The sequence below is a fragment of the Limnohabitans sp. TS-CS-82 genome (genome assembly GCF_002943475.1).
Window position 1 is genome coordinate 1 of the sequence record NZ_PTQX01000009.1, and the last position, 114,961, is coordinate 114,961.

Sequence of the window (114,961 nt, forward strand, 5' to 3'; positions counted from 1 at the left end):
TATTTGGCGCTGAACAACATCGCCAAGAAGTGGACGATGCCGGTGCAAAACTGGAAGCCTGTGCTGAACCGATTTACGATCCAGTTTGAGGGAAGGATGCCGACGAATTAACACTCGCTCCGTTTACACAAAATTCGGGACACCCTCGGTGAACATGGAATTCATTTTTTAAACGACGAATCTTAGTTATTTCTATATTCCATAACTTCATTCCTTATATTCATTGAGAAGCTACATATCACTATTTCTATGGGACGGATATTTAAAAGGGCTCCGTAGAGCCCTTTCCAGATTTCGCAGCCTTGAAGCATCTGAAGCCGCCGCTGCGGCATAGCGCCTTGATAAATATGCCGGCATCAGCTTGCTTGAGGAAAGCGATGATTTGCTCATCGGTAAATCGTGTGGTCTCGATATCCGCAATTCTCCAAAATTTACGGACTTACTGCCATTACTTTGGTAATGGCTGGCAGAGGGCAAGTCAACCCTACTCAACAGTCACGCTCTTAGCTAAATTTCGAGGTTTATCAACATCCGTCCCCCGCGCACACGCCGTGTGATAGCTGAGCAACTGCAACGGCACGACGTGCAAGATGGGCGAAAGCACGCCGTAGTGCTCAGGCATGCGAATGACGTTCACGCCTTCGCTGCTTTCAATCTTCGTGTCGCCATCGGCCAACACATACAGCACGCCACCACGGGCGCGCACTTCTTGCATGTTGCTTTTGAGTTTTTCCAGCAATGCATCGTTAGGCGCCACTGTCACCACAGGCATGGCGCTGGTGACCAAGGCCAAGGGGCCGTGCTTTAGCTCGCCAGCCGCATAGGCCTCGGCGTGGATGTAGGTGATTTCTTTGAGCTTCAACGCACCTTCGAGCGCGATGGGGTAATGCGTGCCACGACCCAAGAACAAAGCGTTTTCTTTGCTGGCAAAGTCTTGCGACCAAGCGATAAGCTGCGGTTCTAGCGCCAGCACGGCTTGCAAAGCGGCTGGCAAGTGGCGCATGTCTTTGATGTGCTTGGCTTCTTCTTCGTCGCTCAAACGGCCTTTGGTTTGCGCCAAGGCCAAGGTGAGCAAGAACAAACCGGCCAACTGTGTGGTGAAGGCTTTGGTCGATGCCACGCCAATCTCAGCGCCTGCACGGGTCACGTAGGCCAGCTTGCACTCGCGCACCATGGCGCTGGTGGACACGTTGCAAATGGTGAGCGTTTTGTCCATGCCCAAGCCTTGCGCGTGACGCAGTGCGGCCAAGGTGTCGGCCGTCTCGCCCGACTGGCTGATGGTGACCACCAAGCTGTTGGGGTTGGGCACCGATTCGCGGTAGCGGTACTCGCTGGCAATTTCCACTTGGCAAGGGATTTTGGCAATCGCTTCAATCCAATACTTGGCCACGCAGCCGCTGTAGTAGCTGGTGCCACAAGCGAGGATGAGCACGTTGTCCACGGCTTTGAACACCGAGTACGCGCCGTCGCCAAACAACTCGGGCGTGATGCCCTCAATACCTTCGAGCGTGTCGGCAATGGCGCGCGGCTGCTCGAAGATTTCTTTTTGCATGTAATGGCGGTAAGGGCCCAACTCGGCTGCGCCGCTGTGCGCTTGCACAGTTTTAACTTCGCGTGTCACAGCTTTGTGGTTGCGGTCTTGCACCCAGTATTTGCCGATTTGAATGTCCACCACATCGCCTTCTTCGAGGTACACGATTTGGTCAGTCACACCGGCCAAGGCCATGGCGTCGCTGGCGAGGAAGGTTTCGCTGTGCTCTTTGCCCACGCCCAAGATGAGCGGCGAGCCTGCGCGTGCGCCAATGACGCGGTGCGGTTCGTCTTTGTGAAACACGGCAATCGCGTACGCGCCGTGCAGCTGCACGATGGCGGCTTTGACCGCTTCAAACAGATCGCCGTTGTAGAGGCTGTCCACCAAGTGGGCAATGACTTCGGTGTCGGTTTGGCTCAAGAACTCGTAGCCCTTGGCTTGCAGTGCAGCGCGCAGCTCATCGTGGTTTTCGATGATGCCGTTGTGGACCAGCGCCACCCGGCCCGGCTTGTTCGGGGTGGCTTTCTCGTTCTGGCCTGCTTTGTTCGGCACATCGCCTGTGTAAACACCCGCGCCAGCGCCCGTGCCATGGCTGAAGTGCGGATGCGCGTTGTGCACAGCAGGCGCACCGTGCGTGGCCCAGCGTGTGTGGGCAATGCCAATGCCGCCTTCGATGCGGTCAGCCTTGACTTGGTCCATCAGCTCAGACACGCGTGCTGTGCTGCGCGCACGTTGCAAGCCGCCCTGCTTCGCACCCAAACTGGCCGAGTGCACAGCCACGCCACACGAGTCGTAGCCACGGTATTCGAGCCGCTGCAAACCTTGCACGAGGATGGGAACGATGTTGCGGGTAGAAACTGCGCCGACGATGCCACACATAAGAAGCTCTCCAAATTGAGGAATGGCAGAATCGTAGGCCGATCATCGTGAAATTTCTTATGTATTTTTTATGATTTCTGAACGAAAATTCAACAACGTCAAAATATTGGAATTTAATTTCAATTACTTATACTTTATGAAACAAGAATTTCTAGACAGTACCGACCTGAAACTACTCGACGCCTTGCAACACGACGCCACGCTCAGCAACGTGGCCTTGGCCGAACGCTTCAAAATCTCGCCGCCCACCTGCCTGCGCCGCGTCAAGCGCCTGACAGACGAGGGTTGGATTGAGCGACAAATCGCCGTGCTCAACGCCGACAAATTGGGCGCGGCCTTGGGCCACGGTTTGACCTCTTTGGTGGAAGTCACGCTTGACACACAAGGTGCCGAACACCTAGACGCCTTCGAGCAACGCGCCATCGCCGACGAGTCTGTGCAGCAATGTTGGCGCGTGTCGCCGGGGCCAGACTTTGTGCTGGTGGTGCAAGCTGCGGACATGCCCGACTACCTGGCCATCACGCAACGCCTGCTGACGCAAGATGCGAATGTGCGAAATGTGAAAGCGTTTTTTGCAACCAAGCGGGCGAAGTTCACCAGCACTTGGCCGGTGTTGCGAAAGACAACTTAGATAATGAAAAAACAACCAAGTTGTTGTTTTATAAAGATAATTTTCAACCGAAGATTTCATTATCTAGCGCTACAGATAATGAAATCGCTGACATCAACCTCGATTACAAGTCTTCATTGGATGGTAATCTTGGCAGTAAATCAGTATCCATCTGACTAGGCTTGCGATAAACCGTGTTGCGTTTGCCACGAGTGTCATCGTTGATCAAAAGTCCTTGCAACACCCATCGCTGCAAAAGCTTCGAAGCTTTCAACGTGTCCAGGCTAGAAATCTGACAAAGCGCACTGTTATTGATTGGGCCATTGCGGTCTATCCAATCGCTCACTTGCTCCCAGACCGGTGGACGCTCTTCATTGAGCAACGTCACAACAATAGCTTCCTGCGCCTGATCGCGCCATTCTCGATACTGAGGAGGATACAAATTGCCAGCACGCATCAGGCTGAACATCATCCGAACGCCCTCACCAGCATCCACATTGGGTGGAACTGGAAATTCGCGCAAATTGCTAGCAATCAGTGGATTTCGTGCAAACGACCCCATTTTTTGCACAGTTGCCGCAGTGATACGACCAGGAAATAGTCCAGGACTGATGACCTCAAGACGATTGTCAAAAATTCGCACTAACACGTCACGATTTAAGTGGTAATCGCGATGAATCAGTGCATTCGTAATCGCCTCAGTGATCACACGAACCGGATAGCGGTGCACCGTCTGAAAACCAGAAGCCGCCAAAGTCAATCCCTGTGCGAGTTCGTTCTGCACGTAGGCATTGACTTGGGTAATTAATTGATAGATCGGTCCAGAAAACGTCTTGGGAGGTTTCTTCAAATTAGGCACATCACCGGCTTGTTCGACTGTTCCCTTGTAGTGAAACACGCGCACATCAGCTCGCATACCTGATGCAGCAAGCAAAGCCCCTGGATGATCTGCAAAAAGCAAGACAGCAGCGCGCAAGGGTTTAAGTGCGCCATCAACTTTTCGAGCCAAGCCAATACGATAAAGCTGATCAGCCACCCCTGTAGACGCCAAACCTCGCCCCTCCATAAACTGACGCCAAACAACGGTATCCAACAAATCAAAATCAACGTTGACTGGTTCACTTTCAGCACTGTGCACGCCACGTCGATAGGACAGCTCGGTAATCTCACTGGCATTCATTTCTCGATTGCTAGCAGGCAATCTCATCCAAGTTCCACCATCTACGATCGAGTGCACCTTATCACTCGGAGCGACTTGGATAACGATTAATTGATCCAACTTTCCATCGCGCAATTCAGTCATCAAAAACCACGGCGTGATTCCAGCAATTGGAGGCGCAAACTGGGTACGCATTTTGCGCAGTAGCTCATCAATTGCTTCTGGGTTCTCTTTAATCCCGAACAGACGATCGCGTCCAACAGCCTTATCGAAATCTTCAACCCCGAGCATTAACCAACCACCGTGCGTATTTGCGAACGAACAAATGGTCTGCAGCGCCTTACCCACCATTTTTCCCGAAACCCGCTTAGTTTCCAGTTGCAAGGTTTCACGACCGTGCAGCACTGCATCGAGCAAAGAATTTGCATTGATATCAGACAACACGGGCATTCCCCAACCGTTGGCAAGAAGTTCAACAGAGTCTGTCATAAATGATGTTTACTTCTTTTTCTGAGGCCGCTTGTAGTTAGCAATGCTGATTTGCTTGCCTCGCGCCACGCTCAAAGCGCCAGCCTCAGTGCTCTTGGTGATGGTCGAGCCACCGCCCACCGTGCCGCCTGCGCCAATAGTGACGGGGGCCACCAACACGCAGTTGCTGCCCACATGCACATCGGCTTCGATGACGGTGCGGTGTTTGTTGGCCCCATCGTAGTTGGCGGTGATGCTGCCTGCGCCGTAGTTGACGCGTTCACCCACGGTGGCGTCGCCCAAGTAGGCCAAGTGGTTGGCTTTTGCGCCTTTGGCTAGGGTGGAGTTTTTGACTTCCACAAAGTTGCCAATGTGCACATCGGCGGCCAACTGCGCGCCTGGGCGCAAACGGGCGAAGGGGCCAATGAGTGAGCCCTCGCCCACGGTCACGCCCAGCTTTTCGCCGTCGATGTGGGTGAAGGGGTGAATCACTGCGCCGGCTTCGATGGTGCAGTTGGCAATGACGCAGTTCGCGCCAATCTTCACGCCGTGACCGAGCGACACATTACCTTGAAAGATGCAGTTCACATCAATCTCAACGTCTTGACCGCAAGTCAACGTGCCGCGCACATCAAAGCGTGCGGGGTCGATGATGCGCACGCCGTCGGCCATGAACGCTTGCGCCTGGCGCAGCTGAAACGTGCGCTCCAACTCGGCCAATTGCGTGGGGCTGTTGACGCCCGCCACTTGCGCCATGTCTTTGATTTTGTGAGCCACCACGGGCACGCCATCGGCCTCGGCGAACTTGACGACATCGGTCAAATAAAACTCTTGCTGCGCGTTGTGGTTGTCCAAGCGGGCCAGCCATGGTTTGAGCAATTTGGCGGGCACGGCCATGATGCCGCTGTACACCTCATTGATCGCGCGCTGTTCATCGTTGGCATCTTTGTGCTCGACGATGGCGTGCACTTGGCCCGCAGGGTTACGCACGATGCGGCCGTAGCCGGTGGGGTCGTCAAACGCAATCGTCAACAGAGCGAGCTGCTTGCCGTCGCACAGGTCAATCAGCGCCTGCAAGGTGTCGGCTTGCGTCAAGGGCACATCGCCCGAGAGCACCACCACCACGGCGTCATCGGCCAACAAGGGCACGGTTTGCTGCACCGCGTGGCCCGTGCCGAGCTGGGGCATTTGGCGGGCAAACTGCAATTGGTCGTTGGGATTGGCCGACAGCAAAGCGGGCTCGACTTGCTCCGCCCCGTGACCGGTGATGACGATGGTGTGGCGCGCCTTCAAGCTGCGCGCGGTGTCGATCACATGCTGCACCAAAGCCTTGCCCGCCAAGCGGTGCAAAACCTTAGGCATACTGCTCTTCATACGGGTGCCTTTACCGGCCGCCATGATCACCACATCTAACGCTGTCATGCTATTCATCCTTTTATTGCGAAGAATTATCCGCCAAGCCTCGTTGTGGCTGACCTTGCTTGCGCTGGTGGCTTTGACGGGCTGCAGCACGATCAAACTGGTTTACAACCAAAGCGACGATTTGCTGTACTGGTGGGTCGACAGTTACGCCGATTTGCAAGACGGCCAAAAGCAACTCACCCGCGACACACTGACCGAGCTGCAACGCTGGCACCGCCAACAACAGCTGCCCGAATACATCGCCCTGCTGCAAAAAATGCGTGCCATGGCGCCCAACGACATCACGCCCGCGCAAGTGTGCGCAATCACCGAAGACATGAAAACCAGCTTCACCACGGTGCTGCGTTTTGTGGAACCCGCCAGCACGCGTTTGGCTGTACAACTCAAGCCCGAACAACTGCGCAGCGTGCGCAAGCGCTTTGACAAAACCAACAAAGATTGGCGCAAAGATTGGCTAGACCCCGATGCCGAAGACCGCCTGCATTACCGCAACAAACAAGCGCTCAACCGCCTGGAAGATTTTTATGGGCGCCTCGACACCCCGCAACGCGAGGTGCTGCGCCGCTGGTTGAGCGAGTCAGTGTTTGACCCCGTGCTGAGCTACGCCGAACGCGAACGCCGCCAAGCCGACACCATGCAAACCCTGCAACGCATGGCGCAAGAAGGCAGCGCCCCCGCGCAGGCGCAAGCGATGTGGCATGGGCTGATGGAGCGTGCGCTGAATTCGCCCAACGAGCGCTACCGCGCCTACAACCGTGTGCTGTGGCAAGAGAACTGCGAAGGCTTTGCCAAGCTGCACAACAGCACCACGCCCGCGCAACGCAAGCGCATGGTGGAAAGTCTGCAGGGCTATGAAAACGACTTTCGAATTTTGACGAGCCAAAAGTAAAACGTGCTGGACATGCCAGCACGCGAAAGGTTGAGCTCTGAGGCTTGGACCTAGGCTTTACGCCTGCAAAGCCGCCCACATTTCTTTGTCGCGCTGAGCGGTCCAAATGCGTGGGTTCTTGATGCCTTGCGCTTCGTCGTAGGCACGGCTCACGTCAAAAGGCAGGCAGTGTTCGTAGATGAACACATGGCCAAAGATAGGGTCCATGCTTTTGCGCGTGTGTTCCATGGAGGCTTTCAAATCCATGCCTTGTGCGGCAGCTTCTTTGCCACAGCGGAACAAGGTTTCCACCCAGCGCTGGGTGTACCCCAACGCCTTGTTCACATCGGCATTGCCCTTCATGGCTTCGCCGCGTCCGGGCACGATGGCCTCGGCGTTGAGCGCTTTCAAGGCTTCCAAGGTCGCGGGCCACTCTTCGAGTTGGGCGTCACCGGTGTACACACCGGCTTCGTACTCCACCAAGTCGCCGCTGAACAGCACTTTTTCTTCGTCCACCCAAGCGATGGTGTCGCCACGGGTGTGGCCTGAGCCGGGGTGCCAAATCTCGACCTTCACGCCCCCCAAGTCGATGGTCAACGAACCTTGGCGACCAGGCTTGCCGTCACCGATGACCATGGTGGGCCACGTCAAACCGGGGATGCTCTCGACCCCTTGGAACAAGCGGGGGAAGCGCTCGATCTCGCTTTGCATGTCTTGCGCACCGCGCTCGACGATGAGCTCGTACGTGCCACGGCTGGCAATGATTTCGGTCGCACCTTCGGCAGCATAAGCGCTGGCACCCAACACGCGCACCGCGTGGTAGTGGGTGAGCAAGACGTATTTGATGGGCTTGTCGCTGACAGTGCGAATTTTGGCGATCAAGTCGCGGGCCAATGCGGGCGTGGCCGTTGCGTCGCTGACCATGATGAATTTGTCACCAATGATGACGCCAGAGTTGGGGTCACCCTCGGCGGTGTAGGCCCAGCAGTGGGCGCTGAGTTGCTCAAACTTAATTTTTTTCTCGGTCAAGTCGGCTTGACTGGCAAAGGCTTTGGTGGGGGCGGTGGACATGTTTTGTATCTCCAAGTTGGGTTTTGTTTCTTGCTGAGAGTTTAACTAAACGAAATTGGTTATGGATTGGTGAATTATTTTTGTCTTGGTTTTTAAGACACTTTTGCTTGGCAAGAGCTGAGGCACAGGCCCCACGACTCCTTCGCTGCGCTCTTAACGTCGCCGTGGGGCCTGTGCCTCAGCCCTTGCAGTGCGGGCGTTGAATCTGGGTTCGGAGGCCTTCTGGTGGACAAACTTTGGTCAAAGCAGGCGCTGAATGTATGCACCAGCCTCCAACCATCCGTAGACAGGGTGAGTGGGCGGGGCGCTTGGCGGTGACGTTAAGAGCGAAGCGAAGGAACCGCCAAGCGCCCCGCCCGCTCACCCTGTCGAAGCGAAAGAGACCCCCCGCATACCAACAGCTCCCTCAAACCAACCCCCGCTCCAACATGGCAATCACCTCATCCGCAAACTCGGTGTAACTCATCGGCCCGTCGGGTCGCAGCCAAGTGAAGGTCCAGTTGATCATGCCAAACAGCATCATGGTCACCGCGGTTTGGTTGGTCGCGGTCAGGCGCTCGGGATAGGCACGTTTCAAGAAAAGGGTGAAGGCGGCCACCACGTCGCGCTGACGGCCCACGATCAAAGCGCGTTGCTCGGGGCCTAAAAACTGGGTGTCGCTCACCAGCGCCACATGGCGGGTCGCGGAGCTTTCGTACTCTTGCAAAAAGCGGCGAATCAACTCGTGCAGCGAGGCGCGGTCGTCCAAATTGCCGCGCTGGGCCACGGCTTGCGACTCGCCGATCAACGCCAACAAGCGTTGGGTGTAGCGGTCGAGCAAGTCAAACAGGATGGCCTCTTTGCTGTCGTAATAGTGATACAGCCGCGCTTTGGAGGTGCCGCCCGCCGCGGCGATGGTGTTCATGCTGGTGGCAGGGTAGCTGCCGTCGGCAAAGCACTGCGCGGCGATGTCTAAGATTTCGTCGCGCTTGAGGTCGTGGGTGGCAGATTTGGGGCGAGCCATGTCGGTGACTGTTGAGCGTAGCCAGCGCCTCAGCGCATGGGCCAAACCACGCCGTTGTCGTTCAACAGCGCGTCCAGTGGCATGTCGTGCGGCTCAGGCATCAGGTCGGGCAAGAACCCATGGGTGAAGCCCAAGCCTGCCGTGAAAGGCTTGGGTTGCAAGGTGGCCAAGGTGCGGTCATAAAAACCACCGCCGTAGCCCAAGCGGAATCCACCTGCGCCATAACCCACGCAAGGCACAAACAGCAAGGTGGGCACGATCACTTCGGTGTCTTTGGGTTTGGGGATGCCGTAGGCGTCTTCTTCCATCGGACAACCGGGGTACCAAGCGTGAAACGTGAGCGTTTTGTGCGCTTTGTCGACCACGGGCAAGCCAATGCGTCGGCGCTGGGGTTGGTCAGACAGCTCGCCGTCTTCTTTCCAGCGGTGCAAGGCGGGCAGCGGGTCAAACTCGCCTTTGATGGGCCAATAGGCGCCGATCACCGTGTCGGGGCGGTCGAACAGCCAAATGCGCATCACGCGCTGCAAGCTATCGGCCCGTGCCAGACGATCGGGCATGTTCAAACGCTCTTCTATGAGCTGCTGGCGCAAAGTTTTTTTGTCCACAGATAATCAGTGCATGAAGTTCTCTGTCATTGTGTCACTGTTTGCAAGCGCCTTTGTGGCTTGCAGCCCCTTGCTCCCCTCGGTCACCACGGCGCAGGCCGCCACGGTCATCACCAACCCACAAATGGACGGCGTCATCACCGAGATGGCGCAAGCTTTCAAACGTGGCGACAAAAAGCGTTTGACCGCGTTGCTGCCGCAAGCCAAAGGCCACCCCCTCGAAGTGTGGGCGGCCTATTGGGAACTCAAAGCCCGTTTGGACGAAGCCAGCACGGCCGAAGTGCGCAGCTTTTTCGCCACCTACCCCAGCTCTTACCAAGAAGACCGACTGCGCAACGACTGGCTGCTGCTGCTGGGCAACCGCCGCGACTGGAGCACGCTGGCCAACGAACACCCCCACTACCGCATGCGCGACGACCGCGAGCTGCGTTGCTACATCTTGGCCGTCGAACTCATGCAAAAAGGCCCGCAAGCCAACCCAGGCATGGCCGACGAAGTGCGCCGCAGCTGGATGAGCATGCGCGAAGCCGATGACGGCTGCACCTTCGCCGCCGACCGCTTGTACGACGCCAAACAATTCAATGCGCTGGACATCTGGCGCAAAGCCCGCTTGATGATGGAGCAAAGCCGCCCCCGCTCTGCACGCAATGCCGTGCAAATCGTGGCCCCCGATGCTGTCAACGCCGTGGCCGACATTCACAACAACGCGGCCCAGTTTTTAAAACGCCACATTGCCGCCCCCCCAAAAGTGCGGCAAGAGCTGGTGGTGATGGCCTTGGTCAAAGTCGCCGCCACCGACCCCGATGACGCCGACAAACTGCTGCGCACCAAGTGGCAGCCCTACCTCACCGCCGAAGAGCGTCACTGGGTGTGGGGGGTGATTGGCCGTCAATCGGCCATGAAACTCGAAGACGATGCCCTGCGCCACTTTGCCCGGGTCGCACGCGACAAAGACCTCAGCGACGACATGCTGGCCTGGAAAGCCCGCGCCGCCTTGCGTGCGGGCAACACACCCAATTGGGCCGCCGTCGAGTCAGCCATCCAAGGCATGAGCGCCGAAGTCAGGCGCGACCCGACGTGGGTTTATTGGGAAGCTCGCGCCCTGCTCGCGCGTAAAAAAGTCACCCCGCAAATTCAGCAAGAAGCCACCACCATGCTGGAGAGCATCGCGGGCGTTCGTGGTTTTTACGAGCAACTTGCACTTGAAGAGCTGGGTCGCAAAGTGACCGTGCCTGCACGTCCACTGCCCCCCACGCCCGAGGAATACGAAACCGCCCGCCGCAACCCCTCGTTGCAACGCGCGCTGTACGCCATCGCCATGGGCTTGCGTCCTGAAGGCGTGCGCGAGTGGAACTACGCCACCAACCTCGTCAACGCCCAAGGCCAAGCCGGACCCATGAGCGACCGCGACTTGCTGGCCGCCGCCCAACTCGCTTGCGACCACCAAGTGTGGGACCGCTGCATCAACACCAGCGAGCGCACCCGTCAGGTGATGGACTTTGAGCAACGCTTTCCGATGCCGCACAAAGACGCCGTCATTGCGCGTGCCCGCCAAATCAACCTCGATCCCGCGTATGTGTACGGCCTGATTCGCCAAGAAAGCCGCTTTGTGACCGATGCCCGTTCAGGCGTGGGCGCTTCGGGTCTGATGCAAGTCATGCCCGCCACCGCCAAATGGACCGCCAAGAAAATTGGCTTGACCAGCTTCACGCCCGACCAAATCACCGACCGTGACACCAACATCGCCATCGGCACCGGTTATTTGAAGTTGGTGCTCGACAGCTTTGAAGGCTCCATGCCACTGGCCGCCGCCGCCTACAACGCCGGCCCCAGCCGCTCACGCCGCTGGCGCGCGCCCAACGACGGCTCGGGTCCCATGCTCGAAGCCGCCATCTGGGCCGAGAACGTGCCCTTCAACGAAACCCGCGATTACGTGAAAAAGGTGCTCTCCAACACCACCAACTACGCCGCGCTCATCACTGGGGAGCCCCAATCGCTCAAAGCCAAGCTCGGGCGCGTGGGTCCGCGTGATGTGAACGCCATTTTGGAAAACTTAGAGCTGCCGTGAAGCGGCTAGGGTCGAAAAATTAACCTTAGGTCTTGCCATGTATAGGTATAAACCCTATACTCTCCTTACTTCAGTCTGACACTGCAATTAAAGGATTCCACATGACCTCATTCGTCAACGTCACTTACAACACCACACACCCTGGCGTGGCCCGCGCAGAACGCGCTTTTGCAACCGGCCAATCGCTGGTGCAACGCTTGCAACAAGAAAGCACCTACGCCGTGGTGTTGGTCTTGTTTGGCGCGCTGAGCCTGATCGCCTCGATTTACGACATCGTCGAAAACGCCGAACAAGGCCAAGAACTGGGCGCTTGGGTGGTTTTGTGGACCGCGTTGCTGATGTCCGTGTGGGGCGTTGCCAAATACGCCGCTCAAGGCGTGCGCGCTTGGATCCAAGCCGACCGTGAAGATCGCATGTGGGCCAAAGCCATGGGCGACCACCGCGTGGCAGCCGATTTGCAATGGGCCATCGGTCGCAACGACTGAGCGAAAACACAGGCTGCTAAACCAGCCTTATTGAAAGCACCGCCATGGCGGTGCTTTTTTTTGCCTAAGAATCCTGCCAACCCCGCACTTGAAATCCCCCGACTTGCCCTAAAATTAGCACTCAATGGCATGGAGTGCTAACACTCAGCCAGTGGTTAATCGGCGTCCACACCCTGTGGGCGCTTTGCTTTCAAACCCTTAGTTCCTATTTGGAGATGCAATGAAACTTCGTCCTCTCGGCGACCGCGTGATCGTTAAACGTATCGAAAGCGAAACAAAAACCGCCTCTGGCATCGTGATTCCTGATTCAGCTGCTGAAAAGCCTGATCAAGGTGAAGTTTTGGCCGTTGGCCCAGGCAAAACCAACGACAAAGGCGAGACCAAAGCTTTGACCGTGAAAGTCGGCGACCGCGTGTTGTTCGGCAAATACAGCGGCCAAACCGTCAAAGTCGCTGGCGACGAACTGTTGGTCATGAAAGAAGAAGACCTGTTCGCGGTAGTCGAATAACTTGCGGGACAGACCGACTGACGCGCGAAGCGCCCAGTCGCTCTGTCCTCAACTGATTAAATAAATTTTGGAGTTAGAAAAATGGCAGCAAAAGACGTAATTTTCGGCGGCGAAGCCCGCGCACGCATGGTTGAAGGCGTGAACATTTTGGCCAACGCGGTCAAAGTGACTTTGGGCCCCAAGGGTCGTAACGTGGTGTTGGAGCGCTCTTTCGGCGCCCCTACCGTGACCAAAGACGGCGTGTCCGTGGCCAAGGAAATCGAACTCAAAGACAAGTTGCAAAACATGGGCGCTCAGATGGTCAAGGAAGTTGCTTCCAAGACGTCTGACAACGCTGGTGACGGCACCACCACCGCGACCGTGTTGGCTCAAGCCATCGTGCGCGAAGGCATGAAGTACGTGGCCGCTGGCATGAACCCCATGGACTTGAAGCGCGGCATCGACAAGGCTGTTGCAGCTTTGATCGAAGAGTTGAAGAAAGCCACCAAGGCCACCACAACGACCAAAGAAATCGCCCAAGTCGGCTCGATCTCTGCCAACAGCGACCACAGCATCGGCGACATCATCGCTAAAGCCATGGACAAAGTGGGCAAAGAAGGCGTGATCACTGTCGAAGACGGCAAGTCTTTGGACAACGAACTCGACATCGTTGAAGGCATGCAATTCGACCGCGGCTACCTGTCGCCTTACTTCATCAACAACCCCGAAAAGCAAGCCGCCTTGCTGGACAACCCCTTCGTGTTGTTGTTCGACAAAAAGATCAGCAACATCCGCGATCTGCTGCCTACCTTGGAAGCCGTTGCAAAAGCTGGCCGTCCTTTGTTGATCATTGCCGAAGAAGTCGAAGGCGAAGCCTTGGCAACTTTGGTGGTGAACACCATCCGTGGCATCTTGAAGGTTGTGGCTGTCAAGGCCCCTGGCTTTGGTGACCGTCGCAAGGCCATGTTGGAAGACATCGCCATCTTGACCGGCGGCAAAGTGATCGCTGAAGAAGTCGGCCTGACCCTCGAAAAAGTGACTTTGGCCGATCTGGGCCAAGCCAAGCGCATCGAAGTGGGCAAAGAAAACACCATCATCATCGACGGCGCTGGTGCAGCTGCTGACATCGAAGCCCGCGTCAAACAAGTGCGCGTGCAAATCGAAGAAGCCACGTCTGACTACGACCGCGAGAAGCTGCAAGAGCGCGTGGCCAAGTTGGCTGGCGGTGTGGCCGTGATCAAGGTGGGCGCTGCCACCGAAGTCGAAATGAAAGAGAAGAAAGCCCGCGTTGAAGACGCCCTGCACGCCACCCGCGCTGCTGTGGAAGAAGGCATCGTGGCTGGTGGCGGCGTGGCATTGCTGCGTGCACGTCAAACCGCTGGCACCATCAAAGGTGACAACGCTGACCAAGACGCCGGTATCAAACTGGTGTTGAAAGCCATCGAAGCCCCTCTGCGCGAAATCGTTTACAACGCAGGTGGCGAGCCTTCCGTTGTGGTGAACGCTGTGTTGGCTGGCAAAGGCAACTACGGCTTCAACGCAGCCAACGACACCTACGGCGACATGATCGAAATGGGCATCTTGGACCCAACCAAAGTGACACGCACTGCCTTGCAAAACGCAGCGTCTGTGGCCTCTTTGATGTTGACCACCGAGTGCATGATTTCGGAAGCACCGAAAGAAGAGTCCGGCGCTGGCGGCATGCCTGACATGGGCGGCATGGGTGGTATGGGCGGCATGGGCATGTAATTGCACTACCGTCTTGCCTGAGCACTTCGGTGCTCTTGCCAAACAAAAAAATCCCCGCAGGGCTCACGCCTTGCGGGGATTTTTTTCGTCTGCGCTTTGTTGGCGTGCGCGTGACAACGCTTAGTGCATCAATGCTTCCAGTTTCACCGCATCCACACAGAACGCGCGAATGCCTTCGGCCAACTTCTCGGTGGCCATGGCATCCTCGTTCATGGCGAAGCGGAAAGACGCCTCAGTGTGGTGCACCTCAGGCAAGTCCAGTTGCAGGGCGGCAGACGCGCTCAGGGCTTGTGTCAACGGCTCGGTCGATGCGCCTAACTGCGCCAGCAACTCAGGCGCAATGGTCAACAAATCGCAACCCGCCAACGCGGTGATTTGGCCCACGTTGCGAAAGCTTGCGCCCATCACCTCGGTGGCGATGCCGTGGCGTTTGTAGTGGTTGTAAATGGCACGCACCGACTTCACGCCAGGGTCGTTGGCGTTTGCGTTGTCGGCCTCTACCCAAGCCGCGCCTGCCGACTTTTTGTACCAGTCGTAAATGCGGCCCACAAACGGAGAAATGAGTTGCACCTTGGCATCGCCGCAGGCCACCGCTTGGGCGAAGGAGAACAGCAAAGTGAGGTTGGTGCGAATGCCTTCGCGCTCCAGCTCGGCCGCGGCTTGAATACCTTCCCAAGTAGAAGCAATTTTGATGAGCACGCGCTCGCGCTTCACACCCTGCGCTTCATACAGCGCCATGATGCGCTTGGCACGCGCCACGGTGGCTGCGGTGTCAAAGCTCAAACGTGCATCCACTTCGGTAGACACACGACCTGGGATGGTGGCCAAAATTTCGCAACCAAAGCGCACCAACAAGCGGTCAATCTGCGCGTCCATGTGCTCGTTGCTGTGGGCGGCCACGGTGTCTTTGAGCAAAGGCAGGTATTCGGGCTTTTGCACCGCTTTCAAAATCAGCGAGGGGTTGGTGGTGGCGTCTTGCGGCTGGAACTGAGCGAGTTGCTTGAAGTCGCCAGTGTCGGCCACGACGGTGGTGAATTGTTTGAGGGCGTCGAGTTGGTTCATGGCGCAATTATCTAGCGCGAAGAGGCCCTTGGCTGGGCACAACACGCGAACTCAATTTACATTGTGGGGATGAACACCGCTGCACCTCAAAAAATCCTCGTCCTCGGTGGCTCCGGCTTCGTGGGCAGCCATGTCTGCGAAGCGCTGTGTCGCCTGCACCACCGCGTCACCGTACCCACCCGCCGCCTGCCTGCACGCAGCGTGCAAATGCTGCCGGGTGTGGAGGTCATCCAAGCCGATGTGCACGACGCCAAACAGCTGCAAGCCTTGGTGCGTGGCCATGATGCGGTGGTCAATTTGGTAGCCATCCTGCACGGCGACGCTGCTGCGTTTGACCGCGTGCATGTGCAACTGCCGCGCACCTTGGCCAAGGTCTGCAAAGCCGAAGGCGTGACCCGCTTGGTACACATCAGCGCTTTGGGGGCAGATCCACAAGGCCCATCGTTGTACCAACGCAGCAAAGCCCACGGCGAGCAAGTGTTGCAACAAGCCGTGCAAACCTCGGACCTCGCCCTGACGCTGCTGCGCCCCAGTGTGATTTTTGGTGCCGACGACGCCTTCATCAACCTGTTTGCCAAGCTACAAACGGTGTTTCCGGTCATGCCTCTGGCGGGCGCTGGCACACGTTTTCAACCCGTGTGGGTGCAAGACGTGGCACAGGCCATCGTCACCTGCTTGCAAAACCCCACCACCGCTGGGCAGACCTACGAAGCCTGCGGTCCCGACGCGTTCACCTTGGCTGAACTGGTGCACATCGCTGGCAGACACATCGGCCATGAACGCCCCGTGCTGCCCTTGCCCTACGCCATCGGCTGGCTGCAAGCCGTGCTGATGGAGCTCGCCCCCGGCCCCACGCTGATGAGCCGCGACAACTTGGCCTCCATGAAGGTCGACAACGTGGCCAGTGGGCATGCGGCCGGATTGGCCGCCTTGGGGCTGCGCCAACCAAGCCCGTTGCTGAGTATCTTTCCCGCAGCGGTGGTGAGTGACTGACAGAAACTTGCAACCAAATTAACTATTTATACTTCACACCGAAAGTCTCAGCCCAACCAATCGGAAACCCCTCATGTCACTCACGCTGGTCATTGGCAACAAGAACTACTCCTCGTGGTCCATGCGGGCGTGGTTGGTGCTCAAACAAGCCAACTTGGCCTTCACCGAACAGCGGGTGCGGTTTGACAGTTTCGATGCGCAGTCGCAGTTCAAACAGTCACTTTTAGCCATCAACCCCATCGGCAAAGTGCCTGTGCTGCTCGACAGCAGCTTGGGCCCCGACACCGCCATTTGGGACACTTTGGCGATTTGCGAATACCTCGCCGAGCGTTACCCCGACAGCCAACTTTGGCCCGCCGACACCGCCGACCGCGCCCGTGCACGCAGCCTGTGCGCCGAAATGCACGCGGGCTTTGGCGCGCTGCGCTCACTCTGCCCGATGAACATTGAAGCCGTGTTGCCCGACGTCGGTGCGCGCTTGTGGCGCGACAACGCCCATTTGCGCGACGACGTGCAGCGCTTGATCAGCCTGTGGCGACACCAATTTCTTCGCAGTGGCGGGCCCCTGCTGTTTGGCAACTTCACCATCGCCGACGCCTATTTCGCCCCCGTTTGCCTGCGACTGAGCACCTATGCATTGCCTCTGCCCGATGATGTGCAAGCCTATGTGACGCACGTTTTAGCCTTGCCTAGCGTGGTGGCGTGGGTGTCGGCAGCCTTGGCAGAGCACGACTTTTTGCCGTTTGAGGAGCCTTACCGAACCCGCGCAAGCCCGGCCCCAAGCGTCGCCTAAAAACAACAAAAACCACAGAATTACAAGAATTAACAATGAATAAATTGAAGTAAATCTTAAGTATTCATTAAGTCAATATAATCCAAAGTATTCATTTAATGAGGCGCTCATGTCTTACACACTATTCATTGGCAACAAAAACACCGACGCTTGGTCTATGGGTCCTTGGGTGCTCATGAAGCAAGCAGGCATTGCGTTCAACGAACAACCCGTGCGCAGTGACGCCACAGAAAGCCTCGAACTCAAAAAAGCGCTGCGTGCCGTCACCCCTTTGGGCAAATTGCCCGTCTTGGTCGACCCCTCGCTGGGCAGCAACCCCTCCATTTGGGACTCCTTGGCCATGTGCGAGTACTTGGCGGAAGTTCACCCCGAGTTGAATTTATGGCCCACCGACCGCACCGCCCGCGCCCGTGCACGCAGCCTCTGTGCAGAAATGCACGCCGGTTTTCAAGAAATGCGCGCCATGTGCCCCATGAACATCGATGCACGGCTGCCCAGTATTGGCGAGCGTTTGATTCACAAAAATAACGCCTTTTGTGAAGACCTGAACCGCTTGGTCAACATGTGGCAAACCCAGCTCAAACTCAGCGGTGGCCCCATGCTGTTTGGTCAGTTCAGCATCGCTGACGCTTACTTTGTGTCGATGTGCATGCGCATCCGCACTTACGCCTTGCCCGTTTCGCCGCCTGTTCAGGCCTACATCAGCCGCATTCTTGCGCTGCCGAGCGTGGCGGAGTGGATCGCCAAAGCCGAGCAAGACGCCGACTTCTTCATCCACGAAACACCCAGTTTGCAAGCCTGACACGACGGCAAACGCCACGTTTTACACTCGTGGCATGAACACATATTTGGTCGGCGGCGCCGTACGCGATGCCCTGTTGGGCTACCCTGGGGCAGACCGCGATTGGGTGGTGGTGGGCAGCACCCCTGAGGCCTTGGTCGCGCAAGGTTTTGTGCCTGTGGGCCGCGACTTTCCGGTGTTTTTGCACCCCGACACTCGCGAAGAATATGCCCTCGCCCGCACCGAACGTAAAACCGCACGCGGCTACCACGGCTTTGCCGTCCACGCCTCGCCCGACGTCACGCTAGAGCAAGACTTGGCGCGCCGCGATCTGACCATCAACGCCATCGCCCAAGACGCCCACGGCCAGCGCATCGACCCTTACGGCGGCGAGCGCGACATCCAAGCCAAAGTGCTGCGCCACGTCACCGACGCCTTCCGCGAAGACCCCGTGCGCATCTTGCGACTCGCCCGCTTTGCCGCCCGCTTTCCCGACTTCACCGTGGCCCCCGAAACCGTGACGCTCATGCGCGAGATGGTGGAGAACGGCGAAGTCGACGCCTTGGTGAGCGAGCGCGTTTGGCAAGAACTCTCGCGCGGCCTCATGGCCAGCCGCCCCTCGCGCATGCTGCAAGTGCTGCGCGACTGCGGGGCGCTGCAACGCCTGCTGCCCGAAGTCGACAAACTCTACGGCGTGCCGCAACGCGCCGAGTACCACCCCGAAATCGACACCGGCATTCACCTTGAAATGGTGCTCGATGCCTCGGCGCGCATGAACGCGCCACTCGAAGTGCGCTTTGCCTGCCTGTGCCACGACCTCGGCAAAGGCACCACACCGGCCGACGTGCTGCCGCGCCACATTGGCCACGAACAGCGCAGCGAGAAACTCACCCGCGCCGTGTGCACACGTTGGCGCGTGCCCGTTGAATGCAAAGAATTGGCCGAACTGGTGGCGCGTGAACACGGCAACATCCACCAAAGCGGCGGCTTTGGCGCCGAAGCCGTGCTGCGCCTGCTGGTGCGCTGCGACGCACTGCGCCGCCCTGAACGTTTTTTATTGGCACTGCAAGCGTGCGAATGCGATGCGCGTGGGCGCTTGGGCAAAGAAGACGAGGCGTATACGCAAGGACCGAGGTTGGCTTTATTGCTGAAGGCGGCTCAGTCCGTCGACAGCGCTGCCGTGAGTACCCAAGCCTTGCAAGAAGGACTCAAGGGCCCCGCCATCGGCAAGCGCCTAGACAGCGCCAGAGAAGCCGCAATAGCCGCCGCATTGAGTTAGCCCTATCGCGTCAATCGGAGAGGGAGGTGCCTGCTCTGCTCCTCCGCCGCTTCGCAGCTCGATGTCGCTGCCGCAGGCACCCCCCTCTCCGATTGGCATCCACGCGCCAGCCGAATTTCACAAGATCTTGGAAATCCCCGCGCACACGAGGCTGAGGAGGATGGTCGAAGTGAGCGGAATGAAAATTTCGCGTCCAAAAATCTTGAACCGAATGTCGCCAGGCAGCCGCCCAAAGCCCAGTTTTTGCAACCACGGCGTGATGCTGTTGATCAACAACAACGCCAAAAACACCACGATCAACCAGCGAAACATGCAGCGCTCCTTGGCGTCACAGCGTGTGGCTGCGGTCGCCCTGCGCGAAGCCCATGGGCTCCCACTCGGACGTGCCCAAGGCCACCACCTTGAACAACTCGCCCATTTCGTGCTCGGTGATCAACTTTTGGGCCATCGCCTTTTCGGCCACGGAGGCATCGACCAAAGGCGGCAGCAAACCGCAGTTGATCAAGAAGTGCGCTTGGGTGGTGTAGCCCAGCACATGAAGCCCCGCATCTTGCGCGGCCAATGCCACGCCGGTGAAGTTGACGTGCGCGGTGATATCTTTGGCGCCCACGTCCTGCAGCGGATTGGTGTCCGACTTGTGCAACTGGTGGCACATGAGCGTGCCCATGTGGCGCTGGGGGTGAAAGTATTCGCCTTCAGGAAAACCGTAGTCGATCAAAAACGCCGCGCCGCCTTGGCCCGTGGCAGCTTCACCCGCTTTGAATCGGTCAGCCAAGGTGGCCACAAACGCCTCTGCTTGGCTGTGAATCTCGGTGAGGTAATCGTGGACGCCGGGCACGTCAACCGGCGGACGCAAGTCGGTCACGCGGTCTTCCCATTGCAGGGGCGCAGCGTCTGCACGCCACACCACGCCACGCTCGTACCAAACGCCGCTTTTGCGCACCAACAGTTGCACAGGCATGGCGTCGAGCACTTCATTGCCCACCACCACACCGCTCAGTTGCTCGGGCAAGGCATCGACCCAGCGCACTTTGTGGGCATGGACTTTCAGCGTCTCTTGCTGGCGGGCCCGCAAGCTGCCCGACAAATCGACGATGGTGTAGCGCTGCACGGCGTCACCCAAGGCGTCGAGCAACTGCAGGGCCAAGGCGCCCGAACCGGCGCCAAACTCCCACACTTCGTCGGTGCCGGTCACCTGCAAGGCTTCGCGCACTTGATGCGCCAACGTGCGGCCAAAGTGCGGCGACATTTCGGGTGCGGTGGCAAAGTCGCTGCCGCTTTCAGGGGTCAAACCAAACTTGCGCAAGCTGTTGGCGTAGTAGCCCATGCCGGGTGCGTACAACACCAAAGCCATGAAACGGTCAAACCCCAACCAGCCGCCCGCATTGGCAATGCTGCGTTGAATCAGGGTATACAAGGCCTGCTGGCCCGGGTCGTTGGATAATTGGTGAGAATTCATGCGGTGCAGATCGTAACGCGAACCTCACGGCGGCAGGGCTGCCGACGGTGGGATCTAAGGCTGCGGGCTGTCAGACGGTTCGCCGCGCTCACCTCACCGAACATCACTTCATTCACATTAGGGGCACCCCATCACCATGCGCTCTTGGGCACTCATCACCGGCGGCAGCGTTCGCTTAGGCCGCGAAATCGGTCTGGCCTTCGCACGCGCGGGCTGGAATGTGGCCTGCCACTACAACCGCTCCGACGCACAAGCGCACGCCTTGTGCGCCGAGCTGCGCGCCTTGGGCGTGGACGCGTTGGCAGTGCAAGGTGAACTGGAAGACGAGGCCAGCTGCCAACGCATTTTTGACACGACCGTGGCCACAACCGGCCAAGCCTTGCGCTGCGTGGTCAACAACGCCTCGTTGTTTGTGCCCGACGAGGGCGACAGCTTTGACGAAGCCCAAGCCTTGGCACAGCTCAAGGTCAACCTGATGGCGCCCATGCGCTTTGGCAAATGGCTAGCGAAGCTGCATGCGAGTTCGCAGCAAGCGCCAGAGCAAATCGCACCCGCACCCGCACCCGCAACCTTAGCTGCTTCTGCTTCTGCTTCTGCTTCTGCTTCTGCTTCTGCTTCTGCTTCTGCTTCTGCTTCTGCTTCTGCTTCTGCTTCGCACCAGCCCAAACCCTGCGTGATCCATGTGCTGGACCAAAAGGTCTACAACCTCAACCCCGATTACTTCTCGTACACGCTGTCCAAGCTCGCGCTGGAGCGCGCGGTCAGCCTGCAAGCCCAATCGCTCGCGCCCACTTTGCGCGTGAACGCCGTGGCCCCGGGCCTGATGTACCTGAGCGGCCCACAAACCCAAGACAACTTCAACCGCGCCGCACAAGCCAACTTGCTGCGCCAGCCCATCAACCCCGCTGACGTGGCCAGCAGCGTGCTGTTTTTGGCCCAAAACGCCAGCATCACCGGCACCACCCTTCGCGTTGACAACGGCCAGCACTTGGTCCCGCTGGCCCGTGACGTGATGTTTGTCGTCGAGGAGCTTTTCAAATCATGAACCACACCCTTCTTCTCAACTGCCGCCGTCTCTTTTTGACCGGCCTCACCGTGCAAGCCAGCATTGGCGTGCATGATTTTGAGCAGCAAGCCCCGCAGCGCCTCATCATCGATGTGGACTTGTATGTCTCGTTCGAAGGCACACGCCCCAAAGACGACCGCATCGACGAAGTGGTCGACTACGACTTTGTGCGCGCCGTCGTGCACGAACGCATTGCACGCGGCCACATCGGCCTGCAAGAAACGCTGTGCGACGACATCTTGACCCGCTTGCTCGACCACACCGGCGTGATGGCCGCACGCGTGTCCACCCGCAAACCCGACGTGTACCCCGACTGCGAAGCCGTGGGCGTCGAGGCCTTCCGCGCCAAACCCGGAGTGCTCTGACATGGCCAGCAAAGGCACCCAAATTTTGAACCTCACCGGCCTGCGCTTTGATGCCAACCTCGGCATCTTGGAGCACGAAAAAACCGACCCGCAACCCATTCAAGTCGATGCCGAATTGAACTTGGGCACCCAACCCCTGCTGCCGCACGACGATGACATTTGCCATGTGTTGGACTACCGCAAGGTGCGCCAAATCATCATCACCGAATGCACGGCTGAGCACGTCAACCTGCTCGAAACGCTGATCGGCAAACTCGCCCACCGCCTCATGCAACTGCCGGGCGTGCTGGGCGTGCGCGTGAAAATCGCCAAGCTAGAAATTTTTGAAGACTGCGAAGTGGCCATTCGCATGGAAACAGGACAATGGTGACTATGACGACCGCTGAAAAAGACCTCAACAAAGACCCGAAACAAATCAAGATCGAGCACGAAAACCACAAGCTCGAAAAACGCCTGTGCCGCCAAGTCGGCCAAGCCATCGTGGACTACAACATGATCGAAGAAGGCGACAAGATCATGGTCTGCATGTCCGGCGGCAAAGACAGCTACGCCATGCTCGACATCTTGCTGATGATGCAGAAGCGCGCGCCCATCAGCTTTGAATTGATTGCGGTCAACCTCGACCAAAAGCAACCCGGCTTTCCTGCCGATGTGTTGCCCAAATACTTGGCGCAAGTGGGCGTGAAGTTCCGCATCGAAACGCAAGACACGTACTCCATCGTCAAAGAAAAAATTGCCGAAGGCAAAACCATGTGCAGCCTGTGCTCGCGCTTGCGTCGCGGCATTTTGTACCGTGTGGCGGGCGAGCTGGGCTGCAACAAAATCGCGCTGGGCCACCACCGCGATGACATCTTGCAAACCTTCTTCTTGAACATGTTCTTCGGCGGCAAGCTCAAAGCCATGCCCCCCAAACTGGTGAGCGACGGCGGCGACCACATGGTGATTCGCCCCTTGGCCTACGTGGCCGAGAAAGACTTAGAGCGCTGGTCCAAAGTGCGCCAGTTCCCCATCATTCCTTGCACGCTGTGTGGCAGCCAAGACGGCTTGCAACGCCAAGTGGTGGGCGAGATGTTGCGTGAGTGGGAAAAGAAGTTTCCGGGACGCATTGAGAACATGTTTGCAGCGATGCAAAACGTGGTGCCTTCGCATTTGATGGATCACACGAAGTTTGATTTCAAGAACTTGGTGACCACCGGGGTTGCGTCGGAAGATGGGGACAAAGGGTTTGATCGTGAAGAGTTTCCGATGCCTAGCTTGCTGGGGTTGCAGGTGGTGACGCTTTGATCTTTTTGCTGGGCTCTGCTTTTTGCTGAGCTCGCTTCGGGGAGGGGCTTAGGGCGGGTTCCTCATGATGGGTACATAAAATCGTCACCCGCCCTAAGCCCCTCCCCGAAGTCTGCGAAGTACGTTGCTTCGCTCGTACGCTTCACGCATAGATCACTTCGAACAACCCAAAGCATGACGCGCATGGGGTGCGGCGGCTGACGATTTTATGTACCCATCATGAGGAAGCCGCCGCACCCCATGTGCGTCATGCGCCCTCACCGGAGCGCAAACAAAAAACCACTCCGAAGAGTGGTTTTCAGTAGGCGCAAAAAGAAATTAGGCTTTGAAAGCCACAACCTTCTGATGTTGCTCGCCCAAACCATCAATCCCCAAAGTCATGGTGTCACCACGCTTCAAGTACACAGGTGCTGACTTGCCGTCTTTCTTAATGCCCATGCCCACGCCAGGAGGCGTGCCCGTGCAAATCACGTCGCCGGGCATCAAGGTGATGAACTGGCTCACGTAGCTCACGATTTTGGCCACGCCAAAAATCATGGTCTTGGTGTTGCCGTTTTGCATGCGCACGCCATTGTGGTCCAACCACATGCCCAGCTTTTGTGGGTTCGGCACTTCGTCACGCGTCACCAACCAAGGGCCGATGGGGCCGAAGGTGTCGCAACCCTTGCCCTTGTCCCATGAACCACCGCGCTCCAACTGGTACTCGCGCTCGCTCACGTCGTTGATCAAGCAGTAGCCGGCCACGAAGTTGAACGCGTCTTTTTGCGACACATAGCGTGCTTGTGTGCCGATGACGATGCCCAGTTCCACTTCCCAGTCCGACTTGACCGAGCCCTTGGGCAACATCACGTCGTCGTTGGGGCCTTGGATACAGCTGATCGCTTTGGTGAACACGATGGGTTCTTTGGGAATCGGCATGCCCGACTCTGCGGCGTGGTCGGCGTAGTTCAGGCCGATGGCCAAGAACTTGCCGATGTTGGCAACGGGGCAACCCATGCGTGGCTTGCCTTTGACCAAGGGCAACTTCTCGGTGTTGAGCTTGGCGATTTTGGCCAACGCTTTGTCGCTGAGTTGATCGGGGGTCACGTCTTTGATGACCTTGCTCAGGTCGCGCAACTTGCCTGCTGCATCAATCAGTCCGGGCTTTTCTTTGCCGGGGTTGCCATATCGAACCAGTTTCATGAATTGCCTTTCGGGTTAAAAAATGTCTCAAGAATTATGACGCGCACAAAACGGTCAAACCGCACCCACGTGACAGCACCCAAGGTGTTTACTGGTTTCCCCGAGTCGCCATGCGCGGCACACAAGAATATTATGGTATGACGATTAAGCCACTTCTCAACCTAGTTAAAACCCATGCCCATCACCCTCCAAGCCCAAGACCTTGAACAACAGATCAGCCGCATTTTTGTGGCCGCCGGCAGCAGCGCCAGCGAAGCCCAAGAAGTGGCCGCCAACTTGGTGATGGCCAACCTCAGCGGCCACGACTCACACGGCGTGGGCATGGCGCCCCGCTACATCGATGCCATTTTGGAAGGCGGCTTGACGCCCAACAGCGACGTCGCAGTGCGGGTGGACAGCGGCATGCTGCTGGGCCTCGACGGCCAGCAAGGCTTTGGGCAAACCGTGGGCGTGCAAGCGATGAACCTCGCGTTTGAGCGCGTCGCGCAGCACGGCGCGTGCATCATGTCGCTCGCGCATGCGCACCACTTGGGTCGCATTGGTCACTTCGCCGAGATGGCGGTGGCGCGCGGTTGGGTGTCGCTGCATTTTGTGAATGTGCTCTCTCGCCCCGTGGTGGCCCCGTGGCACGGTGGCGATGGCCGCTTTGGCACCAACCCGTGTTGCATTGGCATTCCGGTGGGCCTAGACGACACCACCCGCGAGCCCTTTGTGCTCGACTTCGCCACCAGCCGCGTGGCCCAAGGCAAGATGCGCGTGGCCCACAACGAAGGCAAAGAAGTCGCCCCCGGCACCTTGATCGACGAACACGGCCAACCCACCAACCGCCCCGGCGTGGTGGTGGTGCCGCAAAGCAATGGCGGCTATGGCGCCCTCATGCCGTTTGGCGAGCACAAAGGTTTTGGCTTGGCGGTGGCCTGCGAGTTACTGGGCGGCGCTTTGAGTGGCGGCGGCACCTGGCACCGGGCGGCGGACGCCAAGCGCTCGGTCTACAACGGCATGCTCAGCATCATCATCGACCCCAAAGCCTTGGGCACACAACTGAGCTTTGCGCAAGAAACCTTGGCCTTCATCGACTGGCTGCGCCAAAGCCCCGCCAGCCCGCACAGCGACGGCGTGTTGGTGGCCGGTGAGCCCGAACGTGCGGCACGCGCGGCACGCAAAAAAAATGGCATCGTCGTCGACGATGCCACTTGGCAAGAAATTCAAGACGCCGCACGCAAAGTGGGCGTCACGCTCTGAGCTCAGTGCGAGCGAATCATGGTGCCAAACGCCTGCTCGGTCAGCACTTCCAGCAGCATGGCGTGCGGCACGCGACCGTCGATGATGTGCACCGCGTTGACGCCGCTCTTGGCGGCATCTAAAGCACCCGCAATCTTCGGAATCATGCCGCCGCTGATGGTGCCGTCGGCACACAACTCGTCAATGCGACGTGGCGTGAGTTCGGTCAGCAACTCGCCCGCTTTGTCGAGCACGCCGCGGATGTTGGTGAGCATCAACAATTTTTCTGCGCTGAGCACGGTGGCCAATTTGGCCGCCACCACATCGGCGTTGATGTTGTAACTCTCGTTGTTTTCACCAAAGCCAATGGGGCTGATCACGGGGATGAAGGCGTCGTCTTGCAGCGCCTTCACCACGCTGGGGTCGATGCTGACGATGTCGCCCACTTGGCCCACGTCGTACTCTTTGCTCGGGTCTTGCGTGTCGTGCAGCTTGAGTTTTTTGGCGCGGATCATGGCACCGTCGCGCCCCGTCAAACCCACGGCCTTGCCGCCGGCTTGGTTGATCAAGCCCACAATGTCTTGCTGCACTTCGCCGCCCAACACCCACTCCACCACTTCCATGGTTTCGGCATCGGTCACGCGCATGCCTTGAATGAACTCGCCGGTTTTACCCAAGCGCTTCAAGGCCGTTTCAATTTGCGGGCCGCCGCCGTGGACCACGACAGGGTTCATACCCACCAGCTTGAGCAACACCACGTCTTCGGCAAACGCTTTTTGCAGCGCGGGGTCGGTCATGGCGTTGCCGCCGTATTTGATGACCAAGGTTTTGCCGTGGAATTTGCGGATGTAAGGCAAGGCCTGGGCCAGGATGTCAGCGGGAGACAAATTACTCATGCGGTGTAACTCCGTCAGGGTGAGTTTTTGGGATGGTAAAGAGGTGTTCAGTCTGCGTGGTCAACCGAAGGTGACGATGCCAAACTTTGTGCGGCTTGTGGGCCCAACACGAGGTCGCGCACCATTTCGCGCAACAGCTTTTTCTCTTGGAAGCTCAACGCACGCTCCAACACACGACGCACACCCAACAGCAACTGGCGGTCCACCTCTTGCGGAATGCCGCGTGTGTTTTGCAACTCTTCGCGCAGTTCTTCGCGCAAATCTTCAGGCTCATCGGCCCACCAGGTGTTGATCACGGTGCCCAGTTGCGTACGCAATTGCTCGGGATCAATCGGAGCCACGGCGTGCATGGAGCTGGCGTGGCGCGGCGTAGCACCATCACGCAAGGCTTGCGCACCCAACACCACACGGTGGTCGGCTTGCGACAGCAAACGCGCCCAACCTGGGTCGTCGCGGTTGAGCTGGCTCATGTTGCGCGAGGCTTCATCGGCCAACAAATGCACGGCCACGCCATGCAACTGCGCTTCGTCAATCAGCGCCAGCAAACGCTCGTCGTCGCTGCCCACCAAGATGTGGTCGCACGCACCGCGCTCGGCCAAACGCTTCAAATCCGCGCCCAAAGTGCGCAACATCGACAAACCGCCGTCTTGGCTGTGAGGCATCACGGCGCGGCTGATTTGCGCGTCATACGCTTGGTCATCGGGGGTGTCGCTGTACCAATAAATGCGGCGCAGGTTCAAGTCCAAGCCGTTGTGGGCCAAGGCGTTGCCCAACAAACCGTGCAATTGCTGACGGACATGCTCTTGCCCGCCGTCTGTTTGACCTTGCAACCACGCCAAAAATCGGGCGTCAATGAGGGCGATGCAAGACTCAGCGCTGCCATGCGCCGTGGAATGTGTGGGGTGTTGACGTTTCATGAAAGTACTAAAAAGGTAAAAGATAGAAAACCGCCAGAGGCCGCGCTAACCGTGCACTGGGCCTCGTGCTGACATTTATTTTAGGGCGGCAGATACACAGCGGCGGTAGATAATTGTGTAACTCACGTAAATTCCACCATGACACCACCTATTTTGATCACCGGCGGCACCGGATTTATTGGCTCACACACGGTTGTCACGCTGGCTCAAGCCGGTCAACCCGTGGTGATTTTGGACAATTTGTGCAATTCCAGCCCCAAAGTGCTGGACCGCTTGGCCCGCCTCAACGCCAGCCCCATCGAGTTTGTGCAGGCCGACATCCGCGACTCAGCCGCCTTAGACGCGCTGTTTGCGCGTTACAACTTTGGAGGCGTCATCCATTTTGCGGGCCTCAAAGCGGTGGGCGAGTCGGTGGCCCAACCCCTGCGCTATCTTGAGAACAACGTCAGCGGCACCATCAACCTGCTGCAAGCCATGGACCGCGCCAACGTGCGCCGCATCGTGTTCAGCTCGTCGGCCACCGTGTACGGCGACCCCGTCAGCGTGCCCATTCCCGAAACCGCTGCGCTGACCGCGACCAACCCTTATGGCCGCAGCAAGCTCATGTGCGAAGACGCGCTGCGCGAGTTGCACGCTGCCGACCCACGCTGGAGCATCGCCATCCTGCGCTACTTCAACCCCGTGGGCGCGCACGAAAGCGGCTTGCTGGGCGAAGCGCCCAACGGCATCCCCAACAACCTCATGCCCTACATCACGCAAGTGGCCTTGGGCCAGCGCGAAGCCTTGCAGATTTTTGGCAACGACTACCCCACGCCCGACGGCACTGGCGTACGTGACTACCTGCATGTGGTCGACTTGGCCGCCGGTCACTTGGCCGCCCTGCGCGCCTTGGACACACCCAAACTTTTGACCGTCAACCTCGGCACCGGCCAAGGCGTGAGCGTGCAAGACATGGTGGACACCTTTGCCCGCGTCAACGGCGTGCCCATCCCGCACAACGTGGTGCCCCGCCGCCCCGGCGACGTGGCGCAATGCTTGGCCGATGCGCGCCAAGCCAAAGCCTTGCTGAACTGGCAAACCGAACTCGGCCTCGACCGCATGTGCGCCGATGCTTGGCGCTGGCAATCGATGAACCCACAAGGCTTCGACACCCCCCTATGAAAAACCCCGACGACGGCACGCTGTCCCTGTTTGACGACTTTCCGGCCCAAGACGCCCCGCCTGTAGCGGCCGTCAAAAAGCCACGCGCCAAACGCAAAACGTCAGCGAAAGTTGAAGCGCCTGAGGCCGCTTTGGCAGATGTGCCCGTCGAAACGCCCAGCGCGGCAGCAGAAGCATTGCTGCCGGAGGCGGCCCCCGCGCCAGCCCCCATGCCCAGCGTCGACGTCGAAGCCACCTTGCAATTGGCCAACTTGGTGCCCACCCCGCCCACACGTCAAAACCCGTGGGCCAAGCCAGCGGCGGACGCTGAGGCCCAAAACAACACCGCCAAACCCCATGTGATGCTGGTCATCACCAAGGGCGAAGCGGGCGGCGCACAGTCGCATGTGCTGGCGTTGTGCGAAGCGCTGCAATCGCGCATTCACTTCACTGTGGTGATTGGTGGCCCCGAAGAAGCTTCCGTGTTGGGCCAACAACTGCGCGCCTTGGGCGTCACCGTGTGTCCCATGCCCGAGATGGTGGAGTCGCTCAACCCGTGGCGCTTGTGGCCTGCAGTCCAAAAGCTCACCCAACTGATCGCGGCCACGCCGCCCGATTTGATTCAAGCGCACAGCGCCATCGCGGGCTTGGCCGCACGCTTGGCCTGCCAACGCACGGCACGCCCTGTGGTCTACACCGTGCACGGATTTGGCTTCAAACCCGAAATTCCGTGGCTGCGTCGCCAAATGGCGTCGCTGGCTGAGCGGGCCTTGTCGGGCTCGACCACGCACATGATTTGCGTCTCCAAACACGAGCGCGAGCTGGCCTATCAACTGCCCATCGCGCAAGAGCGGGTGCACATCATTCCCAACGGCATTGCCAAATTAGCAACGCCACTGCCCATGACGTCTGCCGACGAGGCCGCCACAGTCGATGCGACAGAGAGCACCAGCTTAGGTTCATCATTCGACGAAAGTTCGAACTCCCACACCCCAGCCGCCCCCGTCAGCGTGCACACCACCAAGCCACGCTTGATCATGGTGGCGCGCATGAAAGCGCCCAAACGCCACGACGTGCTGCTGCGCGCTTTGGCGCAAGTGCGCAACACGCTGGGCTACGAATTGGCCGTCAGCTTGGCGGGTGACGGGCCGCTGCGCGCCGCGCACGAGGCGTTGGCACAAGAACTCAATTTGCAAGAAGTCACGTGGCTGGGCGACGTGAACAACGTGAGCGAGCTGCTTGCCGCACACGATGTGTTTGTGCTGCTCTCCGACCACGAAGGCATGCCCATCACCGTGCTCGAAGCCATGCGCGCGGGCCTGGGCATTTTGGCCAGCGATTTGCCCGGCATTCGCGAGCAACTCATCCCCGGCCAAGAAGGCCTGCTGGTCGCCAACACCCCCGAGGCCGTGGCCGAGCAACTCATGCGCTTGGTGCGCGAGCCCTATTTGCGCAAACGCTTGGGCCGCGCCGCTCAGCAGTGTTTCGAGGGCAACTTCGCCGTCGAGCAGATGGCCGAGCGCGTGATGACCGTCTACCAACAATGCCTGCGCGACGACGCTGCCACCTCGCGCCCCCAAGCCGACGAACACACCGTGGGCTCGGCCCTGGTGTCTGCCTCGGTGCGCCGCCGCGATGCCTTGCAAAGCTGGGCCCTGTGGGGCGCTTGGATGCTGCCACCCAGCTTGGTCGCCGCCCAGTTGCTGCAAGACGCTGGGGTCATGACCTACCAATTTGGCGACACCCTGTGGTGGTGCGTGTTGCCCTACATCGTGGCCAGCCACTTGCTCATGCGCGCCTCGCACCTGCCCGTGGCCGAGCGCAGCGGCGTGCTGTGGGTGTCCACCGTAGCGCCGTTTGTGCTGACGCCGTTGGGCTTTGCCTTGCTGCAACAGCCTTACTCACGCGCGGCGGTGTTGTGGGCCTATGTGGTCACCAGCCTGTGGCTGTGGTGGGGCCATCAGCGCTTGGTCAAACACCGCGCCCTGCGCTTGGTGCATTTGGATGCCAGCGTGCCCGCCCAACTCGCTGCCTGCTTGCACCCGCAAGCGCTGGACCCGCGCGCGGTCGATTTGCAACACTGGAACCCACGCGCCAACACCGCCCTGCCCGCTTGCGACGGCTTGGTGCTCGACCGCCATGTGCCCACCACGCCCGAGCGCACGCAGCTGCTGGGCCAATTGAAGATGCAGCACCTGCGCCTATACAGCGTCGAAGCCGTGGCCGAACTCATGAGTGGCCGCAAGATGCTGCCCACCGCCGCCGACAGCCTGTGGGAGATCGACAACGACCCCGGCTACGACCGCATCAAACGCCTGCTCGACTTGGTGGCCTTGGTCGCCATGACGCCGCTTTGGTTGCCCCTGTCTTTGGCGGTGGCGGCAGCGGTTCGCTTGGACTCGAAAGGGCCTGCGCTGTTTTCTCAACAGCGCGTGGGCCGCGATGGCCAGCTGTTCAGGCTGTGGAAATTCCGCAGCATGGTGCACGGCCTGCAAGCACCGGGCGTGCACTTTGCGCAAGCCGACGACCCGCGTATCACCCGAGTGGGCCACTTTTTGCGACGCAGCCGCTTGGACGAATTGCCCCAACTCTGGAACGTGCTGCGCGGCCACATGAGCCTGATTGGCCCACGTCCTGAACAAGCGCCGTTTGTGCGCGAATTCGCCACCACCATCCCCAGCTACCCTTACCGCCACCTCGTGCGCCCGGGCCTCACCGGCTGGGCCCAAGTGCAGCAAGGCTATGCCGACAGCACAGACAGCACTCGCCTCAAACTCAGCTACGACCTGTACTACGTGGCGCACTACTCGTTGGCCTTGGACCTGCTGATTGCGGCCAAAACCGTCAAAACCATTTGCACAGGGTTTGGCGCTCGGTGAGGCTTGCCTTGCCGTCTTCGATACACCCATGAGTTCACGCCGCGTTTTATTGCTAGAAGAATCGTCTTGGGGCGGCGTGCAAACCATGTCGCGTACCTTGGCCGATGGCTTGATCGCGCAAGGCTGGCAAGTCACCGCCCTGCCGTGGCGACAAACCGCTTGGGGCACCTTGGTGCAAGCCGCCAAACAGCACGACGTCATCGTGGGCACGCACAACTTTGGCCCCACCTACGCGGGCGCGGCACTCAAAGCCATCACCGGCAAACCGTTGGTCAGCTGGGTGCATGGCCCGCTGCAAGACGTGCTGCACACCGCACGCGCCTCGACGCTCAAAAAACTCTGGCTCAAGCTGCTTTACAAACAGGTCAGCCACTTTGTGTGCGTCTCGCGCACCACCCAAGATTCGCTGATGGGCTTTGTCAAACAAACAGCGCCCCGACAAAGCTGCACCGTGGTGCCCAACGGTTTGGGCGACTTGCCCCCCGGCCAGCCGCTGCATGTGCACGCGGGTCACGGCGGTGAAGGCTTGGCGCCCTTGCTGCTGGGCTATGTGGGCCGTTTGTCGGAAGAAAAGCAGCCCGGCTTTTTGCTAGAAACCTTGCGCTTTTTGCCCCATCACGCCCAACTCGGTGTGGTGGGCGAAGGCCCCTTGCACCGCAAACTCGTGCACGACGGCATGGACTTGCTTTACCAAGGCCGCGTGCACTTCTTGGGCAAACACCCCAGCGGCGCCAGCCTGTACCAACCTTGGCACATGACGCTGCTGACCTCGCGCTACGAGGGCTGCCCCATGACCGCCTTGGAATCGCTCGCGTGCGGCGTGCCCTGCGTGGCCTTGCCCATCCCCGCCATGCGCGAGTTGTTCGACCGCGACGCCCCCTACCTCTTGGCCCGTGGCGACACCCCCGTCGCGCTGGCCGAAGCGGTGATGACCGTGCTCAGCCTGCCCCCCGAGCAAGTGCAAGCCGACATGGCCCGCATCGTGGCGCGTCACTCCCTCGACGGCTTTGTTGGACAATGGCAAAAGGTGCTGCGCACATGCTGAGCGATCTGGAAGCCTTGAAGACCGCCGACAAAAAGCCCTTGGTGCGTGTGCACTTCGTGCGCAATGGCCCCTCGTATTTGCCCGAGCTAGACGCCTACGCACAGTTCATCACCGCCCACGGCCATGAAGCCCACATCCACGACACCAGCACCACCGTGCCCGACAACGCCCAAGTGGTGTGGTGGATCTGCGGACGCGTGCCTCACGCGGAAGCACGTCGCTTGCGCGATGCCTTTCAAATTCACGAATACGCCTCGGCCTCGGTGCCTCCTTATGCGTGGCTGAAAGACCAAGTCAAACACTGGACCCAACCCCGCCCCGACTTTCGGCTGTTTCAAAACGCCTGGGTGCGTCAGCGCCTAGGCTTTGCCGACGGCGTGCCCAGCAATTTGCGCGACATGGGCGTGGCGCTGCACTTTTTAGACGCGCGAGAAACGCAGCCTCAAACAGAAGCGCCATCGCTTACTGGCAACGCTTCCCACGCTCAGGGCGATGTGCTCGCGAACAATGAGACCGGTCTTAACGCTGAGTTTGACTTGGTCTACCTCGGCGAAATGAGCCGCCTAACGCCCTTCTTGCCCCTGCTGCAAAGCATTCACGACGCCAACCGCACGCTACTGCTGGTGGGTGACGTGCCTGACGACCTGCGCTTGGCCCTGCAGCCCTCGGTCAGCTGCACAGGCCGTGTGCCGCATGCGCAAGTGCCGCACCATTTGCTACGTGCTCGCTTCGGCCTGAACTTGGTCAGCAACGTCGCGCCGTACCACCAACAAACCTCGACCAAGCTCTTGGAATACTGCGCCGTGGGCCTGCCCGTGGTCAGCAACGACTACGCGTGGGTGCGCTACTTTGCCACGCACTTTGAGGGCAACTTTCACCTGCTCAACGACGATCCTGAGACGTGGGTCTTCAGCTTTGGCGAAGCTTTAGACGCTTATCCGTACCGTGTGCCTGATGTGCAGACACTGGCTTGGCCCACCTTGCTGCGCCACTTGCCGCTTTGGAAAAAGCTGCATATTAACGCCTCGCACGTCAGTGCCACGCCCTCGCACAACTCACCTCAGCCGCCCATGCCTTTAGCCAGAGAGCGCACTGAATGAGTTGGCTCAAACTCCTCCGCGCCAGCCACACCGTGGCGCTGTCCAGCTTGGTGGCCTTTGGCACCCAAATCGCGTTTGCCTTGCTCATGCTGCGTCTGTTCACGCCGCAAGAAGTGGGCGAGTTTTCGGTGCTCAGCCAAGTCGGTTTTTTCTGGATGACTTTGGCTTTGGCACAAGCGCCGTTGGGTTTGCTGGCCAACGTCCACACACCTGCTGACCAAGCGCTGCGACTCGCGTGGCGAAGCAGTGTGCGGCGTGGTCTGCTGCTGCTACCCTTTGCCGCCCTCGCCTTATGGCTGAGCCACCTCAGCCTGTGGCCCGCTTTGCTGTGGGTGCTGCTGCTCGCGTTTTTTCAGATGGGCAATTTGCTCTCGCAAAGCTACAGCTTGCGCGCAGGCAGCGCGTGGCAGCAAGCCGCGGTGCGTGTGTTGCCTCCGTTGACGGCTGCGTTGTTTGCGCTGACAACGGCGTGGCTCACGCATATGGGCACCTCGCAAGACATGCCCCCCGCATCAGCGAACCTGCAAGATTTACCCGTCTTGGTCATCGCTGCCATTTTGGGTTACGCCGTGGGCGCAGCTTGGTTGGTGCCTGCGATTTGCCAAACGTCGGCACAGCCAAGAAATGGGGCCGAGAAGTCTGTAGCGAAGGCGCAAGTTCATTTGGCAGCAGCTTCATCGCAGGCGTCTGATGCGCCCTCACCTCAACAATCCGACAACCGCAGCGCAACATTGCGCATGGCCCACACCTTGGCCGACGCCCTGCTGGCCACAGCCTTGGTTGTCGTGTGGCAACGCCTCTACGGCGCACAAGAAACGGGTTGGATGACGGCCTTACTGCGCGTGCTGGGCTTTGTGCCCGCCGTGGTACACATGGCTTGGGCGCAGGTGGTTTTGGCGCAAGGGCCACATGAAAAGCAAGACATAGAGGCCCATGCAAGCGCCCCATCTAAAAACTTTCTGTCGACAACGAGGCAACGCCATCACAAAGCCGCCGTTTGGCTAGGACTCTCTGCCTTCAGTGCCGTTGTTGTACTGGGTGGCGTGTGCGCGCTGGCGTTGAACTGGCAATGGCTAGACACACGCTGGGACGGCGTGTGGGCCTACATCGTGCCGCTGGTGCTGTGGCAAGGCTGTGCTTGCATCTCTGCCGCCTTCAGCCACCGGCCTTTTCAAACCCATGCAGCGGCGCGTTACTCATGGACTTGTATGGGGTTGGCGCTGCTGCAAGCGGTGGTGTTGCTGGCACCGCTTGGTTTCGCCCAACCCATGGATGCCGCACAACACATGCTGACCTTTGCGCTGGTCAGCAGCTTGGGGCTATTTGGGCTGACAACTTGGATGGCGCGGTTGCGTTAAGTGCGCCACTCTTCGACCGCCAAGCCTGGCACGCGATGAAACTCTCTGGCATTCAATCGCGGGATTCAGGCTGCACGTCTTCGCGTTGAGCTAAGAACTCGCTTGGAAGTGGCGAGGTTTGGGTATAAAAATCTGCCAACCACTTAGACATATCTTTCAACGTCGAAGCCGCAACATCCTTAGCCGCTAGCAAAGGCGCGGCATCCAACAAATGCAAAGGCCAATCAATGCCCACATCTGCGTCGTTCCACAACAAGCTGCGCTCAAAGGCGGGGTTGTAGTAATCGGTGGTTTTGTACAAAAACTCGGCGCTGTCGCTGGTCACCAAAAAGCCGTGGGCCAAACCCTCGGGAATCCACAACTGCTTGTTGTTCTCGGCTGACAGCTCTAAGCCGTGCCACTGGCCATAGGTTTTAGAACCAGTGCGAATGTCGACCACTGCATCAAACACCGCGCCTTGCGTGACGCGCACCAACTTGCCCTGCGGGTTTTGCGCTTGGTAGTGCATGCCGCGCAACACGCCCTTGGCCGATTTGCTGTGGTTGTCTTGCACGAAGGTGCGCTGAATGCCTGTGGCTTTCTCAAAGTCACGGGCGTTGAAGCTTTCAAAAAAGAAGCCCCGCGCATCGCCAAACACCTTGGGCTCCAAAATCAACACGCCCTCAATGGGCGTGGGGGTCACTTGGTAAGGCATGGTTTATTTCAGCAAGTTCAACAGGTATTGGCCGTAACCGTTTTTAGACAACGGCGCAGCCAACTTCTGCAGCGCCGCAGCGTCAATCCATTTTTGGTGAAACGCAATTTCTTCAGGGCACGCCACCATCAAGCCTTGACGCTTTTGCAAGGTGGCAATGAAGCTGGCGGCTTCCATCAGGCTCTCGTGCGTGCCTGTGTCCAACCACGCGTAACCACGGCCCATGATCTCGACGCTCAATTGGTTCAACTCCAAATAGCGCTTGTTGACATCGGTAATTTCTAGCTCACCACGGTGCGAGGGCTTCACATCAGCGGCAATGTCGCACACCTGCTCGTCGTAAAAATACAGGCCCGTCACGGCGTAGTTGCTCTTGGGGGCTTTGGGCTTTTCTTCGATGCTCAAGGCACGGAACTCGCCATCAAACTCCACCACGCCATAACGCTCGGGGTCGTGCACATGGTAGGCAAACACGCTGGCGCCGCTGGTACGTTGGTTGGCGTTGTCGAGTTGCTTCACCAAGTCGTGGCCATAAAAAATGTTGTCGCCCAACACCAAGGCGCTGGGGTGGTCGGCCACAAAGTTTTTACCGATGATGAAAGCTTGCGCCAAGCCATCGGGGCTAGGCTGCACCGCGTATTCGATGTGCATGCCCCACTGGCTGCCGTCGCCCAACAGCTCGGTAAATCGCGGCGTGTCTTGCGGGGTGGAAATGATCAACACCTCGCGAATGCCACTGAGCATGAGCGTGGTGAGTGGGTAATAAATCATGGGCTTGTCGTACACGGGCATGAGCTGTTTGCTCACCGCCTGCGTGACTGGATAAAGCCGTGTGCCCGAGCCACCGGCCAAGATGATGCCTTTGCGTTGTTTGGTCATGATGATTTTCCAGAAATGATGTGATCGAGGATGGCGTCCACCCCCACTTGCCAAGCAGGCAGGGTGAGCGCAAATGTGGTTTGCAATTTGTGCGTGTTCAAACGAGAGTTCAGCGGACGCGGTGCAGGCACCGGATATTCCGCCGTGGTGATGGGGCTGATCGCCTCGGGCTTGGCTTTGAGGTTGGCACCGCGTTGCAAAGCGCCCGCAATGACGTGCTGCGCATAGCCATGCCACGACACCTCACCGGCTGCCGCCAAGTGGTAAACGCCCCAACGCGCATCGTTGTCGGCGGCGGTGCTCATGGCCTGCAACAGCTTGACCGTCACCTCTGCCAGCAACTCGGTGCTGGTGGGGGCGCCAATTTGATCGGCCACCACGCGCAAAGCATCGCGCTCGGCCGCCAGACGTAGCATGGTTTTTAAGAAGTTGCCGCCGTAGGCACCCACCACCCAACTGGTGCGCAAAATCAAATGCTTGGGGCAAAGGGCGGCAATAGCCAACTCGCCATCGCGCTTGCTTTGGCCGTACACCGACAACGGGTGCGTGGTGTCGCTCTCTTGCCAAGGCTTGGTGCCAGCGCCGTCAAACACGTAGTCGGTGGAGTAATGCACCAGCGTGGCGTTGTGCGCCTTGGCCAACTCCGCCAACACAACAGGCGACGAAGCATTCACCGCATGCGCCAACTCGGTTTCGGTTTGCGCTTTGTCCACGGCCGTATAGGCCGCGGCATTGACGATCACCGTGGGGTGAAAGGTTTTGGCAATGTTGCCCAAGGTCTCGCGCAAAGCCGCAGGGTTGGCCAAATCGGCCTCGGCACGGGTGAGCGCTTTGACTTGGCCCAACTGTTGCAGTTGCACAGCGAGCTGGTGACCCAACTGGCCGTTGGCACCCAATAACAAAAGACGTTGTGCAGAAGAATTCATCAAATTAAGTTCATAACCAAGTCAAGCGTTGGCTTTGTAAAAAAGGTCGGTCAATCGCTTGCGCCAAAACAGCCACATCTTGCGCAGACACACCCGCCTTTGCGAAGTGCTCTGGCCAAGCATCGGCAACCCTCACCACCTCCGCCATCACGTCTTTGGCTCGCGCCAGCGTCATACCGAAAGATTTGTGCTCAGAAAGAGCATTATCCAACGTAGAAGCTGCACCAAGCTGACCCACACGCATGGACTGATAACCCAGTGCTTGCGCTGCGGGTAACACATCAAATGCGGGAGCCAAGCTATAGGAGTTGCTCACGTTGTTGACACACAGCAGCGCATGGTTTTTTTCATGGTCGTCGGTGTTGTCCATCACGATGTTGAACACCATGCGGCGAAACACCTGCTCGCCGTTCGCGTGAATGTGCGCTGCGTCGCCGCGTCTGCGCAGCAACAAAGCCAACTCGGGGTAGCCATAGTCAACCCCCGCGGCACGCAGCGCCACATGTGCAGAGACAGCGTGCAAACGCTGGTGCGCCATGCGATCAAAGCGTCGAACGGCCACGGCATGGCGAATGGTGGAGCCGTGTTGGTAGGCGATGGGGCGCGTTTCACAAACATCAATACCTGCTTGTGCGGCCAACATCATGCAGGCGTGTTCGACAACGCCGCTGTCACACACCTCACCCGCCTCGGCAAATTTGAGCACCCATTGCGCGCCATCCATCGCCAACAAGGCTTTGGGTTTCGCGCCGCCCAGCGTCGCGCCTGGGGCCACCCAATGGCGCAGCGGCTCGGCCAGCATCTCACCCGCTTCGACACGGCGCACCAAGTCGTGAACTTGCTGTACATCGGCAAACTGCGGCAAGGCTCCGTGCTCGTAGGGTGTGTAGACAGCCTCGGAGGTCGAGACACCCAAACCACCAAAACGGTCATCGCCCGCAAAGTACAAATAATCCAAAGTCGACAAACGCTGCGGCTTGATGAGCAAACGAATCACCCGCTCGCCCCAGCGGTCTGGGCGGGCATCATCCACCGCACCCGCGGCGGCATCGGGCTCGGTAGGCATGAACTCGGCATCTCTCAACGGCAGGTCTTCACTCAATGCAAACCCCGTTGCCAGCCACTCGGCGCTGTAGCGCAACGATACGCCAGCCTGCTGCTGTTGCGCCCGACGCACCCACCGCAATGTGCCTACAAACCGAGGTGAGTTGGGTTGCCCCAACCACCAAAGGAACAAAATTTCGGGCAATGCAATGGCGCTCATGGGGCAGAGCGGCGACCGCGTTTTTGTGCAGCTTGAACTTCGGCGTCCAGCGCCACCATGTCGAACTCGGGCAGAGCCACATCGGCCAAGGCTTGAGAGCGCCCCACAAGCCAGATGGCCAAGGCGTAAACCCCCATGCCCACCCCTGGGTCACCCTTTTCCATGCGCTGCAACGTGCGCACCGCCACGCCCATGCGTTGCGCCCAACTGCGCAGCGACTCTTTGCGTCGCTGACGCGCCAAGGCCAAACTTTGACCTAGCGCGACGACAGATTGCGCAGCAGGCGGCGGCAAGAAATCGTTGTGACCAGAAGATTTAGGCATGACTTAAGATAGCACAAATATGAATTTTTGTGCTATTTAAAGTCGTTAAAAAAAACATATCGCAACAAATAATGGCTCTAGAATTTGCAAATCGAAATTTGAAATTTGGATTTGTAAAAATGATTCCTCGTCACGCTGCTACAACTTTGGTTCGATTGGCTCAAGGATTCCCCATTGTGGCCATCACCGGACCTCGCCAATCAGGCAAAACCACGCTGAGCAAAGCCGTCTTCAATGACAAGCCTTACATCACGCTAGAAAACCCAGATGAGCGTGAGTTTGCACACAACGACCCCAAACGATTTTTGGCGCGGTTTCCAAATGGCGCCATCTTGGATGAAGTTCAACGCTGTCCGCAGTTGTTGTCATGGCTGCAAGGTTGGGTCGATGAACGGGGCCTGATGGGAGATTTTGTGTTGACCGGTTCAGCGCAATTTGACCTGATTGCAGGCATTACCCAAACACTGGCTGGGCGCGTTGCTCGGGTTGAACTTTTGGCTCTGTGTGCGGCGGAATTAACCGCCGCCCATCAATTGCCAAACTCGCCGAGTCAAGCACTTTTACAAGGCGGCTACCCAGCCTTGTATGACCGTCAAGTCTCCACGCAAGACTGGTTCAGCAACTACATCGCCACCTATGTCGAACGCGATGTTCGACAACTGGTGGCCGTGCGCGATTTGGGGCAATTCCAGACCTTTGTCAAAATGTGCGCCGCTAGAACGGGACAATTGCTCAATCTGGCGTCTCTGGGGGCCGATTGCGGCATCAGCGCAGTCACAGCGAAGCAATGGATCTCGGTGCTCGAAACGAGTTACATCGTGACACTGCTACGCCCGCACCATCGCAACTTCGGCAAACGCTTGGTCAAAACGCCGAAGCTTTATTTTCTAGACTCAGGCTTGGCAGCTTGGCTCATGGGCATACGCAACGCAGAAACACTTGAAACCCATGCCGCGCGCGGTGCACTTTTTGAAACGTGGGTGGTGAGTGAGCTCTATAAACAACGCCTGAACGCGGGGCTGCCGCCTGACCTCTATTTCTGGCGCGACAGCACGGGCAACGAGATCGACGTCCTGAGCGAAACGCCCGCAGGACTGCGCCCTCTAGAAATCAAATCAGGCAGCACCTTCGCCTCAGACTGGGCCAATGGCCTCAAAAAATGGCAATCAATTGCACAAGCGGAGAGCCTGCAACCTGCCCTCGTCTACGGCGGGGCCCTCAGCTACGCGCGGGAAGGTCTTGACGTGTGGAGCTGGAAAGACGTCGCACTTAGCCAAGGTGAATCGCCTTAAGCGCCGTATTGCTTGCCCACCCACTGACGGTAAGCACCGCTGGTCACGCCCTCAACCCAAGCTTGGTTGGCCAAATACCATTGCACGGTTTTGCGAATGCCGGTCTCGAAGGTTTCTTGGGGCTTCCAGCCTAACTCACGCTCAATCTTGCGGGCGTCAATGGCGTAGCGGCGGTCGTGGCCGGGGCGGTCTTTGACGTAAGTAATTTGCTCGGCGTAGCGCTTGCCATCCGCACGGGGCTGCAACTCATCGAGCACGCTGCACAGGGTGTGGACCACCTCGAGGTTTGGCTTTTCGTTCCAGCCACCGATGTTGTAGGTCTCGCCCAGCTTACCCCCTTCGAGCACGCGTGCAATGGCGCGGCAGTGGTCTTGCACGTACAGCCAATCGCGCACTTGTTGGCCGTCGCCATAAATCGGCAGCGGCTTGCCCGCCAAGGCGTTGAGCAACACCAAGGGAATGAGCTTTTCGGGGAAGTGGTAAGGCCCGTAGTTGTTGCTGCAATTGGTGGTCAGCACGGGCAAGCCGTAGGTGTGGTGCCAAGCACGCACCAAGTGGTCGCTGGCGGCTTTGCTGGCTGAATACGGGCTGTTGGGCTCGTAGTTTTTGGTTTCAGCAAACGGCGGGTCTGAGGGCGACAGCGTGCCATACACCTCGTCGGTGGACACATGCAAAAAGCGGAAAGCCTCTTTCTCGGCCGCTGGCAGGTCTTGCCAATAAGCGCGCACCGATTCCAGCAGGTTGAACGTGCCCATCACGTTGGTTTGAATGAAGTCGCCTGGGCCATGAATGGATCGGTCCACATGGCTCTCAGCCGCGAAGTTGAGCACAGCGCGAGGCTTGTACTGCGCCAGCAACTGGGGCACCAAAGTGGTGTCGCCAATGTCGCCTTGCACAAACACATGACGGGGGTCGCCTTTGAGCCCGTCTAAGTTGGCGAGGTTGCCTGCGTAGGTGAGCTTGTCGAGGTTGATCACTAGCTCGTCAGAGCTGCCGAGCCACGTGTGAACAAAATTGCTGCCGATAAAGCCGGCGCAGCCGGTGACGAGGATGGTCATGGTTTAGTTTTTAAAAAGTAAATGTTATGAATTTATTACCAATTTTATTGGCTTTTGTGTGCGCCAAACTTACCTAAGCTAGGGTGCTGTGCCACGATTTGCGCACCAACGAATTGAGAGCCGGGAATGTTGAGGTGGTTGTTATCGCGGTACAGCACTTGGCCGTTACGAGCCATGCTACAAGACGTGTCGTTGCACATCAATGACGAAAGCTCAATCTTCTTAAGAGCTTCGTTATCAAGATATACCTGAGCTAAATCAGCGCCGTATTTATTTCTTTTTTCTTTATAACCATGAATAGGTTCATCGCACTTTGTGCTTTGTGTCAAAGGTCGCTGGAACTTACATCTTTGTGGGTCAAATTCAAACTGAGGAATGTCGTCACTCAGATAGACCTGCTTTCCTGATTCTTGGAGCGCCTTGATGGTTTGACTGAGTTCAATGGCTAAAGAAGAGCCTGGCTGAACTTCGTTCATTCGATTAGCCCACATGGCAGAAATCACAACTTGCTTGATATCCTTACTTTTTAAAACTTTGTCAAAAATAAGGTCAAACTCCTTCTTACTTAAAAATGGGAGCGTGCCCTTGACATAAAAACCTACGTTGACATGCGGCAACTTTTCAGCAAGTCCCAAAAATAAATGCTCGGCATGACTGTCTCCAAGTAACACCAAGGTCACAGGGCTATTTTTATGCGACTGGAAGCATCTCACAACGCCCTTCCAATGACCTGAATCTTGTTGAATCGCATCTTCCGCACAAGGGAAGAAATGATCTTGAAAATATTGATGAAACACATCATGGCCAATATCTCCTTGATTGAAAATTTGTTGGTTTTCCATGACTGAGCGTCTGGGGTATCCGTCTGCCTTGTGAGCAAGGTACCCCATCAAACCCACACACAGCATGGCACACGTCAAAACCCAAGTTTTGTAGCGAAAACGCCATGTGAAACGAATCGGCTTTTCCACACATCGGAAGGTGAGCCAAGCCAATACAACCGAAACGAACAATGCCACCAACCGAGCCCATGCACTCGGTGTACCGCCTTCAACGATCCGTACAAAAGAGAAAACGGGCCAGTGCCACAAATACAAGGGATAGCTGATTGTCCCAATCCACACAACCTGTGGCTGAGACAAAACGACACGATTGACCCAATGTTGGCCATCGCCTGAAATCAACAAAGCCGCACCAAGAACGGGCAACAAAACCCAGCCGCCAGGAAATTTTTGCGTGGCATCAATGAAGCCTACCGCGGCAAGAAGTAACGCCGCGCCAACCCATGGACGCAAGTTGTTGGTGCGAAGCCATGCCTCATCGAAACTTGGGCGCCATGCATGCGAATCGCTCATTCGATACGCCAACAACGCACCACAAAGCAATTCCCAAAAACGGGTTAAAGGCGAATAAAAATCATGCGTTAAGTCATGCTGAGACTGGTAGATATTCCACGCAAAAGATGCCACCGCCAAAGCACTGATGATCTGCAAGCGCCAAGCCTTCAATCGCCAAAGCGCCCAAACCATCAAAGGCCAAACAATGTAGAACTGCTCTTCAATGGCTAACGACCAGAGATGCAACAAAGGCTTGGTTTCTGCCGCATTGTCAAAGTACCCAGACTCATGCCAAAGAATGAAGTTCGACAAAAATGCAGCCGCTCGTGACAAATGATTGCCCAGTTGCTTCAACTCATCATTGAAGAGCACAAACCAAGCGAATCCGAATGTGGCTGACAACACCAAAATCAATGCGGGAAAAATACGATTCACGCGCCGTGCATAAAAGTCTGAAAAACTAAATGTGCCTGCCTGCAAAGCCTTGAACATGATCCCCGAAATCAAAAAGCCAGAGATCACAAAAAAAACATCAACGCCCACAAAGCCACCCGGCAGCAGCGATGGAAACGCATGAAACACGACCACCGACAAAACGGCAAAGGCCCGTAAGCCATCAATATCTGGGCGGTAAGCTGCGTGCGAAGTTTGGTTTGTGGTCATGTCATGCCAGCTCTTTGATTAACCGCGCCGGGTTACCATCCACAACCGTCGCAGGCGCGACGTCCTTGACAACAACTGCCCCATTAGCAATTACAGCGCCGTCTCCAATGGTCACGCCCTTCATGATTTTGACGTTGGAACCAATGAACACATGATCCCCCACGACCACCGGCTTGGCCCACTCCGGCAATGAAGTTTGGCGATCAGCCACAGCGAGCCCATGAAAATCACTGTCGTAAATCTCGACGTTGGTACCAACCAAACAATGGCTGCCAACAACGATGCGCGCATGCTCTGCAATCGCAACGAATCCATTGTTGAGTGATGTGCCTTCGCCAATGGAAATCGAGGCGCTGGCGTGCCGCGCCTCTAAATAAGCATGCGACGAAAAAAAGAAAGGCGAGGGGTAGTACCCAACCGTCACGCCTTTGGCTATTCTGATCGTGCCACGCCCGACGGAATGCAAGGGCTGCATCAAACGCGGTGCGCCCTGCACCTGAATAGTGGAGATACTTTTGAAAAATAAACGTCGAAGCGCTTGCACACCTCGCCCCAAAAAACCGAGTCGCATGCTCGCTCCTAGACCTTGGGTGAATGCGGGTCAAAGGCATTAAAGGCTTCAATGACTTGGCTCACCTCTGCACCTGACAAATGCGGCCCCATGGGCAAGCTCAACACCTCATCGGCCAACTGTGTGGCGATGGGGAAGTCGGAAGAGTCAAAGCCTGCACCTGCATAAGCAGCTTGCAAATGTGGCGGAATGGGATAGTGAATCAAGGTTCCGACACCGCTCGCCTGCAAATGCGCTTGCAAGGCCGCGCGGTGCTGGGTGCACACGACGAACAAATGCCAAGCAGGCGTGGCCCACTCGGGAGTTTCGGGCAACACACAGTGTGCGTTAGACAATTCATTCATATAGCGCTGCGCAATTTGCGTACGCCGTAAATTCCATTCGTCCAAGTGCTGCAGCTTCACCGACAACACTGCAGCATGCAGCGGATCCAATCGGCTGTTGAAGCCTTGCACTTCGTTGACATACTTCACGCGAGACCCGTAGTTGCGCAACACACGCAGTCGGTCTGCAATCTCCGGGTTGTTTGTGGTGACTGCGCCGCCATCGCCAAACGCACCTAAGTTTTTACCGGGGTAAAAACTCCAAGCCACGGCATCACCATGCGCACCCAAACGTTGCCCCTTGTAGCGCGCACCATGCGCTTGCGCGCCGTCTTCCAGCACCCGCACGCCATGACGCTTGGCCAAGGCCAATAAGGGATCAAGGTCGACAGGCTGGCCATATAAATGCACCGGCAAGATCACTTTGGTGCGCGGGGTCATGGCCTCTTCGATCAACGCCACATCGAGGTTATGGGTTGTTTTAGACGGCTCCACCGGCACCACCGTTGCGCCACATTGCGACACCGCCAACCAAGTGGCGATGTAGGTGTTGCTGGGCACGATCACTTCATCGCCGGGGCCGACGCCCATCGCCAACAACGCCAAATGCAAGGCGTCTAAGCCATTGGCAACACCCACACAATGGTCGGCTTGGCAATAGCGGGCAAACGCATTTTCAAACGCATCCACCTCGCCACCGCCGATGTACCAGCCCGAGTTCAAAACGCGTGCGACCGCGACATCAATGTCTTCTTTGAGTTCGGTGTAAGTCGCTTTTAAATCTAGAAATGGGACGGTCATGGCGCCACTGCCTTTAAAAATTCTGAGTAGTCACGGATGTAATCGACGCTGTCGTAGTACTCCGAGGCGAACACCAACAACACCGCATCTTTCGAATACTTGTATTGAATGCCCCACACCATCGGTGGCAAGTGGATGCCCATGTGCGGCCCTGTGAGCTCAAACTCTTCGCGGTTGACACCATCGTCCGCCACCACCGAACAACTGCCACCCACACAAATCAAAAATTGGTGGCACGCCTTGTGTGCATGCTCACCACGGGTTTCCATACTCGGCACGCCATAAACCATGAAATAGCGTTTGGCATCAAACGGAATGCTGCGGCCAAACTCACCCACCGTCAGACTGCCACGAATATCCGCCACTTGAGGCATGTGATGCACCGTTACCCCCTTCACACGGGTTGGGGTGACTCCTTTGCTTGCTGGCGTTGACGCTGCATCACCCGAGGCCTCTTTGTTGGTATCCACATACCCCACGATGCGTGCGGGGTTGCCCACCACGATGGCATTCGGTGGCACAGAGCGAGTCACCACAGCCCCCGCCCCCACGATGGCGCGAGCACCAATGTCGATGCCAGGAAGAATGACCGCCCCAGCCCCGACCGACGCCCCTTGATGCAACGTGGTCGTCAAAAACTGATCTGGCCGCTGGCGGCTACGTGGATACAGGTCGTTTGCAAACGTGGCGTTGGGGCCGATGAACACGTCATCGGCCACGCGCAAGCCGTCCCAAAGCTGCACGCCACTCTTAACGGTCACGCGATCGCCCAGCACCACATCGCCTTCGATCAAGACATTTGCACAAATGTTGCATTGCGCCCCAATGCGCGCCCCTGCCAAGATCACGACGAACTGCCAGACGCGGGTGTCTTCGCCAATATCGGCGGTTTGCACATCCGCCAATGCATGAATCATTGGTTTATCCATTCAATGCCACCTTCAATTGAAACAACATGCTGAACCACCACGATAAATTGACGTACAAAAAGAACCGCAATTTCTTTGAAAAACGAAGACTTTTAGCGTTGCACAACAAGCCCCAACTTTTCACAAGTCCGGGCTTGTCTAATTGGGCTGAAATGTAGCGGTACAAATCAGCTTGCACTTGCGTCAAAGATTCAAAGCGCGCTGCTTGTCCTAAGCAAGCGGCATCGCGCTGCATTTGGGCCAATTCAAGCAAACCGCGGCTAGCGCCCTTACGCATGTTGGCTATTTTTTCTTTAAAGCTTTGCTCACGCACCTTGCCCGACATGCCGCTGCGACGGTGGTACACCTTGGGTGCATTCAAACGCAAGCCACCGCCCATCAGCACCGCACGCACCACAAAACATTGGTCTTCTGCAGGAAGGTTAGGCGCCAAGGGGTTCAAGGCCAGAAGACGGCGTGTCAGCATGTGGGATGCGCCAAATTGGTAAGGCCGTTTGACCGCCCACTGCTCAAGCGTCAAACCTTTCAACTCATCCATGCATTTCACGCCCAAGACTTCGCCATCCAAGGCCATGTCATACGCATCGGTGGCGATGAAGTCGGGCACACGATCGTTCGATAACCAAAGCGCTACGCAAGAGCTGCAGCGGTCTGGCGTCGACACATCGTCTCCTGCCGCGCTGAACACCACATCACCCGTGGTCAATGCAAAGGCGGCCTCGTAGTTGGCCGTCAAGCCGATGTTGGTTGTATTTTGGTGAAGCAGCAGGCGCTTAGGCCCTTTGTAGTGAGCTGCCATCTCAGTCACCACGCGCCACGTGCCGTCTTTCGACGCATCATCCGACACCACAATTTCAAGATCGTCGACGTCTTGATCGAGCAGGCTTTGCAGGGCCTCTTGGACAAACGCTTCTTGGTTATAGGTCAGCAGCACCACGGACGCGCGAACGTGCGTCATGGCTTACACCCACTCCCATGGCGCGCCCGCCTTGCGGTTCAGCGCATGCACCGTTTTGCCATACGTCGCCAACTCATGCGCCCGCGTGGTTTTGAGCAAATTACGGCGCTGGTGACGCGCCAGCTTACGGGCCCACCAACTTTGCGCCATATACAAGCGCATCAAATTGCGGTTGCCTAAGCTGTCGTTTTGGTCCAGCTTCATCTCTAGCTTCAGAGCTTTTTGTGTGGTCATGCCGTAGTGATGCAGCCACGCGTCGGCGGTGGTACCCGTATTCAAACCGGCTTCTAACGTGCGTTGAAAGAAAATTGCATCTTCATAACCCAACAGCTTGGGCACAGGCATGAAGTAGCCAATCTCGCTCCACACATCATCACGAATGGCCATGCACACGGCGTGTGGCGCACCTTGGCGGATGTAGCCATGCATGCTGTCTTGGGCTTGGGTGGCCCACTCGGCAAAGTCGTAGTTCAACTCGCCTTCCACCATAGCGGGGCTGGCAATGTGCAGGTTGTTGGCCTCGGCAGAGGCCAGCAAGTTGCGCAGCCAGCCTTTGGCGCAAATGACATCGTTGTTCATCACCACCGTCCATTTGGACTGAATGGCCAAGGCCCCTTGGTTCCATGCGGCACCGCAGCCTAGGTTGCGGTTGTTCAAAATCACCGCGCCAAAACCTTGCTGGCCCAACCACTCGCGCGTGCCGTCGGTGGAGCCGTTGTCGACCGCCACGATTCGCGAAAAATCGACCTCGTCACGGTCCAAGCTGGCAATGAACTGCTGGGTGTAATCGAGCTGGTTGTAGCAAGCGAAGGTGAGGGTGTAGTTAGGCTGCGTCATTGGGTTTGATTCTAGCGAGGGGCATGCAACGCCTTCCATGTGGCGTACTCCGAGGGGCGCAGCCCATAGCGTGCCAGCATGCCCTCATGTAAACGCCGGAGTTCTTCAATGAGCAGCGCTTGCACCGCTTGCTGCTCAATGGCTGGAATATGTTGCGCCACAGATCGCTGAATGCTGATTGGCCTTTTTGAGTAGAACGTCCAACGCATCTTCAATTTGCTGGGGGGCCGACAACGGCCGATACACACTTTTTCCGATATCAACGGCGTGCTGGCGTATTCGCCCTTCATCCGCAGGGTTGGGCAACAAGTTTTCAGCCAAAGCGCTATGCAGATTCATCAGGGTGTATCGGTTGAACTCCGCACTGTCGATGTTTTCAACCAGCAGCTCAATCGCCGTTCGATGGTTCAAGATCATCTGCGTTTCGATCGCAGCCTTCCCGCGAGCGGCCTTCCCGTGCTCAATCAACTCGCGCGTGTCCAACCGAGAATAAGTATTGCCTTCCAAGTGGCTCGATGCCCACGACAGGTCAATCAACAAGCGATTCAAAATGGCGCGGCTGTAAGTACCCCGCTCTGGATCAGCTTTGCAATCAACCGCTGCGCTGTTCGCCTAGCAATGCCTGGGCACACCGTCATGAGCTCGGCCAGCGTCAAACCGTTTGCGGACGCCTGAATGCTGTGAAATAAATCGTCGATGGACGTGCTGGTCATATTGGCGCAGTTTTATAAACTGCGCCAACTTTAAGGTGGATTCACAGGCCCCACCCAGGTCGAGGCTGCGTCATTGGGTTTGATTCTCCCGAGAGCATTAAACACATTTTTTGCCTTTTAATTCCGTATTTTTCGGAGTTGTATTCCGAAATTTACGGCATCCAAATCCGTAATTTACGTCATAATTTCAAAATGAATACACCAATTTTCTATTCGCGTCGAATCGAACCTCGTATCGCTGAAGCGCTAGAAGACACGCCTGTTGTGCTGCTTGCTGGGCCGCGCCAAGCCGGTAAAACCACACTGGTTAAGCAAATTGCCGCCCGCAACGGGTTACGTTACCTAACACTTGATGATGAGCTGACACGATTGTCTGCACGTGCAGACCCCGTTGGCATGATTCGCAGCTTGGACCGTGCTGTGATCGACGAAATCCAACGCGCTCCTCAATTGCTACTTGCCATCAAACAAAGTGTCGATGAAGATCGCCGTCCGGGCCGTTTCATGCTCACCGGATCGGCCAACCTCATGGCATTGCCCATGGCGGCCGACTCATTGGCTGGCCGTATGGAAACGCTGTCACTGCTGCCTTTGTCGCAAGCTGAAATTGAAGGGCATTTGCCAAACTGGATTGATCACGTCTTCTCTGGACAGATTCTGAAATCAGATCCAACGGCAGTGGGTCATCACCTAGTGGATCGCGTGTTACGTGGCGGTTACCCAGAAATGATGTCTCGTGCATCTCCTAGACGTCGTCAAACTTGGGCAAGGCAATACCTTGATGCGATCATTCAGCGCGACGTTCGTGACGTGGCTGGCATTGAAAAATTAGAGCAACTCCCGCGTTTCCTGAGTGCGCTGGCACAAACCGCAGGCCAGATGTGTAACTACACCAAACTGGGCGGGCAAGTTGGACTAGATGGCAAAACAGCCTCACGGTATATCGGCATCTTTGAGCAGATGTATTTGCTCAAGCGCGTCGATGTATGGGCACGCAACCGGCTCAATCGCCTTGTCAAAACCCCAAAGTTACAGTTCATCGATTCTGGCTTGCTTGCCACACTTTTAGGTCTCAACGCAGAAGACGTTCAACGCGATCGAACTCAGTTTGGCCATGTGCTCGAAACCTTTGTTTTTGGGGAACTACTTAAACAAACCACGACATCGGACGGTGACTACCGCCTGATGTACTACCGAGACGCAGACAAATACGAGGTCGATGTGGTCATCGAAAATGCCGCCGGACATTTGGTTGGCATTGAAGTCAAGGCAACCGCTACCGTCAAAGAAAGTGATTTGCGCGGGCTGAGACGATGGGCGCATTTAGCCGGCGATCAATTCAAAATGGGCATTTTGCTTTACGACGGTCACGAGACGATGCCTTTGGGCGATGGCATTTGGGCTGCCCCACTCGCGAGCTTGTGGGGTTAATAACTTTCAAGCCATCAAACTGGGCCGGCGTAGAAAAATAACGGCGTGCGCGCCCTTCACCCGACGCGTTGATTTTGCCGCTCTTGATCAGCTTTGCAATCAACCGTTGCGCTGTTCCAATTCATTAGCGAATTACTTCCAACTCAGATCTAACTTGCGGTGATGAGCTGCGCAATCGCGCAGGTAAAGGTTAATCAAGCTTTGGTATGGAATGCCAACTTGCTCCGAAATACCTTTAAAGTAACCAATTGAATCTTCATCTAAACGAATAGTTATCTGCTTCTTCAACTGAGCTGCATAAGGGTTTTTACGCGCCTTCGTGAAATCGTATTCTTTTCTCATGGTGCACCTCTTATCGGTATTGCTTAGATTCATAGATGGACGCCTTGCGCGCAGAAATGATTCTGATCACATTTCCCTCGTCACGATAGCAATGACAAACCAGCACAACTTTGAGTTCTACGAACTTTCTTGTCTTACCGCCTCCGCTGATACCCCTCCACCCGATCATCCGGCGCCACGCTGTCGTTATCCGGCTTGGCGGGGCTATGCGCTTTCACGTTGGGCGACAGCCATACCGTGTCGGCAAACAAATTGACGGGGCGGCCTACTTTGGCGCCGCCATCACGCAGCAAGGGCTTCCAGCTCCAGCCGGCGCTGTAGCGGCTGCTGCTGGTGAGGAAGGCGTCGAACGGAATCATCCAAGCAATGCCTTTGTCGAACGAGCCTTCGCCAAACACCGCTGCGGGCACGTTGGTTTTGGTGGCGTAGGCACTGATGCTGGAGCCATTGGCAAACACCTTTTGCACCGACATCGTGGCACCTCGGTCACCCGCCAAATACTGGCCAACGCTGAGCGAGGTGTGCACGCCTTCAAACGGGGTGATCCAGTAGCCGGTCAAATGGCCGGTGTTGATGGCGTAGTCTCTAAAGCCAAAGTCTTGCGCGAAGTTACGCTGCTTGACGTGGTTCACATCCAGCCCCGCCGCCCATCGGCTGCCCGGCTGGCGGTACAACACCTCGCCGCCCACGCCGCCAAACATGTTTTCAAAATAGCCTGCATACGCAGCGCCATACCAGTTTTGCCCTACGCGGTTGGTTTTGCTGATGCTCAGGTTTTCTAGGGTCACGCGTGAGGTGGTCATGTACTCGGCAATGTGCGTGCGCACTTGCGGCATGTTCGACCACCCGGGCGTGAAGCGCTCGTAGTTGTCCGACAAGCGATAGCGCAGCGTGCCGTTGGCTTTGACGTTCCAAGGCAGCTCTAGGCCCATGCTCAAAGCCCCACTTAGTTGGTACAAATAGCCATCGGGCCCGCCCAAGGTTTGAATCAAATCTAGCCCGGGCTCGGCCCAATAGTTCAAGGCTTTTTCGGGCAAAAGCGGTGTGCGGGTTTTGCTAGCTTCGGTCACATACACCGGCTCAACAGGTTGAACGGGCGCTTGCGTGCGTGCAGGCTGCGTTTGCTGCGCCACCCATGCTGTGCGGTTGACCTTCTCGACCGCCAGCACATCGCCCACTTTGTGGTGGTGCATCTCGAAGTTTTCCACCTCGGCGGGGGCTGCTTGGTGCAGCACCGCCACGGCACGGTCTAAGCGCTCTTGGGCATACACACTGGCCGAGTTGTGCGCCTCGACCACCACGGTGTTTTGGTCGCGGTAAATTTGCTTCACATCCCACAGCGTGTGCGCAGCCAAAGTGTCGGCCGTGGCGGCCCAATTCGGCTCGGCTTTGGGGCGCACCACTTGCACCGCAGGTCGCGCGGGGTCGGTCACCTTGGGCACGTTCAGCCCTGCCATGTCCACATAAAACGTGAACCCCATCGACCACGTGTTGCCGCGCTCCAGCCCCATTGACACATCGAGGCCTTTGGTAGGGCGATACACCACCGCCCAGTTGATGGGCGAGTGTTGCGGCAGGTTGTTATCGTGCGGTTCGTGTTGGTAGTTGTTACCGTCCAGCTCCACCTTCACGTCCACGTTCCACGGCGTTTGGTAGGTCACCCCACCAAACAACGCAGGGTTGCCTCTGAACCACGAGCTGGTCGAAAACTTTCCGCCCTGCGCGCCACCGTCTTGCACGCGCGTGTCCATGCGCTGGCCCAGCACCTTGCTGAGTGGGTTGCTTAAATTGCCACGTGCACCCAAGTAGCCCCAACCCATGCCTAGCGACCAATCGAACCGGCCCGTGCGCTTGCTGGCCACCACGTACTCCGAGCTGTAAAGCCCCGTGCCACCCACATCACGTAGGCCCACCGCCAACTCTGGTAGCAAGGCGGATTCGCGCCACGCACGCAACTTCAAGTCAATGCTTTTGTCTTTGTACGGCAAGGTGCCGCTGAACGACTCAGGGCCATACAGGCGGTTGGAGGTGTCGGTGTAGCGAAAGCCCGCCTCCATCCAATCGGTGGGCTGAAAAAACACATTCGAGTTTTGGTACGGCCACGTGCGGTGAAACGTCAACCCAAAATAGCCCGCCTCTTGCATTCGCGCTGTGGGCGTTTGCAACAAGCCCACATTGCCCCAGTTACTGGCCGAAGGCGCAGGCTGCACATGACGGCCTTCTAAGTCCAACACGCTAGGCAATAAAGCTGGCGGTTGCACTTGGCGCGTGGGTGCAGCAAAAGCGGCTAGGTCTAGGCGGGTTGACACGCCTTGTGTGGCCAGCCACTCAGCCCAGCGCTGTTGCCAATCTAGCGACAAACGCGTACCGCTGACTGGCACCCACAGCCATGCGCCGGGGGCCGGTTGGTCTTGCTCTGCGGCGTTCCACAAGGCCAGCGGCACATGCTGCACGCGGCCATCGGGTTGCACCTGCCAAGCCCAATCGCCATGGCGCGTTGCCGGGCCGTCGCCACCCAAACAAGCACGCACATAGTCTTTGGCTTGCAGGCCCTCGCGATGGGGTATTTCACACACTGCGCCGTCTTGCGTCATCACGCGTAAATGCAGTGGTCTGGAGGGAATGGCCACCCCATCACCAGGCTGCAGCAACGGGTCTTTGCGGGGGTAGGCCGCTAGCCAATCGTCCTCCACGTTCGACAGCTTCACGCGGCCGGTGGGCGGCATGGCTTGCAAGTCGCGCTGCAGGCCTTGCATGGCGCTAGCTGTCAACACGCCTTGCTCGACGAGGCTGGGCAATGACTGCAACAGCGCCTCATGCTCTGCTTGCTGACGCACTTTTTCTTCGGGCGTGGCCCATAGCGTGCCTAGCGGGTAAGCGTCGGCTGGCAAGGTTTGTGTTTTGAGCCACGCACTCAGGCGTTGAGTCTGGGGTTGGCCCTGTGGCTGAGCCTCCAGCACTTGGGGCTGCGCCAATTGCGCATAGGCAGCAGCGGCATTCAAAGCCAGTGCCACCGCCACCACACCGCGGCGTTTTTTAAAGTTTTTGAGCATCACGATCTTAGGCATCATCACGGCACCACCACACCCAAGGGGCGCAACGTCAAACACACCGCAGGGGCCAAGCACTGCTCGCTGTACACCACACGGCCATTCGCCAACGCAAAGCGCTGCGCATACACCCACGGCAAACCATTGGCTTTTTTGCCATTCACCTCATCCGCCACCCACTGCGCATGCGCCTGCACACCCTCGGGCAGGCGTGCAGGCTCGGCAACGGTGCGCGACACCACGGTCTCTTGCACGCCAAAGCGGTAGCCGGGCATCACATCGAGCTGGCGTGTCCACGCCACATCTTGTGTGGCTTGCCCCAGCGCCGCATCAAAGCGCCCCCAAGCGGGCGGTGCGCCCGTTTGTTGCCGCAGCTCGTGCGTGAAGCCCAGCGCCTGCTGCACGCGCCCATCCACCAAGTGAAGCATTTCACCTTGGCCGTTGTACCAGTGCTCATGCACCGCGTTGCCTCGCGTTTCGCGCGCGCCCAAAGCCATCACACTGGCTTTGCCGTCCACAGACACCCACAGATACTCAAACCCTAGCTGCAGGCTGGCATATTGCTGCGACCACGGCAGCACATTGGTGAGAGTGTCGTACACGGGGTTTGAGCCTCGGCAGCCCTGCAACGTCAGCACCACAACGAGCGCGGACACATACAAACACACGCATTTGAGACAACGCAAAATCATGGGCAAACTCGCTCAGTACTAAACAGGACGCAGAAAAAACAAACGCCCCTTGCGGGGCGTTTGCTAGGCAAGCAACGGCTGATTAGCAGTTAGCGATGCAAATTTGCGAGGTGTTTGTACCAGTGCCCGTGGTGGTGTACACGGGGTCTGCTTTGTTGGCAGTCACCGACGCAGCCACAGCCACAGCGGCCACAGCGGCAGCAGCCACACCCACGGTCACACCTGCCACAGCAGCACCTGCGGCTGCTGCTGCACCACCCGCACCTGCGGCGGCACCAGCTGCAGAGCCGGCTGCAGAGCCGGCTGCGCTACCTGCTGCGCCACCGGCAGCAGAACCTGAACCTGCTGCTGCGCCTTGGGTCTGCGCAAATGCGACTGGAGAAATAGCCAAAGCGATTGACAAGAAGAGTGCGGAGATTTTCATGGTGGAGTCCAATTTAGAAAAAAAAGATAAATTATTTTAGGTGGTTTTGGTGAATTTTTAAAAAACTCATCGAAATGAGATGGCTCAACCAGCATTCATGAAATACATCTTTTTGAAGAATTACGATCAATGCTTTTAATTTGTTCAACATGCACCACCACCACCTCTACGCCATCGGCAATGCCTTGGTCGATACTAAATACGAAGTTTCTGACGATTTGCTGCACACCATGGGCGTGACGCGACACCATCATACGCATCGGCTACGACAACACAGACTACGGCATTGATTACAAAGGCTGTGCGGTTTTGGTGGCGTACGACAAGCAATTCAACGACATCGCCCAAGGCGTGGACCGCTCCTCTTACGACTACCTCCACATCGGCGCAGGCGACCGAGGCCTGATGTTTGGCTACGCTTGCAGCGGAACGGCCCCGACACAGCCCTGACCAATCACAATCGCACACCCAAATGAAGGACAGCTTCATTGAGGCAGTGATTGAAGAAATCATCAAGCCCGTGTTGCCCAAAGAATGGTTGCAAGACACCAAGTATTTGATCGACCCCACCGGCCGATTCGTCATCGGCGGCCCACAAGGCGACTGCGGTTTGACCGTTCGCAAAATCATTGTGGACACCTATGGCGGCGGTGCTTTCTCTGGCAAAGACCCCACCAAGGTGGACCGCTCTGCCGCCTACGCAGCACGCTATGTGGCCAAAAACATCGCGGCGGCAGGCTTCAAGTGGCTTACGCCATCGGCGTGGCGCGCCCCATAAACATCACGGTGAACACCGAAGGCACGGGCGTGATCGCTGACGACAAAATCGCCGCTTTGGTGGCCGAGCACTTTGACCTGCGCCCCAAAGGCATCATCCAAATGCTCGACTTGCTGCGCTCGATCTACAGCAAGACCGCTGCGTACGGCCACTTCGGTCGTGAAGAGCCGGAGTTTACGTGGGAGCGAACGGACAAGGCGGCGTTGCTGAAAGACGCGGCTGGCTTGAAGTAAGCACCCAGCCCGCAGAAATGCAAAGGCCCCTCGTCTTTGACGAAGGGCCTTTTTGCTTTTCACCAAAAATGCGCATTAGCTAATCATTGCGCTCAGCCATAAATAACAGGTCTGAATTTATAAGCCAAGTACCTCAAGAAATAGTTGTTCAGGAACAAGCGATGGCGCCATTGCGGATAAGCTCGAACCCGAACACTCGCCTCGTAATCGACTGTTGCTTCAGGCGCAATGCCAAACTGGCGTCCTGTGAAGTCGTACGTAATCCAACTGTCTTTTTGCAGGATTTGCAACACCGTGTGATGCGAGATGCCATCGCTCTGACCAAGCAAATCCACAAGTCGCGTCTCATATCCCAATTGTCCCGCCAACACCGCAATGACGACCGCCCCTTCATCACACCACAACCAACCGTCACGGGCCATCAACTCCCTGAAAGAAGCACCGCCATCAACTGGCGAACCCGGGGTCGCTTGAACCTTCTGGGCAATTACAAATCGAAATATTTGCTCTGGCGTGCTCAGTTTTCTTTGCTCAATGATTTGGCTTGCAAATCTGTTGTCTGAAAACCAATACCCCACCACCACAAAGCCCAGCACAGCCAGTCCAATTAACAACCACCAAACACGCACTGATCTCATAAAGCCCTGATCGCCGCCAAATACTTGTCAATCACGATGCGCTCGTCAAACTCACGCTCCATCTTCTGACGACCGCGACGCCCCATCTCAATCCGTTGCTCAGCACTCAGCTCCAGCATGCACTGCATCTTGGCAGCAAGATCCTGAACATCCTTGACCTTGCACAGAAAACCATTTTGGCCGTCGTCCACAACCTCTTTGCAACCGACCGCATCCGTGGTCACAATCGGCCGCCCCATGGCCGCGGCCTCCAACAAAGTGCGCGGTGTGCCCTCCCGATAAGAAGGCAAAACAACGCAATCGGCCAGCTCTATCTGTGCTCGCACGTCGTTACTGACACCCAAGTACATCACATGTCCCTGGTTCACCCAATCTGCCATCTCCTCCCGGCTAATGGCCGTCGGATTCTGCACATCCAAAAATCCAAGCAGAGCGAATTCCACCTCAGGCCACTGCTGTCGCAATTGCTTGGCAGCTTCCGCAAATTCATAAACACCCTTGTCGCGCAACATCCGGCCAATCAGCAAAAAACGAAAGGACTTTTCATCGCTCAGTTTGCGCGGTGAATACGCAAACCGCGTCAAATCAATACCAGAACCGGGCAACACATCCGTCACCACAGACCGCACCAAACCGTGCGATACAAACAGGATCTGGTCATCGCTGTTTTGAAAAAAAACACGGGCAGATTTGCGCAAAGCAACCTTGTACAAACCCCGCACCAACTTAACAAGCCAGCCATCGCGGATAAACACCGTCCCCAAGCCAGCAATGTTGTTGACCACCGCAATGCCCAGCAAGTGTGCGGCTAAAGACCCGTAAACATTGGGTTTGACGGTATAGCCCAAATAAACATCAGGCTGCTCACGGCGCAACAAGCGATAAAACCGCCACAACAACAAACCATCGCGCCCCGGATGCGTCCCTTGGTTATCCATGGGCAAGGCCACAAAACGGCAACCCAGTTGGGTCAACTGCTCGGCATAGGCGTCTGTTGGCGCCACAGCCACCACCTCGTGACCTTCTGCCACCAACGCGCGAATCAAGCCAGCCCTGAAATTCAGTAAATTCCAAGCTGTGTTCAAGGCAATGACAATTTTCAAACCAACGCCTTCAAAGTACTGATTTCATGGGTTGCGCATGCCATTCTTTTGGCACTGCCACATGCAGACAAACAGCAAAACATTCAAGCTCGCCCAAACCACCCCAACCAACCACAGCAAAGACCTGAGCAACTTGTAATAAAAATGATCCGCGTGAGTCGTCAACATCAACCAACCCGGCTGTACGCCTGACACCAAGGTCACCAGTTGCCGCACTTTTTTGGGCAAGCCCCAAGCTTGCAGCCGACGATCCCAGGCCTCTACTTCAAGAAAATTCGTTCCACGCCGCCAAAGCATGGTGCCCATTTGCGTGCGCGAATACCCGGCGTATTGATCGGGATCAAATTTCGCGTCTGCCAAAGGCAAAAGCTTGATGCTGACACCACTGCCGAAATCGGCATTTCGCACACTCAGCAAACTCATGGCTTGGCCTTGAGCGTCGACCATTTCTGCACGGTTATACGGATCTAGCCACTGCCAGCGCCCAGACTGCCGGTCCCAATATTCCACCGTAGTGTGGTTAAACAAGCTGACTTCACGAGCAGTCAGGCCTAGATAATTCGCATAAAAAAGCCATGACTTGCTGTAATCCGAACAGCAGCCTTTGCCCCGACGCGTATCAAATACCGTCGCCCCCAAGGTCTCCAGACCACACACACTGCCATCGGCATGCCCAATCACGTCCACGATGGCCAGCGCTAAAGCACGGTCTGAATCTTTAGGTAATTTCTCCAGCATCTCTAAGCTGTTGGGATGCACGTAACCGGCATATAAATCAGTTTGCTTGTCACGTTTAAATCCACGCGCCAACCATTCATTCACATTGATGCGTTGGTGATCCGAAACGATCTCTGAAAACATCAAGTCACGTAGATAAACCTGCTGACTTATACCCAAACTCATCAACCAATTCCCAGCCACGCCGTTCAAAACCAGCAAGCACATCACAGCACACGCCAGCAAGCGAATACCTTGTCGTTTTATTGCCAAAACCAAATCCAAGGATAAAACTGATAGGGCAACCATGCAAATGAATGCTGCGCAAAAAACAACCACACGGTCATCACCGAAAGGCCGTAAACAAGCACTGCACCTACCCACATTGAATTTCTCTTACCTTTTTTCCCGAAAACATCAGGAAAATGAGACCAGACAAAAATTTGTAAAGGTATCCAATATAATGCAATACGATCAACTGCTGTAGAAGATGGAGACATCAACAGTATAATAATGAAAAGAATTGCCAGAATAGAAATCCAACTCCAGAATACCCTGACAGAATGAGATAGAGAAAATTTATTTCTGAAAATTAGAAAAAAAATACCAGGCACTGCATTCATTGCAACCCTAATCCCAGCACCCGAAGAAGCATATTCAGCATCAATGTAACCATGTATTAGACCATCCAATGACTCTTGTAAAAGTAGGAAAAACAGCAAAGGTGCAGTAATGCCAACCATTAATAATGTTAACCATCTGCGTCTGGATTTCGCAAGCAATGCAATTGGAATTAGTATAACAGCAGATTTATGAAATGTAGCAGCCAAAGCAATCCAAAAAATGAACTCCCAGACATTGACTTTGCCCAATAACTTGGTCATTGCGATCATGGCAAGACCAATTGCCACTCCCTGCCTGGTATATCCCATTGCAACAACAGTGACCAGGTAGGGTATTGAAACAGAGATAGCCAACCAAGGGCGCGGCATATTTTTACAAAATAAAAACAGGCCATAAGTAAATATAAATGCGCTAGCCAAATTTGCGAAATAAACGCCACCAAATATATTAGCACCGAACCAATTTAATAGAGCATACGCAGGATCTCGGGCAAAGTGAACGTCAATCAGTTTTTCACCAGTTAATTCAGCCACATGGCCTAAATAACTAATCCAATCACCACCAACCTCATGCCGCCAACCTATAAACAAACAAAAGCAAAAGGCAACAAAAAACCAATATAAATTACAATCACCCTTGAATGACTTCAAAGGTGATTTCGGCCTTTCATTCAAAGCAGGCCAAAATACCAAAGAAGGCAATAAAAAATATGCCCACATTTAGGATCGCACCTCCAACCAAGCCTGGAACATCAACACATCCCACAAATGGTATTGCCAATTCCGCAGACCCGACAAGTGCTCAGCCCATTTCTGGCGAATGGGCGCAGGGTTGAAGAAGCCCTCTTGCCGCAAGCGCGATTCGCTCAGCAGGTTCTCGGCCCAGTCGCGCAGCGGGCCGCGCAGCCAGTAGTCAATCGGCACCCCAAAACCCATCTTTGGGCGCTCAATCAGCGAGCGCGGCACATGTCGGTACAGCACTTCGCGTAGCGGCCACTTGGTCACGCCACCGCGCAGCTTGTAATCCAGCGGCAGCGACCACGCGAACTCCACCACCCGGTGGTCCAACATGGGCACGCGGGTTTCTAAGCTTACACCCATTGCGGCACGGTCCACCTTGACCAAGATGTCGTCGGGGAGGTAGCTGAGCATGTCCAGCACCATCATTCGCTCCACCTCGTTCAAGCCTTGGAGCGCAGCCTGTGAACCAGTCAACACCGAGGCGGGTTCGTGGGCACCCAAAACCAGCGCATCGGGCTTGGGCCAGTGCGACACCATGCCTCGGTAGAGGTCGGCCACGGTGGTGTGGCCCAGCAAGGCCGCGCCCTTGTGCAGCTTGTCGCCCAAGCGCGACACAGGCAAAAAGCGACCCAGTGAGTCCCAGCGCGCTGGTGGCACGGCGGTTATGGCGGCGGCGGCGGCACGGCGCAGTGGCTTTGGCACCCGCTGCAACGTGCCCCACAGCCGGGCCGTCATTTGGTATCGGTTGTAACCACAAAACAGCTCGTCACCGGCATCACCCGAGAGCGATACCGTCACGTGTTGCCGCGCCAGTTGGCTCACCAGATAGGTCGGTATTTGGGACGAATCGGCAAAAGGCTCGGCGTAGAGCGTGGGCAACTTGGGAATCACGTCGAGCGCTTGCTGTGCGCTCACATACAGCTCGGTGTGATCGGTGCCCAGGTGTTGTGCCACGGCTTTGGCGTGTTCGGCTTCGTTATAGCCCGCCTCGTGAAAGCCAATGCTGAAGGTTTTGACAGGGCGGCTGGACTGCGCTTGCATCAAGGCAACCACGGTAGAGGAATCTACCCCCCCCGATAGGAAGGCCCCTAGCGGCACATCGGCAACCATTTGCTGGCCCACGGCGTTGCTGAGCAAGGCCTCGAGCGCGTCCACCGCTTGGTCGGGCGAACCGGCAAAGGGATGAGCCACGGCGCGCTCCGCCAATTCGGCCGCCGACCACCACGCCCACACGCGGGGTTCGGTTTGCCCAGCGGCCAACGTGAGCAGATGGCCGGGCAAGAGCTTATGTATGCCTTGGTAAATCGAGTGCTCACCACCAATGCAGTTGTGGCGCATGTAGAGCGTCAGCGCATCGCGGTTGATGGGGGCCGCAAAGGCTGGATGGCAGCGTAAGGCCGACACGTCTGAGCCAAACAAAAACACCGCCTTCGCCCCTTGACCTTGCCAGCCGTAATAGACGGGCTTTTCGCCCATTCGGTCACGGCCCAGCGTCAACACGCGTTGCTCACGGTCCCACAGGGCAAAGGCAAACATACCAATGGCCCGTTGCAGGGTGGCAACAACACCCCAGGCTTCAAACCCCGCCAACAAAGTCTCTGTGTCTGAATGCCCGCGCCAAACAACACCACCCAACGCAGCCCTGAGCTTCAAATGGTTGTAGATCTCACCGTTAAAAGCTAACACATAACGCCCACCCGCAGCCACCATGGGCTGCGCTCCTGCAGGGGTTAGGTCCAATATGGCCAAACGCCGATGGGCCAAGGCGATGCCGGCCTCGGAGTCTGCCCAGGCGCCAAAGGCATCTGGTCCTCGCGACTTGATGGCTTGGGCCATGTGCGACAAGACATCATTCACATCATCGCGATGTGGCAAGGCATTGCGGCCTAAAAATCCGTTAAATCCACACATGATTTATGATTCCCCAGATATGGCTGGCTTTATTGAGTTCCAGCAATTAATATATTGCTGAGCAACTTTTGATCCGTCATGATAATTTTCCACAAACAGCCTTGATGAATTGGAAATTTTAATTAAATTATTTTTTTGCTCCAGAATATTAATAAATGTATCGTAAATGTCGTTCGAGTTTGGTTGCAAGTTGAAAACAGGGGGTAATTCTCCGTCGTAAAGGATAGTCGATTCAGTTTCGGCTCCGCCGCAAACGACTTTGCCTTGAGCCATTGAATACAGGGCATTCATTGCAAGACTGTATGAAAAAACTTGATCTACCGAGACATTGGTTTTGGAAAGAACTTTGATGTATTCTTCAAAGGCCATTCTTCCATCTATAATGCACTCAACATCATTCGGATAGTTTGTAGTTAATCTATTAAATGCTTCTTTAATTAAAAAAGTTCCTTTGAAGCCAGGTCTATTTAGTCCGTGAAAAAAAATTAATTTATTAGATTCGAAATAAGAGGCCTTGAATTTGTTTACATTAATTGGAATTGGTATAGGCTTGGTCGTCTTCTCTGAATAACCGGCCTCGACAAATGTTGAGTAGTATTCAAACATTATTGGTATGACGCGATCAATAATTTTCATGCATTCATGCATAGCCAAAATCTGCTCATTAGTCCTCATGTAATGTTTTTTGCCGCCACGATCAATTTTTTCATCCCAGGGTATTGGGCTGTAGCGCATGGTTTTTTCGGAATAATTAACGAAAAATGGATCATCGCCAGCTCCTGAAAGGGTCAATATGCCATTATTTTTTTTCAAAAAATTTAATAAAAAAAGATTCAATTTAACAAAGCGAGGAATAGTATAAAAGTTTACAACATGAACAACGTCGTAGCCCGTGAACTTATTCAAATTTAAAAATGGATAAATCAACTGGCGCAACTTGTAGCTAAAAATATTTTCTCCGTAACCCAAATTAATGTCGGCAGGATATTTTTTGTAAAAATCGCTTGCAGCCGCTAGAGTTACCTCATGCCCAAGGCTTAGAAGACCACTTTTAAGCTCATTATGCAAACCACTAAACTCGCCAATTAAAAGAATTTTCACAATTATTTAAAATTTACTAGTTGATCGAAATTTAATTGGAAGAAAATTTTAATCGACTGAATTTAAAACGGCAGCAACATAGAGTTATCAAGTAGATTAAGTTACACAATTTTCTTGAAGTTGGTTTTACTGGTCATTCGAGTGAAAATTGGTGGAACAGTGTAGTTAACAGCTAGCAGATGTAGTCGCCGTTCAATAGTGCTCATATTGAAAATATACGACAGGAACGGCATACTCAGCACCCATGTGACTGGTAAATGCTTTTTGATACTACACAAAATAAACATCCTAACGCCATCCCTGCTATAACGTTGAGTCTTCTGATTTTGATCATAATCAAAACGTCAAACGGTGTAGGCGTTGCAGGCTTTGATGATGTCTTGCACTTGCTCACCACTGATCGTCGGCCCCATGGGCAAACTTACCACCTCTTGGTGAATCGTCTCGGTCAATGGCAATGACAAGTGCTGGTAGTCGCGGTAAGCCTGTTGCTGGTGCGGTGGTATTGGGTAATGGATCAGCGTGTCAATGCCCGCCGCCTTCAAGTGGGCTTGAAAAGCGACGCGTTTTTTGACACGCACCACAAACAAGTGGAACACGTGGTTTTGCAAGCTGGCCACCGTTGAACTGGGGGCAATGGGCAATGTCACCAACGGGTTGGTGATGCCTTGAGCGTAAGCCACGGCAATTTGCTGGCGTACCAAGGTGTCGGTATCCAGTTGCTGCAACTTCACACGGAGCAACGCGGCTTGCATTTCATCCAAGCGGCTGTTGAGGCCCTGGTACAGGTTCTCGTATTTCTTGTGGCTGCCGTAGTTACCCAAGGCACGCACGGTTTGGGCCAATTCGGCATCGTTGGTGGTCATTGCACCCGCATCGCCCAAGGCACCCAGGTTTTTACCGGGGTAAAAGCTAAATCCTGAGGCGTGGCCCCAGTTGCCTGTCCGTTTGCCGTCAACCGTGGCACCGTGTGCTTGTGCTGAGTCCTCCAGCACCAAGAGCTTGTGTTCATCGGCCAAGTCCATGATCGCCTTCATGGGCGCCAACTGGCCATAAAGGTGCACCGCCACGATGGCCTTGGTTTTGGGCGTGATGGCTTGGCGCACCTTCTGGGGGCACAGGTTGTAGCTTTGTGCGTCTGGCTCCACCAGCACGGGCTTGAGCCGGTTTTCGGTGATGGCCAAAACGCTGGCAATGTAGGTGTTGGCGGGCACGATGACCTCGTCGCCCTCTTTGAGCTTGCCCAACTCTTTCCAAGCACGCAGGGTCAACACCAGCGCGTCCAAGCCGTTGGCCATGCCCACGCAATGCTGGGTGCCGCAATAGTTGGCGAATTCTTGCTCAAAGGCTTTGACCTCTTGGCCCAACACATACCAACCCGAGTCGATGACGCGGGTGGCCGCGTCGATCAAGGCTTGTCGGTGTTGTTGGTTGATGGCTTTTAAATCAAGAAACGGGATCATCAAGGTACCTCACGATTTTTGCTGGATTGCCGACCACCACGGCTCGGGCTGGCACGTCTTTGGTGACCACAGCACCAGCACCCACCATGGATCTTTCGCCAATCGTGATACCGGGCAACAAAGTGGCATTGGCGCCGATGCTGGCGCCGTTGTTAATGGTGACTCCGCTGAATTTCGTCGGGTATTGTTTTGACCTGGGGTACAGATCGTTCGAAAAAGTGGCGTTGGGACCAATAAAAACATCGTCACCAATGACCGAACCGTCCCAAATCTGAACGCCCGACTTGACCGTCACCCGGTCCCCCATCACCACATCACCTTCAATCAATGTCTGAGCGCAGATGTTGCAATCTGCCCCAATTTGGGCGCCTTTGAGCACCACCACAAATTGCCAGACACGGGTGCCTTGCCCAATTTGACTTTCAGCCACATCGGCCAAAGGGTGAATAAAGCTCATGGTTTGAAGGCTTGCTTAAAGTCGTCGTAATTGCGTATGTAGTCAGCTTCGTTGTAACGCTGATCCGCCAACACCAGTAAAACGCAATCGGCGCTGAAGTCGTGCATCGTTCCCCACACCATGGCGTCTTGGAACAAACCAATGTTGGGTTGGTTCAGTTCGTAGATTTCTTTGCTCTGGCCGCTGTCAAGCGTCACCTTGCACGAACCATTAACCGCAATCAAGTACTGCTTGGTTTTGTGGTGAGAATGCTGCCCGCGTGGCACATTGGGTTGTGTTCCGTAGATGTAGAAAACCCGTTTGATCTCAAATGGAATATGAATACCTGACTCGATGGCAATCAATTGCCCTCGCTCATCGCCCAGTACCCGGTGTTCGTGTCGTAAATTTTCCAAGATGGTCTTTCCGATCATTGCAACAAGTTCTGGTGATCCACATACCAACGCGTCGCCGACTGGATGCCATCGGAAATGCGGTGGGTGGGTTCATAGCCCAACAAGAGCTGGGCTTTGCTGGTGTCGGCGAGGCTGTGGCGCACATCGCCCGCGCGGAAGTCGCGGTATTCGGGCTCGCTGTTGGCTGGCACGCCAAAGGGCACCAGGTTGTCGCGCACCAAGGCAAACAGCTGTTTGAGGTTGGTGCGGTCGCCTACGGCCATGTTGTAGACCTGGTTGAGGGCAGGGTGGTGGATTGCCCCGTCGCTGCGCTTCTCGCAATGACTTTCACCCACTGTGGCGGCGAGCAGATTGGCTTGGATGGCGTTTTGAATGAACGAGAAGTCGCGGCTGGTTTCACCGTCGCCGTTAATAAAGACCGTCTCGCCTTTGAGCAGCGAGGACACCCATTTGGGGATCACGGCGGCATAGGCACCGTTGGGGTTTTGGCGCGGGCCAAAGACGTTGAAGTAGCGCAGCCCGATGGTGTGAAAACCGTAGCACTTTGAAAACACGTCGGCGTAGAGCTCGTTGACGTATTTGGTCACGGCGTACGGGCTAAGCGGTTTACCGATGTTGTCTTCCACCTTTGGCAAAGCCGGGTGGTCGCCGTAGGTGCTGCTGCTGGCGGCGTAGGTGAAGCTTTTCACCCGCGCGTCCCGCGCAGCCACCAACATGTTCAAAAAGCCGGTGATGTTGGCGCTGTTGGTAGTGATGGGGTCGGCCAAGCTGCGGGGCACGCTGCCCAAGGCTGCTTGGTGCAACACATAGTCCACACCCGCGCAAGCCCGTTGGCAGTCTTCCAAATTACGGATGTCGCCTTGAATGAACTGGAAATTGGCCCATTGCGCCGGCGAGACCAGGCTCTGCACTTCGTCCAAATTGTGTTGGTAGCCGGTGGCGAAGTTGTCCAAGCCCACCACGCGCTGGTCGAGCTTGAGCAAGGCTTCCAGCAAGTTGCTGCCAATGAAACCCGCCACTCCCGTGACCAACCAGGTCTTGGGAGAAGCTGAGAGCGTTTGTAAGAGTTGTTCGTATGGGGTCATGTCAGAGTCGTCCGTCAGCGGCCCCCAATGGCAAGATGCTTTTCACGTCGTACACCACGGCGCCTGCTTGGCCAAAGGCTTTGATGCCCTGCTCGCCCATGGCCAAGAATTGGTGGTGACCTACCGCCAAGACGATGGCGGCGTATTGCCCATGGGCCGGGGCCTCGGTCAGGCAGGTCAAGCCGTATTCGTGTTGGGCCTCGGCCACGTCGATCCAGGGGTCGTACACGTCCACTTGGGTGTTGTAGCCACGCAGGGCTTTGACGATGTCTACCACCTTGGTGTTGCGCACGTCGGGGCAGTTTTCTTTGAAGGTCAGGCCCAGCACCAGCACCTTGCTGCCCAACACGGGTAGGTTTTTGCGCAGCATGAGCTTGACGGTCTCGTCGGCCACGTGGCTGGCCATGCTGTCGTTAATGCGTCGGCCAGCCAAGATCACCTCGGGGTGGTAACCCACTTCTTGCGCTTTATGCGTCAGGTAGTAGGGGTCCACCCCAATGCAGTGTCCGCCCACCAATCCGGGGCGGAACGGCAGAAAGTTCCACTTGGTGCCCGCGGCGTGCAGCACCTCCAAGGTGTCGATGCCCAGCTTGTTGAAGATCAGGCTCAGTTCGTTCATGAGAGCGATATTCAGGTCGCGCTGGGTGTTTTCAATGACCTTGGCGGCTTCGGCCACACGAATGGAGCTGGCCTTGTGGGTACCGGCGGTGATGATCTCTTTGTACAGTTGGTCCACCGCTTCGGCCACGTCGGGCGTGCTGCCGCTGGTGACTTTTTTGATGGTGGGCAGGCGGTGTTCTTTGTCGCCAGGGTTGATGCGTTCAGGGCTGTAGCCACAGAAAAAGTCCACGTTGAACTTCATGCCGCTAAATTCTTCGAGGATCGGTACGCAAATTTCATCAGTTGCACCAGGATAAACCGTTGACTCGTAAATAATGATGTCACCCGCTTTCAGCACCTTGCCCACCATTTGGCTAGCCTTGATTAGAGGAATCATGTCAGGACGATTGGCTTGGTCCACAGGAGTAGGGACTGTGACAATGAAAATTTGCGCCTCGAGGAGGTCTTGGTGGTTGGCGCTAAAGCGCAGGTAGCTGGAACTTTTCAATTCTTCAGTGCTACATTCGCGTGTCTTGTCTAGACACTGCCGCAGTTCAGTTATGCGACTTTCGTTGATGTCAAATCCTATTGTTGGACGTATCTTGCCAAATTCAACCGCCAATGGCAGTCCCACATAGCCTAAACCAACAATAGCGATGGTCTTATTCAGAAAGGTCACTAAATTTTTCTCCAAGATTGAATATGAATTTATACAAAAGAGGTTGTTCTAACGGATTTTGCTTGAATTAAATTTATGAAAATATACTCAAAATTAATTAAGGAAATGAGCATGCATAGATTTTTATAATATAAAAACAAAACCATTGTCATATTCTATGTATTGTTATGGTTTTGAAATTTAGGCGAATCTGTATTTTTAAAAATCTGAAAGAAATCGATAAATTGAAATCATCGGTTTATAGATTGGCTGCACAACTGGGGACATAGGAGATATAAACCAAAAAATTTTGCTCTTTATCTAGAAACTATCAAACTGGTCTATACGCACACTTTAATTCCAAAAGCGACCGATTAATCGATTTAACCATGAAATATTTTTGAATTTATAAGCACGCCACGCGAGGTAGTGGAAAGCCCTCGGCATCAACATCAAAGGCAACTCAAGCAGCCAGAAAGTTGGATAGCATCTAAATGTTGAAATCATTCCCATCATAAGTTGAAAGTTTATCTTTAAACCATCGCGCTTTGAACTAAATATTTTCCTTAAAAGAAATCTATGCGCTTCGCCCTTAGCCTTGTTTATGGCACTTAGACTATACACATTTCTAGGAAGTGCATTTAAAATATCGATTAAATTCATAAGGATAGGAATTGCAGCCCCATTTCTGTTGAATTCGTTGGGCCCATTAAATTCAACTCCACGGTTAATCACAATTGGGTTTGCTATGCAAATAGATTGATTAAATTCAATGATTTTCAATAGCATGCCATATTGCAGCCAGTTGGTTCCGAATAAATTTGATGATGAGCACTCACCCCATCGTGACTTTTTAACAACAATACTAGATATGAAGTTTGGATAAACTGTTGCTACGTTCAAAAATTGATCTGCGGTTTCACAAAAAACATCTGCATCGATTTTCAAAACCTTTGGATTCAAACATACGCCAGATTTTCTGTCATAAAGACAATAATTAACAAAAAGAGCTGAAATTTTTGGATAGCTGTTAATCGCGTTTAAGATTAATTCAATCCCGTTGGGATGAATTTCATCATCATCTCCAAGTAGCCACACGAATTCACCTGCAGCTCTCTTTACAACCAAATCAAAATTAGCATCAGCTCCCAAGTTCACGTCATTTCTGTAATACGTAATTTGGGTGTATTTTTTACAATAGGATTCAATTATATTGCGGGTATCATCAGTGGAGGCATTATCTGAAACCAGAACTTCAACATTCAAAGGTATATTTTTCAATACACTATTTAGTGTCTCTGATATTGTGTTGGCCCCATTATAAATTGGGATTCCGATCGTTAGTTTATTCATGTTTTTAAATAAAAAGTAATTTTTAAATGTAATGCGCCTGCTTGACAGGATTACAAAATTAACTAAATCTAATATTGTATTTTTTAAATAAAATAAAGCACCAAGGAAATGACAAAAGGACAATAACGCCGCAATACCATCCTGTCATTATTGATAAATTAGCCTCTTCAATCATGTAAAATCCAAAAACAATAAGACAAGCAGAAACAACAGAATTCAATGACATTGGCTCTTCACTGTGTGCTCTCATGTATGTTGACAATGAGTAAATGGCAACATTAAAAATCGTTGCTATTAATAGGAATATCATGGCTGTCATCTCCGGCAATCTATTCCATATATTTATATTAATGAATTTAATAATATATAGTATTAAGAATAAAAAGATGCCGAGAAATGCAGTGACTGATATAGCACGAAAAGCTAACTGTTTAAAAAACATATCGAGTTCTTGTCGAGCAGATTTTTCAACAAGCACACCAAGATCTGATAATTTAGCAGAAATCCAACTCATTCCAATAGTTGAAATTGAATTGAATATACTCAACGCCAGTCCAATTTTTCCAGCTTCAACCGCCCCATTTTTGGCAAACACAACTGGTGTCATAAAATTAAAAATGAAATATGCACTAGCCCAGCTTATTGCAATGCGCCATTGCAACGGAAAAATATCATTTCTATACGAGTAGATTGTAATACCATCCTGCAAAAATGGTTCTTTAATATTTAGGCTTTTCAAAATGTTTCTTTTATAAATCCAAAACGATGTAATGAGTACATTTGTAAATGGTATGGCCATTGCTGCCCAAAGTCCCGATCCGTAAAAAAATAATAACCAAAGTACGATATAACCAATAAATGACTGTGTGAGTCTCAATTTGGAAATTTGACCGAATTCACCTAAACCTTCACAAATCGCCAATCTTGAACTCAAAAATAAATTTATTGATGTAAATAAAGAAAGCGATAACCATATTATTGACCATTCATTCTTTTGTATTGAGCCAGTCTCACTGAAATAATAAGAACCACCGTATGCCAGCACAAAAAATAAAATGGTCGCCATAAAGGCATACCATTTATTGGATGTGGAAATTAAGAACTTTATTTTATGTTTTGACTGCTCGTTGCCTTCAAAAATATTTAATAAATTAAGGGTTAAATTGGCTTTTGCCTGGCTTGAAATTATTATTAAGACATGGCTTAGTCCAAGCTCGAAGAATATTTGAATGCCTATGACAGATAAAAATGTAAAATAATATCCTTGCTGAACTGGTGTTAAATATTCAGGAATTAATAAAAGTGTAATTCCGCCAGCAATGATGGTCCAAATGCGAAATAGAAGCCCGTACCCAACATCGTAATCCAAAGCTAAGAATTTTTTTAGTCGCTTCATTTGTAAATTTTATGTATTTATTTTAATTGGAATAAAAATATATTGCTGGGTTAGGCATTTCCATTTGCGATTACCAAAATTTTTTTGCGTGTCGCTTAGGGGCATTTTTTTTATGCTTTAAATTATGGGTAAATATTTTGAGTAATTTGGCCAACCTGCTTATGTACATCACGTATTATTAAATGGGATGTTTTTAACATCATTAAAATGTTACTAAATTTTTAGTTACTCTAAACCGCTATCATCATACTTTAGTTACTTTGGGTGATAGCTATTTCCCCATTGTCCGGTTTGTAGTGTGTGATGAGTGGTGATTTCTTGTATTTTTCGCTAAATACCACCTTATAGTTGGCACGCTAGTTTAGAGTTATGGTTGCGTCTAACTCAATTTGGACGTTGTATAAAGTCATGTGGGGTATTGTAGAGATTAAAGCATGTGCCTTTGATTGTCGTTGTCAGACCGAATCCATGTTTTGGATGCACCGCCGTAAACCCTGCTCTACAGTCCATTGTGGCTTCCATCCCAAGATCTTTAGGATACTAGTGTTAGCAAAAGAGTCCATAATTTCTTTTTGCCGCATTGGTAAATTTCCGAATCTCACAATGCTGGATGAACCGGAAATTGACTTTGCAAGCTCAACAAAGCTTCTGACTGTCATGGAATGACCAGACCCAATCTCGATTTCATTCTTTTCGAGAGCCATCATCGAGATGGAGTCTAATAAAATCATAAATGCTCTCACGACGTCGTCTACATAGACAAAATCACGTTTCTGTGTCCCAATCGTCGCATCGAAATCTGCGTTAGCTTTCAACTGTCGAATTACCGTTGGGACGAATTTGTAGGGGGTATCATTTTCGCCAAATACGTGCTCAAGCCGTAAAGTGATAAAACGAGTTTGTGTACCAGTAACAGCTAATTTCCCCCAATCTAGAAAGTTAGACTTTGAAAGAGTGTAAGGCCGCATGTGTGGGTAATTAAATTCGCGTTTACCAAAGAAGCTATCTGTATTTAAAAAAAGCTTGGTACCTGCACTGATTGACTTCTCAAGAAGGTTTAGCGGCCAAGCACAGTTGGATAAAAAAACATCATGTAACGTTGCAGAGATGCCATATTCTGTCGCTAAATGAATTACTGCCTCGGGCTTAAAGGATCTAATAACATTTTCTGCATCGTGATACGAAACCCACTCAGTAGTGCTATGCACAAGATTCTTGGGTAAGTGCGAGATATCACTGCGGGTTGCCGCTATGACAGAAAAGCCCCTTGCCTGTAGTGCAGTAAGGACATGCTTACCAACAAAACCCGTACCGCCTGTCAGGAAAATTTTCTTCAATGTATGTCCACCAAGTATCAGAAGTTCACACCGAAGAACTCTTCTAGCTTGTAAGCAATGTAGTCCAAGTGCTCATCCCTTAAGCCAGGGTAGACACCAAGCCAGAAGGTTTGGTTCATTACTTTATCGGTGTTGGTCAAACCGCCGCTCACACGGAAGTTGCGTCCAGCCATATAAGGCTGCTTGGTCAGGTTACCTGCAAACAAAAGCCGCGTGCCGATTTTGTTTTGGTCCAGGTAATTGATCAGGTCTGTGCGCTTGATTCCGCTGCTTTCTTTCAGCACCAGCGGAAAGCCAAACCACGATGGCTCTGCGTCTGGCGCTGCTTCAGGCAGGTATAAAAATTCAGCGCAGCTTTGCAGGCGTGCTTTCAGATAAGTGAAGTTGGCACGACGCTTGGAAATGAACTCTTCCAACCGGTCCATTTGCGCCAAGGCGCAGGCGGCCTGCATGTCAGTGATCTTGAGGTTGTAGCCTAGGTGGCTATAGGTATATTTGTGGTCATAGCCGTCAGGCAGGTCACCACCGATTTGCTCTTTGGTCCAGCAAAAGCGTTTGTCGCAGGTGTTATCTTTACCGGGGGGGCAATAGCAGTCGCGGCCCCAGTCGCGGAAGGACTCCGCAATCATCTTCAACTCAGTGTTGTTGGTGAACACCACACCGCCCTCGCCCATGGTGATGTGGTGTGCGGGGTAAAAGCTCAGCGTTGAGATGTCGCCAAATGTGCCGACCATTTGGCCTTTGTAGGTGGCGCCCAGTGCGTCGCAACAGTCTTCGACCAGCCACAGGTTGTATTTTTTGCAGAGGGCAGTGACCACATCCAGGTTAAACGGGTTGCCCAGGCTGTGGGCCAGCATGATGGCTTTGGTTTTGGGGCTTATGGCGGATTCGATTTTTGACGCATCAATGTTGTGAGTTGCGAGATCTACATCGACAAACACTGGCACGGCACCAAATTGCAAGATGGGGTTGACGGTGGTGGGGAAGCCCGCCGCCACACCAATGACTTCGTCACCGGGTTGGATAGCGCGCCCGCCTAGCTTGGGGCTGGTCAGTGCCGAGAACGCCACCAGGTTGGCAGACGAGCCTGAGTTGACTGTCAGCACATGCTTGACGCCCAAGAATTTGGCCATGCGTTCTTCAAACATGGCGTTAAAGCGACCTGTGGTCAGCCAGGCGTCCAGCGATGCGTCCACCATGAGCTGCAGTTCTTTGGTGCCGATGACTTTGCCGGACACGGGCACTGCGGACTGGCCGGGTACGAAGGGAACAGGGGCATGGGCAATTTCTGCGTATTGCTGCACCAGCTCGCTGATTTCGGTTCGCAGTTTATCCAGTTTGGGATTGAAAGTGACGGTTGTAGTGGTCATGGTTGGGACTGATTTTGATATTGGTGAATTTGTTGAAGGCACAGATCATGCATATCTTGCCCGTCGAGCCAAGCTCGATGCCAGTGGCTAATGTGTTCAAGCGCTTGTTCAAGCGACCAACGGGGCACCCAGTTCAGGCGTTGCTTGGCTTTAGAGATGTCGAGCTTGAGGTAGTTGGCCTCGTGCGGGTGGTCGCCCGGCTGCTGCTGCCAACTGGCGCCCTGCCCCCAAACTTGACACAGGTGCTCAACGATCCATTGGACCGGGCGGGCGTCTTCGTCACGGGGGCCAAAGTTCCAGCCTTCGGCGCAGGCTTGGCCTTGTTCGTACAGCTTTTCGGCTAACAGGAGGTAGCCCGACAAAGGCTCCAGCACGTGCTGCCATGGGCGAGTGGCGTGTGGGTTGCGTATTTGTACGGGTTGGCCTTTTTCCAGCGCCAGCAGGGTGTCGGGTACTAGGCGGTCCAGAGCCCAGTCGCCGCCGCCAATGACGTTGCCCGCTCGGGCCGTAGCCATAGCAATGCCTGCGTCTTTTAAGAATGATTTGCGGTAGGCGCTGCTGACCAGCTCGGCACAGCCTTTACTGCTGGAGTAAGGGTCGTACCCACCCATGGATTCGTCTTCGCGGTAGCCCCAGGCCCATTCGCGGTTCTCGTAGCACTTGTCTGTGGTGATGTTGACGATGGCGCGCACGCTGCCTGCGTGGCGGGCCGCCTCCAGCACATGCACCGTGCCCATCACATTGGTGGCATAGGTCTCGATGGGCTGCTGATAAGACAAGCGTACCAGGGGCTGCGCGGCCATGTGGATGATGATTTCGGGCTGGAAGTCTTTAACCAGGCGGGCAATGGCGCTGGCATCGCGTATGTCGGCAATGTGGCTGTCCATGCCTTTGGCTACTTGGGCCACATCAAACAAGGCGGGCATAGTGGGCGACTGCAAAGCAATGCCGCAGAGCTCAGCGCCCATGGCCTGCAGCCACAGGCTGAGCCAGCTGCCTTTGAAACCGGTGTGCCCAGTCATGAGCACTTTGCGACCTTGCCAAAATTCGGGGCGGGTTTGCATGCTTGTACTTACTCCCACTTCTTCCAAGGTGCAGAGTTGGTGGCCCACATTTTTTCGAGGGTGTTTTTGTCGTGCAAGGTATCCATGGGTTGCCAAAAGCCGGTGTGCTTGAATGCCATAAGTTCGCCTTGTTCAGCCAACTTCATGAGCGGTTCTTGCTCCCAAATGGTGTCGTCGCCCGTCAACAGGGGCAGGACTTTGGGGGAAAGCACAAAAAAGCCTCCGTTGATGAGTGCGCCGTCGCCACGAGGCTTTTCTTTGAAGCTGTGGACTTGGCCCTCTTGAATGTCAAGAGCACCAAAACGACCCGGGGGGTAGGTGGCCGTGAGGGTGGCGGCTTTGCCGTGGCTGCGGTGGAAGGCGATGCTGGCAGCAATGTCGTTGTCACCCACACCGTCGCCGTAGGTAAAGCAGAAAGCTTCTTCGTCTTTGACATGTTCGGCCACACGGCGCAGGCGCCCCCCCGTCATGGAGTTGTCGCCTGTGTCGACCAAGGTGACTTTCCAGGGTTCGGCGCGTTTTTCATGCACGTGCATGGTGTTGGCTTGCATGTCAAACGTGACATCAGACATGTGCAAAAAGTAGTTTGCGAAATATTCTTTGATGAGGTAACCCTTGTAACCACAGCAAACAATGAAGTCGTTGATGCCGTGGTGAGAATACATCTTCATGATGTGCCAGAGGATGGGTTTGCCACCGATCTCGACCATGGGTTTTGGGCGTGTGGCGGTTTCTTCGCTGAGGCGGGTGCCGAGTCCACCGGCCAAAATGACTGCTTTCATAGATTTTTTTTGTTTGGTTATTGAGGTGCCGAGGGTACAAATGCATCGGCAAAAAAAAGTGCTTCAGGTAGGCCGGCGGCCAACAAACTAGCCTTGGCGCTGCGAATCATGGCGTCTGAGCCACAGGCATACACTACGGTGTGAGCCAAGTCAGGCTGAGTGGCAAGCAACGCGTTGTGCACATAGCCGGTAACGCCAGCCCAGCCGGCTGCTGCACGAGAAAGCACCGGTACAAACCGATGCCCTGCTTGTATGGTTTGTGGATCGAAGTAAAGGTCTTCGGCCGTTCGCCCGCCCCAAAATACGGTTACTGATTGAGGGGCATATTCGGTATCATTATTTGTCAACGACTCCAACATGGCTTTGACAGGCGCTATGCCTGTGCCAGTAGCAAGAAAAACCAAGTTAAGGTTGGCTAAGTTGCGCAGAAAGAAAGTACCCAGTGGGCCGTTGAAGCGCAACAGGTCATTGGCTTTGGCTTGCTTGAACCAATAGTCGCTCATCATGCCGCCATCGACTGCACGAATGTGCAGCTCGAGGTTTTTGTCGGCCGTGTTGGCGTTTGCCAGTGAATAGCTGCGGCGCACACCACCGGGACCAATTACGTCTATGTATTGGCCGGGAATGGACCTGAAGTCTGCCGAGGGCGGAAGACGCAGCGTGACGCGGACGACGTCAGAGGTTAGTTGGTCAATGTTGCTGATGCGGCAAGGTAGGGTTTTGCTTTGCGGCAACACAACATCACCCAAGTCTTCAACTTCGAGGGTGACGTCGGTTTGGGCAGATCGCACGCAACTGAGAATCCAGCCTTCTGCTTTTTCTGCGTCGGTGAGGCCTGTTTCTGTTTGCAGAGCCGTGGTTTCGCCTCGGGATACTTTGCATTTGCAGGTGCTGCATCGACCTGTTTTGCAACTGTGGGGGAGCGTGATGCCAGCAAACAAGGCAGCTTCCACCAAGGAGTCCCCCGCAGTGGCAGAAAATTCACGTCCGTTGCTGAGATTGACGACAGGCACTTGGGCTTATTCCACGGTCAAGTTGACGTTGTAACCGTTGGCTTTGAGTAAGGCATGTTGTTTACCCTGGGCCAGGTCAGCAGCAACCACTTCGGCGCACATCTCTTGTGCGGTGATTTCGGGCACCCAGCCGAGTTTTGGTTTAGCCTTGGCAGGATCGCCCAGTAGAGTTTCGACGTTGGCGGGGCAGAGGTAGTATGGGTCAAATCGTACGATGACCTTTTCTTTACAAAAAGCCGCTTCGTTGACGCCCTTGTCTTTACAGCTCAGTTGCATGCTCAGCTCTGCGAGGTCACCAAGACTAGTTAGGTGCAAGTCAACTTGCTCAAACATTATTTCATCCCCCTTCAAGCAAAGAAATTGCTTTGGAAAGCCTAAGCGCGACAAAGGCCACAGCCTAGTGCCTGAGCCGCCGCAAAGAATGACAGGCTGAATGTGATTCATAGCTCTAGAAATAGACGCCGTAATTTATTTCAAACCACGACGCGCGTTTGCGTATTCGGTTTGATCAATAAAAATTCAAGTGGTGAACACCAATGATGCCGAACCATACGGGCATAAAAAGACACGTAACCTAAACCCAAACCCAAGAACGCAAGTGCCGATAGCGCCGTAGATGAGTAGGTCAAACACGCCAAGATGATGGCAATAATCGTCAACAGCCCTACCAATACGCCGGTAATTGAATTTCTTGTTACGTTTGAATAGCCGCCAAACCATCGAGCTACATATCGCCTCTTAACCAAACTATGAAAGTGCAGCCTGTCGGGCATGCCTGGGTGGTCTTTACGCACCTTGCGACGGTAAATACTGAACAACACCTCGGTGACCGGGTGCACACACACCACAAGTGCCGCAAAAGCAGACACTGACTGGTTGCGCGCCAAGAGCATGACTGCTACCCAAGCCAACGCAAAGCCAATGAAGTAGGAGCCACCATCGCCCAAGAAAATCTTGCCAAAGGGCCAATTGACCCAAAAGAAGCCCCACACGCATGCGGCCAGCACGAAAGAAGCATTGGCCAGGATGTAGTCACCCACCTGCCAAGCAATGAGTGCATAGCCCACAAACGCCAAGGTAGCCATGGTGCTGGCTAAGCCATTGAAACCATCGATGATATTGATCGCGTTGGCCACGCCGCCCACAGCAAAGGCAGTGAAGATGACAGATACCAACGTAAAGCTCAAAAGCCAATCCACACCCCAAATATCTACACGGGTGAGTGAGTAATCGGTAATCCACCAAGCCAATAAGCCCGAAGCCATGGTAGCCAGCAAACGCTGCATGACACCAACGCGTTTAGTCAAGTCTTCGGCAACGCCAAACAAAAACGCTGGCATGCCTGCTAACAAAATAGGTAAAAGTAAATCTTTCAAATCTTGCTGCGTCACTGACCAAGCGACGACTAGCCCCAGCACAATGGGTATGCCCCCAACGCGGGGGGTTGGCGCCGTATGAAACTTTTGAATGCCATCTGTGAAGTCCATGGTCAACGCACCATGCCAACGCTTGGTGACGACCAACAACATGCACAGCACAAAGCAACAGACGAAGCCCCACGCAGCAGCTGTGATGGCGTTATGGGTCAACGCTTGAAACTCCATGCTTTTTGCAACAAGGCTATTTGCGAACTGCCTTGATCTGACTCAGCGGCCTTGCGCATGGCACGGCGAATAAAGGCCAGCAGTACGCCTAAGAACAAGCCACCAAAAGCAGCAGCCAACACAATGATGGCGCGCTTGGGCTTAGCCTTGCGCTCTGGCGCAGTTGCAACATCCAGTTGCTGCAACAGTGGTCCTTCTTTGGCTTCGTCAACGCGAGCTAGCTCATACTGCTTGATCAAGACTTCAAGCATGGCCTCTTGCACTTTGACGTCGCGGTAAGACTTTACAGCTTGCTGCTGCAAAGGTAGGGTAGCCTCTGCCACACCGCTGCCCTGCTCTAGCTTGGCTAACTGAGCTCGCAAAGCAGACAACTCGCTGCCCAAGCGCTGTACATCGGGGTTTTGTGCGGTGGCAAAACGACTCATAGCGCTCATTTGAACTTCGCGCGCTGCTATTTGTCCGCGCAGCTCGGCACTGGCACGCACACCGGTTTCGGCCAAAACAGCAGTGACCTGCATGCCCGACTGAGCCTTGGCTTTCCTAAAGCTTTGTTCGGCCTCTGCCAACTCTGACTGCACTTTTTTGATTTGCTGCTCGTAAAACATGCGACGCTGCTGCGCGTCGGTGACGGCCAAGCGCCCCATTAACACCCTCAACTCGTCCACATGCGCATTTGCCAATTGGGCTGCAAAGGCGGGGTCTTGGTCGTCAGCCTCGATGGTGATGAGGCCTGACTTTTTATCTGGCGTAATACGAACAGCGCCACCAAGAGCAGCCCGCGCATCTGTCACGGATTTAGCTTTGTAGCGCTCTTGCAAGCTTAGCTTTTCAATAACTGCATTCTGTAAGCCTTCACTTTTGATAAAGGCTACATACATTTCATCGGGACTTTTGATACCTGCTGCAGAACCTGCCAAACCAGCTAAGCCCCCCAAGCTAGCCAGAGCAGAAGCTGCACCGCTCTGTTGCTGCTGAGGCGGCACCATTACAGTTTTAGCCGAATAGATATTTGGCATCTGCAAAGCTAAAGCTACAGCCACAGCGGTGAACAGACCCGTCACCATAAGAATGGTTGCCTTTTCTTCACCCAAGGCAATGGCCAAATCGATCAGGCTAATTTCGTCGTCTTCAGGCAAGGCTGTTTGACTCTGGACAGTTGTTTGCTCGGTCATGCTCGTGCCCATCAGTTACGCAAGGTTTTGTAGGCGGCAGCACCCAAGCCCAGCTGGTACAAAATTTGGGTGATATCTTTGGTGTTGCGAATGACTGCGCTCCAAGTGGCTTCGCGGTCTAGCTTTTCGGGCAACACAATGGTGTCGCCAGGCATGACCTTGGTGCTCAGCACGGGGTTGCCCCACGAGCCAGATGAGGTAATGGCTGAGCCGTCTGCACGAATCAAAATAACGCCATCGCGGTCGGCGCTTTGGCTGACGCCTGCCACTTTGAGGTATTGCTCGACCGACAGGTCTGCCTTATAGAGCAAGGCCGACTCGGTGTTGACCGAGCCAAACACATACACAAAGTCTGGGCGGCTGGGCACCACAAAACGGTCGCCGTTTTGCAGGCGCAGGTCTGGTAACTTATTGATGTAGTTGAACATGTCGGCTGGCATGTCCATGGCAATGCGGCCTTCGGGCTTGAGGCTTCGCACGCGGTCAATCGACTGACGCTGCGCTTGCTGCGCGGCCAAGATGCGGGCTTGGGCCAATGAGGCATCGGTGCTGGCACCCATGCTTTGGCTGATTTGCGCCACGCTGGCACTGGACTCGGCCTCTAAACGGCGAATGAGCTTCTCCAAGTTTTCGGTTTGGCTTTTGCGAACGTCTTCACGGTAGAACGAGGCGCCAAACAAGTAGGCGTCGTGCGTGAGGCCACCGGCACGTTGCAGCACGGTAGTCAAGGTTTCTCCGGGCTTGACTTGGTACACACCTGGGCTGGCCACTTCGCCTTCAATGCGCACCATGGCGCGGCGTTTGGCCATGGGCACGCGCATGTCGTTGACCGAGAAGACGGTGACCACATCGCCCGGCTGCAGCACTTGGTTGTCTGGATCTTTGGCGTTGGCCAAGACGCGGCCCAAGTTGAAAGGCACCAAGCTGACGCTCATGTCTTGGCGGTTGAGGCGCTCGATGAGGGCGTATTCAAAGTTGACTTCGTCAAACTGGTTGCCAACGTTTTCAGCCATAGTTTGCACATTGCGTTGTGCAAACAGTCGGGCTTGTCGTGCGTCACGCATTTCAACAGCACCCTTAGTGTTGGGCGACTGCGATTTGAGGTCTAAGGTTGGGTCAGCCAACAAATCATCCGGAATCATTTCGCGCTCACGCAGAGCACGCTCACGCTGGTTGCTATCAAACAGCGCTTCGTTTTGGCGGCGAATGGAGTCGCGGCTGATGAGTGCTTCTTTGTTGGGAATGAGGTCGGTCACGCGCATGCCTTCGCGCCATGGCAGGCGGGTGGCTTGGGCGACGTTGCCGCGCAGGGTGACGGCATTGGCCATTTCGGGGGTGATGGCTTGCACGGTGAGCAAGTCGCCGTTTTTAAGCGCGGTTTTGAGGCCTGCGGCGTCGAGCGCAAAGCCTTCGACGCTGCGGGGCTGATTGAGGTTGGCGTTGATGCGCTCTAGGGTGACGCGACGGGGGTCGGCCACCACGGGCACGCCACCGGCGACGCTGAGCAACTGCTCTAAGGTCTCAGACGCGCTTTTGAGCTCGTACACCGCAGGGTTGTTGACCTTGCCCACCAAGGCGATGTGGCCTGTTGCGGGGGGAATAAAGATGACGTCGCCATCAATCAGCTTGGCGTCTGCGCCATTGCTGCCTTGCGACAAGAAGCTGTAGAGGTCGAGCTCGGTCACCACTTGGCCGGCGCGCTTGAGTTGCACGCGGCGCATAGAGCCATTGGCGTTGGGGCCGCCTGTGGCAAACAAACCGCTGGCCAAGGTGGACACGCTGCTGAGGGTGTAGCTGCCGGGGCGGCGGGCTTGACCCACTACATACACGGTGATGGAGCGCAGGCTGCCTAGGCTGACGCTGAGCTGGAAGTCTTTGTAGTACTTGCCCACAGCGTTGTGCAGCACGCCTTCGGCTTGGCCAGCTTTGACGCCCGCCAGTTGCACGGCACCCACGCGTGGCAGGGTGACCATGCCGTTGCGGTCGATGGTGGTGCGCACGTCGATGTCAATCGAGCCCCAGCCACGAATGATGACTTGGTCGCCCGGGCCCAGTGGGTAGTCAGACGTGACGGGCGCGTTGTCGACCGGGGCGAAGGGGTTACTGCCTGGGCGTTGGCTGCTTTGCACGTTGTCAAAGAAGCTTTGGCCGTAGAGGGGCAGCTTGAAACCGGTGGTTTCTAAGACGTATTTTTGGAAGTCGTTGGGCTTGAGGGGGTCAACCAGTTGCTGGCTGTAGCCGCCTTGCAAGGTTTGTGCACCTTGTGCGCCCAAAGCTGGGGCACCAAAGGGGCTGGTGGGGTCGACCGCACGGATAGAGGGCACACCACCTGCGGACATGGCGCCAAGGCCTGCGCCACCTGCTGCCGCACCCGCTGTGAAACCTTGGGTTTGACCTGTAGGCGCTTGTATGTTTTGCGCGTGGGCTGAAACCACAAAAAGCGACAGCACCATGGCTACCGCAGCACTTGAACCAAGCGCAAACTTCAATTGAGGCATTGAAAACATCTTTCGGTAAAAACAAAACACCTCGGCAATGTGCTGAGGTGTTGGCTAGTTTTTATTTTGAGGATGGATTATATAAAGAGAAAGTGACGTATTGGTGACTGCTCAAGTTAGGAATGGACGAATTGAGCATTCAATGCATCAAAATTATTAAAAATAAAGTTCTAATATTTGATGATTTTTGCGTTTTTATTGAACTTATTGGAACTCACACGGACCGCAAGTTTTTATTTTTGTTATTTTTATAAATTAATTGAGAAAATAGCAAACTTGTTCACTTAGGAAGCAAGTTGTGGTCGCTCAAGTGCGTCGCCGACCAACGTCACAACAAAACCCCGGTGCGGTTGGCCATTTGAAAGCAAATCGATGTCGCCCCCTCTGCGATCGTCCAAGGCCTGAGAGCCAAACACACGCACTCGCGCATCGTCACCGAGCTCGCGTTGTGCGACTAGGCGAATGGCTTGAACTTGATCAGGGGTGAGGCGCATGCTGAAAATCTTACAGCACCTGCGTTCAAGTGCCCGTATGGTTGACGCCTCGGTCAAACAGCTTTGTTTGCCCCGTGCTGAAAGCAACTTTCAAGATGTAGTCGTTCAAAGGTTGAACGTGGATCACGCTAGTTTGAAATTAACCGGCGCTCGGAAATGTACCCAGTAAAACGATGCATCAGCGCAAGCAACCTAGTCGAAGCGTCTTTGGCAGCCGTAAATTTTTCGAAGCGCAGCTCAGCGGTCTCAGGGTAGTCGTGGGTGAATTCATTGCGAATGTGGCGAAGCTCATTCCACGCTTGGGCGTCGGGCAGCCAACCCAACTGCTCCAGTCGCGCAAAGCGATCGATGGCGGACATACGGGCAATATCTTCACCCAAAAACCGCAAAACGGCGGGCATCAACTTGGCACCCATATCGTCTTGAAGTCTTGTGTAGCGATAGGCAAACTGGTCAAGCAATCGTCTGTCGTTTTTTGAAAGATTGGCGTATATGTCGGCGGTTATGGTCAGCTGGCCAATGTCGTCCAGAGCGTCAGTCAAGGCTTGTGCGTGGCCTTGACAAAGCGTGTGGATTTGAGTGAGGGCCAGCGCTTCGGGTTGAAGGGTCATTGCAGCCGAACTCCTGTGTCGTGCGCGATTTTCACAATCGGACGTGTGTCAAAAGGCGTTTCGACCACGATATCGATTTTTTGCTCGCCAATGAGCTGCTCGATTTGAACCTTCATGTGGATCTTGCGCATCAAGACATGATCCATGGCCTGCGCAGCGGGATGGACGAGCAAATCAATGTCACCGCCCTTTTTGTGATCATCGACCCTTGAGCCAAACAACCAGACGCCCGCATCTTCCCCAAAGGCTTGCGAAGCTGCGTAACGAATGGCTTGAACTTGATCAGGGGTAAGGCGCATGCTGAAAATCTTACAACATGGACTTCTAGGGTGCAGTGCCTTATGCCACCACCGAGCCAAACCTGCGCTCACGCCCTTCAAACCACGCCAAGGCTTTGTCGAACTCGGCGGCATCGAAGTCGGGCCAGAGTGTGTCGGTGAAGTAGCACTCGGCGTAGGCCAGTTGCCACAGCATGAAGTTGCTGATGCGCGACTCGCCGCCGGTGCGGATGAGCAGGTCGGGCTCGGGCTGGCCTGCGGTGCTGAGGTAGTCGTTGAGTTGCTCAGGCGCGAGGTCGGCCACGCTGGCCGTGGGGTTGGCGGCTTGCCACGCTTGCACGGCGTTCAAGATGTCCCAACGACCGCCATAGTTGGCGGCGACGTTGAGGGTAAGGCGGGTGTTGCTGGCGGTGTTGGCCATTGCCCTGCGAATGCTGTCTTGCAGGGCTTGCGGGAAGCGCGAGATGTCGCCGATGACGTTGAGGCGCACGCCCTCGGCTTGCATGTTTTTGATTTCTTTTTCAAGGTACTGAATGAACAGGCCCATGAGGGTGGAGACCTCGTCGTCGGGGCGGCTCCAGTTTTCGGTGCTGAAGGCGAACAGGGTGAGGTGGCCTATGCCTTTGTGCAAACAGGTCTTGACCAAATCTGGCACCAAGCTCGCGCCTTTGACGTGACCCACGGTGCGCGGCATAAAGCGCTTTTTAGCCCAACGCCCATTGCCATCCATGATGATGGCAACGTGTGCGGGACTTGTAATACTTTTGTTCATGACTCTATTTTATGGAGTGAATCCAAAGCCATGCGCAATTTTTGTGGCTGGCCGAGCAAATCGACCAAAACCATGGCGCATTGATCGCCGTCGTGGTCTTGGAGATGTTCTTGGTAGGTGCCTTGCAGGCCTTTGAGGGGACCTTCGGTGATTTGCACGGTGTCGCCCACGCCAAAGAGACGGGCGATTTCGGCGGCTGGAGCTTGGCGCAAAAAGTCGATCAGGCTTTGGGGCGCTTTGGCGGGTTGGTTGCCAAAGCTGACCAGCTTGCTAACGCCCAAGGTGGAGCGGATGGGAGCCCAGTTTTGGTTCACGTCGTTCAAACGAATGAACAGGTAGCGGCTGAACATGGGCACAACCAAGGTTTGCACACGCTGACGCACGCGCTTTTCGACCTCCATGGTCGGCAAGAAGCACTCGAAGCCTTGGTTTTGTAGGTTTTCTAAGGCACGCGTCTCGTTGCGAGGCTTGGTGTGAATGACGTACCAAGCACTGCTGCTGGCAGTCACGGTGTCTGTCGAAGGCAATGTTGTCTCTGGGCTCATACGTTGTCAAAAATCTCAGAGACGTATCGTAAGCGCAAGTGAGCGCGTTTGGCGCGGGGGTTTAGACGGATATTGCGCAATTGCCAGTGCAAGCACTGCGCGTTAAAGTGCCCTCTTCTGCAACGTCTTTGAAAGCGCCTCATGTCTAAAAAAAATCCGTTTGACCCCGCCGCAATGTCTGACAACGTGAAAGAGCAAGCGCAGCAAATTTGGCTGGCAGGCTTGGGGGCGTTTTCGAAGGCGCAACAGGAAGGCACCAAGGCATTTGAAAAGCTGGTGAGCGACGGCATCACGATGCAGCGCAAGGTACACACCACCGCCGAGGAGAAACTGGCCGAAGCGACACAAAAGGTGACGGAGGCGGCGCACACGCTGAACGAACGCGCCACGGGCCAATGGGGCAAGTTAGAGAATATTTTTGAAGACCGCGTGGCCAAGGCGCTGCAAGGTTTGGGCGTGCCATCGGCGCAAGAGCTGAAGGCGCTGCATGAGCGTGTGGCGGCGCTGGAGGCTCAATTGAGCAAGGCGGCCAAGCCTGCTGCGGCTAAAAAGACCGCTGCAGCACCGAAAGCGGCAACAAAGCCGGCTGCAAAGACCGCAACAAAGTCTGCAACCAAAGCACCCGCTAAAACGACCGCAAGGGCGTCCGCCAAATCGGGCAAGAATTAATTGGGTTCTGACCCCGATTAACTGAATGAGTTATGGCTAAAAAAGCACCGCGCCGCACGGCAGAGCGGATTTTGGAGACAACGCTAGAGCTGTTCAACCGCTTTGGCGAGCCAAACGTATCAACAACGCTGATTTCGGCAGAGCTGAACATCAGCCCCGGCAACCTGTATTACCACTACCCCGCGAAAGAGGAGTTGGTCACCGCGCTGTTCAACCGCTACGAAAAGGCGCTGCACGAATTGCTGGGCGCAGCGCCTGGCGTGCACGATGTGGAGGACGCTTGGTTTTTCATGCACAGCTTGTTTGAGCTGGTGTGGGAGTACCGGTTTTTGTACCGCGATTTGAACCATTTGCTGAGCAACAACCGCCGCTTAGAAACCCACGTCAAAGATGCGCTGCTGCACAAGACCACGGCGTTTCGCACGTTGTTGGACAGCTTGGCGCACGAAGGTGCGCTGCAGATCACGGTGTCGGAGCGCGAGGCCACGGCCACGCACATGGTGGTGATGCTGACGTGGTGGTTGAGCTACGAGTACGTGCGCGACCCGCGTCACGCGCTAGAACCTGAGAGTGCGCAGAAGTCGCTGCTACGCGGCGCCAAACATGTGCTGAGCTTGATGTTGCCGTTCGCAGTGGCGGAGCACAAGGGGCACTTGGGCGATTTGTTGATGGCTTATTGAGCCTCGTACGATCGTTAAAGCGCTTGCTGATAAGTCAACGAAGCGGCGCGGCCCGTCCACGACATGCCGAGGCGGCGACCACGGGTGGCGTCGGTGAAGTAGTAGGTGGTCAACGCGCCAGTGGCAGCACCTGCGACCACGTCTTTCCAGTAATGCTTGTGCGACTCCACGCGCGAGTAGCCCACGTAGCTGGCCGCCAAATAGGCAGGCATGCCGTACTCCCAACCACCTTTCATTTGCAAAAACTGGGCAGCAGAGAACGCCACGGCCACATGGCGCGACGGGAAGCTTTTGTTGTCGGAGCCGTCAGGACGCATTTCGTGGTGGCTGGATTTCAGGGCCTCCACCAGCAAGTAGGTGGCCCCTTCGGATTTGGCCAGCTGAATGAAGCTTTCTTTGTCGTCGTTGACCAAGGTCAGCCCCGCGGCAAAAGCGGGCAAGCCAACGGCGAGCAAATCGCCCATGCGGCGGGTGGTGTCTTGGGCTTGCACGTTGAAAGACAGCAGTGCGGCAACGCAAGCCGCAGTGGCCGAGAAAGAAAACTTGTGCATGTGGACCTTTAGAAAGTTGAAAAGATTCTAGAGGTGGCCCTTGATCACAAGCCCAGCTTTACAAAGACGCGCGAAGTTAACGCAACCAAGCCTCGACCAACTTGACCCAATACGTGCCGCCCAAGGGAATGAGGGCGTCGTTGAAGTCGTAATTGGGGTTGTGCAGGGTGCACGGACCTTCGCCGTGGCCGTGGGAGCGGTGTGCGCCCTCCCCGTTGCCGATGAAGCAATAGGCGCCTGGCACCGCTTGCAGCATGTACGAAAAGTCTTCGGCGCCCATGGTGGGCTCTTGCGGCACCACGTTGGCACCGCCCACGATGCTGGCCATGACGTGGTGGGCAAACTCGGTTTCCGCAGCATGGTTGATGGTGGGCGGGTAATTGCGCTCGAACTCGAAGGTGCAGGTCGCGCCAAAAGCGGCGCAGGTGTGGTGCGCGATGTCGCGCATGCGTTGCTCAATGAGGTCGAGCACGTCCAAGCTGAAGGTGCGCACGGTGCCTTGCATTTCGCAATGGTCGGGCACGACGTTGGTGGCTTCGCCGGTGTGGATCATGGTGACCGAGATCACGCCTGCATCAACTGGCTTTTTGTTGCGCGAAATGATGGTTTGAAAGGCTTGCACCATTTGGCACGCAATCGGCACAGGGTCGATGCCGTTGTGGGGCAACGCCGCGTGGCTGCCTTTGCCGTGGATGGTGATTTTGAATTCGTTGCTCGACGCCATGACGGGCCCAGCACTCAAGGCAAATTGCCCTTCGGCCAAGCCGGGCCAGTTGTGCATGCCGTAGACGGCTTGCATCGGAAACAACTCAAACAAGCCATCGTTCATCATCTCGCGGGCGCCGCCGCCACCCTCTTCTGCGGGCTGAAAGATGAAATACACCGTGCCGTCAAAGTGTTTGTTTTGCGATAGATGCTGGGCCGCGGCCAGCAGCATGGCCACATGGCCGTCGTGGCCGCAGGCGTGCATCTTGCCGGGGTTCTGGCTGCTGTGGTCGAACTTGTTGAACTCTTGCACAGGCAAGGCATCCATGTCGGCACGCAAGCCAATGGCACGGTCGCTGGTGCCGTTTTTCAAGATGCCTACGACGCCTGTTTTGCCTAACCCTCGGTGAATAGGAATGCCCCATTCCGTGAGCTTTTGCGCCACCACATCGGCGGTGCGCCACTCTTCAAAACTGAGCTCGGGGTGCGCGTGGATGTCGCGGCGAACAGCCGCGATGCCCGGCGCTTGGGCCATGAGTTCGGCTAGGACTTTGGAGTTCAGAGGCAAGTTCATCATTCCAGTTTATAGCAGCCGCAAAGAGCACGCACCGCCTAAGGTGACACCGAAAGCGGGCGCGTTAGCGCCTTATTGCTTGTCGATTTTGGCTTTGACGATCACGTCGTGCCAACGGCGAATGTCGGCAGCCAGCACTTCTGCGGCTTGCTCGGGCGTGGAGCCTTGTGCGTTCAGGTTGACGTCGCTCAAACGCTTTTTGACGTCAGGCATGTCCATGATGGTTTGAATTTCGCGGCTCAAGCGCAACACCACCTCGCGGGGGGTGTGCGAGGGCACGGCCAAACCGTTCCAAGACGACGCTTGGAACTTGGCCAACGCACCACCGGCTTCGCGCACGACAGGTACCTCGGGCATGCTGGCGGCGCGTTTGTCGCCCAAGAGGGCCAAGGGGCGTACAGCGTTGGATTTGATTTGCGGCATCAAAGGCCCCACGATTTCGACCATCGCGTCTACGCTGCCACCGCGCAAGGCGGTGATGACGGGCGGTGTGCCATTGAAGGGCACGATTTGCGCAGACAGTCCTGACGAGCTTAAAAACAACTCGGCCGCCAAGTTTTGGGTGGTGCCCACTTGCGGCGTGCCAATGTTGAGCTTGCCGGGGTTCGCACGGCCGTAGGCCAGCAACTCGGCAAAGGTTTTGAAACGGCCACCCTCGGCCGAAGCAATCACCAAATCAAACGTGGCCAATTTGGACACGGGCGTGAAATCTTTGACGGTGTCAAACGGCAAGCTTTTGAACAGCGATGCGCTGACGGCCGTGCCGCTAGAAATCAACAGCATCGTGTGGCCATCGGGCTCTGCGCGCGCCACCATTTCGCCCGCGACGATACCGCCTGCGCTGGGTTTGTTCTCAATCACCACCGCTTGGCCCAAAGCCTCGGCCAGCTTTTGGCCCACAGTGCGCGCCGTGATGTCTGCCGCGCCACCCGCCGCATTGGGCACCACGATCTTGATGGTTTTTGTGGGGAACGCAGGGGTTTGGGCCAGGCTGCTTGCGCTGGCGACGACGGCCAAACTCAAAGCCAATAAGGATTGGATGAAACGGGGAGATTTTAAATTTTTCATGGTCACACTTTAGGTGAGAAACAAAGCTGAAGCAAAGACAACCCAAGGTGTCATACGTCCCAAACGGTGCCTAAGCGCTCTTGTGCAATTTCCAACAACCCATCAAAGATCAAGGTATCGACCAACTCGAACTGCACCGACATGCTGGGCGCCATCTTCCAGCCTGCGCCGCCGGTCATCATGCACACAGGTTCAGCGCCGCAATGCTGACGAACGTGTTGAACCATGCGCTCCACGGCGCCAGCGATGGCGTAGGTGCCGCCGCTGGTCAGCGCGTCGCTGGTGTTAGTGGGGAATTCACACACATCGCCCGTGGGCACGCGCAAACCTGCGGTGCCGGACTCTAAGGCCCGCAGCATGATGCCGTGGCCGGGCAAGATCAACCCGCCCAAAAACTTGCCGCTCGCATCAATGGCCTCCACGGTGACAGCCGTGCCAACCATCACCACCACCATGGGGCGGGGCGTGGGCGATTGTTTGAGCATGCGTGCATGAGCGCCAATCATGGCCACCCAGCGGTCGGCCCCCAAACGCGTGGGATGGTCGTAGCCGTTGGTCATGCCCGCTTCGGCGGCCGAGGACACGGCCCAATGGGGCGTGAAATCCCACATTTCCATTTGCTCTTCAACGCGTCGGCGGATGGCTTCGCCAGCCACGATGCAGCCCAACATGTGGGTGGGGGCAGGCAAATCGCGCCAGTCTTCATCGGCCAAACGGTCAATGTTTTCAAGAAATACGGCGCCGTGGCCTAGGAGTTTGGCACCTGGCTGAGGGCTGTCGTATTGAGCCCACTTGAGCCGGGTGTTGCCCACATCGAGCGCGAGGAATGTCATGTCTTGGGCTGGCTGTAAAAGTTGTCGCAAAGTATAGAGACAGTTACAACGCCAAGCCGGGCCATTTGATCAGGGCAAACACGCAGCGCAAAGGCAAATCGGACGCTATGATTGACGTTTACGTAAACGTAACATCCCCAACTATCCGATTTCGGAGACACACATGACCGACCTGTCCGCAGAAGCCCAAGCCCTTGCCAATTACAAGCCCACGCAAAAAGTGCGCTTCGTCACCGCTGCGTCTTTGTTTGACGGGCATGACGCTGCCATCAACATCATGCGCCGCATCTTGCAAGGCATGGGGGCCGAGGTGATTCACTTAGGCCACAACCGCTCGGTGGACGAGGTGGTGACGGCTGCGCTGCAAGAAGACGTGCAAGGCATTGCCATCAGCTCGTACCAAGGCGGCCACGTGGAGTACTTCAAGTACATGGTCGATTTGCTGCGTGAGCGCGGTGGTGAACACATCCAAGTGTTTGGCGGCGGCGGCGGCGTGATCGTGCCCCCAGAAATTCGCGAGCTGCAAGCCTACGGCGTGACCCGCATTTACAGCCCAGAAGACGGCCAGAAAATGGGCCTGCAAGGCATGATTGGCGAGATGATCATGCGCTGCGACAAAGACTTGTCAAACTATGCGCCAACTACTCTGAAAGAGATTCAAGGCCATGACGAAATGGCGTGGCGCAAATTAGCGCAACTCATCACCGCACTCGAAAACGAGAAGGCCGATCAAAAGATGGTCGAAGCCGTGCGCAAAGAATCGCTGAACCACAAGGTGCCCGTACTCGGCATCACCGGCACCGGCGGTGCGGGCAAGTCGTCGCTCACTGACGAGCTGGTGCGTCGCATCCGTTTGGACCAAGGCGATGCGTTGCGCATTGCCGTCATTTCTATCGACCCCTCACGCCGCAAGAGCGGTGGTGCGTTGCTGGGTGACCGCATTCGCATGAATGCCATTTCGCCTTGGAGCAGCGGCCAGCGTGTGTTCATGCGCTCCCTCGCCACGCGCGACTTTGGCAGCGAAATTAGCGCAGCCTTGCCCGACGTGTTGGCCGCCACCAAGTGTGCGGGCTTTGATCTGATCATTGTGGAAACCTCGGGCATTGGCCAAGGCGATGCCGCCATCGTGCCGCACGTAGACGTGCCCATGTATGTGATGACGCCCGAGTTTGGCGCCGCCAGCCAACTCGAAAAAATCGACATGCTGGACTTTGCTGAGTTCATCGCCATCAACAAGTTCGACCGCAAAGGCGCCAGCGACGCACTGCGCGATGTGGCCAAACAAGTGCAACGCAACAAAGAAGCCTGGCACACACCGACCGAGCAAATGCCCGTCTTTGGCACCATGGCCGCGCGCTTCAACGACGACGGCGTGACCGCGCTGTACCAAGCCCTCAAAGGTCGTTTGACCGAACTGGGCCTGACCTTCAAAGAAGGCCGCCTGCCACTCGTGAACGTGCGCCACAGCAGCAACCAAACACCCGTGGTGCCTGCGGCTCGCACACGCTACTTGGCTGAAATTACCGACACCGTGCGGGGCTACAAAAAGCGCGCACGCACACAAGCCAAACTGGCCCGCGAAATTCAACAACTGCGCGAAGCCGCACGCATGTTGGCCGAAGACAAACCGGGCCGTGCCAAAGCTTCAGAAGCCGCCATCGATTTGGCCTTTGCGCGTGAAGAAAACTTAGGTGCTGCAGAGCGCAAGCTCTTGGCCCAGTGGCCTGACATGCAAGCCGCCTACGCTGGCGACGAGTACGTGGTGAAGATTCGCGACAAAGAGATTCGCACTGCACTCACCACCAAGTCACTCAGCGGCACAGTGATTCGCAAAGTGGCCCTGCCCACCTATGAAGACCACGGCGAAATTTTGAAGTGGCTCATGCTCGACAACGTGCCCGGCAGCTACCCCTACACCGCAGGCACATTCGCGTTCAAGCGCGAGGGCGAAGACCCCACCCGTATGTTTGCAGGCGAAGGCGACCCCTTCCGTACCAACCGCCGCTTCAAGCTGGTGAGCGAAGGTATGGATGCCAAGCGCTTGTCCACCGCGTTTGACTCTGTCACGCTGTATGGCAACGACCCAGACCCACGTCCGGACATTTACGGCAAAGTGGGCAACTCGGGCGTGAACGTGGCCACGCTGGACGACATGAAGGTGTTGTACGACGGGTTTGACCTGTGCAACCCCACCACCAGCGTGTCGATGACCATCAACGGCCCTGCACCGTCCATCTTGGCGATGTTCATGAACACGGCCATCGACCAGAACATCGAGAAGTTCAAAAAGGACAACGGCCGCGACCCGACCGAAACCGAGACCGCGAAGATCAAAGAGTGGGTCATGCAAAACGTGCGTGGCACGGTGCAAGCCGACATCTTGAAAGAAGACCAAGGTCAAAACACCTGTCTCTTTAGCACTGAGTTTTCATTGAAGGTAATGGGTGACATTGCGCAGTACTTTGTGCACAACCAAGTGCGCAACTTCTACAGCGTGTCGATCAGCGGTTATCACATTGCAGAAGCGGGTGCAAACCCAATTTCTCAACTCGCTTTCACACTGTCAAACGGTTTCACCTTTGTGGAAGCCTACTTGGCGCGCGGTATGCACATTGACGACTTCGCGCCTAACCTGAGCTTCTTCTTCAGCAACGGCATGGACCCCGAGTACACCGTGATGGGCCGCGTGGCTCGTCGCATCTGGGCCGTGGCGATGAAAGAGAAATATGGCGCGAATGAGCGTTCACAGAAGCTGAAATATCACATCCAAACCTCTGGCCGTTCATTGCACGCGCAAGAGATTCAGTTCAACGACATCCGCACCACGCTGCAAGCGCTAATCGCGATTTACGACAACTGCAACAGCTTGCACACCAACGCGTTTGACGAAGCCATCACCACGCCCACCGAAGACTCGGTGCGTCGCGCCATGGCGATTCAGCTCATCATCAACCGCGAATGGGGCTTGGCCAAAAACGAAAACCCCAGCCAAGGCGCGTTCATCATCGAAGAACTCACAGAGTTGGTCGAAGAAGCTGTGCTGGCCGAGTTCGAGCGCATTGCCGAGCGCGGCGGCGTGTTGGGCGCGATGGAGACCGGCTACCAACGCGGCAAGATTCAAGACGAATCGATGACCTACGAAATGCTCAAGCACACCGGCGAGCTGCCCATCATCGGCGTCAACACTTTCCGCAACCCGCACGGCGAGCAAGTGATGGACAAGCTTGAGTTGGCCCGCTCAACCGAAGAGGAAAAGCAAAGCCAGTTGAACCGCTTGAACGACTTCCACACTCGCCACAAAGATGCGGCCGCGGTGCAACTCAAACGCCTGCAACAAGCCGTCATCGACAACGCCAACGTGTTTGAGGTGTTGATGGATGCGGTGCGTGTGTGTTCACTGGGCCAGATCACCAACGCCTTGTTTGAGGTGGGTGGTCAGTACCGACGCAATATGTAAGGCCAACCATCCTTGTATTTTTAACATGCCATGTTTAAAATGCAAGGATGTTTCATCGAAAATCATCCCAAGAAATTCGCAACCACCTGAGTTGGAGCCCTGCCGTTGCCATTCTTGGTGCGCGCCAAATTGGCAAGACAACGCTGGCTCTGCAGATTGCAACCGAATTTCCAAAGTCGATTTATCTTGACCTTGAAAACAGCCAAGCACGCGCAAAGCTAGAGCAAGCGGATGTGCTTTTTCAAGCCCATCGCGATCGCTTGATCGTGCTTGATGAAATTCAAAACGCGCCTGAGCTTTTCAGCACCATGCGTGGAGAGATTGATGCAGACCGACGCAACGGCCGATTTCTGATTCTCGGGTCTGCCTCATTCAAACTACTCCAACAATCGCAATCGTTGGCGGGACGTTTGGCTTTGGTGGATATGGCGCCCTTGCTTCTCAGCGAGGTGCATCGCGACTTCGAGGATATTCAACCCCTGTGGTTGCGAGGTGGCTTCCCTAAAAGCTACACAGCACCTAGCGATGAGGCCTCATGGCTTTGGCGGGACAGCTTTGTCCGACACTTCTTAAACACGGACCTGCCCGCATTGGGCATCAATGTTGAGCCTGAACTGATGCGGCGCTTTTGGCGCATGGCGGCTCACCTACACGGCCAGTTGTTCAATGCATCAAGCATCGCCGCATCGCTTGGGGTGTCATCGCCCACCGTGACACGCTACCTTGACCATTTGGTGCAATGCCTCATGCTGCGTCGACTGGAGCCGTTTCATGCCAATCTCGGAAAACGGTTGGTGAAATCACCCAAAATTTATGTGCGCGACAGTGGCTTACTTCATTACCTGATGGGCATACATAACATCACCGACATGATGGGGCATCCAATCACGGGCGCGTCTTGGGAAGGATTTTGTGTTGAGCAAATTTGCAATCACTTACCCGCAGGCGCGAGCGTCTCGTTTTATCGAACGGCTGCAGGTGCTGAACTGGATGTGGTGGTCGAAACAGGCCGTCAAACCCTTGGATTCGAAATTAAATTCTCCTCTGCACCAAAGGTCACCAAAGGTTTTTGGCAAGCTTGCGAAGACATCGGCGTTAACCAAGCCTATGTGATCGCCCCCGTTCAAGAGGGCTGGGCGATGGCTAACAATGTTCAAGTTATTTCCCCCATCGACATACCGTCATATCTGAACCCTAACATTCACCCATGAGTATTCGCCCACCTTTCATCGCCCCCACCCGTCACACCGACGCCGACAGCGCGCTTGCCCAAGTGCAGGCGCTGTACCAAACCAGCCTTGACCATTTGCGCTTGGCCATGAAGCAATTTGTGGCGGGCGCTGCGTTTGAGCAACGGGTGCGCGCGTATTACCCGTTTGTGCGCATTCACACCCAACAAGGGGCGCTGAAAAAGAGCAGTGACAGCGCGCATCTGAGTTACGGCTTTGTGGCTGAGCCTGGCCGCTACGAAACTACCCTCACCCGCCCCGATTTGTTTGCCGCGTATTACCGCGAGCAGTTCCGCTTGCTGCTGCAAAACCACGGCGGCACGCTGGAGGTGGGCATGAGCCATCAGCCTATTCCTGTGCATTTCTCATTCGCCGACAACGACCATGTGGAAGGCGAGATGAGTGCAGACCGCCGCCAACTCATGCGCGAGGTGTTTGACCTGCCCGACCTCACCGCCATGGACGACGGCATTGCCAACGGCACATTTCAGGCGAAGCCCAATGAGCCGCACCCGTTGTCGCTGTTCACCGCCGCACGCATGGACTACTCGCTGCAACGCCTGCGCCATTACAGCGGCACCAGCCCCGAGCATTTTCAAAACTATGTGTTGTTCACCAACTACCAGTTCTACATTGACGAGTTTGTGCGTTTAGGCCACGAGGCCATGCAAGACCCCAACAGCGAATACCTTGCGTTTGTGGAGCCCGGCAATGTGGTCACACGCCGCGTTGGCTTGCCCGCGGAAGCCAACGATACCTTGGGCAAGGTGCCGCCACGTTTGCCGCAAATGCCCGGCTACCACTTGGTGCGCGCAGACCACACCGGCATCACCATGGTGAACATTGGCGTGGGCCCAGCCAACGCCAAAAACATCACCGACCACATCGCTGTGCTGCGCCCACATGCATGGCTGATGCTGGGCCACTGCGCGGGCTTGCGCAACACGCAGCAGCTGGGCGACTACGTGCTGGCCCACGGCTATGTGCGTGAGGACCATGTGCTGGACGAAGAGTTGCCGCTGTGGGTGCCCATTCCCGCGCTGGCCGAGATTCAAGTCGCGCTCGAACAAGCGGTGAAAGATGTGACGCAATGCGAAGGCGCCGAGCTCAAACGCATCTTGCGCACAGGCACGGTGGCCAGCACCGACAACCGCAACTGGGAACTATTGCCCGACAACACGCCGCAACGCCGCTTCAGCCAAAGCCGCGCCGTGGCGCTGGACATGGAAAGCGCCACGATTGCCGCCAACGGCTTTCGGTTCCGTGTGCCCTACGGCACGCTGCTGTGTGTGAGCGACAAACCGCTGCACGGCGAAATCAAACTGCCGGGCATGGCCAACCACTTTTACCGCGAGCGTGTGGACCAGCATTTGCGCATTGGCATGCGTGCGATTGAGTTGCTGCGCCAGCAAGGGCCTGCGCAATTGCACAGCCGCAAGTTACGCAGCTTTGCAGAAGTGGCGTTTCAATAACGCCTTAAACAGCATCACCCATCTTCTCGCCCAAGCGCACGCCTTGCGCGGCTTGCCAAGCAGGGTTGAGCGCGATGGTGTTCTTGGGCCACAACAACACGACGGTAGAGCCCAACAAGAAGCGGCCCATTTCGTCACCTTGCTTCAAGCTCAAATCTTGGTCGTCATACGTCCACTCGCGCACCGTGCCGGGACGGGGCGGGTTGACCACGCCATGCCATGGGGTGGCCATGCTGCCCACGATAGTGGCGCCGACCAGCACCAACACGTATTGCTGAGGTGTTTCACCTGAAGCAGCAGGCATGTCAAACACGCACACCACGCGTTCGTTGCGCGCAAACAAACCGGGTACACCGCGCGCCGTGGCGGGGTTGACCGAGAACAAATCGCCCGGCACATGAATCATGCGGCGCAGGCGTCCCGCGCTGGGCATGTGGATGCGGTGGTAATCCTTGGGGCTGAGGTAAATCGTGGCGAACTCGCCATCTTGAAATTGGGCTGCCAAGGTGGCGTCGCCGCCCACCAGCGCTTGTGTGCTGTAGCTGTGGCCTTTGGCTTGAAACACTTGGTCGCCGTCGATGTGGCCCAACTGGCTGATGGCGCCATCGACGGGGCACACAAATGCGGCATCGGCCAAGGGGCGTGCGCCGGGCTTTAAGGCACGGGTGAAGAAATCGTTGAAGCAGGCGTACTGCGTGATGTCAGGCTGCGCGGCCTCGTCCATGTTGACTTGGTATTTGCCCACGAACCACTGGATCAAAGCATGGGTCCAACGACCGCAGCGCGCACGCGCCACAGCGCCCGCGAATTGCGTGAGCAGCTGCTTGGGCAAGATGTGTTGCAAGGCCACAAAGGTTTTTTCATTCATTTCGCAATTTTAGGCGGGCACAATGAAGCGCATGAGCACCCCACTTTTTGAATGCCAACACCTCGTCAAACGCTACGCCGACAACACGGTGGTGAACGATGTCTCTTTCAGCATCGCACCCGGTGAATGTTTGGGCGTCATTGGCCCCAACGGCGCAGGCAAAACCACCACGCTGCGCATGTGCTTGGGCCTTGCGCAACCGGACAGCGGCAACATCCACGCGTTTGGTTTGTCCATGCCCGAGGATGCGCTGGCCATCAAAGCGCGCTTGGGCGTGGTGAGCCAGTTCGACACGCTCGACCCCGACTTCACCTGCGCTGAAAACCTCATGGTGTTTGGCCGCTATTTCGGGATGAAAAAGGCCGACATTCAAGCGCGCATTCCGCAACTGTTGGAGTTTGCCGCGCTGACCCACAAAGCCAACGCCAAGCCTGGCGAGCTGTCGGGCGGCATGAAGCGTCGCCTGAGCTTGGCACGCGCATTGATCAACGATCCCGATGTGCTGTTGCTGGACGAACCCACCACCGGCCTTGACCCGCAAGCACGTCACCTGATGTGGGAGCGCTTGCAGCAACTCTTGCAACAAGGCAAATCGATTTTGCTCACCACGCATTTCATGGACGAAGCCGAGCGCTTGTGCCACCGCTTGCTGCTGCTCGATCACGGCAAAAAGATTGCCGAAGGCACACCGCGTGATTTGATCGCGCAGCACCTTGAGCCCGACGTGGTGGAGGTCTATGGCAATGGCGCGTTGGCCTTGGTGAACAGCCCCATCGCCACGTTGGCGCAACGCGTAGAGACCAGCGGTGAAACCGTGTTTTTCTACACCCAAGATGCCGCGCCCTTGCTGCAAGGCTTGAGCGCCCATGCGGGTCTGCGCACGCTGCACCGCCCTGCCAATTTGGAAGATTTGTTTTTAAAAATGACCGGACGCCAAATCCGCGAAGAAGGCTAAACCGCGATGACCACCTATTTCCGTTTCTGGCCCGTCTTCTTGCGCAACCTCTTGGTGTGGCGCAAGCTCGCCATTCCTAGCCTCGTGGCCAACATTGCCGAACCTTTGATGTGGCTGGTGGCCTTTGGCTACGGTTTGGGCGCGTTGGTGGGCGACGTGACCCTCGGCGAAGACAAGGTGCCCTACATCTTGTTCTTGGCCAGCGGCTCGATCTGCATGAGCGCCATGAACGCGGCCACCTTTGAAGCCTTGTACTCCGCCTTCTCGCGCATGCATGTGCAAAAAACATGGGATGGGATCTTGAACGCGCCCATGCGGTTGGACGATGTGCTGTTGGCTGAAATGCTGTGGGCCGCGTTCAAAGCGCTGTTCACCATCACCGCGATCTTGGGCGTCATGTTCGCACTGGGCATCACGCACAGTTGGAAGCTGCTCGCCGCTTGGCCCATTTTGTTGTTCGTCGGCATCACCTTCAGCTGCATTGCGTTGATCTTCAATGCGCTGGCCAAGGGCTACGATTTCTTCACGTATTACTTCACCTTGTTTTTGACGCCCATGATGTTTTTGAGCGGCGTGTTCTTTCCGCGTGATCAACTGCCCGGCATCGTGCGCGACATTTCGGCTTGGTTGCCGCTGACCCAAGCCATTGCGTTGGTTCGCCCGCTGTTCATGGACCAATGGCCCACCGATGTCGCACTGCACTTGGGCGTGCTGGCGGCGTACACGGTGGTCGCTTGGAAAATTGCCCTGCACTTGACCAAGAAACGGTTCAAAGCGTGACACCCGTCAGCCAACTCAACGCCATCACCCGCTAATATCTTTCTTTTGATTCAACCAGCTAAGGGAGTTTTCCAATGAGCATTCAAACCGTAGGCATCATCGGCGCCGGCACCATGGGCAACGGCATCGCGCAAGCGTGCGCCGTGTCAGGCGTGAACGTGGTGATGGTGGACATTTCTGAGGCCGCTGTGGCCAAAGGTGTGGCCACCATTTCAGGCAGCTTGGACCGCTTGATCAAGAAAGAAAAAATCACCGAGGACGACAAAGCTGCGGCACTCGCCCGCATCAAAGGCAGTACCAGCTACGACGACCTCAAAGACGCGCAATTGGTCATCGAAGCAGCCACCGAAAACTTTGACCTCAAAGTCAAAATATTGAAGCAAGTCGACGCTTTGCTCGACGCCAGCGTGCTGATTGCCTCCAACACCTCCTCGATCTCGATCACCCAACTCGCCGCCATGACCACGCGCGCCGACCGCTTCATTGGCATGCATTTTTTCAACCCCGTGCCCATGATGGCACTGGTTGAAATCATCCGCGGTTTGCAAACCTCAGACGCCACGCACGCGGCCGTGCACGAGCTGTCGACCCGCTTGGGCAAGAGCCCCATCACGGTCAAAAATGCGCCGGGTTTTGTGGTGAACCGCATCTTGGTGCCCATGATCAACGAAGCCTTCTTTGTGTTGGCCGAAGGCCTGGCCACCGCCAAAGACATCGATGCGGGCATGGTGCTGGGCTGCAACCAACCCATCGGCCCCTTGGCCTTGGCCGACATGATTGGTTTGGATGTGTGCTTGGCGGTGATGGAGGTCTACCTCAACGAATACGGCGACAGCAAATACCGCCCTTGCCCACTGTTGAAAGAGATGGTGGCGGCCGGTCAATTGGGCCGCAAAACGGGCCGCGGCGTTTACGCCTACTGAACCACGTTCAACGGTCTGACACCCGCCTAGCGCCATGAAACTGGCTTTGCTCTCTGACATACACAGCAACTTGCATGCGCTAGAGGCATGTTTGACGCATGCACAGGCGCAAGGGGCAGACCGCATCGCGGTGCTGGGCGATTTGGTGGGCTACGGCGCCTTTCCATCCGAGGTGGTGGCGCGCTGCCAAGCCTTGCAAAACCAAGGCGCCATTGTGCTGCGTGGCAACCACGAAGCGCTGGTTCAACGCCACGCGGGGATGACGCCGCAGACGGACCCAACGTCCGATCAAACCCTAGGCAACCAAACGGCGGCGTGGACACACGATCAGCTCTCCCCCGCCCAGCGTTTTTGGCTAGAAATCTTGCCGCTCACGGCACATCTAGAGCAAACCTTGCTGGTGCATGCCAGTGCCGATGCACCTGATAAATGGCGTTACATCACCGACGAACGCCTCGCCGCCTTGAGCTTGGAGGCCGCTTGCGCAAACCCCGAGGTGCGCTACGTGTTTGGCGGGCATGTGCACCACCCGTCGCTGTATTACCGTGGCACGGGGCGCCAATTGATGGCATTCAAACCCACGGCAGGCGTGGCCATTCCGACACCGGCTCACCGCTGCTGGATTGCCACCGTGGGCTCGGTGGGCCAACCGCGCGATGGCAACCCACGCGCCATGTACGCGCTGTTTGACAGCACAGCCGCCACATTGACATTTCACCGTGTGGCCTACGACCACATGGCCGCAGCCCGTTGCGTGCGCGACGCGGGCTTGCCCGAGTTTTGTGCGCGCCGCTTGGAGACGGGACAATGAAACGCCTAGAAGCTGGCACCACCTTAGACGGTTTTTGCATTGGCGCATGCCTGCATGCAGGCGGCATGGCGCACATTTATGAAGTGACCTACGCAGACCAGCGACCAGCCCCGTTTGCCATGGTCATGAAAGTGCCGCGCATGACGGCCGGTGACGGCGCCGAAAACATCGTCAGCTTTGAAGTCGAGCATCAAATCTTGCAACTGTTGCAAGGCAAGCACGTCCCTCGGTTTGTGGCGGCAGGCGACTTGGTGACGTTGCCTTACTTGGTGATGGAACATGTGCCGGGTCAAACCTTGCAGCAACGACTCGACCACTTCGCCCAACAACACACACGTCCCAGCGCCGCCGACATCGCCCTAATGGGCGCAGCGGTGGCCCGTGCGCTGCACAGCCTGCACCAACAAAACACCTGCCACCTCGACCTCAAACCTGCCAACGTGTTGATGCATCCCGACGGTCATGCGGTGCTGCTCGACTTTGGCTTGTCTTGCCACGCGCACTACCCCGACTTACTCGCCGAAGAGTTGCGCAAAGCTGTGGGCTCGCCCGCATGGATCGCGCCCGAGCAAGTGGTGGGCGTACGCGGTGACCCGCGCAGTGACATCTTCGCGCTGGGTGTCGTGCTGTATGAGTTGGCCACGGGCGAGTTGCCTTTTGGTAACCCACAAACCAATGCAGGCATGCGCCAACGCTTGTGGATGGACCCCAAGCCGCCGCGTCAATGGCGCGACGACTTGCCCGAATGGCTGCAAGAAGTGGTGCAGCGCTGCCTAGAGCCCGAGGCCGCCAAGCGCTACCCCTCGGCAGCACATGTGGCATTTGACTTAGAAAACCCAGAAGACATTCAAGTCACAGCGCGTGGCCGTCAGCTGCAAGGCACGTCGTTTTGGACACATTTCAAACGCTGGTTCAAGGCCGCGGGCATGCACTACCAGCCCAGCGCCATGCCAACGCAACAAATTGACGAGGTGCCTATCGTCATGGTGGCCGTGCCAAACCACGAGGCGAGTGACGCCACGCTCTACGCGCTGCGCCAAGCGGTGGCACGCGTTCTAAAAAATCGACCTGGTGCGCGGTTGACCGTGGTGACGGTCATTTCGCACAGCCAAACCAGCGCGACAGAGAGTGCCAAAAGTGAAACATCGGTGCACCGCCAGCACCTGACGCAATTGCGCCAATGGGCTCAACCGCTGGACATCGCGCAACACCCCACGTCATTCCATGTGCTGGAAGCCGGTGACGTGGCGCACGCCCTGCTGCGCTATGCCGAAGGCAATCACGTCAGCATGATCGTGATGGGCGCTGCCACGCATGGGTTGCAAATGCAGCGGTTTGTGACCACCGTACCCATCAAGGTGGCGATGGAAGCGCCTTGCACCGTGATGCTGGTCAAACAGACGCTGCCTTTTGAGAGGCTCTGATCAATCGACCTTGGCGCCCGATGCCTTGACCACTTGCGCCCATTTCTTGTGCTCGGCATCGATGAACTTAGCAAAATCGGCCGGCGTATTGCCGCCAGGAATCGCGCCTTGCGACAACAACTTTTCTTTGATGGCGGGTGAATTCAAAGCCTTCGCCACTTCTTGCTGGATGCGTGTCACCACCTCAGGCGATGTGCCTGCGGGCGCCAGTAAACCAAACCACGAACTGGCGTCGTAGCCCTTCATGCTGGGACCTCCCGCCTCTTCCACGGTCGGCACATCGGGCACTGCCGCTGAACGCTGGGCGCTGGTCACAGCCAACGCTTTGAGCTTGCCAGACTTGATGTGTGGAATAGACGAAGGTAAGTTGTCGTACATCACGTCCATCGAACCACCCAAGAGATCAAGCAATGCGGGGCCTGAACCCTTGTAGGGAAAGTGGACCATGTAGGTGCCGCTCATGCTTTTGAACAATTCGCCGGCCAAATGTATGGAGGTGCCGTTGCCGCTGGACGCCATATTGAGTTTGGCGGGGTTGGCTTTGGCGTAGGCGATAAAGTCAGCCACCGTGTTGATGTTGCGTGACTTCGCCGTTTCGGCGTTAAGCACCATCACATTGGGCACACCGGCCACCACGGTGATGGGCGCAAAGTCTTTGATGGGGTCATAGGGCAACTTGCTGTAGAGCGCACGGTTGATGCCGTGCGTACCCACCGTCCCCATCAGCAAGGTGTAGCCGTCGTTGGCCGACTTGGCGACAATGTCTGCACCGAGGTTGCCACCTGCGCCAGCTTTGTTGTCCACAAAGAACGTTTGGCCAAATGCTTTGGTCAATTCTGGGGCCATGGCGCGCGCCAAGATATCGGTGGTGCCACCTGGTGCAAAGGGCACCACGATGCGCACGGGTTTGGCGGGCCACGCTTGGGCTTGTGCATGCAAACCCGTCAAAGCAGCAGCGCTCAACACAGCCGCTTGGAAGCTGAACTGCAATAAATTACGGCGTAAAAACATAACGTCTCCTGAATAGATTTTTTCTGGACCGATGATGCCACCGCGTTCACAGCTTTGCGGTCACCTAGGTGAAAGCGCGTGAAGTGATTACCCCAATAAAAAAAGCCACCCGACTTTTGGGTGGCTTTTGATGTCGCACAAAGGTGTGTGCAGTGGATCAGTCTGCGTAAACGCCTGCAGCCTGAATGATGGGACCCCACTTCGCGATTTCTGAAGCCACAAATTTCTTGTGCTCGACACCATCCACGCGCTTATCTGCCACGATGACGGCACCTAAAGCCTCTTGCTTCTTGATGAAATCGGGGTCCTTCAATGCGGCCTTCAAAGCTGCGTTGATTTTGGCGGTCGCATCTGCGGGCGTGCCTTTGGGAGCGTACAAACCATGCCAAATGGTGACTTCAAAACCTTTCAGGCCAGACTCTTGCAAGGTAGGCAAGTGCTTCAGAGCGGGTGTGGTCAAGCGCTTGCTTGTGGTCACAGCAAAAGCCTTGACAGTTTTGCCTTCGATTTGGCTGGTAGTGTTGGTGCTTTGGTCGCACAGCAAATCAATCTGGCCACCCATCAAGTCGTTCATCGCGGGCGCTGTGCCTTTGTAGGGCACGGTGGTCATGTCTGTCTTGATGGAGCTTTGGAACAACAAGCCGCACAGGTGTGAGGCAGCGCCCAAGCCCGCATTGCCCAAGTTGACCTTGCCTTTGTTTTGCTCAATCCAAACGGCCAATTCTTTGTAGGTCGTGGCGGGCAAGGTGGGACGACCGATCAAGGTCATGGGCACTTCGTTGACCATGCCCAAGTATTCGAAATCTTCCAAGGTGTTGTAAGGCATCTTGCGGTACAGCGCAGGCGATGTGGCCATGCCGATGTGGTGCAAGAAGATGGTGTGACCGTCTTGAGGTGCCTTGGCCACTTTGTTGGCGCCAATGGTGCCGCCAGCGCCAGCCACGTTTTCGACCACCACGTTGGCACCCAAAGGCTTGCGCATGGCTTCAGCCAAGTCGCGTGCCACGCGGTCCGTCGGGCCGCCTGCGGTGAAAGGCACCACGATGGTGACTGGCTTATCTTTGATCGGGAAATCTGCCGCTTGAACGCCAGTGATTGCAGCAAAAGCCAGCAGGCTCAGGGTAAACAGTTTTTTCACAAATATCTCCTTTTAGAACCCCAAATGGTAAAACCCGCGACACCGTTAAATGCCGCGGGTTTTACTTACTTTTTGACGATTTATGCACAAATGGCTCACTGGTAGGTGCGCGCGTCCTCAATCACCTTGCCATCGTTGGGCAAGCTGCCGATGGCCACGAAGCTAACGTCTGCGCGCAGCTTGGTGATGTCGCGCACGGCATCGCCAATTTTTTGCACCAAACCATCGGCCTCTGCGGCCTCAACTTTCAAGCTCATCTGGTCATTGGCCATCTCGCCCGTGACAACCAGTCGGGCGCGCGTGATTTCAGGGAAGCGCTTGACCACCTCGGCCACTTGGCCTGGGTGCACAAACATACCGCGCACTTTGGTGGTTTGATCGGCACGCCCCATCCAACCTTTGATGCGCACGTTGGTGCGGCCTGTCGGGCACTGACCCGGCAAGACAGCTGACAAGTCGCCGGTGCCAAAACGGATGAGGGGGTAATCGGGGTTGAGCGAGGTCACCACCAACTCGCCCACTTCACCTTCAGGCACAGGGTCGCCGGTGCCGGGGCGCACGATTTCAACAATGACACCTTCGTCCAACACCAAGCCTTCACGCGCTTCGGTTTCGTAGGCGATCAAGCCGAGGTCTGCCGTGGCGTAGCACTGATAGCCCGCAATGCCGCGTGCGGCCAACCAGTCACGCAAACTGGGGGGAAAGGCTTCGCCAGAAACCAAGGCTTTGGTGACGCTGGGCAAGGCCACACCCATGTCTGCGGCCTTTTCGACAATGATTTTCAAGAAGCTGGGCGTGCCGATGTAGCCCGCAGGCTTCAACTCAGCCATGGCGCCCACCTGTTGCTCGGTTTGCCCTGTGCCGCCCGCAAACACGGTACAGCCGATGGCATGCGCGCCGGTTTCCATCATCGAGCCCGCTGGCGTGAAGTGGTAGCTGAAGCAGTTGTGAATCAGCTCATGGGGACGAAACCCTGCGGCGTAAATCGCACGAGCCATGCGCCAGTAATCGGGACGTGCGCCTTCGGGCTCATAGATGGTGCCTGGGCTGGCAAACACGCGCGGCATGGCTTTGCCAAACGCAATGGCAGAAAAACCGCCAAAGATGTTGGTGGCGCGTTGGGCCTGTTGTTGCGCCAGCAATTCGTATTTGCGAATGACGGGGAGTTGGGCCAAAGCGGCACGGCTGTGAATGCTGGCGGCATCGACACCGGCCAACGAGGCCGCAAAAGCAGGTGCAGTTTTTTGCGCATGTGCCACTTGCTTTGGCAAGGCCGCCATCAAGGCCGCTTCGCGCTCCGCAGGGTTGCGCGTTTCAAGGGTGTCGTAATGTGAAGAGCTCGTCATGACTTGCATTCAAGGTGTGTGAAGTTACGCCAACCAACGTTTGCGGCGCTTGTAGCTCTTGGCGTCTTTGAAGCTCTTACGCTCACCGCCGCCCATGCCGAGGTAAAACTCTTTCACGTCTTCGTTGTTCGCCAAGTCAGAGGCGGCACCGTCCATCACGATGCGCCCCGACTCCATGATGTAGCCGTAGTCGGCGTACTTCAGCGCCATGTTGGTGTTTTGTTCGGCAATGAGGAAGGTGACTTTTTCTTTGTCGTTCAAGTCTTTGACGATGTTGAACACCTCTTCCACAATTTGTGGCGCCAAGCCCATCGAGGGCTCATCGAGCAACACCATGTTGGGGTTGGCCATGATGGCGCGACCAATGGCGCACATTTGCTGCTCGCCACCCGAGGTGTAGGCCGCCTGAGAGGTGCGACGTGTTTTCAAACGTGGGAAGTAGTTGTAGACCTTCTCCAAGTTGGCGGCAATCTCACCTTTGTCGCTGCGGGTGTAGCTGCCGGTGAGCAAGTTTTCTTCGATGGTCAAGTGGGCAAAACAGTGACGACCTTCCATGACCTGCACCACACCGCGCTGCACCAAATCGGCAGGCGTGAGGTTTTCAATGCGCTCGCCGCGAAACTCAATGCTGCCTTTGGTCACCGCACCGCGCTCGCCTTGCAGCAAGTTAGAAATGGCGCGCAAGGTGGTGGTTTTACCCGCACCGTTGCCGCCCAGCAAAGAGACGATGCTGCCTTCGGGCACTTGCAGCGAGACGCCTTTCAAAACCAAGATCACATGGTTGTAAATGACCTCGATGCCGTTGACGTTGAGAACGATGTTGTTGGCGCTCATAACTTACCTTGCTAAAAAAACGTTGCTGGTTGAACCAAACCTCAAACCCAAACATGTCGGGTGAGTTTGAGGTTTGGTGGCTCGCGAGAGCCACCAAACGATCAGCCGCTAGGGCTGATGTGCGTCAGGTTAAGACTGGCAATCCGCAGGGGTGCGGCGTGTCAGCTTTTTCTCAGCGGCGTACTTGTCGGCATATTGCTTGACCAACGGCTTGATGATGGAGTCATCGGCTTCGATCCAGTCAGAGCTGTAATTCCACTTTTTGCCGTCCCAGGTGTGCACACGGGCAGCGCGCGAACCTTCGTGGTCCAAGCACGAGGTGCTGAGGGGCTTCATGACGGTGCCCAGGCCGAGCTTGTCGAGCGCCTTTTGGTCCAAGGTCAAGTTTTCCAAACCGTAACGAATTTGCTCGCCATTCATGACCTTGCCTTTGCCATAACGGCTTTGGGCTTGACGCACGCCTTCAACCGCCAACGCAGCGCTGACCATGCCGCGGTTGTAGAGGGTGGTGCCCACTTCTTCCGCAGGGCCTGTGCCCATCTTTTTGCCGTGCACATGGGTCTTGATGTCAGCAATGACTTTGCCGCCTTCGCCAGTGGCGACCAAACCGTTGTAGCCCTTGGCAGCGTCACCCACGTCTTTGACGTCTGGCTCAGCAGCAGACCACCACACGCCGTACATTTTTTCGCGTGGGTAACCTGTGGCGACGGCTTCTTTCAAAGCGGCCGAGTTCATCACACCCCAGCCCCACAGCAAGACGTAGTCAGGACGGGCTTGACGCACTTGCAACCAAGTGGCTTTTTGCTCGACACCAGGTGCCGTCACAGGCAAGAGTTGCAGGTCAAAGCCTTGCATCTTGGCGCGCTCTTGCAAAAGGGGAATCGGCTCTTTACCGTATGGGCTGTCGTGGTAGACCAAAGCAATTTTCTTGCCCTTGATGTTGCCACCTTCTTTTTTGGTGATGTGCTGCATCAAGATGTCAGCACCAGACCAATAAGTACCCATCAATGGGAAATTCCACTTGAACACTTGACCGTCGCTGGATTCTGAACGGCCATAGCCGCCAGTGATGAGCGAGTTTTTGTCGTTAGGCGCTTTTTCAGTCAAAGCGAAGGTGATGCCAGTCGACAAAGGCTGGAACACTGCGCCTTGTGACTTGCCTTTGAGTCGTTCGTAGCACTCCACGCCACGGTCCGTGGCGTAAGCGGTATCGCACTCTTCGTAGGTGATCTTCACGCCGTTGATGCCGCCATCGCGTGCATTGATCAGCTTCAAGTAGTCCGCGTAACCGTTGGCCCATGGCACACCGTTAGGCGCGTATGCGCCGGTGCGGTAAGGCAGCACGGGAAAGAACTGCTCTTTGGCTTGCGCCTGAGCCGAGGTAGTGATCAAAGCACTGGATATACCAGTCGCAGCGACGGCCACAGCCATCATGAGGGAACGAATTTTCATTTTGAAGTCTCCTTAGAAAAATTATGCAAACACCCGAAAAACGAATCAGTGTGGGAAGGGCCACAAACGCAACTTTTGCTTGCCCATGCTCCACAACTTAGCCAAGCCATGAGGCTCAACGATCAAGAACCAAACAATCAATGCACCGAAGATCATTTGCTCGGCATGGGTCAATGCCGCAGTGCTGACCTCAAGGCCCACCATGGCACCCAGCGAAGGCAGCACCAAGTTGATAACGATCGGCAACACGATGATGAACGCGGCCCCAAAAAAGCTGCCCATGATGGAGCCCATGCCACCCAAAATGACCATGAACAACAGCTGGAACGAACGGTCCACCGAGAACGCAGCTGGCTCCCAAGAACCGAGGTAAACAAAGGCCCACAAAGCGCCAGCCACACCCACGATGAACGAGCTGACCGCAAAGGCGCTGAGCTTGGCGTACATGGGGCGAATGCCAATCACGGCGGCCGCCACGTCCATGTCGCGAATGGCCATCCACTCACGACCGATGGCACCACGCACCAAGTTTTTGGCCAGCAAGCCAAACACCACCAAGAAGCTCAAGCAAAAAACGTACTTTTCAAATGGTGTGTTGACGGACAAGCCAAACACCTGCAAGTCAGACACGGAAGCGGTGCCCGATGCCGAATCGTTGGTGAACCACTTGATACGCAAAAACGCCCAGTCGCAGAAGAACTGCGCAGCCAATGTCGCCACGGCCAAATACAAACCCTTCACACGCAAGCTAGGAATGCCAAAGAACATACCAACCAAGGTAGCAAAGAACCCACCCATCAGAATCGCCACGATGAGCGGCATGCCGTCAATGCGGACAAAGAAGTTGTAGGCAGCATAGGCACCCACCGCCATGAAGGCACCAGAACCCAAAGAGATCTGACCGCAATAGCCCACCAAGATGTTCACCCCCAAAGCGGCAAGCGACAAGATGAGGAAAGGAATCAAAATGGCGCGCAGCATGTATTCGTCAGCGAGCATGGGCACGCCGATGAAGGCGAAGGCAATCAGCAGCAACACGCCAATGCGGTCTTGCGTGATCGGGAAGATCTGTTGATCTGCCTTGTAAGTCGTTTTGAATTGACCGTTTTCTCTGTAAAACATGTTTCTTTTCCTTACACGCGGTCGATGATTTTTTCGCCAAACAAGCCTTGTGGACGAACCAACAAGAAGCCCAAGGCCAAAACGTACGCGAACCAAATTTCAATGCCGCCGCCCACGTACGGGCCGAGGAACACTTCCGACAATTTCTCGCCCACGCCGATGATCAGGCCACCGATGATGGCGCCCGGCACAGAGGTCAAGCCGCCCAAAATCACCACGGGCAAGGCACGCAGAGCGACGGTGGACAGCGAGAACTGCACGCCCAACTTGGAGCCCCAAATCATGCCGGCGACCAAAGCCACCACACCGGCCACGCACCAAACGATGACCCAAATGCGGTTGAGCGGGATACCAATGGACTGGGCCGCTTGGTGGTCATCGGCCACCGCACGCAGCGCACGACCGGTGGTGGTTTTTTGGAAAAACACACTGAGCAACGCCACCAAGCCAGCGGCGATGAACGCTGCCACCAAGTCCTCTTGGTTGATCATGATGCCGCCGTCGAAGGTGGACTCCATGAGCATCCAAGGTTCTTTGGGCATGCCCACGTCGATCTTGTAAATGTCGCTGCCGAAGATGGATTGACCCAAACCGTCGAGGAAGTAAGTGATACCCAACGTGGCCATCAACAAGGTGGTGCCTTCTTGGTTGACCAAGTGGCGCAACACCAAGAACTCAATCACCCACGCCACCACAAACATCACAGCAGCAGCGCCGGCGAAGGCCAGCAAGTTGACGAGCACAAAGTTGTCGATGCCAGTGAGCGCAGGAATCCACTCACCAAAGCGGGCCATGGCCAGCGCAGCAAACAAGACCATCGCACCTTGCGCAAAGTTAAACACGCCAGAAGCTTTGTAAATCAACACGAAGCCGAGGGCGACCAACGAATACAGCATGCCTGCCATGAGGCCGCCGAAAAGGGTTTCAAGAAAAAATGCCATGTTCTTGTCCTTAGTGAGAAGTGCCGAGGTAAGCGCTGATGACTTCCTCGTTGTTACGCACCTCATCGGGGGTGCCGTCGCCGATCTTTTTGCCGTAGTCGAGCACGACCACGCGATCAGAAATGTCCATCACCACGCCCATGTCGTGTTCGATCAACACGATGGTGGTGCCGAACTCGTCGTTCACATCCAAGATGAAGCGACACATGTCTTGCTTCTCTTCGACGTTCATACCGGCCATGGGCTCGTCGAGCAGCAACACTTGGGGTTCGAGCGCCAGCGCACGGCCCAAGTCCACACGTTTTTGCAAACCGTAAGGCAACTGGCCGACGGGCGTTTTGCGGAAGGCTTGAATCTCCAAAAAGTCGATGATGCGCTCCACCTTTTCGCGGTGCATCATTTCTTCTTTTTCAGCGGGACCGATGCGTAGAGCTTGCATCAGGATGTTGCTCTTCATGCGCAGGTTGCGACCGGTCATGATGTTGTCGAGCACGCTCATGCCTTTGAACAAGGCCAAGTTTTGGAAGGTGCGCGCAATGCCCATGGTGGCCACTTGGTGGCTGTCCATATGCCCAAAGGTTTGACCACGGAAGGTGATGGAGCCTTCTTGTGGCGCGTACACACCGTTGATGCAGTTCAGCATCGAGCTTTTGCCCGCACCGTTGGGGCCAATGATGGCGCGCACTTCGTGCTCTTTGACGTTGAACGAAATGTCGGTCAGCGCTTTGACACCACCGAAACGCAAACTGATGTTTTTGACGTCAAGAATGACGTCGCCGATTTTCTTGCTCATGCTGCTTTCCCCACAGGCGCGAAGGTATTGGCGTCAGACAGCTTGAGCGTGGCGCTCACGCTGCCGGTACGGCCGTCTTCAAACTTCACCACGGTTTCAATGAATTGCTCGGTCGCGCCGTTGTACAGGGCACCTACCAAGGCGTCGTACTTTTCGGCGATGAAACCGCGGCGCACTTTGTTGGTACGGGTGAGTTCACCGTCGTCTGCATCGAGTTCTTTGTGCAACACGAGGAAGCGGCTCACTTGGCTACCGGCCAACAGCTCGTCAGCGGCCAGATCAGCGTTGACTTTCTCAACGCACTCTTTGATCAACTGATACACCTCTGGCTTTTGCGCCAAGTCGGTGTAACCGGCGTAAGGCAAGTTGCGACGCTCGGCCCAGTTGCCCACGGCGTCCATGTCGATGTTGATCATCACGCACACTTTTTCGCGTTGATCGCCATAGGCCACCACTTCTTTGATGTGTGGGAAGAACTTGAGTTTGTTCTCGACGTACTTCGGTGCAAACATGGCACCGTCGTTGGCGCCACCTTTGATGCGGCCCACATCTTTGACGCGATCAATGATTTTCAAATGGCCATGCGCATCCAAGAAGCCCGCATCGCTGGTGTGGTACCAGCCATCGGCGGTCAGCACTTCGGCGGTGGCTGCGTCGTTCTTGTAATAACCCTTGAGCAAACCGGGCGACTTGACCAAGATCTCGCCGTTGTCAGCCACCTTGATTTCAACGCCCGCACAAGGCACGCCCACGGTGTCGGCGCGCGCTTCGTGATCGGGCTGCAAGCAAACGAACACGGCGGTTTCTGTGGAGCCATAGAGCTGCTTCAAGTTCACACCGATGGAGCGGTAGAAGCTGAACAAGTCTGGGCCAATCGCCTCACCCGCGGTGTAGGCCACGCGCACGCGGCTCATGCCAAGGTTGTTGCGCAGCGGGCCGTACACGAAGAAGTTGCCCAAGGTGTAGAGCAAGCCCCCCAGCAAACCAATCGATTGGCCAGACATTTTGGTGGGGCCGTATTTGCGAGCCACATCCATGAAGAAATGGAACATGCCGCGCTTGAGTGCGCCTGCGTCTTCCATGCGAATCATCACGCTGGTGAGCAAGCCTTCAAACACGCGGGGTGGCGCGAAGTAATAGGTGGGGCCGACTTCTTTCAAATCGATGGTGACGGTGGCTGCCGACTCGGGGCAGTTCACCACATAGCCGCAGTACAACCACTGCGCATAGCTGAAGATGTTTTGGCCAATCCATGCGGGTGGCAAGTAAGCCAGCACGTCCTCTTCAGAGGTGAGCTTGTCAAACTTCGCACCCGCTTCGGCACGGTTGATCAGCGAGTAATGCGTGTGGACCACGCCTTTGGGATTGCCCGTGGTGCCAGAGGTGAAGAACATGGCGCCCACGTCTTGGGACTTGGCTTTTTCGACTTCCGCACGGAAGAACGCAGGATGTTGCTTGGCATACACCTCACCTGCGGCCAGCAGCTCATCGAGCGAGGCCAAGCCCGGTTCGTCGTACTTGCGCAGACCGCGTGGGTCATCAAAAAAGATGTGCGCAATTTGTGGGCACTGCTCGCGAATTTCGAGCAACTTGTCGACCTGCTCTTGGTCTTCCACCACGCAGAAGCGCACTTCGGCGTTGTTGAGCGGGAACACACATTCAGGGCCTGCGGCATCTTGGTACAACGGAATGGGAATCGCGCCCAATGACTGCGCGGCCAACATCGTGGCGTACAGGCGAGGACGGTTAGAACCGACCACCATCAAATGCTCACCGCGCGTCAAACCGGCTTGGTGCAAGCCGCACGCCATGCGCTCCACCAAATGGGCCATGTCAGCCCAAGTGGTGGTTTGCCAAATGCCGTATTCCTTCTCGCGCATGGCGGGAGCCTGTGGGCGCTCGCTGGCATGTTTGAGTAACAGTCGGGGGAACGTGGTCTGCATTCCGAGTCCTTGTTCAAATGTTCAATTTCGACGAATGTGGCTGTCTCGTTTGAGACGAGATAACCAAGTTGGGCGCGATCGTAGGACGATGTTTGACGCCAAGTTGTCGTTTCGACGACAATCTAGGGTAGACACCTACGAGGACTTACCCGAGTCTTACCTCTCAAAAAGACAGTGATAACTTAGGACTTCTATGGCGACAGAATCCAGCGTTTTTCAACGACGTCGCGCACCCAGCGCCGCTGAAACCAGCCAAATTCCATGGCTGGCTTTGCTCACGCCGGAGGAGCGCGCGCGCATCACGCCCCAACTGGTGGTGAGTGACCCCATGCCCGGCGATTACGTGTGCCGCATGGGTCGCTCTGCGACGTTCTGGTTTGGCGTGATCGAAGGCTTGCTCAAGATGAGCACCGACAGCGCGAGCGGGCGCACCATCACCTTCACCGGTGTGCCGCCGGGGGGCTGGTTTGGCGAAGGTACGGCCATCAAACGCGAGCCCTACCGCTACAACATCATGGCTTTGCGTCGCAGCGTGGTGGCAGGCTTGCCCATCGACACGTTTCATTGGTTGCTGGACAACTCCATTGGCTTCAACCGCTTTGTGATGAACCAACTCAACGAGCGTTTGGCGCAGTTCATCGAAGCCCGCGAGATTGATCGCTCCAACAACCCCGATGTGCGTGTGGCGCGCAACTTGGCCGCGCTGTTTAACCCAACTCTGTTTCCGGGCGTGGGCGAAATGCTGCGCATCACCCAGCAAGAACTGGCATATTTGGTGGGGCTGTCACGCCAACGCGTCAATGTGGCCCTCAACACCTTGCAAGAGCAAAGCGCAATTCGCATTGAATACGGCGGCATGCGCGTGCTCGACTTGACCGCCCTTCGCGCCTACGGCACAACGACCTAAGCGGCGAACGCTGGGCCGCCACTCGTTAAACTCATCGCCTTACTTGCACCGCTTATGTCAGACACACCTCAAGAACTCACACGACTCAACAAACGCATGGCCGAACTCGGCCTGTGCTCACGCCGCGAGGCCGATGCGTGGATTGAACAAGGCTGGGTGTTGGTCAATGGCCGCCCCGCTGAAATGGGCGTGAAGGTTGGCCCCCAAGACCGCGTTGAGGTGGACCCACGCGCCAAGGGCCACCAAGACACACAAGTCACGATTCTTTTGCACAAGCCCATGGGCTATGTGAGCGGCCAAGCCGAAGACGGGCATGAGCCCGCCATCATGCTGATCAACCCGCGCACGCATTGGGCGGGCGACTCGTCCAAACGACGCTTCACGCCCCCACACTTGCGCAGCCTCGCCCCTTCGGGCCGACTCGACATCGACTCCACGGGCTTGTTGGTGTTGACGCAAGACGGCCGCGTGGCACGCCAATTGATTGGCGAAGACTCGGAAATGGAAAAAGAATATTTGGTGCGCGTGACCTACACCGGCCACGAAAACACCGCCGCGGCCACCGCCGCATCTGCCACGTATGGCGGCAGAGCCAACCAGCTCAGCGCCATTGGCGACCACGACCGCGTGACCAACAACGTGCAGGCTGTGTTTCCGAAGGCGCAGCTCGAACGCTTACGCCACGGCTTGAGCTTGGACGGCAAACCTCTCAAACGCGCACAGGTGGAATGGCAAAACCCAGAGCAGCTTCGCTTTGTGTTGACCGAAGGCAAAAAGCGCCAAATTCGCCGCATGTGCGAACAAGTCGGCCTACAGGTCGTTGGACTCAAGCGCATCCGCATCGGGCACGTCCAACTGGGGCAACTGCCTGCAGGGCAGTGGCGCTACCTGGGTGCTCACGAGCGCTTTTAAGTTGCGCTCATTTCCCGCGTTTGATGCCTCTTGAAATTGAGGCTAGCGCCCCGCATCTTGGGGCGTTGTTTTTTGTAATTTAGTTTTTGAAGACCATGACCAAACAAACCCATTCCTTCCAAGCCGAAGTCTCACAACTACTGCACCTCGTCACGCATTCGCTGTATTCGAACAAAGAAATCTTCTTGCGCGAGTTGGTGTCCAACGCCTCTGACGCCTGCGACAAGCTGCGCTACGAAGGCCTGAACAACGATGCTTTGTTTGAAGGCAACGCCGACCTCGAAGTGCGCGTGAGCTTTGACAAAGACGCCCGCACCTTGACCATTGCCGACAACGGCATTGGCATGAGCCAAGAAGAAGCCATTGCCCACCTCGGCACGATTGCCAAGAGCGGCACACGCGAATTCATGGGCAAACTCAGCGGCGACCAAAAGACCGATGCCAAAGACCAAGGCGCTTTGATTGGCCAGTTTGGCGTGGGCTTTTACTCGGGCTACATCGTCGCGGACCGCATCACGGTGGAATCACGCCGTGCTGGCCTGAAGGCCAGCGAGGGTGTGCGCTGGAGCAGCACCGGCACAGGTGACTTTGAGGTGGAGACCATCACCCAAGCGGAGCGTGGCACCAAGATCATCTTGCACCTGCGTGACGACGCCGAGGAATACCTGAGCGCTTGGAAGCTCAAATCGGTCATCAACAAATACTCTGACCACATCTCTTTGCCTATCCGTATGCGCAAAGAAGAATGGAAAGACGGCGAGCTCATTGAAGGTGACCCCTCCGGTGGTCGTCAACCTGGCGAAATGGTGTTGACCGACGAATGGGAAACCATCAACCAAGCCAACGCGCTGTGGGCTCGCGCTAAGAAAGACGTGACGGACGAGCAGCACACCGAGTTCTACAAACACATCAGCCACGACTTTGAGCCACCTTTGGCTTGGAGCCACAACCGTGTGGAAGGCAGCACCGAGTACACCCAGCTGTTGTACATCCCCAGCAAAGCGCCGATGGACTTGTTCAACCGCGACAAAAAAGCGGGCTTGAAGTTGTACGTGAAGCGCGTGTTCATCATGGACGACGCAGAAGCGCTGATGCCCTCTTACCTGCGCTTCATCAAAGGCGTGGTGGACTCAGCCGATTTGCCACTGAACGTGAGCCGTGAGTTGCTGCAAGAAAGCCGCGATGTGAAAGCCATTCGCGAAGGCAACACCCGCCGTGTGTTGGCCGTGTTGGAAGACTTGGCCAAGTACGACAAAGCCCCCGTGGCGGGCGGCGATGGCGTGACTGACGCGACAACCGAAGGTGTCACTGACGTTTTAAGCGACGAAGACAAAGCCAAGCAAGGCAAGTACAGCCAGTTCTACGCGGAGTTTGGCTCCGTGCTGAAAGAAGGCTTGGGCGAAGACTTTGCCAACAAGGACAAACTCGCCAAGTTGTTGCGCTTTGCCAGCACCAGCACAGACGCCGTGAGCGTGTCTTTCGCCGACTACAAGGCACGCATGAAAGAAGGCCAAGAGGCCATCTACTACATCACCGCTGACACACTGGCAGCAGCCAAGAACAGTCCACAACTCGAAGTGTTCCGCAAAAAGGGCATCGAAGTGCTGTTGATGACCGACCGCGTAGATGAGTGGGCTTTGAACTTTGTGCAAGAGTTCGACGGCACGCCGTTGCAATCTGTGGCCAAAGGTGCTGTGGACTTGGGCTCCTTGCAAGACGAGGCCGAGAAGAAAGCGGCGGAAGATGCCGCTGAAGCATTCAAGCCTGTGTTGGCCAAGCTCAAAGAAGCACTCAAAGACAAAGCCGATGACGTGCGCGTGACCACCCGCTTGGTCGACTCCCCCGCCTGCTTGGTGGTGAAAGACCACGGCATGTCCATGCAACTGGCCCGCATGCTCAAGCAAGCGGGTCAACAAGCGCCTGAGATGAAACCTATCTTGGAAGTGAATGCAGAGCACGCCTTGGTGAAGAAGCTCAGCGGTGACGCCAACCCCAACTTCAACGACTTGGCGCACATCTTGTTTGACCAAGCTTTGTTA

The 114,961-nt window shown here is 55.8% G+C and carries 107 protein-coding genes and 2 pseudogenes (1 of these 109 cut by a window edge); 36 read left to right on the forward strand and 73 right to left on the reverse strand.

All coding sequences use genetic code 11. The features are described from left to right. Positions 1 to 313 precede the first annotated feature (313 nt). Positions 314 to 412 (reverse strand): annotated as a pseudogene (locus tag C5F52_RS30430) (transposase); the annotation flags it as partial. A gap of 72 nt (positions 413 to 484) precedes the next feature. After that, positions 485 to 2,410, reverse strand: coding sequence for a glutamine--fructose-6-phosphate transaminase (isomerizing) (glmS, locus tag C5F52_RS17160; protein ID WP_104799599.1), 1,926 nt, complete (start codon positions 2,408 to 2,410; stop codon positions 485 to 487). 136 nt (positions 2,411 to 2,546) lie between these two features. On the opposite strand from glmS, the gene C5F52_RS17165 reads away from it, so the two are divergent. Beyond that, positions 2,547 to 3,041, forward strand: a complete 495-nt coding sequence (locus C5F52_RS17165) for an Lrp/AsnC family transcriptional regulator (protein WP_104799600.1) — start codon at positions 2,547 to 2,549, stop codon at positions 3,039 to 3,041. Positions 3,042 to 3,144: 103 nt separating this feature from the next. On the opposite strand, the gene C5F52_RS17170 is transcribed toward C5F52_RS17165, so the two are convergent. Both C5F52_RS17170 and glmU read right to left on the reverse strand, forming a co-directional pair. Then, positions 3,145 to 4,668, reverse strand: a complete 1,524-nt coding sequence (locus tag C5F52_RS17170; RefSeq protein ID WP_201747038.1) for an ATP-binding protein — start codon at positions 4,666 to 4,668, stop codon at positions 3,145 to 3,147. Between the two features lie 9 nt (positions 4,669 to 4,677). After that, entirely contained in the window at positions 4,678 to 6,069 is a 1,392-nt protein-coding gene (gene glmU, locus C5F52_RS17175) for a bifunctional UDP-N-acetylglucosamine diphosphorylase/glucosamine-1-phosphate N-acetyltransferase GlmU (protein WP_236657901.1), read from the reverse strand. Here glmU and C5F52_RS17180 point away from each other — a divergent pair. Continuing rightward, the gene (locus C5F52_RS17180) at positions 6,068 to 6,958 is read left to right on the forward strand and encodes a DUF6279 family lipoprotein (RefSeq protein WP_146100104.1); all 891 of its coding nucleotides are present in this window, start codon (positions 6,068 to 6,070) and stop codon (positions 6,956 to 6,958) included. The genes glmU and C5F52_RS17180 overlap by 2 nt on opposite strands. A 57-nt stretch (positions 6,959 to 7,015) precedes the next feature. On the opposite strand, the gene C5F52_RS17185 is transcribed toward C5F52_RS17180, so the two are convergent. The 3 genes from C5F52_RS17185 to C5F52_RS17195 all read right to left on the reverse strand — a co-directional run bounded on the left by C5F52_RS17185 (position 7,016) and on the right by C5F52_RS17195 (position 9,616). Then, positions 7,016 to 8,008: an MBL fold metallo-hydrolase gene (locus C5F52_RS17185; protein ID WP_104799602.1), complete on the reverse strand. Its 993-nt coding sequence runs from the start codon at positions 8,006 to 8,008 to the stop codon at positions 7,016 to 7,018. Positions 8,009 to 8,414: 406 nt separating this feature from the next. Continuing rightward, entirely contained in the window at positions 8,415 to 9,011 is a 597-nt protein-coding gene (locus C5F52_RS17190; protein ID WP_104799603.1) for a TetR/AcrR family transcriptional regulator, read from the reverse strand. Positions 9,012 to 9,040: 29 nt separating this feature from the next. Next, positions 9,041 to 9,616, reverse strand: a complete 576-nt coding sequence (locus C5F52_RS17195; RefSeq protein WP_104799604.1) for a 5-formyltetrahydrofolate cyclo-ligase — start codon at positions 9,614 to 9,616, stop codon at positions 9,041 to 9,043. Between the two features lie 13 nt (positions 9,617 to 9,629). Between C5F52_RS17195 and C5F52_RS17200 the strand changes: the two genes are divergently transcribed. The 4 genes from C5F52_RS17200 (at position 9,630) to groL (ending at position 14,405) form a co-directional block, all read left to right on the forward strand. Next, positions 9,630 to 11,684, forward strand: a complete 2,055-nt coding sequence (locus tag C5F52_RS17200) for a lytic transglycosylase domain-containing protein (protein WP_104799605.1) — start codon at positions 9,630 to 9,632, stop codon at positions 11,682 to 11,684. A 101-nt stretch (positions 11,685 to 11,785) separates the two neighbouring features. Beyond that, entirely contained in the window at positions 11,786 to 12,169 is a 384-nt protein-coding gene (locus tag C5F52_RS17205; protein ID WP_104799606.1) for a hypothetical protein, read from the forward strand. A gap of 220 nt (positions 12,170 to 12,389) precedes the next feature. Beyond that, positions 12,390 to 12,677, forward strand: coding sequence for a co-chaperone GroES (gene groES, locus C5F52_RS17210; RefSeq protein ID WP_100133709.1), 288 nt, complete (start codon positions 12,390 to 12,392; stop codon positions 12,675 to 12,677). A gap of 81 nt (positions 12,678 to 12,758) precedes the next feature. After that, positions 12,759 to 14,405 (forward strand): chaperonin GroEL, encoded by a 1,647-nt coding sequence (gene groL, locus C5F52_RS17215; RefSeq protein ID WP_104799607.1) that lies wholly within the window; start codon positions 12,759 to 12,761, stop codon positions 14,403 to 14,405. Positions 14,406 to 14,525: 120 nt separating this feature from the next. On the opposite strand, the gene tal is transcribed toward groL, so the two are convergent. After that, the gene (tal, locus tag C5F52_RS17220; protein WP_104799608.1) at positions 14,526 to 15,467 is read right to left on the reverse strand and encodes a transaldolase; all 942 of its coding nucleotides are present in this window, start codon (positions 15,465 to 15,467) and stop codon (positions 14,526 to 14,528) included. A 69-nt stretch (positions 15,468 to 15,536) separates the two neighbouring features. On the opposite strand from tal, the gene C5F52_RS17225 reads away from it, so the two are divergent. The 4 genes from C5F52_RS17225 (at position 15,537) to C5F52_RS17240 (ending at position 19,313) form a co-directional block, all read left to right on the forward strand. Next, positions 15,537 to 16,460, forward strand: coding sequence for a complex I NDUFA9 subunit family protein (locus C5F52_RS17225; protein WP_104799609.1), 924 nt, complete (start codon positions 15,537 to 15,539; stop codon positions 16,458 to 16,460). Positions 16,461 to 16,533: 73 nt separating this feature from the next. Next, the gene (locus C5F52_RS17230; RefSeq protein WP_104799610.1) at positions 16,534 to 17,253 is read left to right on the forward strand and encodes a glutathione S-transferase family protein; all 720 of its coding nucleotides are present in this window, start codon (positions 16,534 to 16,536) and stop codon (positions 17,251 to 17,253) included. Between the two features lie 109 nt (positions 17,254 to 17,362). Further along, positions 17,363 to 18,055: a glutathione S-transferase gene (locus tag C5F52_RS17235; RefSeq protein ID WP_104799611.1), complete on the forward strand. Its 693-nt coding sequence runs from the start codon at positions 17,363 to 17,365 to the stop codon at positions 18,053 to 18,055. 34 nt (positions 18,056 to 18,089) lie between these two features. Next, positions 18,090 to 19,313: a multifunctional CCA addition/repair protein gene (locus tag C5F52_RS17240; protein ID WP_104799612.1), complete on the forward strand. Its 1,224-nt coding sequence runs from the start codon at positions 18,090 to 18,092 to the stop codon at positions 19,311 to 19,313. 117 nt (positions 19,314 to 19,430) lie between these two features. Here C5F52_RS17240 and C5F52_RS17245 read toward each other — a convergent pair whose 3' ends face one another. Next, positions 19,431 to 19,625 carry a DUF2905 domain-containing protein gene (locus C5F52_RS17245; protein ID WP_104799613.1) on the reverse strand — a complete coding sequence of 65 codons (195 nt, stop codon included), beginning with the start codon at positions 19,623 to 19,625 and terminating at the stop codon, positions 19,431 to 19,433. Between the two features lie 16 nt (positions 19,626 to 19,641). Then, on the reverse strand, positions 19,642 to 20,772 hold the full coding sequence (locus tag C5F52_RS17250; RefSeq protein WP_104799614.1) for a class I SAM-dependent methyltransferase: 1,131 nt from the start codon (positions 20,770 to 20,772) through the stop codon (positions 19,642 to 19,644). Between the two features lie 136 nt (positions 20,773 to 20,908). Between C5F52_RS17250 and C5F52_RS30260 the strand changes: the two genes are divergently transcribed. Genes C5F52_RS30260 through ttcA form a run of 4 tightly spaced genes read left to right on the forward strand, consistent with a single transcriptional unit; the run spans position 20,909 to position 23,487 of the window. Further along, the gene (locus tag C5F52_RS30260) at positions 20,909 to 21,817 is read left to right on the forward strand and encodes an SDR family oxidoreductase (protein ID WP_236657902.1); all 909 of its coding nucleotides are present in this window, start codon (positions 20,909 to 20,911) and stop codon (positions 21,815 to 21,817) included. Further along, positions 21,814 to 22,203 carry a dihydroneopterin aldolase gene (locus C5F52_RS17265; protein WP_104799615.1) on the forward strand — a complete coding sequence of 130 codons (390 nt, stop codon included), beginning with the start codon at positions 21,814 to 21,816 and terminating at the stop codon, positions 22,201 to 22,203. Before C5F52_RS30260 ends, C5F52_RS17265 begins: the two co-directional genes overlap by 4 nt. A gap of 1 nt (position 22,204) precedes the next feature. Further along, positions 22,205 to 22,573: a dihydroneopterin aldolase gene (locus tag C5F52_RS17270; protein WP_104799616.1), complete on the forward strand. Its 369-nt coding sequence runs from the start codon at positions 22,205 to 22,207 to the stop codon at positions 22,571 to 22,573. Positions 22,574 to 22,575: 2 nt separating this feature from the next. Continuing rightward, positions 22,576 to 23,487, forward strand: coding sequence for a tRNA 2-thiocytidine(32) synthetase TtcA (ttcA, locus tag C5F52_RS17275; protein ID WP_236657903.1), 912 nt, complete (start codon positions 22,576 to 22,578; stop codon positions 23,485 to 23,487). A 318-nt stretch (positions 23,488 to 23,805) separates the two neighbouring features. Here the strand turns inward: ttcA and C5F52_RS17280 are convergent, their stop codons facing one another. Then, positions 23,806 to 24,669 carry a fumarylacetoacetate hydrolase family protein gene (locus C5F52_RS17280; protein WP_104799618.1) on the reverse strand — a complete coding sequence of 288 codons (864 nt, stop codon included), beginning with the start codon at positions 24,667 to 24,669 and terminating at the stop codon, positions 23,806 to 23,808. Positions 24,670 to 24,843: 174 nt separating this feature from the next. Here C5F52_RS17280 and C5F52_RS17285 point away from each other — a divergent pair, with 174 nt between their 5' ends. Further along, positions 24,844 to 25,911 (forward strand): malate/lactate/ureidoglycolate dehydrogenase, encoded by a 1,068-nt coding sequence (locus tag C5F52_RS17285; protein ID WP_104799619.1) that lies wholly within the window; start codon positions 24,844 to 24,846, stop codon positions 25,909 to 25,911. A 2-nt stretch (positions 25,912 to 25,913) separates the two neighbouring features. Here C5F52_RS17285 and argB read toward each other — a convergent pair whose 3' ends face one another. Both argB and C5F52_RS17295 read right to left on the reverse strand, forming a co-directional pair. Then, positions 25,914 to 26,786 (reverse strand): acetylglutamate kinase, encoded by an 873-nt coding sequence (gene argB / locus C5F52_RS17290; RefSeq protein WP_369952879.1) that lies wholly within the window; start codon positions 26,784 to 26,786, stop codon positions 25,914 to 25,916. A gap of 47 nt (positions 26,787 to 26,833) precedes the next feature. Further along, positions 26,834 to 27,703: a hypothetical protein gene (locus C5F52_RS17295; RefSeq protein WP_104799621.1), complete on the reverse strand. Its 870-nt coding sequence runs from the start codon at positions 27,701 to 27,703 to the stop codon at positions 26,834 to 26,836. Positions 27,704 to 27,841: 138 nt separating this feature from the next. Between C5F52_RS17295 and galE the strand changes: the two genes are divergently transcribed. The 5 genes from galE to C5F52_RS17320 are packed head-to-tail and all read left to right on the forward strand — an operon-like array spanning position 27,842 to position 35,225. Further along, entirely contained in the window at positions 27,842 to 28,864 is a 1,023-nt protein-coding gene (gene galE, locus C5F52_RS17300) for a UDP-glucose 4-epimerase GalE (RefSeq protein WP_104799622.1), read from the forward strand. Further along, positions 28,861 to 31,722, forward strand: a complete 2,862-nt coding sequence (locus C5F52_RS17305; RefSeq protein WP_104799623.1) for a sugar transferase — start codon at positions 28,861 to 28,863, stop codon at positions 31,720 to 31,722. The genes galE and C5F52_RS17305 overlap by 4 nt, the downstream gene beginning before the upstream one ends. Positions 31,723 to 31,750: 28 nt before the next feature. After that, positions 31,751 to 32,767, forward strand: coding sequence for a glycosyltransferase family 4 protein (locus tag C5F52_RS17310; protein ID WP_146100105.1), 1,017 nt, complete (start codon positions 31,751 to 31,753; stop codon positions 32,765 to 32,767). After that, positions 32,761 to 33,867, forward strand: coding sequence for a glycosyltransferase (locus tag C5F52_RS17315; RefSeq protein WP_236657904.1), 1,107 nt, complete (start codon positions 32,761 to 32,763; stop codon positions 33,865 to 33,867). Before C5F52_RS17310 ends, C5F52_RS17315 begins: the two co-directional genes overlap by 7 nt. Then, on the forward strand, positions 33,864 to 35,225 hold the full coding sequence (locus tag C5F52_RS17320) for a hypothetical protein (protein WP_104799625.1): 1,362 nt from the start codon (positions 33,864 to 33,866) through the stop codon (positions 35,223 to 35,225). The genes C5F52_RS17315 and C5F52_RS17320 overlap by 4 nt, the downstream gene beginning before the upstream one ends. Before the next feature lie 52 nt (positions 35,226 to 35,277). Here C5F52_RS17320 and rfbC read toward each other — a convergent pair whose 3' ends face one another. Genes rfbC through C5F52_RS17345 form a run of 5 tightly spaced genes read right to left on the reverse strand, consistent with a single transcriptional unit; the run spans position 35,278 to position 39,311 of the window. Next, positions 35,278 to 35,919, reverse strand: coding sequence for a dTDP-4-dehydrorhamnose 3,5-epimerase (rfbC, locus tag C5F52_RS17325; RefSeq protein ID WP_104799626.1), 642 nt, complete (start codon positions 35,917 to 35,919; stop codon positions 35,278 to 35,280). A 3-nt stretch (positions 35,920 to 35,922) separates the two neighbouring features. Next, the gene (gene rfbA / locus C5F52_RS17330) at positions 35,923 to 36,798 is read right to left on the reverse strand and encodes a glucose-1-phosphate thymidylyltransferase RfbA (RefSeq protein WP_104799627.1); all 876 of its coding nucleotides are present in this window, start codon (positions 36,796 to 36,798) and stop codon (positions 35,923 to 35,925) included. Next, positions 36,795 to 37,724: a dTDP-4-dehydrorhamnose reductase gene (gene rfbD, locus C5F52_RS17335; RefSeq protein ID WP_104799628.1), complete on the reverse strand. Its 930-nt coding sequence runs from the start codon at positions 37,722 to 37,724 to the stop codon at positions 36,795 to 36,797. The genes rfbA and rfbD overlap by 4 nt, the downstream gene beginning before the upstream one ends. Before the next feature lie 10 nt (positions 37,725 to 37,734). Then, positions 37,735 to 38,988 carry a type II toxin-antitoxin system HipA family toxin gene (locus tag C5F52_RS17340; RefSeq protein WP_104799629.1) on the reverse strand — a complete coding sequence of 418 codons (1,254 nt, stop codon included), beginning with the start codon at positions 38,986 to 38,988 and terminating at the stop codon, positions 37,735 to 37,737. After that, positions 38,985 to 39,311 carry a DNA-binding protein gene (locus tag C5F52_RS17345; RefSeq protein ID WP_104799630.1) on the reverse strand — a complete coding sequence of 109 codons (327 nt, stop codon included), beginning with the start codon at positions 39,309 to 39,311 and terminating at the stop codon, positions 38,985 to 38,987. Before C5F52_RS17345 ends, C5F52_RS17340 begins: the two co-directional genes overlap by 4 nt. 119 nt (positions 39,312 to 39,430) lie before the next feature. On the opposite strand from C5F52_RS17345, the gene C5F52_RS17350 reads away from it, so the two are divergent. Further along, entirely contained in the window at positions 39,431 to 40,603 is a 1,173-nt protein-coding gene (locus C5F52_RS17350) for an ATP-binding protein (protein ID WP_104799631.1), read from the forward strand. Here C5F52_RS17350 and rfbB read toward each other — a convergent pair. The 9 genes from rfbB to C5F52_RS30060 form a co-directional block, all read right to left on the reverse strand. Next, entirely contained in the window at positions 40,600 to 41,661 is a 1,062-nt protein-coding gene (gene rfbB, locus C5F52_RS17355; protein ID WP_104799632.1) for a dTDP-glucose 4,6-dehydratase, read from the reverse strand. The two genes, C5F52_RS17350 and rfbB, sit on opposite strands and share 4 nt — an antisense overlap. Positions 41,662 to 41,705: 44 nt before the next feature. Further along, positions 41,706 to 43,661 (reverse strand): acyltransferase family protein, encoded by a 1,956-nt coding sequence (locus tag C5F52_RS17360; protein WP_104799633.1) that lies wholly within the window; start codon positions 43,659 to 43,661, stop codon positions 41,706 to 41,708. 1 nt (position 43,662) lies between these two features. Beyond that, positions 43,663 to 44,232, reverse strand: coding sequence for an acyltransferase (locus C5F52_RS17365; RefSeq protein WP_104799634.1), 570 nt, complete (start codon positions 44,230 to 44,232; stop codon positions 43,663 to 43,665). Between the two features lie 8 nt (positions 44,233 to 44,240). Continuing rightward, positions 44,241 to 45,356: a DegT/DnrJ/EryC1/StrS aminotransferase family protein gene (locus C5F52_RS17370; protein WP_104799635.1), complete on the reverse strand. Its 1,116-nt coding sequence runs from the start codon at positions 45,354 to 45,356 to the stop codon at positions 44,241 to 44,243. Then, positions 45,353 to 46,285 carry a WxcM-like domain-containing protein gene (locus C5F52_RS17375; RefSeq protein ID WP_104799636.1) on the reverse strand — a complete coding sequence of 311 codons (933 nt, stop codon included), beginning with the start codon at positions 46,283 to 46,285 and terminating at the stop codon, positions 45,353 to 45,355. Before C5F52_RS17375 ends, C5F52_RS17370 begins: the two co-directional genes overlap by 4 nt. Further along, the gene (locus C5F52_RS17380) at positions 46,278 to 47,243 is read right to left on the reverse strand and encodes a glycosyltransferase (protein WP_104799637.1); all 966 of its coding nucleotides are present in this window, start codon (positions 47,241 to 47,243) and stop codon (positions 46,278 to 46,280) included. The genes C5F52_RS17375 and C5F52_RS17380 overlap by 8 nt, the downstream gene beginning before the upstream one ends. A gap of 3 nt (positions 47,244 to 47,246) precedes the next feature. Next, the gene (locus tag C5F52_RS17385) at positions 47,247 to 48,080 is read right to left on the reverse strand and encodes a glycosyltransferase family 2 protein (RefSeq protein WP_161499720.1); all 834 of its coding nucleotides are present in this window, start codon (positions 48,078 to 48,080) and stop codon (positions 47,247 to 47,249) included. A gap of 135 nt (positions 48,081 to 48,215) precedes the next feature. Continuing rightward, on the reverse strand, positions 48,216 to 48,629 hold the full coding sequence (locus C5F52_RS17390) for a Fic family protein (protein WP_236657905.1): 414 nt from the start codon (positions 48,627 to 48,629) through the stop codon (positions 48,216 to 48,218). Then, positions 48,626 to 48,793 carry a hypothetical protein gene (locus tag C5F52_RS30060; protein ID WP_201747039.1) on the reverse strand — a complete coding sequence of 56 codons (168 nt, stop codon included), beginning with the start codon at positions 48,791 to 48,793 and terminating at the stop codon, positions 48,626 to 48,628. Before C5F52_RS30060 ends, C5F52_RS17390 begins: the two co-directional genes overlap by 4 nt. A gap of 138 nt (positions 48,794 to 48,931) precedes the next feature. Between C5F52_RS30060 and C5F52_RS17395 the strand changes: the two genes are divergently transcribed. Next, a complete protein-coding gene (locus tag C5F52_RS17395) occupies positions 48,932 to 50,224 on the forward strand; it encodes an ATP-binding protein (protein WP_236657906.1) in 1,293 nt (430 codons plus the stop codon). A 132-nt stretch (positions 50,225 to 50,356) separates the two neighbouring features. Here C5F52_RS17395 and C5F52_RS17405 read toward each other — a convergent pair whose 3' ends face one another. The 5 genes from C5F52_RS17405 to C5F52_RS29930 form a co-directional block, all read right to left on the reverse strand. Then, on the reverse strand, positions 50,357 to 50,566 hold the full coding sequence (locus C5F52_RS17405) for a BrnA antitoxin family protein (protein ID WP_104799641.1): 210 nt from the start codon (positions 50,564 to 50,566) through the stop codon (positions 50,357 to 50,359). 134 nt (positions 50,567 to 50,700) lie between these two features. Next, a complete protein-coding gene (locus tag C5F52_RS17415) occupies positions 50,701 to 53,637 on the reverse strand; it encodes a YjbH domain-containing protein (protein ID WP_104799643.1) in 2,937 nt (978 codons plus the stop codon). After that, positions 53,637 to 54,308, reverse strand: a complete 672-nt coding sequence (locus C5F52_RS17420; RefSeq protein WP_104799644.1) for a YjbF family lipoprotein — start codon at positions 54,306 to 54,308, stop codon at positions 53,637 to 53,639. Before C5F52_RS17420 ends, C5F52_RS17415 begins: the two co-directional genes overlap by 1 nt. A gap of 82 nt (positions 54,309 to 54,390) precedes the next feature. Continuing rightward, positions 54,391 to 54,732, reverse strand: coding sequence for a hypothetical protein (locus tag C5F52_RS17425; RefSeq protein WP_201747040.1), 342 nt, complete (start codon positions 54,730 to 54,732; stop codon positions 54,391 to 54,393). Between the two features lie 95 nt (positions 54,733 to 54,827). Next, a complete protein-coding gene (locus C5F52_RS29930) occupies positions 54,828 to 54,986 on the reverse strand; it encodes a hypothetical protein (RefSeq protein WP_161499721.1) in 159 nt (52 codons plus the stop codon). Here C5F52_RS29930 and C5F52_RS17435 point away from each other — a divergent pair. After that, positions 54,973 to 55,743, forward strand: a pseudogene (locus C5F52_RS17435) (methionine adenosyltransferase domain-containing protein); the annotation flags it as partial. The gene C5F52_RS29930 and the pseudogene C5F52_RS17435 overlap by 14 nt on opposite strands. A 92-nt stretch (positions 55,744 to 55,835) precedes the next feature. Here the strand turns inward: C5F52_RS17435 and C5F52_RS17440 are convergent. The 27 genes from C5F52_RS17440 to C5F52_RS17575 all read right to left on the reverse strand — a co-directional run bounded on the left by C5F52_RS17440 (position 55,836) and on the right by C5F52_RS17575 (position 83,524). Further along, positions 55,836 to 56,381 (reverse strand): hypothetical protein, encoded by a 546-nt coding sequence (locus C5F52_RS17440; protein ID WP_104799645.1) that lies wholly within the window; start codon positions 56,379 to 56,381, stop codon positions 55,836 to 55,838. Then, complete coding sequence (locus C5F52_RS17445) at positions 56,378 to 57,484, reverse strand: glycosyltransferase family 4 protein (protein ID WP_104799646.1); 1,107 nt, start codon at positions 57,482 to 57,484, stop codon at positions 56,378 to 56,380. The genes C5F52_RS17440 and C5F52_RS17445 overlap by 4 nt, the downstream gene beginning before the upstream one ends. A 24-nt stretch (positions 57,485 to 57,508) precedes the next feature. Beyond that, positions 57,509 to 58,486 carry a hypothetical protein gene (locus tag C5F52_RS17450; protein WP_146100106.1) on the reverse strand — a complete coding sequence of 326 codons (978 nt, stop codon included), beginning with the start codon at positions 58,484 to 58,486 and terminating at the stop codon, positions 57,509 to 57,511. Next, a complete protein-coding gene (locus C5F52_RS17455; RefSeq protein ID WP_104799648.1) occupies positions 58,465 to 59,544 on the reverse strand; it encodes an EpsG family protein in 1,080 nt (359 codons plus the stop codon). The genes C5F52_RS17450 and C5F52_RS17455 overlap by 22 nt, the downstream gene beginning before the upstream one ends. Beyond that, a complete protein-coding gene (asnB, locus tag C5F52_RS17460) occupies positions 59,545 to 61,476 on the reverse strand; it encodes an asparagine synthase (glutamine-hydrolyzing) (RefSeq protein WP_104799649.1) in 1,932 nt (643 codons plus the stop codon). Positions 61,477 to 61,479: 3 nt separating this feature from the next. Next, positions 61,480 to 62,577 (reverse strand): glycosyltransferase, encoded by a 1,098-nt coding sequence (locus C5F52_RS17465; protein ID WP_104799650.1) that lies wholly within the window; start codon positions 62,575 to 62,577, stop codon positions 61,480 to 61,482. A 344-nt stretch (positions 62,578 to 62,921) separates the two neighbouring features. Then, on the reverse strand, positions 62,922 to 64,040 hold the full coding sequence (locus C5F52_RS17470) for a DegT/DnrJ/EryC1/StrS aminotransferase family protein (RefSeq protein ID WP_104799651.1): 1,119 nt from the start codon (positions 64,038 to 64,040) through the stop codon (positions 62,922 to 62,924). Further along, the gene (locus C5F52_RS17475) at positions 64,024 to 64,470 is read right to left on the reverse strand and encodes an acyltransferase (protein ID WP_236657914.1); all 447 of its coding nucleotides are present in this window, start codon (positions 64,468 to 64,470) and stop codon (positions 64,024 to 64,026) included. Before C5F52_RS17475 ends, C5F52_RS17470 begins: the two co-directional genes overlap by 17 nt. 23 nt (positions 64,471 to 64,493) lie before the next feature. Then, positions 64,494 to 64,892: an FdtA/QdtA family cupin domain-containing protein gene (locus tag C5F52_RS17480; RefSeq protein ID WP_236657907.1), complete on the reverse strand. Its 399-nt coding sequence runs from the start codon at positions 64,890 to 64,892 to the stop codon at positions 64,494 to 64,496. A gap of 14 nt (positions 64,893 to 64,906) precedes the next feature. Further along, positions 64,907 to 65,977 carry an NAD-dependent epimerase/dehydratase family protein gene (locus tag C5F52_RS17485; RefSeq protein WP_104799654.1) on the reverse strand — a complete coding sequence of 357 codons (1,071 nt, stop codon included), beginning with the start codon at positions 65,975 to 65,977 and terminating at the stop codon, positions 64,907 to 64,909. Between the two features lies 1 nt (position 65,978). Next, positions 65,979 to 67,256, reverse strand: coding sequence for a Vi polysaccharide biosynthesis UDP-N-acetylglucosamine C-6 dehydrogenase TviB (gene tviB / locus C5F52_RS17490; protein ID WP_104799805.1), 1,278 nt, complete (start codon positions 67,254 to 67,256; stop codon positions 65,979 to 65,981). Between the two features lie 333 nt (positions 67,257 to 67,589). Beyond that, positions 67,590 to 68,588, reverse strand: coding sequence for a glycosyltransferase family 2 protein (locus C5F52_RS17495; protein WP_104799655.1), 999 nt, complete (start codon positions 68,586 to 68,588; stop codon positions 67,590 to 67,592). A gap of 58 nt (positions 68,589 to 68,646) precedes the next feature. Next, entirely contained in the window at positions 68,647 to 69,984 is a 1,338-nt protein-coding gene (locus C5F52_RS17500; protein WP_104799656.1) for a hypothetical protein, read from the reverse strand. Between the two features lie 455 nt (positions 69,985 to 70,439). Beyond that, entirely contained in the window at positions 70,440 to 71,321 is an 882-nt protein-coding gene (locus C5F52_RS17505; protein WP_161499722.1) for an NAD(P)-dependent oxidoreductase, read from the reverse strand. 17 nt (positions 71,322 to 71,338) lie between these two features. Continuing rightward, entirely contained in the window at positions 71,339 to 72,691 is a 1,353-nt protein-coding gene (gene rfbH / locus C5F52_RS17510; protein ID WP_104799658.1) for a lipopolysaccharide biosynthesis protein RfbH, read from the reverse strand. Next, complete coding sequence (rfbG, locus tag C5F52_RS17515) at positions 72,688 to 73,755, reverse strand: CDP-glucose 4,6-dehydratase (RefSeq protein WP_104799659.1); 1,068 nt, start codon at positions 73,753 to 73,755, stop codon at positions 72,688 to 72,690. Before rfbG ends, rfbH begins: the two co-directional genes overlap by 4 nt. Positions 73,756 to 73,763: 8 nt before the next feature. Continuing rightward, on the reverse strand, positions 73,764 to 74,537 hold the full coding sequence (rfbF, locus tag C5F52_RS17520) for a glucose-1-phosphate cytidylyltransferase (RefSeq protein ID WP_104799660.1): 774 nt from the start codon (positions 74,535 to 74,537) through the stop codon (positions 73,764 to 73,766). A 17-nt stretch (positions 74,538 to 74,554) separates the two neighbouring features. Beyond that, positions 74,555 to 75,550 carry an FAD-binding oxidoreductase gene (locus tag C5F52_RS17525; protein ID WP_104799661.1) on the reverse strand — a complete coding sequence of 332 codons (996 nt, stop codon included), beginning with the start codon at positions 75,548 to 75,550 and terminating at the stop codon, positions 74,555 to 74,557. A gap of 6 nt (positions 75,551 to 75,556) precedes the next feature. Further along, a complete protein-coding gene (locus C5F52_RS30390; RefSeq protein WP_304598608.1) occupies positions 75,557 to 75,994 on the reverse strand; it encodes a GDP-mannose 4,6-dehydratase in 438 nt (145 codons plus the stop codon). A gap of 29 nt (positions 75,995 to 76,023) precedes the next feature. Beyond that, a complete protein-coding gene (locus tag C5F52_RS17540; RefSeq protein WP_161499723.1) occupies positions 76,024 to 77,139 on the reverse strand; it encodes a glycosyltransferase in 1,116 nt (371 codons plus the stop codon). Continuing rightward, positions 77,136 to 78,326: a GNVR domain-containing protein gene (locus tag C5F52_RS17545; RefSeq protein ID WP_161499724.1), complete on the reverse strand. Its 1,191-nt coding sequence runs from the start codon at positions 78,324 to 78,326 to the stop codon at positions 77,136 to 77,138. The genes C5F52_RS17540 and C5F52_RS17545 overlap by 4 nt, the downstream gene beginning before the upstream one ends. 11 nt (positions 78,327 to 78,337) lie before the next feature. Continuing rightward, positions 78,338 to 80,824, reverse strand: coding sequence for an SLBB domain-containing protein (locus C5F52_RS17550; protein ID WP_104799664.1), 2,487 nt, complete (start codon positions 80,822 to 80,824; stop codon positions 78,338 to 78,340). A 284-nt stretch (positions 80,825 to 81,108) separates the two neighbouring features. After that, on the reverse strand, positions 81,109 to 81,318 hold the full coding sequence (locus tag C5F52_RS17555) for a hypothetical protein (RefSeq protein WP_104799665.1): 210 nt from the start codon (positions 81,316 to 81,318) through the stop codon (positions 81,109 to 81,111). A 128-nt stretch (positions 81,319 to 81,446) separates the two neighbouring features. Next, a complete protein-coding gene (locus tag C5F52_RS17560; RefSeq protein ID WP_104799666.1) occupies positions 81,447 to 81,929 on the reverse strand; it encodes a hypothetical protein in 483 nt (160 codons plus the stop codon). Continuing rightward, positions 81,926 to 82,228: a nucleotidyltransferase domain-containing protein gene (locus tag C5F52_RS17565; protein ID WP_104799667.1), complete on the reverse strand. Its 303-nt coding sequence runs from the start codon at positions 82,226 to 82,228 to the stop codon at positions 81,926 to 81,928. The genes C5F52_RS17560 and C5F52_RS17565 overlap by 4 nt, the downstream gene beginning before the upstream one ends. Positions 82,229 to 82,268: 40 nt before the next feature. Next, positions 82,269 to 82,979, reverse strand: a complete 711-nt coding sequence (gene uppS / locus C5F52_RS17570; protein ID WP_104799668.1) for a polyprenyl diphosphate synthase — start codon at positions 82,977 to 82,979, stop codon at positions 82,269 to 82,271. Further along, on the reverse strand, positions 82,976 to 83,524 hold the full coding sequence (locus C5F52_RS17575) for a transcriptional activator RfaH (protein ID WP_104799669.1): 549 nt from the start codon (positions 83,522 to 83,524) through the stop codon (positions 82,976 to 82,978). Before C5F52_RS17575 ends, uppS begins: the two co-directional genes overlap by 4 nt. A 141-nt stretch (positions 83,525 to 83,665) precedes the next feature. Here C5F52_RS17575 and C5F52_RS17580 point away from each other — a divergent pair, with 141 nt between their 5' ends. Continuing rightward, positions 83,666 to 84,193 carry a phasin family protein gene (locus C5F52_RS17580; RefSeq protein WP_104799670.1) on the forward strand — a complete coding sequence of 176 codons (528 nt, stop codon included), beginning with the start codon at positions 83,666 to 83,668 and terminating at the stop codon, positions 84,191 to 84,193. Between the two features lie 32 nt (positions 84,194 to 84,225). Further along, complete coding sequence (locus C5F52_RS17585; protein WP_104799671.1) at positions 84,226 to 84,873, forward strand: TetR/AcrR family transcriptional regulator; 648 nt, start codon at positions 84,226 to 84,228, stop codon at positions 84,871 to 84,873. Between the two features lie 14 nt (positions 84,874 to 84,887). Here C5F52_RS17585 and C5F52_RS17590 read toward each other — a convergent pair whose 3' ends face one another. The 4 genes from C5F52_RS17590 to C5F52_RS17605 all read right to left on the reverse strand — a co-directional run bounded on the left by C5F52_RS17590 (position 84,888) and on the right by C5F52_RS17605 (position 88,604). Beyond that, positions 84,888 to 85,424: a phosphatase PAP2 family protein gene (locus tag C5F52_RS17590; RefSeq protein ID WP_104799672.1), complete on the reverse strand. Its 537-nt coding sequence runs from the start codon at positions 85,422 to 85,424 to the stop codon at positions 84,888 to 84,890. A gap of 76 nt (positions 85,425 to 85,500) precedes the next feature. Further along, positions 85,501 to 86,706, reverse strand: coding sequence for a M20 aminoacylase family protein (locus tag C5F52_RS17595; protein ID WP_236657908.1), 1,206 nt, complete (start codon positions 86,704 to 86,706; stop codon positions 85,501 to 85,503). A gap of 69 nt (positions 86,707 to 86,775) precedes the next feature. Then, complete coding sequence (locus C5F52_RS17600) at positions 86,776 to 87,771, reverse strand: tripartite tricarboxylate transporter substrate binding protein (RefSeq protein ID WP_104799673.1); 996 nt, start codon at positions 87,769 to 87,771, stop codon at positions 86,776 to 86,778. 50 nt (positions 87,772 to 87,821) lie between these two features. Continuing rightward, complete coding sequence (locus tag C5F52_RS17605; protein WP_104799674.1) at positions 87,822 to 88,604, reverse strand: type III pantothenate kinase; 783 nt, start codon at positions 88,602 to 88,604, stop codon at positions 87,822 to 87,824. Positions 88,605 to 88,767: 163 nt separating this feature from the next. Here C5F52_RS17605 and icmF point away from each other — a divergent pair, with 163 nt between their 5' ends. The 3 genes from icmF to C5F52_RS17620 are packed head-to-tail and all read left to right on the forward strand — an operon-like array spanning position 88,768 to position 94,762. After that, complete coding sequence (gene icmF / locus C5F52_RS17610) at positions 88,768 to 92,061, forward strand: fused isobutyryl-CoA mutase/GTPase IcmF (RefSeq protein ID WP_104799675.1); 3,294 nt, start codon at positions 88,768 to 88,770, stop codon at positions 92,059 to 92,061. 47 nt (positions 92,062 to 92,108) lie between these two features. Next, complete coding sequence (locus tag C5F52_RS17615; protein ID WP_104799676.1) at positions 92,109 to 93,272, forward strand: ATP-binding protein; 1,164 nt, start codon at positions 92,109 to 92,111, stop codon at positions 93,270 to 93,272. Then, positions 93,269 to 94,762, forward strand: a complete 1,494-nt coding sequence (locus C5F52_RS17620) for an AMP nucleosidase (protein ID WP_104799677.1) — start codon at positions 93,269 to 93,271, stop codon at positions 94,760 to 94,762. The genes C5F52_RS17615 and C5F52_RS17620 overlap by 4 nt, the downstream gene beginning before the upstream one ends. 4 nt (positions 94,763 to 94,766) lie before the next feature. On the opposite strand, the gene asd is transcribed toward C5F52_RS17620, so the two are convergent. Further along, positions 94,767 to 95,630, reverse strand: a complete 864-nt coding sequence (gene asd, locus C5F52_RS17625; RefSeq protein ID WP_104799678.1) for an archaetidylserine decarboxylase — start codon at positions 95,628 to 95,630, stop codon at positions 94,767 to 94,769. Positions 95,631 to 95,661: 31 nt separating this feature from the next. Between asd and C5F52_RS17630 the strand changes: the two genes are divergently transcribed. From C5F52_RS17630 to C5F52_RS17650, 5 genes are all read left to right on the forward strand, one after another. After that, positions 95,662 to 96,585, forward strand: a complete 924-nt coding sequence (locus C5F52_RS17630; RefSeq protein WP_104799808.1) for an ATP-binding cassette domain-containing protein — start codon at positions 95,662 to 95,664, stop codon at positions 96,583 to 96,585. A 6-nt stretch (positions 96,586 to 96,591) separates the two neighbouring features. Continuing rightward, the gene (locus tag C5F52_RS17635; RefSeq protein WP_104799679.1) at positions 96,592 to 97,365 is read left to right on the forward strand and encodes an ABC transporter permease; all 774 of its coding nucleotides are present in this window, start codon (positions 96,592 to 96,594) and stop codon (positions 97,363 to 97,365) included. Between the two features lie 74 nt (positions 97,366 to 97,439). Beyond that, positions 97,440 to 98,288, forward strand: coding sequence for a 3-hydroxybutyryl-CoA dehydrogenase (locus C5F52_RS17640; RefSeq protein ID WP_104799680.1), 849 nt, complete (start codon positions 97,440 to 97,442; stop codon positions 98,286 to 98,288). Positions 98,289 to 98,322: 34 nt separating this feature from the next. Beyond that, complete coding sequence (locus tag C5F52_RS17645; protein WP_104799681.1) at positions 98,323 to 99,099, forward strand: metallophosphoesterase; 777 nt, start codon at positions 98,323 to 98,325, stop codon at positions 99,097 to 99,099. Next, complete coding sequence (locus C5F52_RS17650) at positions 99,096 to 100,523, forward strand: bifunctional serine/threonine-protein kinase/universal stress protein (protein ID WP_104799682.1); 1,428 nt, start codon at positions 99,096 to 99,098, stop codon at positions 100,521 to 100,523. The genes C5F52_RS17645 and C5F52_RS17650 overlap by 4 nt, the downstream gene beginning before the upstream one ends. On the opposite strand, the gene C5F52_RS17655 is transcribed toward C5F52_RS17650, so the two are convergent. The 9 genes from C5F52_RS17655 to C5F52_RS17695 all read right to left on the reverse strand — a co-directional run bounded on the left by C5F52_RS17655 (position 100,524) and on the right by C5F52_RS17695 (position 111,103). Next, the gene (locus C5F52_RS17655; protein ID WP_104799683.1) at positions 100,524 to 101,534 is read right to left on the reverse strand and encodes a tripartite tricarboxylate transporter substrate binding protein; all 1,011 of its coding nucleotides are present in this window, start codon (positions 101,532 to 101,534) and stop codon (positions 100,524 to 100,526) included. Between the two features lie 157 nt (positions 101,535 to 101,691). Further along, positions 101,692 to 102,672 (reverse strand): tripartite tricarboxylate transporter substrate-binding protein, encoded by a 981-nt coding sequence (locus C5F52_RS17660; RefSeq protein ID WP_104799684.1) that lies wholly within the window; start codon positions 102,670 to 102,672, stop codon positions 101,692 to 101,694. Positions 102,673 to 102,767: 95 nt separating this feature from the next. Beyond that, on the reverse strand, positions 102,768 to 104,018 hold the full coding sequence (locus C5F52_RS17665; RefSeq protein WP_104799809.1) for a phenylacetate--CoA ligase family protein: 1,251 nt from the start codon (positions 104,016 to 104,018) through the stop codon (positions 102,768 to 102,770). A gap of 24 nt (positions 104,019 to 104,042) precedes the next feature. Continuing rightward, positions 104,043 to 104,852: an ABC transporter ATP-binding protein gene (locus C5F52_RS17670; RefSeq protein WP_104799685.1), complete on the reverse strand. Its 810-nt coding sequence runs from the start codon at positions 104,850 to 104,852 to the stop codon at positions 104,043 to 104,045. A gap of 129 nt (positions 104,853 to 104,981) precedes the next feature. Then, positions 104,982 to 106,304, reverse strand: a complete 1,323-nt coding sequence (locus tag C5F52_RS17675; RefSeq protein ID WP_104799686.1) for an ABC transporter substrate-binding protein — start codon at positions 106,302 to 106,304, stop codon at positions 104,982 to 104,984. Between the two features lie 45 nt (positions 106,305 to 106,349). Further along, positions 106,350 to 107,426, reverse strand: coding sequence for a branched-chain amino acid ABC transporter permease (locus C5F52_RS17680; protein ID WP_104799687.1), 1,077 nt, complete (start codon positions 107,424 to 107,426; stop codon positions 106,350 to 106,352). 11 nt (positions 107,427 to 107,437) lie between these two features. Further along, positions 107,438 to 108,367 carry a branched-chain amino acid ABC transporter permease gene (locus C5F52_RS17685; RefSeq protein ID WP_104799688.1) on the reverse strand — a complete coding sequence of 310 codons (930 nt, stop codon included), beginning with the start codon at positions 108,365 to 108,367 and terminating at the stop codon, positions 107,438 to 107,440. Between the two features lie 10 nt (positions 108,368 to 108,377). Further along, positions 108,378 to 109,160, reverse strand: coding sequence for an ABC transporter ATP-binding protein (locus tag C5F52_RS17690; RefSeq protein ID WP_104799689.1), 783 nt, complete (start codon positions 109,158 to 109,160; stop codon positions 108,378 to 108,380). Further along, on the reverse strand, positions 109,157 to 111,103 hold the full coding sequence (locus C5F52_RS17695; RefSeq protein ID WP_104799690.1) for a long-chain fatty acid--CoA ligase: 1,947 nt from the start codon (positions 111,101 to 111,103) through the stop codon (positions 109,157 to 109,159). Before C5F52_RS17695 ends, C5F52_RS17690 begins: the two co-directional genes overlap by 4 nt. Positions 111,104 to 111,296: 193 nt before the next feature. Here C5F52_RS17695 and C5F52_RS17700 point away from each other — a divergent pair, with 193 nt between their 5' ends. The 3 genes from C5F52_RS17700 to htpG form a co-directional block, all read left to right on the forward strand. Further along, complete coding sequence (locus C5F52_RS17700) at positions 111,297 to 112,010, forward strand: Crp/Fnr family transcriptional regulator (protein ID WP_104799691.1); 714 nt, start codon at positions 111,297 to 111,299, stop codon at positions 112,008 to 112,010. Between the two features lie 54 nt (positions 112,011 to 112,064). Further along, a complete protein-coding gene (locus C5F52_RS17705) occupies positions 112,065 to 112,922 on the forward strand; it encodes a pseudouridine synthase (protein WP_104799692.1) in 858 nt (285 codons plus the stop codon). Positions 112,923 to 113,017: 95 nt separating this feature from the next. Further along, a protein-coding gene (gene htpG, locus C5F52_RS17710; RefSeq protein ID WP_104799693.1) for a molecular chaperone HtpG crosses the window boundary here: on the forward strand, positions 113,018 to 114,961 show its 5' portion. The gene runs 66 nt beyond the window's last position; the window shows 1,944 of its 2,010 coding nt (coding positions 1–1,944); the start codon lies at positions 113,018 to 113,020; its stop codon lies beyond the right edge, outside the window.

Bases quoted from the DNA above. Each gene is read 5' to 3' on its own strand.
- C5F52_RS17370 (WP_104799635.1), bottom strand. From the start codon at position 45,356: ATGACCGTCCCATTTCTAGATTTAAAAGCGACTTACACCGAACTCAAA.
- C5F52_RS17705 (WP_104799692.1), top strand. From the start codon at position 112,065: ATGTCAGACACACCTCAAGAACTCACACGACTCAACAAACGCATGGCC.
- uppS (WP_104799668.1), bottom strand. From the start codon at position 82,979: ATGAACAAAAGTATTACAAGTCCCGCACACGTTGCCATCATCATGGAT.
- rfbC (WP_104799626.1), bottom strand. From the start codon at position 35,919: ATGCCTTACCAAGTGACCCCCACGCCCATTGAGGGCGTGTTGATTTTG.
- C5F52_RS17605 (WP_104799674.1), bottom strand. From the start codon at position 88,604: ATGACATTCCTCGCGCTCGATGTGGGCAACACCCGGCTCAAGTGGGCT.
- C5F52_RS17680 (WP_104799687.1), bottom strand. From the start codon at position 107,426: ATGTTTTACAGAGAAAACGGTCAATTCAAAACGACTTACAAGGCAGAT.
- groL (WP_104799607.1), top strand. From the start codon at position 12,759: ATGGCAGCAAAAGACGTAATTTTCGGCGGCGAAGCCCGCGCACGCATG.
- C5F52_RS17565 (WP_104799667.1), bottom strand. From the start codon at position 82,228: ATGCGCCTTACCCCTGATCAAGTTCAAGCCATTCGTTACGCAGCTTCG.
- argB (WP_369952879.1), bottom strand. From the start codon at position 26,786: ATGAGTAATTTGTCTCCCGCTGACATCCTGGCCCAGGCCTTGCCTTAC.
- C5F52_RS17485 (WP_104799654.1), bottom strand. From the start codon at position 65,977: ATGACCCCATACGAACAACTCTTACAAACGCTCTCAGCTTCTCCCAAG.
- C5F52_RS17280 (WP_104799618.1), bottom strand. From the start codon at position 24,669: ATGAAACTGGTTCGATATGGCAACCCCGGCAAAGAAAAGCCCGGACTG.
- C5F52_RS17200 (WP_104799605.1), top strand. From the start codon at position 9,630: ATGAAGTTCTCTGTCATTGTGTCACTGTTTGCAAGCGCCTTTGTGGCT.
- C5F52_RS17695 (WP_104799690.1), bottom strand. From the start codon at position 111,103: ATGCAGACCACGTTCCCCCGACTGTTACTCAAACATGCCAGCGAGCGC.
- C5F52_RS17295 (WP_104799621.1), bottom strand. From the start codon at position 27,703: ATGAAACGTCAACACCCCACACATTCCACGGCGCATGGCAGCGCTGAG.
- C5F52_RS17405 (WP_104799641.1), bottom strand. From the start codon at position 50,566: ATGAGAAAAGAATACGATTTCACGAAGGCGCGTAAAAACCCTTATGCA.
- C5F52_RS17640 (WP_104799680.1), top strand. From the start codon at position 97,440: ATGAGCATTCAAACCGTAGGCATCATCGGCGCCGGCACCATGGGCAAC.
- C5F52_RS17585 (WP_104799671.1), top strand. From the start codon at position 84,226: ATGGCTAAAAAAGCACCGCGCCGCACGGCAGAGCGGATTTTGGAGACA.
- ttcA (WP_236657903.1), top strand. From the start codon at position 22,576: ATGACGACCGCTGAAAAAGACCTCAACAAAGACCCGAAACAAATCAAG.
- asd (WP_104799678.1), bottom strand. From the start codon at position 95,630: ATGAATGAAAAAACCTTTGTGGCCTTGCAACACATCTTGCCCAAGCAG.
- C5F52_RS17645 (WP_104799681.1), top strand. From the start codon at position 98,323: ATGAAACTGGCTTTGCTCTCTGACATACACAGCAACTTGCATGCGCTA.
- C5F52_RS17685 (WP_104799688.1), bottom strand. From the start codon at position 108,367: ATGGCATTTTTTCTTGAAACCCTTTTCGGCGGCCTCATGGCAGGCATG.
- C5F52_RS17670 (WP_104799685.1), bottom strand. From the start codon at position 104,852: ATGAGCGCCAACAACATCGTTCTCAACGTCAACGGCATCGAGGTCATT.
- C5F52_RS17630 (WP_104799808.1), top strand. From the start codon at position 95,662: ATGAGCACCCCACTTTTTGAATGCCAACACCTCGTCAAACGCTACGCC.
- C5F52_RS17500 (WP_104799656.1), bottom strand. From the start codon at position 69,984: ATGAAGCGACTAAAAAAATTCTTAGCTTTGGATTACGATGTTGGGTAC.
- C5F52_RS17235 (WP_104799611.1), top strand. From the start codon at position 17,363: ATGTCTTACACACTATTCATTGGCAACAAAAACACCGACGCTTGGTCT.
- C5F52_RS17385 (WP_161499720.1), bottom strand. From the start codon at position 48,080: ATGACGCAGCCTAACTACACCCTCACCTTCGCTTGCTACAACCAGCTC.
- glmS (WP_104799599.1), bottom strand. From the start codon at position 2,410: ATGTGTGGCATCGTCGGCGCAGTTTCTACCCGCAACATCGTTCCCATC.
- asnB (WP_104799649.1), bottom strand. From the start codon at position 61,476: ATGTGTGGATTTAACGGATTTTTAGGCCGCAATGCCTTGCCACATCGC.
- C5F52_RS17555 (WP_104799665.1), bottom strand. From the start codon at position 81,318: ATGCGCCTCACCCCTGATCAAGTTCAAGCCATTCGCCTAGTCGCACAA.
- C5F52_RS17270 (WP_104799616.1), top strand. From the start codon at position 22,205: ATGGCCAGCAAAGGCACCCAAATTTTGAACCTCACCGGCCTGCGCTTT.
- galE (WP_104799622.1), top strand. From the start codon at position 27,842: ATGACACCACCTATTTTGATCACCGGCGGCACCGGATTTATTGGCTCA.
- C5F52_RS17635 (WP_104799679.1), top strand. From the start codon at position 96,592: ATGACCACCTATTTCCGTTTCTGGCCCGTCTTCTTGCGCAACCTCTTG.
- C5F52_RS17365 (WP_104799634.1), bottom strand. From the start codon at position 44,232: ATGCGACTCGGTTTTTTGGGGCGAGGTGTGCAAGCGCTTCGACGTTTA.
- C5F52_RS17350 (WP_104799631.1), top strand. From the start codon at position 39,431: ATGATTCCTCGTCACGCTGCTACAACTTTGGTTCGATTGGCTCAAGGA.
- rfbD (WP_104799628.1), bottom strand. From the start codon at position 37,724: ATGAATTCTTCTGCACAACGTCTTTTGTTATTGGGTGCCAACGGCCAG.
- C5F52_RS17170 (WP_201747038.1), bottom strand. From the start codon at position 4,668: ATGACAGACTCTGTTGAACTTCTTGCCAACGGTTGGGGAATGCCCGTG.
- C5F52_RS17595 (WP_236657908.1), bottom strand. From the start codon at position 86,706: ATGATGAACTTGCCTCTGAACTCCAAAGTCCTAGCCGAACTCATGGCC.
- C5F52_RS17580 (WP_104799670.1), top strand. From the start codon at position 83,666: ATGTCTAAAAAAAATCCGTTTGACCCCGCCGCAATGTCTGACAACGTG.
- C5F52_RS17265 (WP_104799615.1), top strand. From the start codon at position 21,814: ATGAACCACACCCTTCTTCTCAACTGCCGCCGTCTCTTTTTGACCGGC.
- C5F52_RS17665 (WP_104799809.1), bottom strand. From the start codon at position 104,018: ATGACGAGCTCTTCACATTACGACACCCTTGAAACGCGCAACCCTGCG.
- C5F52_RS17675 (WP_104799686.1), bottom strand. From the start codon at position 106,304: ATGAAAATTCGTTCCCTCATGATGGCTGTGGCCGTCGCTGCGACTGGT.
- C5F52_RS17225 (WP_104799609.1), top strand. From the start codon at position 15,537: ATGAACACCGCTGCACCTCAAAAAATCCTCGTCCTCGGTGGCTCCGGC.
- C5F52_RS17205 (WP_104799606.1), top strand. From the start codon at position 11,786: ATGACCTCATTCGTCAACGTCACTTACAACACCACACACCCTGGCGTG.
- C5F52_RS17185 (WP_104799602.1), bottom strand. From the start codon at position 8,008: ATGTCCACCGCCCCCACCAAAGCCTTTGCCAGTCAAGCCGACTTGACC.
- C5F52_RS17440 (WP_104799645.1), bottom strand. From the start codon at position 56,381: ATGAGATCAGTGCGTGTTTGGTGGTTGTTAATTGGACTGGCTGTGCTG.
- C5F52_RS17615 (WP_104799676.1), top strand. From the start codon at position 92,109: ATGTTTCATCGAAAATCATCCCAAGAAATTCGCAACCACCTGAGTTGG.
- tal (WP_104799608.1), bottom strand. From the start codon at position 15,467: ATGAACCAACTCGACGCCCTCAAACAATTCACCACCGTCGTGGCCGAC.
- C5F52_RS17690 (WP_104799689.1), bottom strand. From the start codon at position 109,160: ATGAGCAAGAAAATCGGCGACGTCATTCTTGACGTCAAAAACATCAGT.
- C5F52_RS17600 (WP_104799673.1), bottom strand. From the start codon at position 87,771: ATGAAAAATTTAAAATCTCCCCGTTTCATCCAATCCTTATTGGCTTTG.
- rfbA (WP_104799627.1), bottom strand. From the start codon at position 36,798: ATGACCAAACAACGCAAAGGCATCATCTTGGCCGGTGGCTCGGGCACA.
- C5F52_RS17650 (WP_104799682.1), top strand. From the start codon at position 99,096: ATGAAACGCCTAGAAGCTGGCACCACCTTAGACGGTTTTTGCATTGGC.
- C5F52_RS17560 (WP_104799666.1), bottom strand. From the start codon at position 81,929: ATGACCCTTCAACCCGAAGCGCTGGCCCTCACTCAAATCCACACGCTT.
- C5F52_RS17620 (WP_104799677.1), top strand. From the start codon at position 93,269: ATGAGTATTCGCCCACCTTTCATCGCCCCCACCCGTCACACCGACGCC.
- rfbH (WP_104799658.1), bottom strand. From the start codon at position 72,691: ATGACCACTACAACCGTCACTTTCAATCCCAAACTGGATAAACTGCGA.
- C5F52_RS17190 (WP_104799603.1), bottom strand. From the start codon at position 9,011: ATGGCTCGCCCCAAATCTGCCACCCACGACCTCAAGCGCGACGAAATC.
- C5F52_RS17590 (WP_104799672.1), bottom strand. From the start codon at position 85,424: ATGCACAAGTTTTCTTTCTCGGCCACTGCGGCTTGCGTTGCCGCACTG.
- C5F52_RS17545 (WP_161499724.1), bottom strand. From the start codon at position 78,326: ATGACCGAGCAAACAACTGTCCAGAGTCAAACAGCCTTGCCTGAAGAC.
- C5F52_RS17340 (WP_104799629.1), bottom strand. From the start codon at position 38,988: ATGAGCGCCATTGCATTGCCCGAAATTTTGTTCCTTTGGTGGTTGGGG.
- C5F52_RS17320 (WP_104799625.1), top strand. From the start codon at position 33,864: ATGAGTTGGCTCAAACTCCTCCGCGCCAGCCACACCGTGGCGCTGTCC.
- C5F52_RS17245 (WP_104799613.1), bottom strand. From the start codon at position 19,625: ATGTTTCGCTGGTTGATCGTGGTGTTTTTGGCGTTGTTGTTGATCAAC.
- C5F52_RS29930 (WP_161499721.1), bottom strand. From the start codon at position 54,986: ATGATGGTGTCGCGTCACGCCCATGGTGTGCAGCAAATCGTCAGAAAC.
- C5F52_RS17285 (WP_104799619.1), top strand. From the start codon at position 24,844: ATGCCCATCACCCTCCAAGCCCAAGACCTTGAACAACAGATCAGCCGC.
- C5F52_RS17240 (WP_104799612.1), top strand. From the start codon at position 18,090: ATGAACACATATTTGGTCGGCGGCGCCGTACGCGATGCCCTGTTGGGC.
- rfbB (WP_104799632.1), bottom strand. From the start codon at position 41,661: ATGACCATCCTCGTCACCGGCTGCGCCGGCTTTATCGGCAGCAATTTT.
- rfbG (WP_104799659.1), bottom strand. From the start codon at position 73,755: ATGCAAACCCGCCCCGAATTTTGGCAAGGTCGCAAAGTGCTCATGACT.
- glmU (WP_236657901.1), bottom strand. From the start codon at position 6,069: ATGACAGCGTTAGATGTGGTGATCATGGCGGCCGGTAAAGGCACCCGT.
- C5F52_RS17345 (WP_104799630.1), bottom strand. From the start codon at position 39,311: ATGCCTAAATCTTCTGGTCACAACGATTTCTTGCCGCCGCCTGCTGCG.
- groES (WP_100133709.1), top strand. From the start codon at position 12,390: ATGAAACTTCGTCCTCTCGGCGACCGCGTGATCGTTAAACGTATCGAA.
- C5F52_RS30260 (WP_236657902.1), top strand. From the start codon at position 20,909: ATGCGCTCTTGGGCACTCATCACCGGCGGCAGCGTTCGCTTAGGCCGC.
- C5F52_RS17360 (WP_104799633.1), bottom strand. From the start codon at position 43,661: ATGACCACAAACCAAACTTCGCACGCAGCTTACCGCCCAGATATTGAT.
- C5F52_RS17375 (WP_104799636.1), bottom strand. From the start codon at position 46,285: ATGGATAAACCAATGATTCATGCATTGGCGGATGTGCAAACCGCCGAT.
- C5F52_RS17180 (WP_146100104.1), top strand. From the start codon at position 6,068: ATGCTATTCATCCTTTTATTGCGAAGAATTATCCGCCAAGCCTCGTTG.
- C5F52_RS30390 (WP_304598608.1), bottom strand. From the start codon at position 75,994: ATGAATCACATTCAGCCTGTCATTCTTTGCGGCGGCTCAGGCACTAGG.
- icmF (WP_104799675.1), top strand. From the start codon at position 88,768: ATGACCGACCTGTCCGCAGAAGCCCAAGCCCTTGCCAATTACAAGCCC.
- C5F52_RS17550 (WP_104799664.1), bottom strand. From the start codon at position 80,824: ATGCCTCAATTGAAGTTTGCGCTTGGTTCAAGTGCTGCGGTAGCCATG.
- C5F52_RS17310 (WP_146100105.1), top strand. From the start codon at position 31,751: ATGAGTTCACGCCGCGTTTTATTGCTAGAAGAATCGTCTTGGGGCGGC.
- C5F52_RS17655 (WP_104799683.1), bottom strand. From the start codon at position 101,534: ATGTTTTTACGCCGTAATTTATTGCAGTTCAGCTTCCAAGCGGCTGTG.
- rfbF (WP_104799660.1), bottom strand. From the start codon at position 74,537: ATGAAAGCAGTCATTTTGGCCGGTGGACTCGGCACCCGCCTCAGCGAA.
- C5F52_RS17165 (WP_104799600.1), top strand. From the start codon at position 2,547: ATGAAACAAGAATTTCTAGACAGTACCGACCTGAAACTACTCGACGCC.
- C5F52_RS17455 (WP_104799648.1), bottom strand. From the start codon at position 59,544: ATGTGGGCATATTTTTTATTGCCTTCTTTGGTATTTTGGCCTGCTTTG.
- C5F52_RS17315 (WP_236657904.1), top strand. From the start codon at position 32,761: ATGCTGAGCGATCTGGAAGCCTTGAAGACCGCCGACAAAAAGCCCTTG.
- C5F52_RS17700 (WP_104799691.1), top strand. From the start codon at position 111,297: ATGGCGACAGAATCCAGCGTTTTTCAACGACGTCGCGCACCCAGCGCC.
- C5F52_RS17575 (WP_104799669.1), bottom strand. From the start codon at position 83,524: ATGAGCCCAGAGACAACATTGCCTTCGACAGACACCGTGACTGCCAGC.
- C5F52_RS17250 (WP_104799614.1), bottom strand. From the start codon at position 20,772: ATGAATTCTCACCAATTATCCAACGACCCGGGCCAGCAGGCCTTGTAT.
- C5F52_RS30060 (WP_201747039.1), bottom strand. From the start codon at position 48,793: ATGACCAGCACGTCCATCGACGATTTATTTCACAGCATTCAGGCGTCC.
- C5F52_RS17415 (WP_104799643.1), bottom strand. From the start codon at position 53,637: ATGATGCCTAAGATCGTGATGCTCAAAAACTTTAAAAAACGCCGCGGT.
- C5F52_RS17425 (WP_201747040.1), bottom strand. From the start codon at position 54,732: ATGAAAATCTCCGCACTCTTCTTGTCAATCGCTTTGGCTATTTCTCCA.
- C5F52_RS17305 (WP_104799623.1), top strand. From the start codon at position 28,861: ATGAAAAACCCCGACGACGGCACGCTGTCCCTGTTTGACGACTTTCCG.
- C5F52_RS17380 (WP_104799637.1), bottom strand. From the start codon at position 47,243: ATGACGCACGTTCGCGCGTCCGTGGTGCTGCTGACCTATAACCAAGAA.
- C5F52_RS17230 (WP_104799610.1), top strand. From the start codon at position 16,534: ATGTCACTCACGCTGGTCATTGGCAACAAGAACTACTCCTCGTGGTCC.
- C5F52_RS17420 (WP_104799644.1), bottom strand. From the start codon at position 54,308: ATGATTTTGCGTTGTCTCAAATGCGTGTGTTTGTATGTGTCCGCGCTC.
- C5F52_RS17495 (WP_104799655.1), bottom strand. From the start codon at position 68,588: ATGAATAAACTAACGATCGGAATCCCAATTTATAATGGGGCCAACACA.
- C5F52_RS17470 (WP_104799651.1), bottom strand. From the start codon at position 64,040: ATGATCCCGTTTCTTGATTTAAAAGCCATCAACCAACAACACCGACAA.